At 73.1% G+C, this 115,343-nt stretch carries 98 protein-coding genes and 2 riboswitches (2 of these 100 only partly in view); of the genes, 36 read left to right on the top strand and 62 right to left on the bottom strand.

From position 1 onward, the window contains the following. The 5 genes from ACZ6O5_RS02270 to ACZ6O5_RS02250 form a co-directional block, all read right to left on the bottom strand. Positions 1-732, bottom strand: the 5' portion of a protein-coding gene (locus ACZ6O5_RS02270) for a hypothetical protein (RefSeq protein ID WP_465974089.1). Its footprint begins 519 nt before the window's first position; the window shows 732 of its 1,251 coding nt (coding positions 1-732); its start codon is at positions 730-732; the stop codon falls past the left edge of the window. A 14-nt stretch (positions 733-746) separates the two neighbouring features. After that, complete coding sequence (locus tag ACZ6O5_RS02265) at positions 747-3,035, bottom strand: hypothetical protein (protein WP_465974088.1); 2,289 nt, start codon at positions 3,033-3,035, stop codon at positions 747-749. Positions 3,036-3,145: 110 nt separating this feature from the next. Continuing rightward, the gene (locus tag ACZ6O5_RS02260) at positions 3,146-4,387 is read right to left on the bottom strand and encodes a hypothetical protein (RefSeq protein WP_465974087.1); all 1,242 of its coding nucleotides are present in this window, start codon (positions 4,385-4,387) and stop codon (positions 3,146-3,148) included. Between the two features lie 53 nt (positions 4,388-4,440). Next, the gene (gene pglX / locus ACZ6O5_RS02255; RefSeq protein ID WP_465974086.1) at positions 4,441-8,010 is read right to left on the bottom strand and encodes a BREX-2 system adenine-specific DNA-methyltransferase PglX; all 3,570 of its coding nucleotides are present in this window, start codon (positions 8,008-8,010) and stop codon (positions 4,441-4,443) included. A gap of 94 nt (positions 8,011-8,104) precedes the next feature. Then, complete coding sequence (locus ACZ6O5_RS02250) at positions 8,105-8,950, bottom strand: alpha/beta fold hydrolase (protein ID WP_465974085.1); 846 nt, start codon at positions 8,948-8,950, stop codon at positions 8,105-8,107. A gap of 73 nt (positions 8,951-9,023) precedes the next feature. Here ACZ6O5_RS02250 and ACZ6O5_RS02245 point away from each other — a divergent pair, with 73 nt between their 5' ends. Next, positions 9,024-9,794 carry a phosphotransferase gene (locus ACZ6O5_RS02245; RefSeq protein ID WP_465974084.1) on the top strand — a complete coding sequence of 257 codons (771 nt, stop codon included), beginning with the start codon at positions 9,024-9,026 and terminating at the stop codon, positions 9,792-9,794. A 6-nt stretch (positions 9,795-9,800) separates the two neighbouring features. On the opposite strand, the gene ACZ6O5_RS02240 is transcribed toward ACZ6O5_RS02245, so the two are convergent. Continuing rightward, entirely contained in the window at positions 9,801-10,055 is a 255-nt protein-coding gene (locus ACZ6O5_RS02240) for a winged helix-turn-helix domain-containing protein (RefSeq protein ID WP_465974083.1), read from the bottom strand. A 312-nt stretch (positions 10,056-10,367) separates the two neighbouring features. On the opposite strand from ACZ6O5_RS02240, the gene ACZ6O5_RS02235 reads away from it, so the two are divergent. From ACZ6O5_RS02235 to ACZ6O5_RS02220, 4 genes are all read left to right on the top strand, one after another. Then, positions 10,368-10,646, top strand: a complete 279-nt coding sequence (locus tag ACZ6O5_RS02235) for a DivIVA domain-containing protein (RefSeq protein ID WP_465974082.1) — start codon at positions 10,368-10,370, stop codon at positions 10,644-10,646. Between the two features lie 270 nt (positions 10,647-10,916). Next, positions 10,917-11,957 carry an ADP-ribosylglycohydrolase family protein gene (locus ACZ6O5_RS02230; RefSeq protein ID WP_465974081.1) on the top strand — a complete coding sequence of 347 codons (1,041 nt, stop codon included), beginning with the start codon at positions 10,917-10,919 and terminating at the stop codon, positions 11,955-11,957. Between the two features lie 79 nt (positions 11,958-12,036). Continuing rightward, the gene (locus ACZ6O5_RS02225) at positions 12,037-12,333 is read left to right on the top strand and encodes a hypothetical protein (protein WP_465974080.1); all 297 of its coding nucleotides are present in this window, start codon (positions 12,037-12,039) and stop codon (positions 12,331-12,333) included. Positions 12,334-12,351: 18 nt separating this feature from the next. Continuing rightward, a complete protein-coding gene (locus tag ACZ6O5_RS02220) occupies positions 12,352-13,005 on the top strand; it encodes a hypothetical protein (RefSeq protein ID WP_465974079.1) in 654 nt (217 codons plus the stop codon). Here ACZ6O5_RS02220 and ACZ6O5_RS02215 read toward each other — a convergent pair. The 4 genes from ACZ6O5_RS02215 to ACZ6O5_RS02200 all read right to left on the bottom strand — a co-directional run bounded on the left by ACZ6O5_RS02215 (position 13,002) and on the right by ACZ6O5_RS02200 (position 19,582). Then, a complete protein-coding gene (locus tag ACZ6O5_RS02215; RefSeq protein ID WP_465974078.1) occupies positions 13,002-14,027 on the bottom strand; it encodes a hypothetical protein in 1,026 nt (341 codons plus the stop codon). The genes ACZ6O5_RS02220 and ACZ6O5_RS02215 overlap by 4 nt on opposite strands. A 10-nt stretch (positions 14,028-14,037) precedes the next feature. Beyond that, positions 14,038-14,355 carry a hypothetical protein gene (locus ACZ6O5_RS02210; protein ID WP_465974077.1) on the bottom strand — a complete coding sequence of 106 codons (318 nt, stop codon included), beginning with the start codon at positions 14,353-14,355 and terminating at the stop codon, positions 14,038-14,040. 174 nt (positions 14,356-14,529) lie between these two features. Further along, a complete protein-coding gene (gene pglW, locus ACZ6O5_RS02205; RefSeq protein WP_465974076.1) occupies positions 14,530-18,945 on the bottom strand; it encodes a BREX system serine/threonine kinase PglW in 4,416 nt (1,471 codons plus the stop codon). 88 nt (positions 18,946-19,033) lie between these two features. Then, complete coding sequence (locus tag ACZ6O5_RS02200) at positions 19,034-19,582, bottom strand: hypothetical protein (protein ID WP_465974075.1); 549 nt, start codon at positions 19,580-19,582, stop codon at positions 19,034-19,036. A 480-nt stretch (positions 19,583-20,062) separates the two neighbouring features. Between ACZ6O5_RS02200 and ACZ6O5_RS02195 the strand changes: the two genes are divergently transcribed. Next, complete coding sequence (locus ACZ6O5_RS02195) at positions 20,063-20,884, top strand: hypothetical protein (protein ID WP_465974074.1); 822 nt, start codon at positions 20,063-20,065, stop codon at positions 20,882-20,884. A gap of 139 nt (positions 20,885-21,023) precedes the next feature. Here ACZ6O5_RS02195 and ACZ6O5_RS02190 read toward each other — a convergent pair whose 3' ends face one another. After that, entirely contained in the window at positions 21,024-22,775 is a 1,752-nt protein-coding gene (locus ACZ6O5_RS02190) for an ABC transporter ATP-binding protein (protein ID WP_465974073.1), read from the bottom strand. Between the two features lie 120 nt (positions 22,776-22,895). Between ACZ6O5_RS02190 and ACZ6O5_RS02185 the strand changes: the two genes are divergently transcribed. Continuing rightward, on the top strand, positions 22,896-23,315 hold the full coding sequence (locus ACZ6O5_RS02185; protein ID WP_465974072.1) for a MarR family winged helix-turn-helix transcriptional regulator: 420 nt from the start codon (positions 22,896-22,898) through the stop codon (positions 23,313-23,315). A gap of 39 nt (positions 23,316-23,354) precedes the next feature. Here ACZ6O5_RS02185 and ACZ6O5_RS02180 read toward each other — a convergent pair whose 3' ends face one another. Continuing rightward, on the bottom strand, positions 23,355-24,560 hold the full coding sequence (locus ACZ6O5_RS02180) for an RNA polymerase sigma factor (protein ID WP_465974071.1): 1,206 nt from the start codon (positions 24,558-24,560) through the stop codon (positions 23,355-23,357). Further along, positions 24,557-24,907: a YciI family protein gene (locus ACZ6O5_RS02175; RefSeq protein ID WP_405089757.1), complete on the bottom strand. Its 351-nt coding sequence runs from the start codon at positions 24,905-24,907 to the stop codon at positions 24,557-24,559. Before ACZ6O5_RS02175 ends, ACZ6O5_RS02180 begins: the two co-directional genes overlap by 4 nt. 123 nt (positions 24,908-25,030) lie before the next feature. Here ACZ6O5_RS02175 and ACZ6O5_RS02170 point away from each other — a divergent pair, with 123 nt between their 5' ends. From ACZ6O5_RS02170 to ACZ6O5_RS02150, 5 genes are all read left to right on the top strand, one after another. After that, positions 25,031-26,356: a flavin monoamine oxidase family protein gene (locus ACZ6O5_RS02170; RefSeq protein ID WP_465974070.1), complete on the top strand. Its 1,326-nt coding sequence runs from the start codon at positions 25,031-25,033 to the stop codon at positions 26,354-26,356. Between the two features lie 121 nt (positions 26,357-26,477). Continuing rightward, entirely contained in the window at positions 26,478-27,224 is a 747-nt protein-coding gene (locus tag ACZ6O5_RS02165) for a lysozyme (RefSeq protein ID WP_281941912.1), read from the top strand. Positions 27,225-27,292: 68 nt separating this feature from the next. Further along, complete coding sequence (locus ACZ6O5_RS02160; RefSeq protein WP_465974069.1) at positions 27,293-27,967, top strand: peptidoglycan recognition protein family protein; 675 nt, start codon at positions 27,293-27,295, stop codon at positions 27,965-27,967. Between the two features lie 269 nt (positions 27,968-28,236). Next, positions 28,237-28,794 carry an NADAR family protein gene (locus ACZ6O5_RS02155; protein WP_465974068.1) on the top strand — a complete coding sequence of 186 codons (558 nt, stop codon included), beginning with the start codon at positions 28,237-28,239 and terminating at the stop codon, positions 28,792-28,794. A 94-nt stretch (positions 28,795-28,888) separates the two neighbouring features. Then, positions 28,889-29,398 carry an NUDIX domain-containing protein gene (locus ACZ6O5_RS02150; RefSeq protein ID WP_465974067.1) on the top strand — a complete coding sequence of 170 codons (510 nt, stop codon included), beginning with the start codon at positions 28,889-28,891 and terminating at the stop codon, positions 29,396-29,398. Positions 29,399-29,411: 13 nt separating this feature from the next. On the opposite strand, the gene ACZ6O5_RS02145 is transcribed toward ACZ6O5_RS02150, so the two are convergent. Next, entirely contained in the window at positions 29,412-30,578 is a 1,167-nt protein-coding gene (locus ACZ6O5_RS02145) for an LLM class flavin-dependent oxidoreductase (RefSeq protein WP_465974066.1), read from the bottom strand. A 142-nt stretch (positions 30,579-30,720) separates the two neighbouring features. Here ACZ6O5_RS02145 and ACZ6O5_RS02140 point away from each other — a divergent pair, with 142 nt between their 5' ends. Genes ACZ6O5_RS02140 through ACZ6O5_RS02120 form a run of 5 tightly spaced genes read left to right on the top strand, consistent with a single transcriptional unit; the run spans position 30,721 to position 35,278 of the window. After that, positions 30,721-31,692: an aliphatic sulfonate ABC transporter substrate-binding protein gene (locus ACZ6O5_RS02140; RefSeq protein WP_465974065.1), complete on the top strand. Its 972-nt coding sequence runs from the start codon at positions 30,721-30,723 to the stop codon at positions 31,690-31,692. Continuing rightward, positions 31,689-32,522 (top strand): ABC transporter permease, encoded by an 834-nt coding sequence (locus ACZ6O5_RS02135; protein ID WP_465974064.1) that lies wholly within the window; start codon positions 31,689-31,691, stop codon positions 32,520-32,522. The genes ACZ6O5_RS02140 and ACZ6O5_RS02135 overlap by 4 nt, the downstream gene beginning before the upstream one ends. Then, positions 32,495-33,220: an ABC transporter ATP-binding protein gene (locus ACZ6O5_RS02130; protein WP_465974063.1), complete on the top strand. Its 726-nt coding sequence runs from the start codon at positions 32,495-32,497 to the stop codon at positions 33,218-33,220. Before ACZ6O5_RS02135 ends, ACZ6O5_RS02130 begins: the two co-directional genes overlap by 28 nt. 16 nt (positions 33,221-33,236) lie before the next feature. Next, positions 33,237-34,643, top strand: coding sequence for a selenium-binding protein SBP56-related protein (locus ACZ6O5_RS02125; RefSeq protein ID WP_465974062.1), 1,407 nt, complete (start codon positions 33,237-33,239; stop codon positions 34,641-34,643). Then, entirely contained in the window at positions 34,640-35,278 is a 639-nt protein-coding gene (locus ACZ6O5_RS02120) for a hypothetical protein (protein ID WP_107159691.1), read from the top strand. The genes ACZ6O5_RS02125 and ACZ6O5_RS02120 overlap by 4 nt, the downstream gene beginning before the upstream one ends. A 19-nt stretch (positions 35,279-35,297) precedes the next feature. Here ACZ6O5_RS02120 and ACZ6O5_RS02115 read toward each other — a convergent pair whose 3' ends face one another. After that, positions 35,298-35,915: a TetR/AcrR family transcriptional regulator gene (locus tag ACZ6O5_RS02115; protein WP_465974061.1), complete on the bottom strand. Its 618-nt coding sequence runs from the start codon at positions 35,913-35,915 to the stop codon at positions 35,298-35,300. Positions 35,916-35,995: 80 nt separating this feature from the next. On the opposite strand from ACZ6O5_RS02115, the gene ACZ6O5_RS02110 reads away from it, so the two are divergent. Continuing rightward, a complete protein-coding gene (locus ACZ6O5_RS02110) occupies positions 35,996-36,424 on the top strand; it encodes a hypothetical protein (RefSeq protein WP_465974060.1) in 429 nt (142 codons plus the stop codon). 203 nt (positions 36,425-36,627) lie between these two features. On the opposite strand, the gene ACZ6O5_RS02105 is transcribed toward ACZ6O5_RS02110, so the two are convergent. Beyond that, positions 36,628-37,635: an NHL repeat-containing protein gene (locus ACZ6O5_RS02105; protein ID WP_465974059.1), complete on the bottom strand. Its 1,008-nt coding sequence runs from the start codon at positions 37,633-37,635 to the stop codon at positions 36,628-36,630. A 99-nt stretch (positions 37,636-37,734) separates the two neighbouring features. Beyond that, positions 37,735-38,622 carry a helix-turn-helix transcriptional regulator gene (locus tag ACZ6O5_RS02100; protein WP_465974058.1) on the bottom strand — a complete coding sequence of 296 codons (888 nt, stop codon included), beginning with the start codon at positions 38,620-38,622 and terminating at the stop codon, positions 37,735-37,737. A 144-nt stretch (positions 38,623-38,766) separates the two neighbouring features. Between ACZ6O5_RS02100 and ACZ6O5_RS02095 the strand changes: the two genes are divergently transcribed. Then, entirely contained in the window at positions 38,767-40,038 is a 1,272-nt protein-coding gene (locus ACZ6O5_RS02095) for a sulfite oxidase (RefSeq protein WP_465974057.1), read from the top strand. On the opposite strand, the gene ACZ6O5_RS02090 is transcribed toward ACZ6O5_RS02095, so the two are convergent. Genes ACZ6O5_RS02090 through ACZ6O5_RS02080 form a run of 3 tightly spaced genes read right to left on the bottom strand, consistent with a single transcriptional unit; the run spans position 40,025 to position 43,670 of the window. Next, entirely contained in the window at positions 40,025-40,573 is a 549-nt protein-coding gene (locus tag ACZ6O5_RS02090) for an RNA 2'-phosphotransferase (RefSeq protein WP_465974056.1), read from the bottom strand. The two genes, ACZ6O5_RS02095 and ACZ6O5_RS02090, sit on opposite strands and share 14 nt — an antisense overlap. A gap of 58 nt (positions 40,574-40,631) precedes the next feature. Beyond that, complete coding sequence (locus tag ACZ6O5_RS02085; protein WP_465974055.1) at positions 40,632-41,696, bottom strand: hypothetical protein; 1,065 nt, start codon at positions 41,694-41,696, stop codon at positions 40,632-40,634. Positions 41,697-41,729: 33 nt separating this feature from the next. Further along, a complete protein-coding gene (locus ACZ6O5_RS02080; RefSeq protein ID WP_465974054.1) occupies positions 41,730-43,670 on the bottom strand; it encodes an ABC transporter ATP-binding protein in 1,941 nt (646 codons plus the stop codon). 243 nt (positions 43,671-43,913) lie between these two features. On the opposite strand from ACZ6O5_RS02080, the gene pgi reads away from it, so the two are divergent. Together pgi and ACZ6O5_RS02070 are read left to right on the top strand one after the other, a co-directional pair. After that, complete coding sequence (pgi, locus tag ACZ6O5_RS02075) at positions 43,914-45,548, top strand: glucose-6-phosphate isomerase (protein ID WP_465974053.1); 1,635 nt, start codon at positions 43,914-43,916, stop codon at positions 45,546-45,548. Between the two features lie 392 nt (positions 45,549-45,940). Then, positions 45,941-47,365 (top strand): vanadium-dependent haloperoxidase, encoded by a 1,425-nt coding sequence (locus tag ACZ6O5_RS02070; RefSeq protein ID WP_465974052.1) that lies wholly within the window; start codon positions 45,941-45,943, stop codon positions 47,363-47,365. Between the two features lie 264 nt (positions 47,366-47,629). Here ACZ6O5_RS02070 and ACZ6O5_RS02065 read toward each other — a convergent pair whose 3' ends face one another. The 5 genes from ACZ6O5_RS02065 to ACZ6O5_RS02045 are packed head-to-tail and all read right to left on the bottom strand — an operon-like array spanning position 47,630 to position 51,433. Beyond that, entirely contained in the window at positions 47,630-48,040 is a 411-nt protein-coding gene (locus ACZ6O5_RS02065) for a type II toxin-antitoxin system Phd/YefM family antitoxin (RefSeq protein WP_465974051.1), read from the bottom strand. 38 nt (positions 48,041-48,078) lie between these two features. Further along, positions 48,079-48,621, bottom strand: a complete 543-nt coding sequence (locus tag ACZ6O5_RS02060) for a GNAT family N-acetyltransferase (protein WP_107157374.1) — start codon at positions 48,619-48,621, stop codon at positions 48,079-48,081. 50 nt (positions 48,622-48,671) lie between these two features. Next, positions 48,672-50,393, bottom strand: coding sequence for an acyl-CoA dehydrogenase family protein (locus tag ACZ6O5_RS02055; RefSeq protein ID WP_465974050.1), 1,722 nt, complete (start codon positions 50,391-50,393; stop codon positions 48,672-48,674). Beyond that, positions 50,390-50,953, bottom strand: coding sequence for a PadR family transcriptional regulator (locus ACZ6O5_RS02050; RefSeq protein WP_281941948.1), 564 nt, complete (start codon positions 50,951-50,953; stop codon positions 50,390-50,392). The genes ACZ6O5_RS02055 and ACZ6O5_RS02050 overlap by 4 nt, the downstream gene beginning before the upstream one ends. Before the next feature lie 39 nt (positions 50,954-50,992). After that, positions 50,993-51,433, bottom strand: a complete 441-nt coding sequence (locus tag ACZ6O5_RS02045) for an EVE domain-containing protein (RefSeq protein ID WP_465974049.1) — start codon at positions 51,431-51,433, stop codon at positions 50,993-50,995. Between the two features lie 107 nt (positions 51,434-51,540). Beyond that, a riboswitch (SAM riboswitch) is annotated at positions 51,541-51,651 on the top strand. Between the two features lie 242 nt (positions 51,652-51,893). Between ACZ6O5_RS02045 and ACZ6O5_RS02040 the strand changes: the two genes are divergently transcribed. The 3 genes from ACZ6O5_RS02040 to ACZ6O5_RS02030 are packed head-to-tail and all read left to right on the top strand — an operon-like array spanning position 51,894 to position 54,307. Beyond that, entirely contained in the window at positions 51,894-52,757 is an 864-nt protein-coding gene (locus tag ACZ6O5_RS02040; RefSeq protein ID WP_465974048.1) for an ABC transporter substrate-binding protein, read from the top strand. A gap of 30 nt (positions 52,758-52,787) precedes the next feature. Next, the gene (locus ACZ6O5_RS02035) at positions 52,788-53,567 is read left to right on the top strand and encodes an amino acid ABC transporter permease (protein WP_425786664.1); all 780 of its coding nucleotides are present in this window, start codon (positions 52,788-52,790) and stop codon (positions 53,565-53,567) included. Next, positions 53,564-54,307, top strand: a complete 744-nt coding sequence (locus ACZ6O5_RS02030) for an amino acid ABC transporter ATP-binding protein (RefSeq protein ID WP_465974047.1) — start codon at positions 53,564-53,566, stop codon at positions 54,305-54,307. The genes ACZ6O5_RS02035 and ACZ6O5_RS02030 overlap by 4 nt, the downstream gene beginning before the upstream one ends. Here the strand turns inward: ACZ6O5_RS02030 and ACZ6O5_RS02025 are convergent, their stop codons facing one another. From ACZ6O5_RS02025 to ACZ6O5_RS01895, 27 genes are all read right to left on the bottom strand, one after another. After that, entirely contained in the window at positions 54,308-55,228 is a 921-nt protein-coding gene (locus tag ACZ6O5_RS02025; protein WP_281941957.1) for a carbohydrate ABC transporter permease, read from the bottom strand. Next, positions 55,225-56,244: an ABC transporter permease gene (locus ACZ6O5_RS02020; RefSeq protein ID WP_465974046.1), complete on the bottom strand. Its 1,020-nt coding sequence runs from the start codon at positions 56,242-56,244 to the stop codon at positions 55,225-55,227. The genes ACZ6O5_RS02025 and ACZ6O5_RS02020 overlap by 4 nt, the downstream gene beginning before the upstream one ends. Beyond that, positions 56,241-57,920: an extracellular solute-binding protein gene (locus tag ACZ6O5_RS02015; RefSeq protein ID WP_465974045.1), complete on the bottom strand. Its 1,680-nt coding sequence runs from the start codon at positions 57,918-57,920 to the stop codon at positions 56,241-56,243. Before ACZ6O5_RS02015 ends, ACZ6O5_RS02020 begins: the two co-directional genes overlap by 4 nt. Before the next feature lie 93 nt (positions 57,921-58,013). After that, entirely contained in the window at positions 58,014-58,703 is a 690-nt protein-coding gene (locus ACZ6O5_RS02010; RefSeq protein WP_431932516.1) for a RibD family protein, read from the bottom strand. Then, positions 58,700-59,329, bottom strand: coding sequence for a GTP cyclohydrolase II (locus tag ACZ6O5_RS02005; protein WP_396774793.1), 630 nt, complete (start codon positions 59,327-59,329; stop codon positions 58,700-58,702). The genes ACZ6O5_RS02010 and ACZ6O5_RS02005 overlap by 4 nt, the downstream gene beginning before the upstream one ends. Positions 59,330-59,396: 67 nt before the next feature. Beyond that, entirely contained in the window at positions 59,397-60,317 is a 921-nt protein-coding gene (locus tag ACZ6O5_RS02000) for a lysylphosphatidylglycerol synthase domain-containing protein (protein ID WP_465974323.1), read from the bottom strand. Between the two features lie 111 nt (positions 60,318-60,428). After that, the gene (locus ACZ6O5_RS01995; RefSeq protein WP_465974044.1) at positions 60,429-61,238 is read right to left on the bottom strand and encodes an SAM-dependent methyltransferase; all 810 of its coding nucleotides are present in this window, start codon (positions 61,236-61,238) and stop codon (positions 60,429-60,431) included. Continuing rightward, positions 61,235-62,272 (bottom strand): glycosyltransferase family 4 protein, encoded by a 1,038-nt coding sequence (locus tag ACZ6O5_RS01990; protein ID WP_465974043.1) that lies wholly within the window; start codon positions 62,270-62,272, stop codon positions 61,235-61,237. Before ACZ6O5_RS01990 ends, ACZ6O5_RS01995 begins: the two co-directional genes overlap by 4 nt. A gap of 4 nt (positions 62,273-62,276) precedes the next feature. Then, complete coding sequence (locus ACZ6O5_RS01985; protein WP_465974042.1) at positions 62,277-62,675, bottom strand: 6-pyruvoyl trahydropterin synthase family protein; 399 nt, start codon at positions 62,673-62,675, stop codon at positions 62,277-62,279. Positions 62,676-62,677: 2 nt separating this feature from the next. Further along, positions 62,678-63,655 (bottom strand): zinc-dependent alcohol dehydrogenase, encoded by a 978-nt coding sequence (locus tag ACZ6O5_RS01980; RefSeq protein ID WP_465974041.1) that lies wholly within the window; start codon positions 63,653-63,655, stop codon positions 62,678-62,680. Positions 63,656-63,749: 94 nt separating this feature from the next. Beyond that, positions 63,750-64,019, bottom strand: a complete 270-nt coding sequence (locus ACZ6O5_RS01975) for a hypothetical protein (protein ID WP_465974040.1) — start codon at positions 64,017-64,019, stop codon at positions 63,750-63,752. A gap of 96 nt (positions 64,020-64,115) precedes the next feature. Further along, a complete protein-coding gene (locus ACZ6O5_RS01970) occupies positions 64,116-66,218 on the bottom strand; it encodes a heavy metal translocating P-type ATPase (RefSeq protein ID WP_465974039.1) in 2,103 nt (700 codons plus the stop codon). After that, complete coding sequence (locus ACZ6O5_RS01965) at positions 66,218-66,589, bottom strand: DUF1622 domain-containing protein (protein WP_281941979.1); 372 nt, start codon at positions 66,587-66,589, stop codon at positions 66,218-66,220. The genes ACZ6O5_RS01970 and ACZ6O5_RS01965 overlap by 1 nt, the downstream gene beginning before the upstream one ends. Before the next feature lie 133 nt (positions 66,590-66,722). Beyond that, positions 66,723-68,132 carry a cellulose binding domain-containing protein gene (locus ACZ6O5_RS01960; protein WP_465974038.1) on the bottom strand — a complete coding sequence of 470 codons (1,410 nt, stop codon included), beginning with the start codon at positions 68,130-68,132 and terminating at the stop codon, positions 66,723-66,725. Then, entirely contained in the window at positions 68,129-69,535 is a 1,407-nt protein-coding gene (locus ACZ6O5_RS01955; protein ID WP_465974037.1) for a pectinesterase family protein, read from the bottom strand. Before ACZ6O5_RS01955 ends, ACZ6O5_RS01960 begins: the two co-directional genes overlap by 4 nt. A 171-nt stretch (positions 69,536-69,706) precedes the next feature. Then, positions 69,707-71,833: a sigma-70 family RNA polymerase sigma factor gene (locus ACZ6O5_RS01950; RefSeq protein WP_465974036.1), complete on the bottom strand. Its 2,127-nt coding sequence runs from the start codon at positions 71,831-71,833 to the stop codon at positions 69,707-69,709. Positions 71,834-71,937: 104 nt separating this feature from the next. Then, the gene (locus ACZ6O5_RS01945; protein WP_465974035.1) at positions 71,938-72,603 is read right to left on the bottom strand and encodes a TcmI family type II polyketide cyclase; all 666 of its coding nucleotides are present in this window, start codon (positions 72,601-72,603) and stop codon (positions 71,938-71,940) included. 35 nt (positions 72,604-72,638) lie between these two features. Continuing rightward, positions 72,639-73,865: a cytochrome P450 family protein gene (locus ACZ6O5_RS01940; RefSeq protein WP_465974034.1), complete on the bottom strand. Its 1,227-nt coding sequence runs from the start codon at positions 73,863-73,865 to the stop codon at positions 72,639-72,641. Further along, positions 73,862-74,182 (bottom strand): putative quinol monooxygenase, encoded by a 321-nt coding sequence (locus ACZ6O5_RS01935; RefSeq protein WP_107157354.1) that lies wholly within the window; start codon positions 74,180-74,182, stop codon positions 73,862-73,864. The genes ACZ6O5_RS01940 and ACZ6O5_RS01935 overlap by 4 nt, the downstream gene beginning before the upstream one ends. After that, a complete protein-coding gene (locus ACZ6O5_RS01930) occupies positions 74,179-76,446 on the bottom strand; it encodes an FAD-dependent monooxygenase (RefSeq protein WP_465974033.1) in 2,268 nt (755 codons plus the stop codon). The genes ACZ6O5_RS01935 and ACZ6O5_RS01930 overlap by 4 nt, the downstream gene beginning before the upstream one ends. A gap of 296 nt (positions 76,447-76,742) precedes the next feature. Further along, positions 76,743-77,879: a glycoside hydrolase family 26 protein gene (locus ACZ6O5_RS01925; protein WP_465974032.1), complete on the bottom strand. Its 1,137-nt coding sequence runs from the start codon at positions 77,877-77,879 to the stop codon at positions 76,743-76,745. Further along, complete coding sequence (locus ACZ6O5_RS01920) at positions 77,873-79,732, bottom strand: glycosyltransferase family 2 protein (protein ID WP_465974031.1); 1,860 nt, start codon at positions 79,730-79,732, stop codon at positions 77,873-77,875. Before ACZ6O5_RS01920 ends, ACZ6O5_RS01925 begins: the two co-directional genes overlap by 7 nt. 79 nt (positions 79,733-79,811) lie before the next feature. Next, positions 79,812-81,317, bottom strand: a complete 1,506-nt coding sequence (locus ACZ6O5_RS01915; protein WP_465974030.1) for a glycosyltransferase family 39 protein — start codon at positions 81,315-81,317, stop codon at positions 79,812-79,814. Between the two features lie 182 nt (positions 81,318-81,499). After that, positions 81,500-83,809 carry a beta-xylosidase/alpha-l-arabinosidase gene (locus ACZ6O5_RS01910; RefSeq protein ID WP_465974029.1) on the bottom strand — a complete coding sequence of 770 codons (2,310 nt, stop codon included), beginning with the start codon at positions 83,807-83,809 and terminating at the stop codon, positions 81,500-81,502. A 39-nt stretch (positions 83,810-83,848) separates the two neighbouring features. After that, positions 83,849-84,715: a carbohydrate ABC transporter permease gene (locus tag ACZ6O5_RS01905; protein ID WP_465974322.1), complete on the bottom strand. Its 867-nt coding sequence runs from the start codon at positions 84,713-84,715 to the stop codon at positions 83,849-83,851. Next, entirely contained in the window at positions 84,712-85,710 is a 999-nt protein-coding gene (locus tag ACZ6O5_RS01900; protein WP_465974028.1) for a carbohydrate ABC transporter permease, read from the bottom strand. The genes ACZ6O5_RS01905 and ACZ6O5_RS01900 overlap by 4 nt, the downstream gene beginning before the upstream one ends. Further along, a complete protein-coding gene (locus ACZ6O5_RS01895) occupies positions 85,707-87,020 on the bottom strand; it encodes an ABC transporter substrate-binding protein (protein ID WP_465974027.1) in 1,314 nt (437 codons plus the stop codon). The genes ACZ6O5_RS01900 and ACZ6O5_RS01895 overlap by 4 nt, the downstream gene beginning before the upstream one ends. A gap of 134 nt (positions 87,021-87,154) precedes the next feature. On the opposite strand from ACZ6O5_RS01895, the gene ACZ6O5_RS01890 reads away from it, so the two are divergent. Beyond that, positions 87,155-88,159 (top strand): LacI family DNA-binding transcriptional regulator, encoded by a 1,005-nt coding sequence (locus ACZ6O5_RS01890; protein ID WP_107157346.1) that lies wholly within the window; start codon positions 87,155-87,157, stop codon positions 88,157-88,159. Between the two features lie 7 nt (positions 88,160-88,166). On the opposite strand, the gene ACZ6O5_RS01885 is transcribed toward ACZ6O5_RS01890, so the two are convergent. After that, positions 88,167-89,648, bottom strand: a complete 1,482-nt coding sequence (locus ACZ6O5_RS01885; protein ID WP_465974026.1) for an RICIN domain-containing protein — start codon at positions 89,646-89,648, stop codon at positions 88,167-88,169. 166 nt (positions 89,649-89,814) lie between these two features. Between ACZ6O5_RS01885 and ACZ6O5_RS01880 the strand changes: the two genes are divergently transcribed. Further along, entirely contained in the window at positions 89,815-91,008 is a 1,194-nt protein-coding gene (locus tag ACZ6O5_RS01880; RefSeq protein ID WP_465974025.1) for an endo-1,4-beta-xylanase, read from the top strand. Positions 91,009-91,015: 7 nt separating this feature from the next. Here the strand turns inward: ACZ6O5_RS01880 and ACZ6O5_RS01875 are convergent, their stop codons facing one another. From ACZ6O5_RS01875 to ACZ6O5_RS01860, 4 genes are all read right to left on the bottom strand, one after another. After that, entirely contained in the window at positions 91,016-91,573 is a 558-nt protein-coding gene (locus tag ACZ6O5_RS01875) for a DUF5872 domain-containing protein (RefSeq protein WP_465974024.1), read from the bottom strand. A gap of 72 nt (positions 91,574-91,645) precedes the next feature. Beyond that, on the bottom strand, positions 91,646-92,155 hold the full coding sequence (locus tag ACZ6O5_RS01870; RefSeq protein ID WP_465974023.1) for a hypothetical protein: 510 nt from the start codon (positions 92,153-92,155) through the stop codon (positions 91,646-91,648). Positions 92,156-92,238: 83 nt separating this feature from the next. Further along, positions 92,239-92,952, bottom strand: a complete 714-nt coding sequence (locus ACZ6O5_RS01865; protein WP_465974022.1) for a hypothetical protein — start codon at positions 92,950-92,952, stop codon at positions 92,239-92,241. Then, complete coding sequence (locus ACZ6O5_RS01860) at positions 92,945-93,532, bottom strand: RNA polymerase sigma factor (protein ID WP_465974021.1); 588 nt, start codon at positions 93,530-93,532, stop codon at positions 92,945-92,947. The genes ACZ6O5_RS01865 and ACZ6O5_RS01860 overlap by 8 nt, the downstream gene beginning before the upstream one ends. A gap of 63 nt (positions 93,533-93,595) precedes the next feature. Here ACZ6O5_RS01860 and ACZ6O5_RS01855 point away from each other — a divergent pair, with 63 nt between their 5' ends. Next, the gene (locus ACZ6O5_RS01855; protein WP_465974020.1) at positions 93,596-95,170 is read left to right on the top strand and encodes a glutamate synthase-related protein; all 1,575 of its coding nucleotides are present in this window, start codon (positions 93,596-93,598) and stop codon (positions 95,168-95,170) included. Between the two features lie 15 nt (positions 95,171-95,185). Here ACZ6O5_RS01855 and ACZ6O5_RS01850 read toward each other — a convergent pair whose 3' ends face one another. Continuing rightward, positions 95,186-96,427, bottom strand: a complete 1,242-nt coding sequence (locus ACZ6O5_RS01850) for a DUF1501 domain-containing protein (protein WP_465974019.1) — start codon at positions 96,425-96,427, stop codon at positions 95,186-95,188. Between the two features lie 12 nt (positions 96,428-96,439). Next, positions 96,440-97,741, bottom strand: coding sequence for a DUF1800 domain-containing protein (locus ACZ6O5_RS01845; protein WP_465974018.1), 1,302 nt, complete (start codon positions 97,739-97,741; stop codon positions 96,440-96,442). A gap of 88 nt (positions 97,742-97,829) precedes the next feature. Between ACZ6O5_RS01845 and ACZ6O5_RS01840 the strand changes: the two genes are divergently transcribed. Beyond that, positions 97,830-99,068, top strand: a complete 1,239-nt coding sequence (locus tag ACZ6O5_RS01840) for a sugar efflux transporter (RefSeq protein WP_465974017.1) — start codon at positions 97,830-97,832, stop codon at positions 99,066-99,068. On the opposite strand, the gene ACZ6O5_RS01835 is transcribed toward ACZ6O5_RS01840, so the two are convergent. Further along, a complete protein-coding gene (locus tag ACZ6O5_RS01835) occupies positions 99,020-99,679 on the bottom strand; it encodes an SAM-dependent methyltransferase (RefSeq protein WP_465974016.1) in 660 nt (219 codons plus the stop codon). The two genes, ACZ6O5_RS01840 and ACZ6O5_RS01835, sit on opposite strands and share 49 nt — an antisense overlap. Before the next feature lie 152 nt (positions 99,680-99,831). Continuing rightward, positions 99,832-100,884: a S1 family peptidase gene (locus tag ACZ6O5_RS01830; RefSeq protein WP_465974015.1), complete on the bottom strand. Its 1,053-nt coding sequence runs from the start codon at positions 100,882-100,884 to the stop codon at positions 99,832-99,834. A gap of 514 nt (positions 100,885-101,398) precedes the next feature. Here ACZ6O5_RS01830 and ACZ6O5_RS01825 point away from each other — a divergent pair. From ACZ6O5_RS01825 to ACZ6O5_RS01815, 3 genes are all read left to right on the top strand, one after another. Beyond that, on the top strand, positions 101,399-101,629 hold the full coding sequence (locus tag ACZ6O5_RS01825; protein WP_089154306.1) for a DUF2188 domain-containing protein: 231 nt from the start codon (positions 101,399-101,401) through the stop codon (positions 101,627-101,629). A gap of 219 nt (positions 101,630-101,848) precedes the next feature. After that, positions 101,849-107,308, top strand: coding sequence for an ATP-binding protein (locus ACZ6O5_RS01820; protein ID WP_465974014.1), 5,460 nt, complete (start codon positions 101,849-101,851; stop codon positions 107,306-107,308). Positions 107,309-107,456: 148 nt separating this feature from the next. Next, on the top strand, positions 107,457-107,849 hold the full coding sequence (locus tag ACZ6O5_RS01815; RefSeq protein ID WP_431932569.1) for an SCO5389 family protein: 393 nt from the start codon (positions 107,457-107,459) through the stop codon (positions 107,847-107,849). Positions 107,850-107,923: 74 nt separating this feature from the next. Here the strand turns inward: ACZ6O5_RS01815 and ACZ6O5_RS01810 are convergent, their stop codons facing one another. Continuing rightward, a complete protein-coding gene (locus ACZ6O5_RS01810; RefSeq protein ID WP_465974013.1) occupies positions 107,924-108,505 on the bottom strand; it encodes a TetR/AcrR family transcriptional regulator in 582 nt (193 codons plus the stop codon). 68 nt (positions 108,506-108,573) lie between these two features. On the opposite strand from ACZ6O5_RS01810, the gene ACZ6O5_RS01805 reads away from it, so the two are divergent. The 5 genes from ACZ6O5_RS01805 to ACZ6O5_RS01785 form a co-directional block, all read left to right on the top strand. Beyond that, positions 108,574-109,587 (top strand): hypothetical protein, encoded by a 1,014-nt coding sequence (locus tag ACZ6O5_RS01805; protein WP_465974012.1) that lies wholly within the window; start codon positions 108,574-108,576, stop codon positions 109,585-109,587. Between the two features lie 60 nt (positions 109,588-109,647). Then, complete coding sequence (locus tag ACZ6O5_RS01800; RefSeq protein ID WP_465974011.1) at positions 109,648-110,871, top strand: cytochrome P450; 1,224 nt, start codon at positions 109,648-109,650, stop codon at positions 110,869-110,871. A 92-nt stretch (positions 110,872-110,963) separates the two neighbouring features. Beyond that, positions 110,964-112,160 carry an alpha/beta hydrolase family protein gene (locus ACZ6O5_RS01795; protein WP_465974010.1) on the top strand — a complete coding sequence of 399 codons (1,197 nt, stop codon included), beginning with the start codon at positions 110,964-110,966 and terminating at the stop codon, positions 112,158-112,160. A gap of 146 nt (positions 112,161-112,306) precedes the next feature. Next, positions 112,307-112,515: riboswitch (cobalamin riboswitch) on the top strand. Positions 112,516-112,637: 122 nt separating this feature from the next. Then, the gene (locus ACZ6O5_RS01790; RefSeq protein ID WP_465974009.1) at positions 112,638-115,019 is read left to right on the top strand and encodes a ribonucleoside-diphosphate reductase subunit alpha; all 2,382 of its coding nucleotides are present in this window, start codon (positions 112,638-112,640) and stop codon (positions 115,017-115,019) included. Between the two features lie 5 nt (positions 115,020-115,024). Continuing rightward, positions 115,025-115,343, top strand: partial view of a ribonucleotide-diphosphate reductase subunit beta gene (locus tag ACZ6O5_RS01785; RefSeq protein ID WP_465974008.1) — the start only. Its footprint extends 695 nt past the window's final position; only the first 319 of its 1,014 coding nucleotides appear in the window; its start codon is at positions 115,025-115,027; its stop codon lies off the right edge, out of view.

The raw sequence follows: 115,343 nt of genomic DNA, 5'->3' as shown, positions 1-115,343 counted from the left end.
GTCGTAGCCCTGCGGGTCGGTCGTCGCGGCTCCGGTGTCGTCGACCGTCAACCACTCCGCCGCCTGCCACGCCTGGGCCACCACGTCGGCGCGGTATCGCCCCGCGAAGGAATACGGCCCGGCGGCCACCCAGCAGCCCAGCAGACGCAGACCGGCGATCACAGGTGGTTGCCGCAGCAGCCAGAGCGCGGTGTCCAGGTCGGGACAACGGACGAGTAGCTTCTCCTCGGCGAGGGTCGCCGTGCCGTCGTCGAGCATCTCGACGCCTCGCCGCTGCCACTCCTCCAGGTCGACGCTCCCGGTTTCCAGCGCGCGACCGATCGGCGCGGCGTGGAGGCGTAACCACATAGCTTCGCCAGACTCGTACAGGCCCAGGATCTCGAGCACTCCGACCGTCAGCCGGAGCACCGGTTTGCCGCCGTCGTCCAGGCGAGACAGGATCCAGTATCGACCCGCGGTGCGAGCCGCCTCGGGCACAACCGTGCGGGCGACCCAGCCCGCGACTGCCCAGGCGCGACGACTGGACTGGTCGAGACCCGCGGCCCAGTCCGCCTCGGCGTCCGCCGGTGCGGACTCCAGCGAGGCGGCGACCGGCTCGGCGAAGACCCAGGCAGCGAGATCCGTCGGGCGGAACATCTGCCAGAGGCGGGAGCGTCGAGATGCCAGCATCTCGGCCACATCGTCCACGTCTGCCGCCGTCCGCCAGGTCGTGAGATCGCCCGCAGTGGTCAAGACAGCCCCTCCTGTCACCCGTCGCGTTCATGCTCGCTCACCAGCGTTTTCCCCTTGGGAAGACCACCGCCTCTGTTCACGATCCTCGCGTCCCGGACAAGTTCCAGGTATTCCTGTTCCTTCTCCGGTGACGCCTGAGAGCCTCGGGGCAGGTTTCGCAGGTGTGGCAAGACCTTGTGGCGTCGTCGCTTCCCCCCGTGCTCAGGTGGTTCGTGCGGGGTCGTGGTCGGCTCCACCCGGGGAACGTAACGCAGCAGCGTCACGCGATGGTCGCCGGAGCGGGGCGGGTACCAAGGACGACCATCGACGTCAACGGAGCCTCCGACACGCCGGAGTGCACCACCGGCGATAAGACGCTTGACCGCGCGCGGAATGTCGCGGGCGCGACGCGGGGGAAGGCCCAACCTCAGGCAGTTGTGTATGAGCGCGTCCTCGGCGAGGATCGCCTCTCCGTCCTCGGTCAGGTAGCCGAGTTTCCGCAACGTGTGCATCACCCAGCTCATGTCGTTGAGGTCGGGCACCTGCCCCGGCCTGCCGGCTCCAGGAGCGTGCTCCCGAGTCACCATCCGCGCGTCGTATCGATGGGCGAAGAGAACGCCGTCGATACGCTCTGGCCTCGGCAACGGGATGCTGTTGATCGTCACCCGGTCGTTACCGTGGGACCAGGTGACGGTGACACGAGTGCCCGCCGGCCAATCGACCGGCCAGGGAATCCCGGCCAGCTCCCACTGGCCGCCCCGCGTCCGCAACGCCGTCTGACAGTCCAGGTTGGCGGAAGCACCTTGAAGCTGGTGGTGAATTCGCAGGTGGAGTCGGCGGGCCTGCGACATTGCGAGCTGCGCGCCGTCGGGCAACGGGCACCAACCGCCGTCGATGTGTGCCTGGCGGAGGGCAACCGACCAGGTCAGCTCGCGTCCGTCGGTACGCAGCCAGTTCGCCGCCGCGTCATCGTCCTCTGGCCCGGTCAGCCGGCTCCTGCCTGACGGCGGCTCTGGGGCGTCCATGTAGTCCAGCCGGAACCGCACCGCTTCCCCGATCGACGACACACAGCCGGCTTGGCGCTCGCAGTCACGCCGTCGCGGGCATCCTCTCCGGTGCTCCTCGATCGCTCGGTCGACCTGTCGTGCCAGTTCGGAGTCGCTCTTGCGGACCGCCAAGGCCGCCTCGGCCAGGCAGTCGGAATGAAGCTTCGGCATTCCGCGTGCCCGATGGATTCGGGTGGCCTGAGCTTGCAGGTCCTCCACCATTAGTTGGGCCTCGATGCAGCGCGCGCTGGCCCGCGCATGTGCCTCGCCAGCCCGTCGCAGACGTGCCGTGACCTCCTTGCCTCGCCTGCCGCTCGGGTCGGCCTGAAGTGACCGGTACACGCGCTCAGCCTCCGCCAGGATTTCGTCCGCGCAGGCTGCCCATTTTTCCGCTACGGCCGGGTGCGCCAGCGCTTCGTCGTACTGCCAGCGATTGATGTCAGCCACAGCTTCACGGGTGAAGTCCGCCTGGCTCAGTTTTCGCAGACGCTTCACCTCGGCAGGCACTTCCGGCGCGATTGCCTTCTCATGTAGGCGCAGCCACGCCCAGATGTCGGTAGCTGGCGGGTCAAAATCGACGAGACGTAGCCCTCGACGGCGAAGCGCCTGGGCGAGCGCCGCGTCGAACGTGCTGCCGGCGACGTCACGGACCACCTGCGTCGGCAAGGACGCCGGCCGCGAATCAGCGGAGGCTTGCTCGCCCCGGACATGCCGGCGAGAGGCACGGAAGCTCTCGGACGCTTCCACGCACCGAAGCGCCAACTCATCGCGGGTGCGGCTGAGCGTCTCGGCGGCCCGGCCGCCGGTCAGTTCTGCGATCCTGACCTCGATCTCGAGCAGCCCCTCCGCGTACCTGATGGCGGCGATGGAGGCGGGCTCACCGGCACGCCGGCGGTAGAGCTCCTGCTCGGATGAGGACATCTCCTTTCCTTCGGCGACGGAACGGTGCAGCGCGGCGAGCCACACCATGTCCCGGGGCAGCGGGCTGGCCGGCCGGTGCGTCTCAGGCTGCGCTCTCTCTGAGGCTCTGGCTGCCTTCGCCTGCGGGGCCACGCTCTTAGCGGATCCGACCGACCCGCCGTAACAACGCCCGCAGAGCAGATGGGACCAGTCCCCGCCGATCGTGACCACCGAGCTGGACATGTTGGTGCGCTGGCATCTCGAACAGCGGAAGGTCAGCGGCTTGTTGAGGGTGTACCGCTGCCGTTCTCCCAGCGTGGGGTGCACTTTCCTGATCTGGTACCCGGAGGGGGGCCGTGATGCCATGCTGCCTTCCACGACAACGAGACTTCTCATGTACGGGTGTCCCTGACCCCGTCCTCAAGAGCAGGGTGGGTCAGGGGCCAGGAGCCGGTGGCCCAGTTGTCAGGCCACCGCGATTGAGCGTGTTAGTCCTTCTCGTCGCGCTTCTCGTCATCCGCACGCCAGCGGAGCGCTCGCTCGGCGATCCGGCTGGAGAGCTTGCCCGTCGCCCATTTGGCCCGGCCGAGGGTCTCGTCTCCGAGGCGCACGGCGGCACCGACACCGTCTGCTCCTGTCTCAAGCGCCTTGTCCCGCATTTCCATGGCCGCGTCCGTCCATCGTCTCGCCTCCGATGACTGGCGTGCGCCCTCGATCCCGAGCCGCCCGTGGAAGTCGACGATGGCGATCGAGACATGGTTGCTCGACTTCACCACAGCCGGGGAGTCCATCGGATTCAGCAGCACCTTGGCGTTGGCCCTACCTGCGGCCGCTTCCATGCGGGCCAGCAGGCGCTCGGTGCACCGGGAGATGAGTTCGAGCCGGTTCTGTCGGGCAGCCCTCAGCCCGAGGCGATGCCCGTCCAGCTCCCCCGGTGACGCGTCCAGCACCCGGTCGAGTTCGAGCACGGCGATCGCGTCCTGCAGCTGGAAGCAGCGAGCCAGCACGACGAGCCACTCCTGTGCCGTGGACTCTGCTTCCCTGGCCGCCTTGGCGAGATCACCGATCGCAGTCTTGCGCTCCAGCTTCTCCGCGAGTGCGTCGAGTTGACGCAACGCGTATGCCTGGGTTTCCGCGATCGTCGCCGGCGCGCCCTGCACCTTCGACCACGTGACTTCGTCGACCCGACCCCTCGCCTCTCGGATGGTCATGGACTCCTCGATGACGAAGCCCACGCCGATCATGCGGGCCAACACGGCGTCCTTCTGGGCGCGGAGCACATCGTCGACCTTCTCGTCGATCGTGGCGAGATAGTCGGTGATCTCCTTCATGCTCTGCTGCATCGCAAACTGCGCCATGATCCCCGCAGCACCGCTCAGCAGCGCCGGGTTCGCTCCGTGCACCTTCGAGATCTGGAGCCATTTCTGGATCGAGCCTGGATCCCCCACCATCGCGTGGCTGACGCCTGGAGTCTTGGTCGGCATCAGACCGAACCTGTCGACAAGCTGCGCGGACTCCTTGGTCAGCTGCACCCAGCGGCCTGAGTGGGCGGCGATCTCGGAACCCGCCTGTGCCGCTGCCGCCCCAGCACTGAGGACAGACCCGAGCCGTGGCAGTCCGAGGTCCGACGACGGCAGTCCCTCAGCGACGAGAAAACGTTCGACGGCCGTCGGCTCTCCGATGACCGCCAGTCCATCGCCATCACTGATCAGTTGGATCTCGTTACCCATGGTCGGCTCCTGAGGTGCAGAAGGGGTGGACAGCGACGACCTGTGCTCTGTCACTACTTGGCTCTGCGCCCACGGACGGCCTTCGGCGGGCGCCACGAGGTGAGCGCCTCATCGGTGAGGTGCAGCCGGTTGGTGGTCTCGGCGAGGAAGCCGGCGTAGATGTCCGCCGGCGACGAACCCCACATCGGGTCGAACTCGCCGTGCCACTGGCGTACCCAGGGCAGGATCTCGCGCAACCCCGCGACCAGCGGCAACAGCCGGTCGGCGGCCCAGCCGTCCTCCTGCTCGCGAGCGACGACCAGGGTGGCGAGGGCCTGGGCCTGCTCGCGGTGGTCCCAGCCGGCCCAGCCGACCAGTAGCGACGGATCACCGTCGCGGCTGGCACCGGGGTACGAGACGAAGCGTTCCTTGGGTACATCGAGCTTGCCGCGGTGCTTCCAGTAGCTGCCCTTGAGGAAGTCCGCCGAGGTGTACTTCGGCGGCACCGGGATCCGCTTGCGGAACTCCCGCTTCGCCGCCTCGTCGGGCAGCGCGTCCTCCTGCCGTTGCAGGTCCCACACCTGCTCCCAGTCGGCCCGCTTGGCCAGCCCCGAATCCTTGTAACGCAGCGCGGCCAGGTGCGGCACGTGCTCGTCGGCGACCAGGTCGGCGATCACCTTGCCGAGATCCTGACCGGGCGCGTAGATGCCGGCGACGGTGAGCACGTCGTCGTCGCGGCGCAGCTCGTCGGCGAGCTGCGCGGTGGTCAACGGGCGCGGCTGCTCCAGACCGTCGACGTGGTGGTACCACAGCTCCCGCGCCTCGCACCGGTCCAGCAGCCAGTCGCGCAGCGCCTTGCGCTGCATCGCGTCCCAACCCTCGGTGGCCCACCGCCGCTTGCACTCCGGCCGCTCGATCAACCCGATGTTGCGGTTGCCCTCGATGACCGCGATCCGGCGCTCGACGACCGCCCGGTACTCAGGCGACCAGTCCACCGGCAGCTCAGTGATCGGCTCCGACCCGTGCCGGACGAACCACTGCGTCTCCAGGCCCTCGTCGCGCATCTTGCGGGCGAGCACGATCTCGAACGCCCGCTCCCCCAACTTCAACTCCGGCACCGAGCCGGCCGGGGCGGTCAGTTCCTCGTCCAGCAGCCCGTAGAGCGAGTAGACCTGCCAGTCCAACTCCTCCTGCAACGCGATCATCCGCGCCCGCACCGAGCGCCACTCCTCGGAAGCGACGGCCAGCCGCTCGCGGGTAGGCACACCAGAAGCCGCGACCGCCGCCGGGCTCACCGTGGCGAGCCGCTGCGCAAGCCGGTCGATACCTTGACTCAACTCTAGGGGGTACGTCGATGGCAACGGAAAATCCAGCAGGCGGGATCCACTTCTCTGGAGCATATGTTCCCAGGATTCAGTCGCAATTCCCCTCCCGTTTCCACCTCCCCCCTTGTCATGGCAGAACTGTCGGCACCAGAAATTGGCGGTCGAGCTGTTCAGCACTCCCACCAACTGAAGATGGTCGTCCGCAGTGGCATGCCCCTCCAGTTTGATAACCGGTGCAGTACGATTAATCACTGCGTCGCTCCGGCTCAGGACGAAGTGGCTATGAGTTGCAACCTCAGCAAAGATGAGCGACCAAGAATGACAATCGAGGTCTTTCGGAAGTTGATGCCACTCGTACCACTGGCGACCATCTGCAAAATATGTGCGACCAGAGAAGGTTGCCCGGCCGCCAAGATCAGTGCGATGCTGCCACATGCGGCGAACATGCCCAGGAAACTCTTCAACTGGAACCAGATTCTTTTTTTCATCGTATGGGAAAAATACGTGATCCCCTTCTTTGATCAACCAGTCGCGAACTTCGTCTCCGACGATAAGTCGCCGTCGAAAAGCGCGCTCCGATCGAACCCGGACGAATGCCTCTTCACTTGCAGCCATTGATTCATCGGCCCCCACCACGCCAAAGAATCCGACCCGGACAACTTTGGCACGCAGTGTCGCCCGCGTCGCTACTATCAAGTCCACCAACTCGGTGACACCGCCACCCCCAAACGTCCAAGGAAACGATTCAATAAGGGCTCGCGGCACGGGATTTACGCTGACCCAGCGGCTCTGCGAACCCGAATCCCACGCCTGCCGGACAATCGCCTTCCAGACTTCACCTTGGCTTGGGTCGGCAGGCTCTCGCTGCTCACCTTCGATAGGGGAAACAACCGTCACCGTCTCCGCTCCAGGTGTCCGCCTGCGAGCAACTAGGATGACCGTGGAGGTCGCGTGACCAGGGATGAAAGCCTTTGAACAGTCAACGACGAGCCGCATATCCACGGTCGGAAAGAATTCCTCGACCAGCCTCTTTCCAAATTCCCGGGTACCGAAGGAGGATGCGTTGATCTGCCCGACGTAGCCCGCCCCTCCAATGCGATCTCCTAGTTTCGCAAGCTCAAAGAATCGCTGCACAAAAGGCACAGATAAGGCGTACTTCATGTGACATGCACTGTAGATCTCACGATAAACGCCGTTAAGCGCCTTATCCTTAACCGTTACATATGGAGGGTTTCCAACTACAACGTGGTAACGGCCACGCTCAAGGATGCCGGCATACTCGTGGACATCCTCAGTGGCGTAATGGAAACCCGCCAACTCGTCGGAATCGCCAAACAGATCGAGTTGGCGTGCTTTGATGAGAGAGTCGCCGACCGCGAGGCGAAGAGGAAAGGTGTAGTCCTCAGTATCAATGAGTGTCTTGAACCCGCAGGCCCGCAGGGCGGCGACGAGGAGGCGGAAGCGAGCGATGGCGACCGCGAAGGGGTTGATGTCAACGCCGTGGACGGCGTCGAGGGCGAGCCGCACCCGCTCCTGCGGATCGCGGTTGGGGGCGTGCTGCTCCCACTCCTTCAACAGCCGGTGGAACGCGCCGAGGACGAAGTGGCCCGAGCCGCACGTCGGGTCGATCATCTTGACGACGTCGTGGCCGAACTCGGCGATCGCCGGGGTGAGCGTCAGGTCGAGGATGAACTCCTCGACGAACTCCGGCGTTTGGAGCAGCGCATAAGTCTTGCGGGCCGCCTCGGACAGGTCCTGGTAGAGGTCACCGAGGAAGCGGGTGTCCCACTCCAGGTCGGTGAAGTCGTGCACCAGCCCGCCGGCCTCGCCGCGCCGACGCCAGAACGCGATCAGGTTCTTCGCCTCGTCGTGCGAGAGCGGAATCTGGTAGAGCGGGTTGTGCCGCTCGTCGAACAGTGACTTGCCGGCCTGCGAGCTGGCGATCGCCGCGAAGCCCTGCTTCAGCCAGCCGCGAAGCGTCTCGTTCGGCTGGTCGCGGAAGAACTGCGCCTCTGCCTCCTCGGCGAGGACCAGCCGGTCCCCCGGGCCGGACAGGTAGGGGTCGGGCAGCAGGCCGTTGTCCTCGCAGAAGCGGACGAAAACGGTGCCGAGCACCCAGGCGACGGCGGCCTGCGTCACGCGCTCGTCGCGCCATGTCGCCCAGGTGGCGGCGGTACGCCCGACCTTGAACGCATGGTCGTACTCGCCACGCAGCTTGAGGCGCACCTCCTCGACCGACTCGGCCTGCTCCCGCAGGTCCTTTTCCAGGTTCTTGACCTGCTTCTGCAAGTCGGACAAAAGCTGCTTCCGGTCGATCACGCGAAGACTCTAGCCGTCCCGTGGACGGGACGGGGGTACCCGTAAGTACCGATCTGGTCGACAGGCCGCTACCGAGTCAGGTTCGGACGACGGCTCACGCCGTCGCGGCAAGGAAGGCGGTCACCGCTCGGCGGAAGTCGCGCGGATTCTCGACCCACGGCAGATGACCGGATCCGGCGATGCTCACCCGCTCGCAGTTCGGCAACGCCTGCTCCAGCGAGTCGACGCCCCAGCGGGGACGAATGTCCTCGGGCCCATCGACGATCAGCACCGGCAGGTCGAGCGTTCGGCACAGCGCGGCAAGGTCGGCGTCCTTCATCTCCCGTTTCACCTCGGCGTTGAGGGCCTGGTTGCAGTCCCGGTTGAGACCCAGCCACGGCGTGGCCATGCCCTCGGCGTGCCGCAGCGCGGTCTCCGGGTCGGCGAAGTCGGCCGACCATTGCAGGACCGCCCGTTCGCGCTCCACGGCCGGGTTGCGGGCTCGTTCGTCCAGCGCCTCCCACCGGTCCCGATGCGGCTCGAGCCGCCGCCGGAGATTCCGCTTGTAGTGCGGATGCCAGTCACGTTCGGGGTCGATGCCGGTGCCGGAGACGTAGATCAGGTGACTGACCCGCTCGGGGTGGTCGAGCGCGTACCGCAGCGCCAGGTGCGCGCCCCACGAGTGTCCCAGCAGCGCCGTTCGCGGTCCGGCCACGCGCTCGCGCACCGCGTCGAGGTCGACCACGAAGCGGTCGACCGTGTACGGCCCGCGCCGCTCGGAACGCCCACACCCACGCTGGTCCCACCGGATGACGCGGACGTGGTCGTCGACCAGCCGGGCGACCGGGCCGAGGTAGTCCCACATGCCCGGACCGCCGTGACACAACACCAGCGGCGACCCGGCGCCGGCCTGGTCGGCCCACAGGCGACAACCATCTTCGGTACGCACGTCCGCGGCCATCGCGACAGTATGGCGACTCGTGCGCCGGCCGGCGGGGCCTGCGGCGCGACGGTCGATGTGGCAGGTTTGGCGGATGAGCGCCGAGGAGATCCCGCTGACCGGCGGCAACGTGTCGGCGGGCGTGGTGCGGGTCGGAGACACCGTACGCCGGCAGGCCGGCCCCTGGACCCCGGCGGTGCACGCGCTGCTCGACCACCTCTGGTCGGTCGGCTTCCGGGGCGCGCCCCGGCCGCTCGGGATCGACCAGAAAGGGCGGGAGGTGCTCACCTACGCGGCCGGTGAGGTGCCCTGGCCGCACCGCTTCGATTTGCTCGAACCGCTCGACCAGTTCGCCCGGGTCGGGCGGCTGGCACGCGAGCTGCACGACGCGCTCGCGACGTTCACGCCGCCGCCGGACGCGCGGTGGAACGCCCTGATCCCGGCCGACCGGAACGAGATGATCGTGCACCACGACCTCGCGCCGTGGAACCTCGTAATCGGTGACCGTTGGATCGTCATCGACTGGGACAACGCCGGGCCGGGATCACGCCTGTGGGATCTCGCCTACGCGGCGCACGGCTTCGTCCCGCTGTCGGCGCATCCTGACTGGCAGCGCACCGACGCGGGACAGCGGCTGCGCGCACTCGTGGACGCGTACGGGCTGGACGAGCGGCAGCGCCGCGACCTGGTGCCGCTGCTGACCGTGCGGGCCCTGGCGATGCACGACTTCCTGCGCGACCAGGCCGCGCTCGGCGTCGAGCCCTGGACGACGCACTGGCGGACCGGGCACGGCGACGCGTGGCGAGCCGATGCCGAGTACACCGCGCACCGCACCGACCAGTGGTTGAAGGCCCTGCTCGGCTGACGCCGGTTACGGCTCTCTCATCCAGGTATTCGGGTCGGTCACGAAGACGCCCTTGCCCTGCTGCCGCCGGATCACCCGCAGCGCTTCCAGACGCGCATAGGCCATCTGGACCGTTCCGTGGCTGACGCGGTAGTTCTCGCGCAGCACGGCGATCGAGGGCAGCTTGTCCCCCGGCTTCAGCTTCTTCGACCTGACATCGGCGATCACATCATCGGCGATCACATCATCGGCGATCCGCCAGTAGTCCGGCACTTCTCGCATGGCACTCCTCGCGTGGCGATCCGATTCGATCACACCGCGACGCGCCTAACAAGCAGCGTTGACTCATCTGACATATCTAGTTATGTTGGAGCGGAGCCGGTCCTCGCGTGGCAACGAGTTCGGCTCTTTCCCCCGGTCGGGGCGGGTGCGCGTGCCCGTCCCGACCCACCGACGCGCTTCGCCTCCGTACCGCCGATCCGGGCTGCGGCGGCGGAGCGGGCGGGCCGTCCGCACGCCGGCGCGGACGGCCCGCCCTTCCAGTCCCACCGCACCGACCCTCCGCGCTTCCGCCTGCCCTCAGAAAGGACCGATGTGACCGAGGTGTATCGCTCCGGCCAGCTCTACGGGACCGGACTGCCGGCCCGGATGACCCCGCACGAGGCGCGGAGCCGCGCGTTCGACCCGCGCCGTCGAGGTGTCGACCAGGATCAGGTACGCGCGTTCCAGACCGAGGTCGCCGACGAGCTGACCGACCTGCACCGGCAGATCCGCCGGCTGACCGTGGAGAACGAGCGGCTGAAGCGGGCGGTGCGTGACTGGCAGACCATGCACGCCCGCGAGTGCCGACCACCGAACCAGGGTCACTGGTAGCGGTGCGTCCGCAACCGGGTGACCTGCTGCGAATCGACGGCCGCGCCTCAGTGCAGTTCGGCGGCGACCGCGCCCTCACGTTCCGGGTCGTCTCGATCGGCCCCGAGCTGACCCACCTCGGCTGGATCTGGCTGTCCGGCTACGTCCTCGACCGTCATGGCCTCGCCACCGCGAAGCGGGAAATCTTCGTCCAGCTCGCCGGCCTCCGCCCATCTGTCGACATCCCGACGCCGAGCCGGGCTCGCGTCACCCGCCCCTATGCTGCTCGGAATGACCAGGGTGACGGCGGAGCAGCTCGCGACGGCTCGGGGGTGCGTGCTCGGGCTCGTGCTCGGTGACGCGATCGGTGCGACCGACGGGACCGTGCCGGCCGGCGGGACGCTGCGGGCCACCAGCGCCGGGCAGCTCGCCTGCTTCACCATCGACGGCATCATCCGTGCCAACGTCCGGGGCGCGCACAAGGGCATCTGTCACCCACCCAGCGTGGTGTGGCACGCCTACACCCGGTGGGCGGCGGTGCAAGGCATCCCCGGCATCAAACGCTGGCAGGAGGAAGACTGGCCGGACGGCTGGCTCGCCCAGGTCCCCGCCCTCGGAGAACGGCGTGGATCCGCCCCGGCCACCGTGTCCGCGCTCCAGGCGCAGCCGAGTTTGGAGGAGGACGGTCGCACCTGGACCAGCACCGGAGCACACGGGCTCACCCGTACCCTGCCCACCGGGCTCATCCAGTGGTGGGAGCCGGAGCCCGGCCGCTTCGCCGCAGAGATCGCGGCTACCACGCACGGCCAAGAGGCGGCCGACGCCGCCGCGCTCGCCGCCACGCTGATCGGCAACATCGTCGCGGGCCAGAACGTCGAAGAGGCGACGGAACGGGCACAGCGGAGTTGCCAGTCCCTGGTCCAGGTCATGAGCGGACTGCCACTCTCCCCGGCGGTGCACGCGGCGCGGGACAATCCGCGCCAGAAGGCGGCCCTGAGACAGCTCTGCCCGGACGCCCGGGCTGCTTCGGCGCTGGCCGGAGCCGTCTACGTCGCGCTGTCCTTTCCTGACCGGGAGCAACTGGGCGACGCCCTGCTGTTCGCCGCGTCCGTTCCGCACGGCAGGCACGTGGCCGCCACCGTCGGCGCGTTTCTCGGCGCCGCGCACGGCGTCGAGGCGCTTCCGGTCACGTGGGTCTCCCGGCTGGAGCTGGCCTGGGTCGCAGACGTGCTGGCCCGCGACCTCGTCACCGAGTTCGTGGACGGACCGTCGGGCACCGAGTACACCGCCGCCACCGATCCCCACTGGTGGGACCGGTATCCCGGCTGGTGACCCATTCGCCGTCGCTCAACCCCCGCGTCGGTCCACCGAGCACTGCCGTGCACGGCTCGGAAGAGGTATGAAGGGTCCCATGGAACTAACCGTCGAGGTCCAGCCACCGGACAGCCCCGGGGCACTGTCGACGCGAGATGCCGCCGACGGCTCTCGGGTGGATGAACTCGCGACCGCGATAGCCCTGATCAGCGACAGGTTGGCTGCCCGGCTGGACGCCGGGCCCCATCCCCGTCAGGGTTGGACGCTCGACGGGCTCGAGGCGACATTCCAGCTCGATCTGCTGCCCGATGCCGGCGTCCTGCTCGTGCGGGACGACGAGCGTCACGCCGTCTCGGTGAAGTGCACCTACAAGCGCGTGTCCGGATCCTCCTAGGAGTCCGCGAACAGCACCGTGAAGCGGATACGTCTCTGGCTGGGGATGATCGGTCTTGTCACCACCAGCTACCTGATCTTCGACCCGGTCGAGCGCTTCGCACTCGCGTGGGCCACGCTCACTGAGTTCGGGCCATATGCCTTGACGGCTCTCGCCCTGGTGAACCTCGGACGAGCGCTGACCCGCTCGGCCGTCGCCTACATCGGCCCGGGCATCCTGGCCACGATCGCGGCCATCGTGGCACTGCGACCCACCGTAACCCTGGCCCAGGCAACCAACATCACCATCGCGGTGGTGTTCGTGGGCGCCGTCGCCCTGGCGGCGTCGGCCGTGCAGGACGAACACCCGTGGACCCGGGTGATGTGGACCGGACGCGTCGCCGCCCTGAACGCCCTGCGCGGGCAGCTACGTGCGGTCGTGGTCCTCGGCGAGATTCGAGTGGACATGCTCGGCTCGCAGCCTCAGGGACAGCCCGTTCTCACCGCGGTCACCTTCGGCGGGCGGGTGGTGGTCGACGTTCCCCGCGAGTGGCGGATCCTGGCCCGGCCGCCAGCCGGGCCACTACTTCTCGTCCGCGAGTCGGGTCCTCGCGAGCTGCCCGACACCGGAACCCACGACCTTGAGGTGCGGCTGATCGGCTTGGGCGGAGCACTGGAACTCCGCCGAAGCTAGTCGCCCCTCGGGTGCACGTAGAACAGTTTCAGCTCGTCCTTCGCGGCCGGCGGATTGGGCGTGCTGTCGCTGACCGCGAAGAAGAAGGACAACTGATTGTTCCGGGCCGCCTCGTTCTTCGGGGTCGCGGGAAGACCGAGATGAAGACTTTCGATGAGGTCGAAGCGGTGCAGATCGTAGGCGACCGACATCGCCAAGCCCTGATCGCCCGCTGCCGCGATTGCGGCTCGGTAGGCGGCGACAGCGAGCACCAGCAGAGCGGCGGGGACCAGCCGCATCCATCCATCGTTGGCGAAGGCCACAAACCCCAGCGCGGCCATGACCAGGAAGGTGACCGCCAGGTTGGCGGAGGCGTCCACGCCGTCGCTGTCCGCGTCGAACGCGTCCGCGACCTTCTTGCTGAGCAGCGGATAGAGGCGGGGCCAAGTCCTGAGCGTGTCCAACGCGTAGCGCTCACCCGCTACCCGTTCGTTCCGCCGAAGGGTGTTGCCGAGCATCGTGGGCAGCACCGGCTCCGCGGTCGGCGGGTACGACATGAGCTTCGCCGCGGCGCGCTCCGACCGGGCTTCGAGTTTCCGCGCTCGCCGCTGCGTTCGGACCTGCGCGGCGATCGGCATGCGGGCGAGTTCGGCATCGTTGACCTCCGGTTCGGCGAGGTTCGCCACTCGACGCAGCCTCTCCCGTCGCCGGCTGTGGACCGCGGTGGCGAGGCGAGTGGGAAAAGCTCCCAGCCAGCCAGCCCAATAGCCCTCGAGCATTCGGACGAGCCGAATCTGAAACGGCTGAATCACCACGGTCAACGTGACCACCAGGAGCACGAACACCAGCAGCCCGCCCGCGTCCGTCTTGAACCTGATCCGCGCAAGCGCCTCCGGAAACACCAACGGACCGGTGTTGGTGAAGGCACCGGTCGTCAGGAGAACCCAGACGTAGGCCACCAGGATGGCGTTCGGAAGCAGGCCGACGATCAACAGGCGACCGAAGTTCGCCGCAGTCGAGGTGAACAGGCTTCCCAACCACATGTCTCACACCTCACTGGGTACGCAGGGGCCGAGGGGCATGCTGGCCGGGGCCTACATGTCTGCTCTCATCGGCATCGAAGTCATGCGAATAGACCAGCGTCTGCGAGCAGCCGCCGCACGAATACAGCCTCACGTAGACCTTTTGCACTCCTACTCCCGGATGCTGCGCACACCTGACGCTGGCGTCGTCCACGCGCAGCAGGCGGCTGACCCAGGGACAGCCAGCGGCTTGGCAGAGATAGACGAACCGAGGACGTTCGTTCGGCAGGCCGCGAAGTTGCAGCCGGTATCCGAACCAGGTGAGCGGCAGCCGGGAGATGATGATCAACAGAAGCCATGATCTCACCCGGCTTCCTCCAGGAGTGAGGCTGTGGTGACAGCGAGTTTGCCACGACGTCTCAGCGAGAGGAACGCCCCGATCGGTTGACTGGGTGCCGCCGCCGGGACCGCCGTCGGACATCGAAGCGATGGACGACGCGCGGAGAGCTCGGACAGGACAGTCTCACGCGACTGCCGCGCTGCGGTGGGCGTTCACGACCCAGGCGTCCGGCAGGGCGATCCACTCGTTGTCGCCCACCCGCACCACCGAGCCGTCCAGCTTCGGCAGCAGCGCCGGGTCGTCCATCGGGCAGAGCACCCACACGCCGCCCGCCCCGGCACGCGCGGCGTCCGCCAGCTCGTGCAGCCGCTCCATCGCCCGGTAGCGGGCCAGCACCGCCGCGTCGTGCAGCAGCACCGGCCCGGCGTCCGCGCTCAACCGCGCGCGCAGGAGCGGCACGACGAGCTGCCACGCCTGCTCGACGTACTCGCCGAGCTTGATGGCGGCGCGCGAGTTCTCCGGCGCGTTGTCGGCCCCGACCACGGTCTCCCAGGTGGGTTTCGGTCGGGCGTCGACCAGACCGCGAAGCTCCCGCACGAACTCCTCGGCCACACTGACCGGGCGGGCGTCGAAGCGGCGGACCAGTTCCTCGCGGGCCAGCGCGTAGCGGTTGAGGCGTACCGTCAGGGCCCGGAACCCACCGGCGGACCTGGCCCCGCTCAGGCGTTCCTCGGCCCGCATCGCCTCGGCCAGCTCGGGTGACTCGGCTGCCCACCGGCTCGGCACGGTGCTGGCGGACGCCTGTCGCTGGATGATCGACATGGATGACGAGCCGGCGCGCGGCGGCGGCGGGAGGAACCGGTCGCGGTCCCGGCGCAGCTCGAAGCCCGCCTCGGCGAGCAGGCGATCCAGCCTCCGGTCGGTCGGCAGCGGGGCCAGCTCGGGGAAACGCGCCGACACACGCTGCTGCACCAGCTCCGGGCTCAGGGCTCGCTGGTTGTCCGACGCCGGGGGCACCACGCCGGCCTGGGCGAGCCGCAGCGCCCGTACCGGATCGAGATCGCGGGGGTAGAGCTCCAGCCGCGCGGTCGCGGCGGCACGCTCCGAGGCCACCGCGGCGAGCAGGACCCGCCGTCGCTCGTCGATGACGTCGGCCGCGCCGCCGGGCGCGGTCACCGTGGCGAGGGTACGCATCACCGTGGCGGCGCTGGGCAGCACCTCGCTGTCGGCGAGCCGGTCGGCGGCCTCGCCGAGCGCGTCGGCGTAGTCGAGCAGCGCCGGCGCGGCCGGCGTGTCCGGCGAGTCGTCCTCGCCGGACTCCAGCGCGACGAGCAGACGGTCGCCGCGCGGGTGCGGCTTGCCGGCGATGTCGGCGCGGGCGTGCCGGCGCAGCAGCAGGCGCGGCTCCTCCTCGAGCGCGTCGATCTCGACGGCCGCCCGCACGGCGGCGACCGCGACCGCGAGCCGCAGCGCGTCGCCGGTTCGCACCGAGCCGCGGCTGGTCAGCAGCGCCGCGGCCAGCTCGGCGACGCCCATCACCCGGCCGTCGTCGCGCAGCAGCTCGACGATCTGGGTACGCACGCTGCGCACCACCGGCAGCTCGTGCCAGCGCTTGCGCTGCTTGCCGAGGATCTGCGCGATCCGGCCGGGGGTCACCCCGACGGCGGTGGCGACCAGCGGCTGCCGCGGCCAGAGCGGCAGCGCGGGCAGCGCGCCGGTGTCGTCGGGTAGGTTCAGCAGCAGGCGCGTCGCCTCGGCCTCGGCGGTGTTCCGGCTGGTGCGGATGGGCACGAGCAGCGTGGCGATGGCGTCCAGACCGACGCGCACCGGGTCGGTGTCGCCGGCCGTGGTCTCGGTGGCGGCCTCGGCGCTGGCGGCCCGGCGGGCGGCCGATGAGGTCGGGATGGTTTCCCGCTCCCCCAGCCGGCTGCGCCACTCCTTGACCCGGCGCTGCAGCTCCTTGCGCGTCTTGGCACCCAGGCCGGGGAGCGTGGCGAAGGTGTTGTTGCCGACCGCGAGCAGCTCACCGACGGTGGTGGCGTCGACCCGGTGCGCGGCGGAGACCGCCCGTGGGGTGAGCCCGGCGGCTTCCAGCGCGGTCGCCCGGGTGGCCCGCGCCGCCGCGTCCTCGCGGATCTGCTCGGCGACCTGCTCGTCCGGCTCCTCGGCCTCGGTCTCCGGGTGCTCCGAGCCGACCGGCGTGCTGGCGTCGGACCGGCGGAAGATCTGCTGCCAGGCGTCGCGCATGTCCTTCAGCGAGCCGAAGCGCCGGCGGTGGTCGCGGTGTAGGGCCTGGTGGAGGAACTCGACCAGGCCGTCGCGCACCGCCGGGTCGAAGGCCTCCGCCGCCAACACCGGGGGCCCTTCGGTGAGCTGCGGTTCGGTGCCCCCGTCGCCCCAGACCGGCAGCTCGCCGGAGGCCATCTCGTGCAGCGTGACGGCGAGGGCGTACCACTCGGCGTGCTTGTCGTAGACCTGCCGGTTGGCGGTGCCGAGGAACGGGTCCAGGTAGCGGGGGGTGCCGGCGGCGAGTTCCTTGACCGAGACCCCGGCCAGCGAGAAGTCGAAGAGCACGAGCTGGCGTGTCCGGTTGGGCCGGACCCGGACGGCGATGTTGTCCGGCTTGATGTCGCGGTGGTAGACGCCCTCGCCCTCCAGGTAGTCGAGCGCGCCGAACAGGTAGTCGCTGTAGGTCTCCAGCTCGTCGACGGTGAGCCGGCCCTCGTCGCGGAGCTTGCGGGCCAGGGTCAGCTCGCCGGCGTGCTCCAGCACGACCACGGTGCGGTCGGCGATCCGCAGCGGCTCCGGCCTGGCCAGCCGGATGATCCGGGAGTCGGTGAGCGGGCGGAGCACCTTCGCCTCGTGGGCGAGCCGGGCGGCCTTCTCGTCGGAGAGGCCGACCTTGAGCACCTCGTCCCGGCCGGTGCGTTCGTTGTGGGCGAGGAACGCGCGGCAGGTCGAGCCGGTGCCCAGCCGCTTCCTGATCGTCCACTCCCCGACCCGGTCCCCGCCGCGCGCCTCCAGCGGATCGGTTTCCGCCGGCTCCGGCTCGTCCGGATGCTTCGACGGCGGCGGCGCGGTCAGCTCGTTCTCGACCTCTTCGAGCATCTCGACGAAGTCGGCGACCGTGGTGAGGCGCTGCGCGGGCACCGGGGCGGTGGCCGCCTGGATCAGGTCGTCGGCGAACTCGCTGATCCCGTCGGTCACGGACGAGGGACGCAGGCCGTTGTCGCGGGCCAGCCGGGACAGCAGCTCCTGCCGTTTCGCCGCGGGCGGCTGGCCGGTGAGGATCAGGTAGGCGAGCGCGCCCAGACCGAACACGTCCATGGCGATCGGGTCCGGTCGCGGCGCGGTCAGCTCGGGCGCGAGGTAGGCCTCTGCGGACAGCTCGATGTGCGCGGCGGCGTGCGAGGAGATGCTGACCGGGTCGCCGCTGCTGCCGCCGCTGGTGTCCACCGCCCGGGTGGCTGCCTGCCAGTCGCTGAGCTGCAACTGCGGCGTGAGCCATGCCTCCTCTTCGCTACCCCCGCGCCGCCTTCGGCCGGGCGTGACCAGCACGCTGCGGGCCGACAGCGCGCGGTGGTGGAGGTGACGCCGGTGCGCGTAGGCGACGGCGTCAGCGATTTGCCGGACCAGCGCCACCCGCGCCAGCGGGTCGAGCCGCTCGCCGTACTGGGCGACGTAGTGGTCGAGCCGCACGGCTCGGGGATCGTGCCGGAAGATCAGCGCCGGCCCCGCCTCGTGCGACTCCATCGAGTCGACCCGCACGATGCCGGGGTGGTTGATGCCGTGCAGCACCGTCATCTCGCGCCGGGCCGCCCGCTCGATGCTGGCCCGGTCGGCCTGCACGGCGTTGCGCTCCACCAGGTAGATGCGGATGCGGCGGTGCTCCCGCTCCAACTCGCGATGACGCGCGTGATGATCCTGCCAGGTGGGGCCGAGATCGTACGGCCGCGATTCCAGTTCCCACGCCCCGACCTGGTAGTGCTTCCGGCTGCGGGCCACCCCCACGGCTTCGAGCAGGCCGGGCAGGGCGGCAGAGACCTCCTTGCCGAGCCGCTGACGTTCGTCCTGCGGCGGCCGTTGCAGCAGCGAGCCGATCGCGGGCAACGGGCCGGGCTGGTGCCCAAGGGCCGGCTCGGGCCCGTAGACCCCGTGCAGGTGGTGCTCGGAAAGCTCGACGTGCAGGCCCGGCTTGGACAGGAAGACCGCCGCCTGCACGAACGGCACCCGGATCGGCGTGCCCCTCCGCCGAGCGGCGGCGGCCTGAAGCAGGCCCTTGAGCTTCTTCGCCTTCATGTCTGCGAGGTGCAGCGGGTTGTCGAACGTCCGGGTCCGACTCGGGCTGGTCTGGATCCAGTTGGAACCGCTCGAGGTCAGCCGGCCGGTCAAGCTCTTGATCTCGATCAGGTAGAGCCCGCCGGGGCCGGCGACCAGCAGGTCGACCTCGTAGGGATGCCCGGTCGGGGCGGTGAAGGTGAAGTTCGACCAGGCGCGGTAGGGCTCGGTGTCGGGCAGCAGCGCCTGGACGTACGCCAACGCCTCCCGTTCGTGCGCGAACTGCGACGGGGTGATCGTCGTCCAGCGGCCTTCCTGCATGCAGGAGATCCTAGGCCGCCAGCCGGCGGGCCCGGATCCGCCGGCTGACGGTGGCGAGCCTGCGGCCCCGGGCCCTGGGATCATCCGGTCAGTCCTGCGTGCAGGCGAACAGGGTCCACGCGTCGACCTCGGTCGGGTTGAGCGGCCGGGCCGCCGGGAGGTACGCGGACAGGTCCCGGAAGTCGGCCGCGGCGTTGTGGACGCTCACCGCGAGCGCGCCGTCGAGCAGGTCGCGTACGGCCTGCGCCTCGGGCGCTGTCACGTCCTCCAGCAGCGGACTCCACACGTCCAGCGTGAACACCACGTGGCAGGCGCTCTGGTCGGCCTTCACCACGCAGTAGTAGCGCCCGGTGTCGGCCAGCCGGTTGCGGATGTTCGCCCAGGTCATAGCGCCGGAGATGTCGGCGACGTCCGCGCCGGGCGCGCACGCCATCTGGAAGAACCAGCGGGTCGGGTCGCCCTGGACCACCGCGCCGTAGACCAGGACCAGCCCACCGTGGTGGTACACCACGAAACCCTGCACGTCGGGCGTGAGGGTGAGGAAGTCCGGGGTCCACACCCGGTCGTACTGCCGCTCCGCGAGCGACCTGAGGAATTCGATGGTCCGTCCGGCGGCCCGGCGAGCTTCCACGCCCATGCGTTCAGTCCCTCCCCGCGCCCGCCCGGCGGACGTCGGCTTGTCGGCATGCAACTGCGCCGCGACGGTCGTGACCGGCACGGCTCCGGCGATCAGCATTCGCCCCCCACGGGAATGACCGCGGCCATCGGTGGCGCCCCACCACCCGAGGGGTTTGCGGAAGCCCCACGCTACGAATCGCGACGTAGCGGAATCAAGACATCACCCTGAGATCAGCGTCCGGTCTGGACGGTAGGTCCCGTTGACGGGACCGACCGCACTGAGCACGTTAACAGACTTGGCGGCAAGTCCCGTCGATCGGACTACCCGACACGTCGTCCGATCGGACGAACACGAGCGACGGACCGTCCGCGCGGCTGCCCGCTCCGGGCGTACCCGGTTGTTAGGTTGACTCCGGGACACCCCTCACCCGACCGACCCGCCGCCCACGACGGCCGGGCGGCCGGCTGCCGTCCGGCGGAGAGGGGTGCGATGACGGCGATGCCACCGGATCCCGGCCCCACCGGCCGACGACCGGGGCCCGGCGCACCTGTCGACGGCCGGCGGCGACGCTGGGCCGGCCGGGCCCGGGCGCTCGGTGACGCGGCGCGCCGGCACGCCCGGCGGTTCTGGGCCGGCGCGCAGCCCGCGCTGCGGCGCCTGTGGTGGACCGAGGAGCCGGCGACGCCGGTGACCACCGTCGACCGGCGGCAACCGGAGCAGTTGGTGGTGCCGGCCCAGGGCCAGGTCTACGTGTTCGGCGTCCGGGCCACCTACACCTGGTCGTCGGAGACCGCCCGGCCGGAACTGTTCGGCTGGTACGTCGACTGTTTTCAGCCGCAGGCGGCGCAGCGACTGCACCGGCTGGCGGTCCGCTGCGCGGCGGAGGTGCCGCCGCACCGTCCGCGCGACCTGCTCGCCGCGCTGACCGCGGCGCTCGCCGAGCACGATCCACCACCCTGGGCGTACGCGCGGGGCGACGTGACGTTCACCTGCGAACCCGACGTGACGGTGCACCTGGACGAACGGGTCCGCCGACTGCTCCAGCCGTACTGGGAGCAGCGCATCGCGCTGGAGTGCGAACGCGACCTGGCCCGCCGACGCGCCGAGTACGCCGAGGAACGCCACCGGCGCGACCCGCCCCCACCCGACGCGACGGAGCCGGAGCGACCCCCCGGCAGCACAGGGCTCGCCGCGGCCCGACCCGCGCCGCCCCGACGCGGCCCGCGGCCGGACGCCCCGGCGGAGATGTTCATGCCGCTGAACCCCCTGCTGCCCCCACCCACCCCACCCCACCCCCCCGCCCCAAAAACCCACCCCTGACCTCACCCCCCGACCTCACCTCCAGCGATCTTGCACTTGCGGCCCGGGGAAAGTCGGACTTGACCTGATGTGGGAGGGCAGCAACTGCAAGATCAGCGAGGGTCAGGGGCGGGGACGGGGGCGGGGGCGGGGAGTGGGGTCAGCCGACCAGGGTGGCGTAGCGGCCCTGGTGGTCGAGCAGGGTGGTGTGGGTGCCGGACTCGACGATGCGGCCGTGGTCGAGCACGGCGATCCGGTCGGCGTCGCGCACGGTGGAGAGGCGGTGCGCGATGGTCACCACGGTCCGGCCCCGGGCCAGCTCGTCCAGGGCCCGCTGCACCGCGCGCTCGGTCTCGGTGTCCAGCGCGCTCGTCGCCTCGTCGAGCACCAGGATCCGCGGGTCGCGCAGCAGCGTCCGGGCGATGGCCAGGCGCTGCTGCTCGCCGCCGGAGAAGCGGTGGCCACGGGAGCCGACCATGGTGTCGTACCCGTCGGGCAGCGCGGCGATCAGGTCGTGGATCCGGGCGGCGCGGGCGGCGGCCTCGATCTCGGCGTCGGTGGCGTCCGGCCGGGCGTACCGCAGGTTGTCGCGCACGGTGGCGTGCAGCAGGTACGTCTCCTGGCTGACCACGCCCACGACGGCGGCCAGGTCGGCCAGGCGCAGGTCGCGCAGGTCGACGCCGTCGATGGTGATCCGGCCGGCGTCCGGGTCGTGCAGGCGGCTGATCAGGGCGGCGAGGGTGCTCTTGCCGGAGCCGGTCTCGCCGACCAGGGCCAGGCTGGTGCCGGCCGGCACGTCCAGGGTGACGCCGGCCAGCGCGGCGGTGTCGCTGCCCGGGTAGCTGAACGTGACGTCCTCGACGCGCAGGTGGCCGCGGACCGTGGCCGGGTCCAGCGGCGTCGGGCGGGCCGGCTCGGCGACCTCGACCGGCAGGTCGAGGTACTCGAAGATGCGGGCGAACAACGCGAGCGAGGCGGTCAGCGTGACGCCGACGTTGAGCAGGCCCATCAGCGGACGGAACAGGTTGCCCTGCAACGCGGTGAACGCGACGAGCGTGCCGATGGTGAGCGTGCCGGCGGTGCCGGGCAGGCCGGCGCCGAGGTAGATCACGGCGGGGATGGCGGCGAAGACCACCGTCATGGCGGCCATCCGCCAGCGGCCGGCCAGTTCGGAGCGCAGCTCCAGGTCGACCAGGCGGGCCGAGGAGGCGGTGAACCGGTCGACAAGCGCCGCGCCGGTGCCGAGCGTCTTGGCCAGCCGGACGCCGCTGACCGAGAGCCCTTCCTCGATGGTGACGGTGAGGTCGGCCAGCTCGCGCTGGCGCCGGGCGGTGATCTCCCGGCGCAGCCGGGCGACGCGGCGGGTGAGCCAGAGCGCGGGCGGCAGCACGATCACCGAGACGAGCGTGAGTCGCCAGCTCAGCGCCACCATGGCGACGGTGGTGGCGACGACCGTGGTGAGGTTGGCGGCGATGGAGGTGGCGGTGGAGGTGACCACCGACTGCATGCCGCCGATGTCGTTGGTGATGCGTGACTGCACCTCGCCGGTGCGGGTGCGCACGAAGAAGCCGATCGACTGCCGCTGGAGGTGGGCGAAGACGTCGGTGCGCAGCCGGTGCATGACCTCCTGGCCGACGCGGGTGGAGATCCAGGTCTGGACGACGCCGAGCACGGCGGTGACGGCGGCCACCGCGATCATGGCCGCGACCAGCCAGGCCAGCAGCGTCAGGTCGCGGTCGGGCAGGGCCCGGTCGATCACGGTACGCAGCAGGAACGGCGAGGCCATCGCGATGATCGACGACGCCACGATGATCGCCACCACGGCGGCGAGCGGGCCGCGGTGGGCGGTGAAGAGGCCGCCGATGCGGCGTAGCGACACGTCGCGGGCCTGGGCCTTCTCGGTGGGGGACACGGTTCGGCCGGCTCCGCGGCCGTCGGGGATGCGATCCAAGGGGGTGCTCCTTCGTCGGGGGTAATGCTGAGGTTACCTCATCATGAGGTAACAACAGGATCGGCTGCTACCGTATTCCGGGTGAGCGGCAGCGACGAGGAGAGCCCGGCCGAGACGTTCTGGGCGGTGGCCCGACGGCTGCGTCACCAGACCAAGCGCGCGCTGGAGCCGTGGGAGGTCAGCCCGGGACAGGCGCGGGCACTCGGCGTCCTGCTGCGGCACGGCGCGTTGCGCCCCGGCGCGCTCGCCGAGCAGTTGCACATCGCGCCCCGCTCGGCCACCGAGGTGGTCGACGGCCTCCAGGAGCGCGGCCTGGTCGAGCGGCGCCCCGACCCGGGCGACCGGCGGGCCACGCTCGTCGCGCCCACCGCCGAGGGCGAACGGGTCGGCGCCGCCATCCGGGCGGCCCGGGCCACCGAGGCGGAACGGTTCTTCGCCGCGCTCGACCCGGGCGACCGGGCGGAGCTGACCCGGATCCTGCGCCGGCTCCGCGACGAGTAGCACCGCCAGCCGGTCGAGGCCGATCGTCGCGCTGGCCGGCTAGCCGGCCAGCCGGTCCCGGCGGCGGCGCAGGAACGCCCGCTCCGCCTCGTTGCCGGTGCCGGCGATCGCCGCGTCGTACGCGGCCCGCGCCTCGGCCGGCCGGTCGAGGCGGCGCAGCAGGTCGGCCCGGACCACGTGCCACACGTGGTACCGGACCAGGTCGAGCCGGTCCACCTCGGCCAGGGCGACGGCCGGTCCGCGTACCTCGGCCAGCGCGACCGCCCGGTTGAGCGCCACCACCGGCCCCGGCGCGCAGGCCGCCAGCCGGTCGTAGAGCGCGAGGATCTGATCCCAGTCGGTGGCGGCGGCGGTGGCCGCGTCCGCGTGCACCGCGTTGATCGCGGCCTGGATCTGGTACGGGCCGGGCCGGTTCCGCCGCAGGCAGCGGCGCACCAGGTCCTGACCCTCGACGACAAGCGTCCGGTCCCAGCGGCTGCGGTCCTGTTCCGGCAGCGTCACCGGCACCCCGTCCGGGCCGGTCCGGGCGGCCCGCCGCGCCTCGGTGAGCAGCATCAACGCGAGCAGTCCGAGCGCCTCCGGCTCGTCCGGCATCAGGGTCACCAGCAGTCGGCCCAGCCGGATCGCCTCGGCGCCCAGCTCGACACGGCCCAGGCGCTCCCCCGCGCTGGCCGTGTGCCCCTCGTTGAAGATCAGGTAGACCACGGCCAGCACCGCGCGCAGCCGGTCCGGCAGGTCGACGTCGCGGGGCACCCGGTACGGGATCCCGGCGTCCCGGATCTTGGCCTTGGCCCGGACGAGGCGACCCGCCATGGTCGACTCCGGCACCAGGAAGGCCCGCGCGATCTCGGCGGTGCTCAGGCCGCCGAGCAGGCGCAACGTCAACGCCACCCGGGCGGCCGGGCCGAGCGCCGGGTGGCAGCAGGTGAAGATCAGACGCAGCCGGTCGTCGGTCACGGGCCCCTCCTCGGCGCGCGGGTCGGCGGCGTACAGCAGGGCGGCCTGGGCGTGCCGGGCGGCGCGGGTGGACTCGCGACGCAGCCGGTCGATCGCCCGGTTGCGGGCGGTGGTGACGATCCAGCCGGCCGGACTCGACGGCGGCCCGTCGACGGCCCAGCGGCGCACCGCGACGGCGAACGCCTCCTGGACCGCCTCCTCGGCGAGGTCGATGTCGCCGAGCAGGCGGACCAGGATGGCCACCACGCGGCCGTACTCGGCCCGGAAGACGCGTTCGACAGCGGTCATCCCTCGCCCTGGAACGGCCGGACCTCGATCGGCAGCGTGGTGGCGCGGGCGTAGCGGCGGCCCCAGTCCAGCGCCGCGTCCAGGTCGGGGGCACGGATGATGGTGACGCCGCCCAGGTACTCCTTGCCCTCGACGAACGGCCCGTCGGTGACCAGCACGTCGTCGCCGGCCGCCCGCAGCACGGTCGCGGTCTCCGGCGCGTGCAGGCCGTCGCCGAACACCCAGCAGTCGGCCTCCCGCAGCTCCCGGCCGATGGCCTCCACCTCGCGCATCACCCCGGCCAGGAACGCCGGGTCCGGCCGCTGCGCGCCGGCCGGCTGGTACATGCTGATCAGGTACTGCTTCACGGGTTCCTCCTCGGCACCTCGGGCGACCCCCTGCCGCCCCTCCACCCTTCACACGAACGGCGGACGCCGGTCTCGACACGCCGGGCGGGCGGGATTCCCGCCGGGATCCGGGTATGCCCGGCCGTGGGCGACGGCCGGGTGATCGTGGTGGGGGCGGGGTTCTCCGGGTTGGCCTGCGCGCTCGCGGTCGAGGCGGCCGGCGCGCGGTCGCTGCTGCTGGAGGCCCGGGACCGGGTGGGCGGCCGGACGCTGAGCCGACCGCTGCCCGGCGGTGGCTGGCTCGATCTCGGCGCGCAGTGGATCGGCCCCACCCAGGACCGGATGTACGCGCTGGTCGCCGCGTACGGCCTGGAGACGTTCCCCTCGCCGGCCCGGGGCGCGCCGACGCTGGTGCTCGACGGCGCGCCGGTGGCCGGGCCGCCGGCCGGGCTGGCCGGGCTGCTCGACACGCTGGACGCGCTGGCGGCCGGGGTCGACCCGGTCGCGCCGTGGCGGGCCGCCGGGGCGGCGGAGTGGGACCGGACCACGCTCGGCGGGTGGCTCGCCGCCACCGCGCCCGACCCGGTCACCGCCCGGTACGCCGGCCGGCTGCTGGCCGGTGGCCTGCTGGCCGCCTCGCCGGCCGAGGTGTCGCTGTTGCAGATGCTGTTCTACCTGCGCAGCGGCGGCGGCGTCGGATCGCTGCTCGGCATGGCCGGCGGCGCCCAGCAGGACCGGATGGTCGGCGGGCCGGCGGCGCTGGCGCAGCGGATGGCCGACGCGCTGCCGCCGGGTCGGCTACGCCTCGACACGCCGGTGGACGCGATCATTCAGGACGCCACCGGCGTCCGGGTCCTCGCCGGCGGTCAGGGGTACCACGGCGACGCGGTGGTGGTCGCGGTGGCCCCGGCGCTGGCCGGCCGGATCCGGTACGACCCGCCGCTGCCGGCGCTGCGCGACGGGCTGACCCAGCGGATGCCGATGGGCGCGGCGGTCAAGGTGCACGCGCGCTATCCGGAGCCGTTCTGGCGGGCCGACGGCCGCTCCGGGGTGGCCACCACGGACACCGGGCCACTCACCGAGACGGTGGACAACTCGCTGCCCGGCTCGCCGGGCGGCGTGCTCACCGCGTTCAGCTACGGCGCGCAGGCGCGGGCGCTGCGCCGGCTGTCGGACGGGGCGCGCCGGGCCGCGTTGCGGGACGCGCTGGCCACGCTGTTCGGCCCGGCCGCCGCCGACCCGGTGGACCTCGTCGAGTACGACTGGTCGGCCGACCCGTGGACCCGGGGCTGCTTCTGCGGCATGGTGTCGCCCGGCTCCTGGTGTGACTACGGCCCGGAGCTGCGCGCGCCGGTGGGCCGGGTGCACTGGGCCGGGACGGAGACCGCGACCCGGTGGAGCGGCTACCTGGAGGGCGCGGTGACCGCCGGCGAGCGCGCCGCCGCCGAGGCCCTCGGCAGCCTCGACTGACCCGAATTCAAAGAAAATCTTCGATGCGTCTCTTGAAAAGTTTCTCCACCCTATGACCTAATGTTGACAGTTCCTTTCGGTACTCCCGCCGCCGTGAGGCGGCAACCCCCAGGGAGGAAAAATGCACCGTCACCTGCGATCGGCGCTGCGCGCGGCCGGCGCCGCCCTGCTCGCCACCGTCACCGCCGCCGCCGCGGCCCTGGCCGGCGCCGCGCCCGCCCAGGCCGCCCCGGCCGGACTGCCCGGCATGGACGTCTCCAGCTACCAGGGCAACGTGAACTGGTCCGGCGCCTGGGCCAACGGCGCCCGGTTCGCGTACGTCAAGGCGACCGAGGGCACGTACTACACCAACGCCTACTTCGCCCAGCAGTACAACGGCTCCTACAACGTCGGGATGATCCGCGGGGCCTACCACTTCGCCCGCCCGGACACCACCACCGGCGCGACCCAGGCGAACTACTTCGTCGACCACGGCGGCGGCTGGTCGCGGGACGGTCGGACGCTGCCCGGCGCGCTCGACATCGAGTACAACCCGTACGGCGCCACCTGCTACGGGCTGAGCCAGGCGTCGATGCGGAGCTGGATCGCCTCGTTCGTCAACCAGTACTACGCCCGTACCGGCCGGTGGGCCACCATCTACACCACCACCGACTGGTGGAGCACCTGCACCGGCAACACGTCGCAGTTCGCGGCCAACAACCCGCTGTGGATCGCCCGGTACTCCAGCAGCGTCGGCACGCTGCCGGCCGGCTGGGGCACGTACTCGTTCTGGCAGTGGTCCTCCTCCGGCGTGTTCCCGGGTGACCAGAACGTCTGGAACGGCACGCTGGACCGGCTCCGCGTGCTGGCCTGCAACGGCACCTGCTGACCCCACCGGCGGGGCGGGTCGCTGCGGCCCGCCCCGCCGCCGTGTCCGAACCCGACGAGGAGGCCCCGATGTCCGTTCCTCTCCCCCGGCGGGCCGTGCTGCGCGGCGCGGTCCTGCTCGGCGCCGCCGCCGGCGCCGGCGCACTGACCCAGGCCGGCGCCGGCCGCGACGCCCGGGCCGCCGCCACCGGAGTCGACCAGCCGACCATCGCCAACTGCGCGACCTGGGGCGCCCGTCCCCCGTCGTCGCCGGTGAGCGTGGTGCAGAGCCGACCCAACAAGATCATCATTCATCACACCGCGTTCCCGAACACCACCGACTACAGCCTCGCCCAGGCGTACCGGAACTCCCGCGACATCCAGAACCTGCACATGGACAGCAACGGCTGGCTCGACTCCGGGCAGCACTTCACCAACAGCCGGGGCGGCTACCTGACCGAGGGCCGGCACGGCAGCCTGTACGGGCTGCTGCACGGGCAGAGCATGGTGCAGGGCGCCCACTGCGTCGGGCAGAACAGCCAGGCCATCGGCATCGAGAACGACGGCATCTACCTCGACGTGCAGCCGCCGCAGGCGCTCTGGGACAGCCTGGTCTGGTTCTGCGCGTTCACCTGCCAGCAGTACGGCATCGCGCCCACCGAGATCTACGGGCACAAGGACTTCAACTCCACGCAGTGTCCCGGCCTGTTGCACGACCGGCTGCCCGAGCTGCGGCGTACCGTCGCCGGCCGGATCGGCGCCTGACGGCCCCCCGCGGGACGCCCGGGCGCGACGGGCGTCCCGCGTCAGGGCACCGGCACCGGCGGCGTCCGCTCGCGGGCGCGGCGCCGGAGCGGTGCCCGGCGGCGCGCGAGAGGGCCAACACCCGCAGGTTCCTGCCGGGCGCCTTCTACACCCCTGAGGTAAGGCGGGGCCCCTTCTTAACGTATTCGGTAGAGGAAGGGCACCCGCTTGGCTCGACGGGCCGGAAAGCGGCGTGCGGAACGTCGGTGGGGGCAGGCAGGATGCGGGGCATGCCGATCCGATCCGTCGCCGACCTGACCGCCGCCCTCGACGCCGGCCAGTCGTTGAGATACCTGCACTTCTGGGGGCACCGGCCGCAACGGGACGGCAGCGTCGGCGCCGGCTGCCTGAGCCAGTGGTGGCCGGCGGCGTTCACCGTGGACGGTCGGGAGTTCGCCACCGCCGAGCACTGGATGATGTGGCACAAGGCCACCCTCTTCGACGACCACGCGACCGCCGAGCGGGTGCTCGCCGCCACCCACCCGCACCGGGCCAAGGCGCTCGGCCGGCAGGTGCGCGACTTCGACGAGGCCGTCTGGGTGGCCCGCCGCCGGGACGTCGTCGTGGCCGGCAGCGTGGCCAAGTTCGGCCAGCACGAGCCGTTGCGGCGGTTCCTGCTCGGCACCGGTGACCGGGTGCTGGTCGAGGCGAGTCCGTCGGACCGCGTCTGGGGCATCGGCCTGACCGCCGCCGATCCGCGCGCCGCCGACCCGGCGACGTGGCGGGGCGAGAACCTGCTCGGTTTCGCCCTCATGGAGGCGCGCGAGCAGTTGGCGGGCCGGGCGTGACGACGGCCGGCCCGGTCCCGGCACCGGGCTCCGCGCCGGGTGCGCCACCCGACGGGGCAACTCGGCGGCCGGTAAGCCGGGTAACGTGCGCGTCGTGACCGCCTACTCGCACTGTTCCTTCTGCGGCGCGGCCTACCCGGCGGACGCCGGGTGGCCCCGCGTCTGCCCGGCCTGCGGCGAGACGGTGTGGCGCAACCCGCTGCCGGTGGCGGTGGCGGTGCTGCCGGTCCGCACGCCCGACGGGCTCGGCGTGGTGGTCGTCCGCCGCGACATCGAGCCGGCCCGCGGCCAGCTCGCGCTGCCCGGCGGCTACATCGAGTTCGGTGAGGAGTGGGAAGAGGCGCTGGTGCGGGAGCTGCGCGAGGAGACCGGGCTGCTCGCCGAGGCCGGCGAGGCGCGGCTGTTCGCGGTGCACGGCACGCCGGCCGGCGGCACCATGATGGTCTTCGGAGTGCTGCCCGAGCGGCCGGCCGGCGACCTGCCGCCGTCCGCGCCGACCGAGGAGGCCACCGAGTGGCTGGTGCTCACCGAGCCGGTCGAGCTGGCGTTCTCCACGCACACCCGGGTGCTCGCCGACTTCCTGGCCGGCCGGCGCCAGCGCTGACCACTGTGGCGTCTCAGCCCCGGGCCGGCACCGGCCGGGGTGCAAACGGCACGCCGACCGACGCCTCGACGGCCGGCTCGCCGGCCGGGTGCCGCCACAGGCCACGCCGGCGCAGGATCGGCAGCACGCCCTCGCCGAACCAGTACGCCTCCTCCAGGTGCGGGTGGCCGGAGAGGATGAACTCGTCGATGCCGAGCGCGTGGTAGTCAGCGATCCGGTCGGCGATCTCGGTGTGGCTGCCGACGAGCGCGGTGCCTGCGCCGCCCCGGACCAGCCCCACCCCGGCCCACAGGTTGGGCGCGATCTCAAGCCGGTCGCGGGAGCCGCCGTGCAGGTCCAGCATCCGCCGCTGCCCCTCGGACTCGCTGCGCCGCAGCCCCTCCTGCACGGCCCGGATGTCGTCCTCGGCGATGCCGTCGAGCAGCCGGCGGGCCTGCGCCCACGCCTCGTCGGCGGTGTCCCGGCTGATCACGTGCAGCCGGATGCCGTAGCGCAGCTCGCGGCCGGCGGCGGTGGCTAGGCCACGGATCCGGTCCAGCTTGTCGGCCACCTGCGCGGGCGGCTCGCCCCAGGTCAGGTAGACGTCGCTGTGCCGGGCGGCCACCGGCCCGGCGGCGGCGGACGACCCGCCGAAGTAGACCGGCGGCACCGGGTCGGGCAGCCGGCCCAGCCGGGCGCCGGAGACGCGGAGGTGGGCGCCGTCGTGGTCGACCGTCTCGCCGCGCCACAACGCGCGCACCACGTGCAGGAACTCGTCGGTACGCGCGTACCGGGCGTCCTTGTCGAGGAAGTCGCCGTACGCCCGCTGTTCGGTGGACTCGCCGCCGGTGACCACGTTGAGCAGCAGCCGGCCGCCGGAGAGCCGCTGGAAGGTGGACGCCATCTGCGCGGCGAGCGTGGGTGAGAGCAGGCCGGGCCGGAACGCCACCAGGAACCTCAGCCGCTCGGTCACCTGGCTGAGCATGGCGGTGGTCAGCCAGGCGTCCTCGCACCAGGCGCCGGTGGGGGTCAGCGCGCCGACGAAGCCGAGCTGTTCGGCGCTGCGGGCGATCTGGCCGAGGTAGGCCACGTCGGCCGGGCGGGCGCCCCCGGCGGTGCCCACCGGCACACCGTGCCCGCCGCCCACGATGTCCCGGCTGTCGCCGTACGTCGGCAGGAACCAGTGGAAGGTGAGCGACATGGGGGCCTCCGGCGCGGGTCGGGCGGGCCGCCTCCTGAGGGGTGGGACGACCGCGCCGACAGACTACCCATAAAACCTATCGGGTTGGTAGGTTGCTGACGCCCGCCGACGTGCCGGGCCCCACCCCTTCCGAGGAGTCGTCATGCGTACCCCGTCGAGACCCCGCCGCCGGGTGACCGCGCTGCTCACCACGCTCGTGCTGCTCGCCGCCGCGACGCTGACCGGCTGTGGCGGCGAGGCCGCCGACGCCCGCGACGGCGACGGTGGACCGCTGCGGGTCGGCTACCAACGCTTCGGCGGGCTCAGCCTGGTCAAGGCGCGCGGCACCGCGAAGAACGTCACCTGGTCGCTGTTCGAGAGCGGCCCCGCGCTCACCGAGGCGCTCAAGGCCGGCTCCATCGACATCGGACAGGTCGGCGAGGCCCCACCGGTCTTCGCCGCCGCCGGGAAGATCCCGTTCTCCGTGATCGGCACGTCCGAGCCCATCCCGCAGGGCGAGGCGGTGCTGGTCAGGGCGGACAGCCCGTACCGGAGCTTCGCCGACCTGCGCGGGCGGACGGTCGCGCTGAACAAGGGCTCCAACGTGCACTGGCTGCTGGTGAAGCTGCTGGAGGCGAACCGGATGACGCTCGCCGACCTCAACGTGAAGTACCTCAAGCCGGCCGAGGGACGACCCGCGTTCGACAACGGTCAGGTCGACGCGTGGATCATCTGGGACCCCTACTTCGCGCTGGCCGAGCGGCCCGGCGTGCGGGTGCTCGCCGACGCCACCGGCCTGGCCGGCAACCGGGAGTACGTGCTGGCCGCCCCCGGCGCGGTGAAGAACCGCACCGACGACGTCCGGGCCTTCCTGGACACCTACCGCGAGACCACCGACTGGGGCATCGCCCACCCGGCGGAACGGGCCGCCGTGCTCGCCCCGGAGCTGAAGATCCCGCTGGACGTGACCACCCGGGCGCTGGCCCGCAGCGCCAAGCCGCTCGCCCCGGTCACCCCGGACATCGGCCGCGAGTTGCAGGCCATCGCGGACAGCTTCGTGGCGCTGAAGCTGGTGCCGGGACCGGTGGACATCGCCGGCCGGGTGGACGACAGGTTCACCGAGGCGTTCCGGTGACCGGCCCGACGCTGGCCGAGGCGCCCGCCCCGGTCGTACCGTCGCCGGCGCCCCGACGACCACGGGCCCGCACCGGCCGGCGGTGGTGGCGGCTGGTCAGCCCGGTCGCGCTGGTGGTCGCCTGGGAGGCCGCCGCGCGGGCCGGCCTGCTCTCCGCGGAGAAGCTGCCGGCGCCGAGCACGGTGCTGGCCACCGGCGCGCGGCTGGCCGCCGACGGCACGCTCGGCACGCACCTGCTCGACTCGCTCACCCGCGCCGCGCTCGGCCTGCTCGTCGGCGGCGGCCTGGCGCTGGCGCTCGGCGCCGCGGCCGGGCTGCTGCGCCTCGGCGACGACCTGGTCGACCCGCCGGTGCAGATGGCCCGGATGCTGCCGCACCTGGGCCTGGTCCCGTTGCTCATCATCTGGGTCGGCATCGGCGAGTCGCTGAAGGTCACGCTTGTCGCGCTCGGCGCGTTCTTCCCGATCTACTTCAACCTGTACGCTGGCATCCGCGACATCGACGAGCGTCTCGTCGAGGCGGCCCGCACCTGCGGACTCGGCGCGGCGGCCCGGCTGCGGCACGTGGTGCTGCCGGGCGCGCTGCCCGCGCTCTTCCTCGGGCTGCGGCTGGCCATCGGCGCGGCCTGGCTGAGCCTGGTCGTCGGCGAGCAGGTCAACGCCCAGACCGGCGTCGGTTTCCTGATGATGGAGGCCCGCGAGTTCAGCCAGACCGACGTGGTGGTGCTCGGCCTGCTCGTCTACGCGCTGCTGGGCCTGGCCTCGGACCTGCTCATCCGGTACGCGGAACGGAGGACGCTGACGTGGCGACGCGGACTGCGCGCGACCTGACCGGGCCGGTGCTCACCGCACGCGCGGTGACCCGGTCCTTCGGCCCCGCCGTGGTGCTGGCCGGGGTCGATCTCACCGTCGCCGCCGGGGAGACGGTGGCGCTGCTCGGCGGCAGCGGCTCCGGCAAGAGCACGCTGCTGCGGGTGCTGGCCGGGCTGGACGACGACGCGGGCGGCGAGCACGCGGTGCACGGCACCGCCGCGGTGGTGTTCCAGGAGCACCGGCTGCTGCCCTGGAAGCGGGTGGCCGACAACGTGGCGCTCGGCCTCCCCGGGCCAGGTGTGGGCGACCGGGTCGGCCGCGCGCTGGCCGAGGTCGGGCTCGCCGACCGGGGCCGGGCCTGGCCGGCCGAGCTGTCCGGCGGGCAGGCGCAGCGCGTCGCGGTGGCGCGCGCGCTGGTCCGGGAGCCGGACCTGCTGCTGCTCGACGAGCCGTTCGGCGCGCTGGACGCGCTGACCCGGCTGCGCATGCAGGGGCTGCTGCGCCGGCTGCGCGCCCAGCACGGCTTCGCCGCACTGCTGGTCACCCACGACGTGGAGGAGGCGCTGCTGCTCGCCGACCGCGTCCTGCTGCTCGACGGAGGCGTCATCGCCGAGGAGGTCCCGGTGGGCCTCGGCCCCGCCCCGAGCCCCGACGACCCGGCCCTCGGCACGCTGCGCCGCCGGCTGCTCGACCGCCTCGGCGTACCCACCTCGTGACCATGATGGAGCACCGATGACCCGCTGGACCCCGGACCCGACGTTCTACCCCTCCCCCACGCTGGCCGCCGCCGCGCCGGCCGAGAAGCTGGCGTACGTGGCCGCGTTCGACCGCGCCGGGCGGCAGCCGGACGCGATCGCGGTGCTGGACACCGACCCGGACTCCGACACGTACGGCCGGGTGGTGGGCTGGACCGAGCTGCCGCACACCGGCGACGAGCTGCACCACTTCGGCTGGAACGCGTGCAGCAGCGCGCTCTGCCCGACCGCGCCGCACCCGCACGTGGAACGCCGCTACCTGATCGTGCCCGGCCTGCGCTCGTCGCGCATCCACGTGCTGGACACCAAACCGGACCCGCGCCGGCCCGAGCTGGTGAAGGTGATCGAGGCGAAGGAGCTGGGCGAGCGCGCCGGGTACTCCCGTCCGCACACCGTGCACTGCGGGCCGGACGGCATCTACGTCTCCGCGCTCGGCGGCGCCGACGGCGAGGAGGGGCCGGGCGGCATCGCGGTGCTCGACCACACCACGTTCGAGGTACGCGGCGCGTGGGAGGCCGACCGGGGACCGCAGTTCCTGGCGTACGACTTCTGGTGGCACTACACGCAGGACGTGCTGGTCACCAGCGAGTGGGGCACCCCGTCGATGATCGAGGACGGCATCGTCGGCGAGCTGCTGCTCGGTCGCCGCTACGGGCACGCGCTGCACTTCTGGGATCTGGCGAGGCGTCGGCACGTGCAACGCGTCGACCTCGGCGACGCGTACCAGATGGCGCTGGAGCTGCGCCCCGCGCACGACCCGACGAAGTCGTACGGCTTCGTCGGCGTGGTGATCAGCGTCGAGGACCTGTCCGCCTCGGTCTGGCTGTGGCACCGCGACGGCGACGCCTGGGCGGTGACCAGGGTGATCGACATCCCGGCCGAGCCGGCCGACGCGGCGGACCTGCCCGAGCTGCTCAAACCGTTCGGGGCGGTGCCGCCGCTGGTCACCGACATCGACCTGTCGGTGGACGACAGGTTCCTGCACGTCTCCTGCTGGGGCACCGGCGAACTGATCCGCTACGACGTCAGCGACCCGTTCCACCCGGTGCGGGTCGGCTCGGTGCGCCTGGGTGGCATCGTCGCCCGCACCCCACACCCGGCGTACCCCGACGAGCCCCTCGCCGGCGGGCCGCAGATGGTGGAGATCAGCCGCGACGGCCGCCGCGTCTACGTCAGCAACTCGCTCTACGGCGCGTGGGACGACCAGTTCTATCCCGACGGCGTGGGCGCCTGGGTGGCGAAGCTGGACGTCGACGAGGAGCACGGTGGCCTCGTGCCGGACCCGCGCTTCTTCCCGCGCGGGGACGAGTTCCGCGGCCGGCGGGTGCACCAGACCCGGTTGCAGGGCGGCGACGCCTCGTCCGACTCGTACTGCTTCCCGTGACCGGCGCGACCTGGGCGGCGCTTGTCGGCCTCGGCGCGTTCCACGGCCTGAACCCGGCGATGGGCTGGCTGTTCGCGGTGGCCCGGGGCCTCCAGGAACGCCGCCGGGCCGCGCTGCTGGCCGCCCTGCCGCCGATCGCGGCCGGGCACCTGGCGTCGGTGGCGGTGGTCGCCGCGCTGGTCAGCGCCACCCGCTCGGTGACGGCCGGCACGGCGGTCGCGGTCGGCGGCGGGGTGCTGCTTGTCGGGTTCGGGCTGTGGCGGCTGCTGTCCGACCGGCACTTCCGCTGGGCCGGGATGCGGCTGTCGGCGGCCCAGCTCACCGCCTGGTCGTTCCTGATGTCGGCGGCGCACGGCGCGGGTCTGATGCTGCTGCCGGTGCTGCTCGCCGAGCCGGCGGTCGGCGCCGGGCCGCACGCCGGGCACCTGGCCGCCGCGCCGGCCGGCGCACTGACCGGCCTCGCCGCGGCGGCCGTGCACACCGGGGCCATGCTCGGTGTCGCGCTGGCGGTCGCGCTCCTGGTGTACGAGGTGCTCGGCGTCGGCGTGCTGCGCCGGGCCTGGTTCAACGTGGACCGACTGTGGGCCGGCGTCCTGGTGGCCGCCGGTGTGGTGACCCTGCTCGGCGCCACCTGAGGGTCGCCCGGCCGTACCGTCAGCGCAGCAGTGCCATCCGGTCGATGACGGAGTCGCGCAACTCCGGGGGCCACGGGAACAGCGGCGCCGCCACCCGGAGCTGCGCGTACCCGTGCAGACCCACCCAGAGCGCCGTCGCGTCGCCGAAGGGGTCCACGCTGGCCGACCGGCCCGCCGCGACGCAGTCGGCGAGCGTACGCCGGAAGACCTCGAAGGCTCCCATGCCGAGAACGGCGAGTTCGTCCGCCATGGCCGGGGACCGGTCGAGGGCCTGACCGGCGTTCCAGACGGCACCGAACATCACGCGGTACTGCTGGGGCCGGCGTTCGGCGAACGTGAGGTAGGCCGCGCAGATCGCGCGCAGGCGCTCGGCCGGGTCCGGGTCGTCCGGTGCGCCGAGTTCCTGTTCCAGGATGCCGAACGCGCGTTGCGCGACCGCGAGCAGGATCGAGTCCAGGTCCGGGAAGTGCGGATAGATCGACGGCGCGGAGATGCCGGCCTGCCGGGCGACCCCCCGGAGGGTCATGTTCTGCGGCGCGCCGTCCTCCAGCAGCGCCGTCGCGGCGTCGACGATCTCGTCGCGTAGCTGCGCACCTTCGCCGCGTCTGTTGCGCGCACGTGTTGGTGGTGTGGTCACCCCTTGACTTTACATGCGTTAGGCGAGCGGCTAAGCTTACAGCTGTAAGTTTACGTTCGTTTCCGAAGAAGGAGCTTCCCATGACCGCCGCGACCGTCGACCGCATCGACATCTCCGCCCCCACCCGCCGCGCGGACCTCGCCGGCCGCGCCCTGGCGGCCCTCGCCTCCCTCGCCACCGGCGTCGCGTTCGTCAACGGTGTGCTGCTGACCATCGACGCCAGCGACGATCGCCTGTTCATCGAAGGCTGGCGGGTCTCCAGCTTCGGCATCTTCGCCGCGCTCTTCGCCCTGCTCGCGGTCAGGCCGCGGCAAGCGGCCGGCGTCTGGGAGATCGTGCTCGTCGGCAAGGCCGCTCTCGTGGTGTTCGGCGCGCTGATCGGGGACGTCCCCGAGGCACGCCTGTCGGCCGTCATCGACCTCGGGCTCGTCGCCGTCGTCGCGACCGCCTACGTGCTGTGCCGCGGCTGGCTGGCGTGGCGTCCCGCCGCCAACGACCCGACCCGATGACAGGACCCGCCGGGTCCTCGACCGCGCTTCCCCGTGCCCGGGAGGACGACGCCGCCCGGCGCTCGGACCGAACCGCCGTCCTCTCGATCCGCGCGGGAGCGGGAGCGCCGGATCGCCCGTCGCCGTCATCCGACGGTGGCGGGCGATCCGGTGTTCAGCGGCGCGGGAACGCGGCACGCACCGCGTCGCGGCGTACGACCCGGTCAGCGGCCCGGCAGGCCGGCCAGCACCAGGTTGGGGTCGACACCGGTGGTGTACGCGGCACTGAGCACCGCGACGGTACGACCCCGCACGGCCACCGAGGTCGGGTTCTGGAGCCCGTCGGCGGCGGTCAGCAGCGTTCGTGACCGGCCGGCCGCGTCGATGCCCACCACCGTGTTCGGCCCGTTCAACGCGGCGACGACCTGCCGGTCACCGGCACCGACGAACGCGAAGTCGTCGATGCCGACCAGACCGGTGGCCACCACCCGGACCGGGCCGGGCCGGCCGTGCCGCACCGGAATGCGCAGGAGCGTGCCCTGGTCGAGGTTGGTCGCCCACACCGCGCCGGCGCGCACCTTGATGCCGTTGGCGCCGAGGAAACCCGTCGCGGCCAGCTCGGGCGCCGAGGACCAGACCTCGACCCGGCCGCCGTCCAGCGCGACCGTCGAGATCGTGCCGAGCACCGAGTCGGTGAGGTAGAAGCGCTTCGCCGTCGCGTCGAACGCCAGGCCGTTGGGCAGTCCGTCGCCCGGCAGGGCCGCGATGCGGTGCGGGACGACCTGGCCCGGGCGTAGCCGGTACAGACCGGTCGAGGCGGCGTCGCCACTCGCGTACAGGAAGAAGAGCGTGCCGTCGGCCGTTCGGACGATGCCCGTGGTCAGCGCGAACGAGAGCACCGGCGTGCGGACGCCCCCGTCGGCGGGGGCCGGCAGGGTCGCCAGGATCCGCGTCCCACCGGAGGGGGTGACCGCGGCGACCTGTCGGGAGGCCGCGAACGTGACGTAGGCCGTGCCGTCCGGGCCCATCGCGACGTTCTCCGGCATCTGCCCCTTCGTCAGGTCGAAGTGGACCGCGATCCGCGAGGTCACCGGCGAGTCGGCCGGTCGGTCCGACCCGACGGTCAGGGTCCTTGCGGTGGCGGCCGGTGCGGCGTTCGGCGGCACGGCGGTCACGACGCCGATCCCCGCCGCGGCGAGCGCGACGGCGAGGGTCATCATTCTCTTGCGCATTCTTGTTCCTCACTGACGGTCTGCGTGGTGGGCGTGAAACGGGCGCGACGGGTCCGGCGCTCCTCGCGGAGCACCTCGCGTCGCACGATCGGGGTGGTGCTACTCGCGCCGGACAGGCGGGCGCGCAGCGCCGGCACGGACGGTGGTGACGCTGTGCACGAGCAACGTCATCGCCGCGTGCGATGCCGAGCCGGGTTCGGTGGTGGCGACGACGACGGTCTGACCGTCCTCGGTCCGCAGGACCTGCTGCGTCACGTCCATGGCACCGACCAGCGGGTGACGCATCCGGTGGACGGTGTCGCCGCCGGCCTTCACCCGGTGGTCGGCCCACATGGCGGCGAACTCCGGGCTCCGCAGGGTCAACTCGCCGACCAGCGCGGCCATCAGCGGGTCGTCCGGATCCTGCCCGGAGGCCATCCGCAGCGTCGCCACCACCGCGCGGGCCTTGGTGGGCCAGTCCGCGTACAGGTCGCGGGTGTGCGCGTCCAGGAACACCAGCCGGGCCATGTTCGGGGGCCGGTCCGGCCGCTCCGGGATCGCCGGAGTCAGGTGGCCGGCGAACAGCGCGTGCCCCGGGGTGTTCCACGCCAGCACGTCGGCGCGGCGACCGAGCACCACCACCGGCACGTCACCGAGCGTCGCGACGAGCTGGCGGACCGCCGGGCTCACCCGCTCCGGGGCCGGGCGGCGCACGGCGGGCCGCCGACGGGTCCCGGCCGCCAACTCGGTCAGGTGGCGGCGTTCCGCGTCGTCGAGCCGCAGTGCCCGGGCGAGCGCGTCGAGCACCTCGGGTGACGCGTTCCCGGCCTGCCCCTGCTCCAACCGGGAGTAGTACGACGCGCTCACCCCGGCCAGCAGGGCGAGTTCCTCGCGGCGCAGGCCGCGAACCCGGCGCCGCTCCCCGTACGTCGGCACGCCGGTGTCTTCCGGCCGTAGCTGGGAGCGCCGGGCCCGGAGGAAGTCACCGAGCTGTCCTCTCGCGTTCATGACTCGAAGTATCGCCAGCCCCGCCCTGCGCCAACCACTCCCTGTCAGGGATAGGCGCCGCGGCGCGAGGAAGGCCCACGTCGACGACAGTCAACTCCTACTGATTCAATAGGAAAGGCAGTGTCGCCGAGCCCGGAGGTCCCCGTGAGCCTGTCCCCCACCGAAGCCGCCCACGACGCCGAACGGAGCCGGCAGTGGCTCGCCGGTGCGGCACGCGGCGACGGCGTCGACCGTGACGCGTTGCGGGAGCTGGGCGCCGCCATGGCCGCGGTCACCGCCGCCGCCGCGGAACGCGAGCCGGTCGCGGTGACCGCCGTCCCGGTCGGCGTCGACCCGCCGATCGCCAAGCCGCTGCCACCGGAGCTGCTGCGTCGGTTGGACACCAACGCCGAGATGCACTGGTCGGCGATGGCCGGTCAGGGGTACGTGGTCCCGACCGACCGCTTCTTCGTCCGCAACCACACCGTCACCCCGCGACTCGACCCGGCCACCTGGCGACTGTCGTTGTTCGGCGACGGGCTGCACGGCGCGCCGACCCGGACCGCGCCGGTGGAGTTCAGCCTCGACGAGCTGCGCCGGCTGCCGGCCGAGGAGAGCACCGCGCTGGTCGAGTGTGCCGGCAACGGGCGGCGGTTCTTCGCCGCGCAGCAGGGCGAGCCGGCCCCGGGCGTGGCCTGGGGGCTGGGCGGTGTGGGCGTGGCCCACTGGCGCGGCGTCCGGCTCGGCACCGTGCTGCGCCGGGCCGGCCTGCGCGACGACGCGGTCGACGTGATGCCCGAGGGCCTGGACCCGCACTACGTCACCGGCGGGATCGACCTGGGCCGGGTCCGCCGGCCGCTGCCGGTCGCCAAGGCGCTCGACGACGTGCTGCTGGCGTACGAGATGAACGGCGCGCCGCTGCCGGCCGACCACGGCTTCCCGGTGCGGGTGGTGGTGCCCGGCTGGATCGGCATCTCCTCGATCAAGTGGGTGGGGCCGGTGGAGGTCTCCACCACGCCGCTGTTCTCACCCTGGAACACCCGGTTCTACCGGCTGTTCGGCCCCGGTCACCCGGACGGCGGCGCGGTGCTCGACGCGCAGCCGGTGAAGAGCGCGTTCGAGCTGGCCTGGGACGCGCGGGTGCCGGCCGGCGAGGAGCTGCTGCTGCGCGGCCGGTCCTGGTCCGGCACCGGCCCGATCGAACGGGTCGAGGTGGACACCGGCGACGGGTGGCGCGCGGCCGACCTGGTGGCCGCCGACCGGGGCGGCTCCTGGCAGCGCTGGACCGCGCGCTGGCGCCCACCGGTCGCCGGCCGGCACACGCTGCGGGCCCGCGCCACCGACCGCACCGGCGCCGGCCAGCCCGACCGGGCCGAGCCGAACACGCTGGCCTACGCCTTCGACGCCGTGGTGGCGCACCCGGTCACGGCGTGCTGACGGTCAGGTAGCCGGGCGGGACGGTGTCGGTCAGCCACACCCCGTTCGCCGACCGGTAGAACAGGTAGCCGTGGTCGGCCATGGTGGCGGCGTCGACCGCGAGCACGACCACCGCGCCGGAGCGCCGCGCGCCGACCCGCCGGGCCGTCGCCACGTCCGGCGACAGGTGTACGTGGTGCCGGCGTCCCCGCCGCAGCCCTTCGGTCCGGATCGCGTCCAGCACCTCGTCGGCGGTGCCGTGGTAGAGCCGGCCGGGCGGCGTCGCCGGCGTCAGACCGAGGTCGACCGGGACCGAGTGGCCCTGGTTGGCGCGGATCCGGTCGCCCCCGTCCGGGCCGGGCTCCACCGCGAAGCGTTGCTTGTCGTTGCCGGCGACCACGGCGTCCAGCTCGACGCGGCTGATCCGCATCGCGGCGAGCAGGTCGGTGACCGGCACCCAGCCGGCCCGGTCGAGCGTCAGGCCGAACCGGTCGGGGCGGTGCCGCAACGCCAGCGACATCCGTCTGCTCACCCGGACCAGGTCACGGTGTTCCATCCGGACAGTGTGGGCGCTCCGCCGGGCCGCGTCGACCGGGTTCGGTGGACGGCGGGGTTCAGCGGACGGCGGCCGACTTCGGGTCGGCCATCAGGCCGGCGGCGTCCACCACCTCGAAGTCGCTGCCGCGCAGGCGGCCCAGCGCGTGCAACGCGTCGTTGTCCCAGCGGGGATCCGGTGCGCCGGAGACGAACCAGGCCGAGCCGTGGTCGGCCACGATCAGCCCGTGGCGGCGCATCGCCTCGGCCACGATCAGGGCCTGCCGGGGCAGCCCGGACAGGTCGACCGAGCGTTTGAGCCGCAGCCGCTGACCGAGCTGCGGCAGGGCGGGGTCGGTGGCCGACGAGGCGGAGTGACCGGCCGGCCACGTCCAACCGATCCGGGTACGCGGCACGGTCACCCGGATCGCGTGGTCGATCCGACCGGCGGCCACCTCCTCGTAGCGGACCAGCCCGGCGAGCACGGACAGCCCGGCGGCGTCGGCGGAGGTCCAGCCGGCCGGCCGCATCCGATTCGCCCGCAGGTCGAAGACCGCGCCCGAGCCGGCCCGCCAGCCGGCGCCGGAGCGGTGCGCGTCGAACAGCTCGTACGCGCGGCAGGCGGCCCGGTCCCAGACGATCACGTGCCGGTCGCCGGTGCCGGCCGGGCCGCCCTCGACCTTCGCGTCGGGCGGGACCGGGTACGGCCCCGGGTCACTCTCGTCGGCGTACCCGAAGGTGACCGGGACCTTCCGCTGCCCGGCCGCGACGACGGTGACCGGGATGCCGATCGGCGCGCCCGCCCACTGCCCGGAGCCGAAGTCGGCGTGCACGGTCGCGCCGGCCCCGATCGCGCCGATCATCGCGCTGGACCGGGCGTGCACGGGCAGCCGGGAGACGTCGGCGTGCCAGACGTTGTCGGCCGGGAACACGGTGCACGGGCGGGCCGCGGCGCTCGGCCGGGCGCCGATCCCGGCCCGGGCGGCCGGCACGGGCGACGGCGCTGTCGAGGCGGACGGCGCACCCGGCGACACGCCGGCGGACCCGGGCGCGGCGGTGGACGCGGCGGGATCGGCCCCGGACGCGGAGCAGCCGGCGGTCAACAGGGCCAACACGACGACGGCGGCTCGGCGGGGGCGGGGCATCCCGGCGATCCTGCCCCACGTGTGAGCTGGCGGTCAACGCTCGGCGGCCGGCTCGCCGGCGCCGGCCAGGTAACCAGCCGCCTGTAGTTCGAACAGCTGCCGGTACGGGCCGTCGGCGGCCATCAGCGTGTCGTGGTCGCCCTGCTGGACGAGGCGACCGTGGTCCAGCACGAAGATCCGGTCGGCGTGCCGCACGTTGGCCAGCCGGTGGGTGATCAGCACGACGGCCCGTTCCGGGTGCCGCCGCAGGTGCGCGAAGAGGGCGTGCTCGGCGCGCGCGTCCAGCGCGGCGGAGGGCTCGTCGCAGATCAGCAGCCGGGCGTCGCGGTAGAGGCTGCGGGCGGCCACCAGCCGCTGCCACTGCCCGCCCGACAGGTCCTGACCGTCCTTGAACTGCCGGTCCAGCAGCGTGTCGTACCCGAACGGCAGCTCGCTGAGCATGTCGTGCGCGGCGGCGGCCCGGGCGGCGGCCTCCACCGTGGGACCGGGCCGCCCGCCCCGGTCGTGGCGACCGACCCGGATGTTCTGCCGGGCGGTGAACGGGAACTTCCACCAGTCCTGGCTCATCACCGCGACCTGGGCGGCGACCTGGCGCGGGTCCAGCTCGGCGACGTCCACCCCGTCCCAGCGGATCGTGCCGTCGGTGGGCCGGTAGAGGCCGGCGATCAGCTTGGCCAGCGTGGTCTTGCCGGAGCCGTTCTCCCCCACCAGCGCGACCACCTCGCCGCGCCGGACCGTGAGGCTCACCTCGTCGACGGCGGCACCCTCGGTGTCCGGGTACCGCAGGCTGACCCGGTCGAGCTCCAGGCGGTCGAACCCGTCGACCGGCCGCTCGCCACCGGCCGGGACCCGCCGGTCGGCCCGGTCGAGGAAGTCCCGGTAGTCCTGGTAGTAGAGGGCGTCCTCGTAGAGCGAGTTGGTGGCGAAGATCGCGGTGCGCAGGCTGCCACGCGCGGACTGGAGGGCGAGCAGCGCGGTGGCCGCCGCCGCGAGCGCCACCACGCCTCCCACGAGCAACGCGCCCAGCACCAGGTAGAGCCCGAAGGTGGCGATTCCGGTGACGGACAGGCCGACACCCCGAGTGATCGTCTGAGCCCGGGCCAGGCGCAGCTCGGCCCGGGTCTCCAGACGCGTCATCAGGCGGTACTCCGAGAGCAGGAAGTCGCGCATCTGGTAGGCGCGGATCTCGGCCGCGGTGTGCCGGTTGGCCATCAGGTCGCCCAGCATCCACTTGCGGCGGCGCCGGGTGATCCGGGCGAGCCAGTCGACGTGCTGCCGGCGGGCCATCCGCACCGCCGTCACCGCCTCCGGCACGGCGGCGACGAGCAGACAGGGCAGCAGCAACGGGTGGATGACGGCCACCGCGACGGCGGTGGCCACCACCCCCACCACGCCGGTGACCAGGTTGACCGTGTCGTCGACCAGGGACCCGGCCTCGGCCAGGCCGCGGTCGCGGGCCCGGTCCATCTCCTCGGCGAACCCCGGGTCGTCGAAGGCGGCCAGCTCGACCGCCGAGGTGGTCTCGAACAGCCGGCGCTCCACCGCGTAGTTGATCTGCGGGATGAGCCGGGCCTGCGCCCACCCGGCCGCGACGATCAGCGCGCCACGCGCGGCGACGGCCGCCGCGGCAAGCACCAGGGCGGGCAGCGCCGCCCGGATCCGGGCCGGCGTCGGACCGGCCGCGAAGAGCTGCTGGAGCACACCGGTGGTGGCGAGCAGGCCGAGCGTGGTGAGCACCCCGGCGGCCACGTTGAGGCCGAGCGACGCCGCGGTGTCCCGGCGGCTGGTCGCCCACGCCAGGCCGACCGCCTCGCGGACCAGCGCGGGCAGCCGACGGGCCACCGACCAGAAGCCGGTGTGGGCCAGCTCGGTGGCCCGGTGCATCCAGTGCGGATCGACCAGCTCCGGCAGCGCCGACTCGTCGGCCGGCCCGTCCGGATCGGACGGGGGACGAGGGTGGACCACTCGGGCCATGGCACCTCCCACACGGGGACCGGGCAGCAGGATATTACGTTCGGCGATCGACAGGTGTCAGCCAGTGACCGGCGTGTCGAACGGACGTGCCGGGTTCGTGTCGGGTTCGACGCCGCGTGGGAGGCGCCCACCAGGTGGGGCGATGCCGGGTCGCGTCGCGGTGACCGGCCCCGGATGGCAGGCTGGTGGGGTCGCCGGCGAAGGCCCGCCGACCGCCCCGTCGTGAAGGAGAAGATCGACCCGATGGCTGTGGACGTCACCACCACCGACGAATGGCAGGCGCTGCGCAAGCACGCCGAGGCGATGCGCGCCACCCACCTGCGCGACCTCTTCGCCGCCGACGGGCAGCGGGGCGAGCGGCTCACCGGCGAGGTCGCCGACCTGCACGTGGACTACAGCAAGAACCTGGTCACCGACGAGACGGTCGCGCTGCTCACCGCGCTCGCCGAGCGGGTCGGCCTCGCCGAGCGGATCGCGGCCATGTTCGCCGGCCGGCACATCAACGTCACCGAGGACCGCGCCGTGCTGCACACCGCGCTGCGCCTGCCCCGGGACGCCACGCTGCACGTGGACGGCCAGGACGTCGTCGCCGACGTGCACGCCGTGCTGGACCGGATGTCGGCGTTCGCCGACCGGGTGCGCTCCGGCGGGTGGCGCGGCCACACCGGTGAGCGGATCACCACCGTCGTCAACATCGGCATCGGCGGCTCCGACCTGGGTCCGGTGATGGCGTACGAGGCGTTGAAGGCGTACCGGGACGCGGGGATCTCCTGCCGGTTCGTGTCCAACATCGACCCGACCGACATCCACGACAAGACCGCCGACCTGGATCCGGCGCGCACGCTGTTCGTGGTGGTCTCGAAGACGTTCTCCACCCAGGAGACGCTGGCCAACGCCGACCAGGCACGACGCTGGCTGCTCGCCGGGCTGGACGCGGACGACGACGCGGTCGCCCGGCACTTCGTCGCGGTCAGCACCAACGAGCAGCGGGTGCGTGACTTCGGCATCGATCCGGAGAACATGTTCGGCTTCTGGGACTGGGTGGGCGGGCGGTACTCGCTGCCCTCGGCGGTCGGGTTGTCGGTGATGCTGGCGATCGGCCCGGACCGGTTCCGCGAGATGCTGGCCGGTTACCACGCCGTCGACGAGCACTTCCGCTCGACTCCGGTGGAGCGCAACGTGCCGGCGCTGCTCGGGCTGCTCAACGTGTGGTATTCGGACTTCCTCGGCGCGGAGACCCACGCCGTGCTTCCCTACGCGCAGTACCTGCACCGGTTCCCGGCCTACCTCCAGCAGCTCACCATGGAGAGCAACGGCAAGTCGGTACGCGTCGACGGCTCCCCGGTGACGTACCCGACCGGGGAGATCTTCTGGGGTGAGCCCGGCACCAACGGTCAGCACGCCTTCTACCAGCTCATCCACCAGGGCACCCGGCTGATCCCGGCGGACTTCATCGCGTTCAGCCGGCCCAACCACGACCTGGGCGACATGCACGACCTGTTCATGTCGAACTTCTTCGCCCAGACCGCCGCGCTGGCGTTCGGGCGCACCCGGGAGCAGGTGGAGGCCGAGGGCACCGCGGCCGACGTGGTGCCGCACCGGGTGATGGCGGGCAACCACCCGACCACCTCGATCCTGGCCCCGAAGCTCACCCCGGCGACCCTGGGCCAGCTCATCGCGCTCTACGAGCACATCGTCTTCACCGAGGCCGCGGTCTGGGACATCAACGCCTTCGACCAGTGGGGCGTGGAACTGGGCAAGGTGATGGCCAACCAGCTCGCCCCGAAGCTCACCGGATCGGCGCCGGATCTGGCCGAGGTGGACACCTCGACCGCGGAGCTGATCCGCCGTTACCGCGCCGAACGCGGCCGGGACTGACCACCGCCGACGACGCCCGGGTGGCCCGACCGCCCGGGCGTCGTCGTGACCTGCGACGACGTGAGCCCGCCATTCGGTTGCACGAATTGCTCGACTGCTTACTCCCCGACAGTCGCCACATTTATCCGCGCCTCACCTTGACCCCTCGCGTCGGCCGCCGCAACCATGGATGAGCCGACGTCGATTCGCATTTCGACGACGGCGCGGCGGACCACCTGAGCAGTGGGGCGCCGGTTCGCAACGGGGGCTCGACGGGGAAACGACTTTCCGCACGTCACCGATCCGGACGGCATTCCGGACGTGCTGGCGCGCGCCCATTTTCCCGCACCGTGATCCGTTGCGGAAACGGCATTGCCGCCGCCATTCGACAACGGATCACGACGGGGGAAATCGTGGATCAGATCCTGTACTGGAACGAGGTGGCCCTGGAGGCGAACCGGGTCACCCACACCACCGGCGACGTCACCGAGGCGCACTCGCAGGGACCGGTGGGCAGCGCCCGCGCGCTGGCCATCGTCCACCTGGCCATGCACGACGCGTACGTCGGTCTCACCGGGGCGTACGAGCCGTGGCTGGGCGACCGGCTGCCGGAGCCACCCGCCGACGCGGACCCGGACAGCGCCGTGGCGGCCGCGGCCCGGACCACGCTGGCCGTCCTGCACCCGGCACAGCGGGCGTTCTTCGAGGCCCGGCACCTCGCCGCGGGCCTGGTCGCCGGCAAGCACGACGCGGCCGGGCACGCCTACGGCCGACGGGTCGCCGAGGAGGTGCTGCGGCTGCGGGCCGGCGACCCCCGTCTCGGCGACGACGGCTACGTGCCGTCCCTGGCGCGCCCGCACCACCGCGTGGACCCGGACAACCCGGGGCAGGGCTACCACGCGCCCTTCTACGGCGCGCGGTCACGCTGCTTCGCGGTGACCACCCGGCACCAACTCGACGCACCGCCGCGCCCGGGCGACCGGGCGTACGAGCGGGCGCTGCGCCAGGTGCGGGGCAAGGGCGTCGCGCCGCACCTGGCCGGCACGCTGCCGGACCGGCTGCCGCGCCGGACCGCCGCCGAGACCGCCGTCGGGCTGTTCTGGGCCTACGACGGCGCGCGCGGCATCGGCACCCCGCCCCGGTTCTACAACCAGATCGTCCGGGCCGTGGCTCGGGCCCAGGGCCACGACACGGCCCGCAACGCGCGGCTCTTCGCGCTCGTCAACGCCGCGATGGCCGACGCCGGCATCCTCTGCTGGGCGGAGAAGTACCGCCACGACCTGTGGCGACCGGTGCTCGGCATCCGGGAGCACGACAGCTCGTTGGGGCCGACCGGCACCGGTGACGCCGCGCTCGACCCGGCCGGCGACATCGGCTGGCTGCCGTTGGGCGCACCGAACACCAACAGCGTCGGGCAGAAGAACCGGACGCCGAACTTCCCGGCGTACCCCTCCGGCCACGCCACGTTCGGCGCGGCGGCGTTGCAGACGGTGCGCCAGTTCCACGGGCGCGGCGGGCGCGGCCCGGACGACCTCGCCGACGGGCTGGAGTTCGTCTCCGACGAGCTGAACGGCGTCAGCGTGGACAACGCCGGCACGGTCCGGCCGCGCTGGGCCCGCCGCTTCCCGGACGGGTTGTGGCAGATGATCGAGGAGAACGGCCTGAGCCGCGTCTATCTGGGCGTGCACTGGTCGTTCGACGCGTTCGCGCTCGACGACGACGGCCGGGTCGACCTCGGGCAGAACGTCGGCGGGGTGCGCCTCGGCCTGGAGGTGGCCGACGACCTGGCCGCGCACGGTTTGCGCGCCGACGCCGCCGCCGGCCCGGTCGAGCCCTGAACGGCAGCGGCCGGGTCGAGCCGGGAACGGCGGCGGCCGGGACGCGCCCGGAAGCGGCGGCGGTCACTCGGGCCGCCGCTCGGACGGCCGTCGTGCCGCGCGCCACGGGGGTGCGCGCGGCGCGGCGGCGCCGGCCGGGTCGGGCCGGGCGGCTCCCGGGTCGGGCGCGTGGTGCGGACGACCCGGGCGACGGGACCGGTGGCGCCTGACCCTCGGGCGAGGCACGGGCGGCGCTTGCCGCCGGGCGTCGGTCGGCCCGGCCGGTCAGGAGCGCAGCAGGTCGGCGTGGGCGGCGCGGAGCCGGGTGAGGGCCGCGTCGCCGGCCGGCGCGCGCCGGTCCAGCTCGGCCCACGCCTCGGCGAGCGCGTCGGTGAGGGCCCGCAGCTCGGCGGCGTGCCGCCGGCTGGACTGCCGGTGCAGCTCCTCCAGGCGGCGGGCCCAGCCGGCGCTGATCGCGGCGATCCGCTCCGCGTCGGCCCGGGCCTGGGCCCCGGTGCGGGCGGCCGGGGCGGGCACGATCGCGGCGATCGGCCGGGGATCGCCGTCACGCGTGACGACGGTGACGGTGTCGGTCAGCTCGGCGAGGGAGACGAGTTGGGTGAGCCGGGTGCGGACCTCGCGCAGCGGCAGGGCGCGCGGCTGGGGGGACCGGTCGGCCAGTGCGGGGACAGCCATGGACACATGTTGACGTCCGGGTACGACAAGAACCGTTCTCAGGCCGTCCATTCCGGCGCCAGCACCGACCAGACCTCCATGTCCGCCCGGCCCTCCGGCACCGGCGCGGCGTCCCGGAGCACCCCGTCGCGACGCATGCCGAGCCGGCGGGCGACCGCGATGCTGCGCTCGTTGCCGGCCCGGGTCACCCACTCGACGCGGTGGATGCCGCGCTCCCGGACCGCCCAGTCGATGACCACCCGGGCGGCCCGGGTGACCAGGCCCTGGCCCTCCGCGTCCGCCTCCAGCCAGCAGCCGGCCTCGCAGACGCCGCGCGCCGTGCTCAGCGACACCAGCAGCACGCCACCGACGAGCGTGCCGCGCTGCCAGATGCCCCAGATCCCGCCGTCGTCGCGGGCCCACCGGTCCGCGTACGCCTGGAGGACCCGGCGGGCCGACTCGGCGTCGGTGGCCACGAAGGACGCGCCGACCCAGGGCGCGATGTGCTCCCGGCAGCGGTCGAGGTTGGCGAGGAACTCGTCGGCGTGCCAGGGCTGCAACGGTCGCAGCTCGGCGTCGTCGGTCAGGGCAAGCGCGAACATTCGTGCAACCTACCGGCCCACCGCGCGGTCCCGCCCGCCGATTTCGCCGTTCACTGTCGCATCTCGTACGCGCCGGCCAGGTCGGCCACCCGCTGCCACGTCCGGGCGCTGCGATCGGCGTCGACCACCGGGCGGCGGATGTGGGCGAGCGCCCAGGCGGCCTGCTCGTCGGTGGTGGCGGGCTTGCCGTGCAGCTCGGTGGCGTAGCCGGAGAAGTCCCGGACCAGCAGGTCGAAGATCTCGTCGAGCAGGTCCGGGTCGAGACCGGTCAGCTCCGCCTGCTCCAGGACGAGCTGACCGTAGACCACCAGCGCGAAGAGCTGGCCAATGGTGAGCAGGAAGTCCAGGTCGCGCTGCTGCGTCTCGTCCGGCGCGTGCGCGGCGAGCAGCGTGACCAGCCCGTCGGCCTGTTCCCGGAACCGGGCCACGTTGGGCAGGTGGGCGTGCGCGTCGTAGGCGGCGCGCCAGTCGTGGAACCGGATCGCGCCGAGGCCGCGCGCCGGGCCCTGCCGGAACAGGAACGCGTCGTCGGCCGCGTCCCGCCGGGTCGGCACCGCCGGGTGGTCGGTGGGCCGGAACAGGTAGTTCGGCATGAACTTGAGGATCAGCGCCAGGTTGACGTGGACGGTGCCCTCCAGCTTCGGCAGGCCACGGATGTCCTTGGCGGCCTTGTCGAAGTAGGTGTCGGCCTCGAAGCCCTTGGCGGCGATGACGTCCCAGAGCAGGTCGATCACCTTCTCGCCCTCGGTGGTGACCTTCATCTTGGTCATCGGGTTGAACAACAGGTAGCGGCGGTCGTCCGGGCCGGCCGAGCGGAAGTAGTCGACCGCCCGGTCGCTGAACAGCTTCATCGCCACCAGCCGGGCGTACGCGTCGGTCAGCTCGCGGCGCACGTGCGGGAAGTCGGTGACCCGCCGGCCGTACAGCACCCGGCCGTGGGCGTGGCTGACCGCCTCGTACATGGCGTGCTCGCAGATGCCGACGGACGCGGTGCAGAGGTTGAACTTGCCGACGTTGACCGTGTTCAGCGCGGCGTCGAACGCGGCCGGCCCGGTGTGCAGCACGTCCTCGGCGCGCACCGGGTAGTCCTCCAGCCGGAACTCGGAGACGTACATCTGGGCGGCGACCACGTTGCGGACCAGCCGGTACGCCGGGTGCCGGCTGTCGGCGGCGAAGAACACGTACCCCTCGGGGCCCTCGACGTCGGCGCGCCGGCCGAAGACCGAGACCAGCCCGGCGACGTTGCCGTTGCCGATGTAGTACTTGCCGCCGGTGGCCCGGAAACCACCCGCGCCGTCGGGGGTGAGCAGCATGTCGGTGGCGTAGATGTCGGCGCCGTGCGGACGCTCGGAGAGGCCGAAGGCCATCACGTGCCCCTGGTCGAGCAGCTCGGCGGCGCGGGCCCGGGCGGCGGCGTTGCCGCTCTGCCACACCGGCCCGAGGCCGAGCACGGTGACCTGCCAGGTGTACCAGTAGCCGAGCCCGTAGAAGCCGAGGATCTCGCTGAGCGCGGCGTTGCGGGCGGTGTCCCAGCGCTTGTCGGCGTCGCCGCCGCCGTCGGCGGACGGGGTGAGGAACGTGGCGAAGAGGCGTTCCCGGGCGGCGAAGTCGAGGAAGTCGGCGTACCACTCGCGGGCGTGGTAGCTGTCGACCAGGGCGCGCTTGCCCCGGGTCTCGAACCAGTCGATGGTGGCGCGCAGCAGCCGCCGCGAGGTCTCGTCGAGGTCGGCGGGGGCGTAGTGGTGCGGGTGGAACAGCAGCGGGTCGCTCACGCGGGGGGCCTTTCCGGGTCGAGGTCGCGGAGGGTGGCCAGGACGTCGTCCAGCCAGGCCAGCACCATCCGCTCGTACGCGATGCCGCCGCGCAGCACCACGTGCTGCAACGCCGCCCGGGCGTCGGGTGCGGCGGAGCCGAAGTCGCGGCGCTCGCCGGCCAGGTAGCCGGCGAGGACGGTCTGGTGGTCGGCGCGGTAGCGCTCGACCTCGGCGACCAGGAGCGCGCGCCCGGCCGCGTCGTCGAACGCGGCGCCCCGGATCTTGACGGCCAGTTCGTGCCGGACCGCCTCCGGCCGCACCGGGGCGTGCAGCCAGCCGACCAGCGCGGCCCGGCCGGTCGGGGTGACCGACCAGAGCTTCTTGTCCGGCAGGCTCTCCTGACCGATCTCCTCACCGGTGATCCGGTCGTCCTCGGCGAGCTGCTTGAGGACCCGGTAGATCTGCTGGTGCGTGGCGGTCCAGAAGCGCCCGATCGAGCGGTCGAAGCGACGCGCCAGCTCGTAGCCGGAGGCGGGTTGCTCCAGCAGCGAGACGAGGATGGCGTGCTCCAGCGACATGCCGGCCATCTTGCTATGCACTTTGTTGCATAGCAAGAGCTAGTCCGGCAGGTACTCCCGCACGGCGGCGAACTGCGCGACGGTCAGGTAGGACGGGTTCGCCGCCTGCGGCTGCCGGAAGACCTCCGCGCCGGCCAGCCGGGGGTCGGCGCGCAGCACGGCACGGCGCACCCGCAGCGGCTCGTCGAGGACGGTCAGGTCCAGCGGCAGCGTCCACGGCCCGCCCGGCTCCCCCGGCCGCGGGTCGCCGGCCACCCGGCCCAGGCCCCACACGCCGTACCGGAGTCGGCCCCGGCTGCCGCTGGCCCAGAACACCACCGGCTGACCGGCGCGCATCAGGCGGATCCGGTAGCCGGGACGCACGCACCAGCCGGCCACCCGCGGATCGGCGGCGAAGCGGGCGGCCAGGTCCGTCTGCTCCGCGTTGCCCTTGATCAGCCAGGCGCCGAGATCGTCGAGGGTCACCCGCGGGGAGGTCATCCGGCCATTCTGCGTCCCGGCGGCCGGAGCCGCCCGGTAAGGCACGGCCGTGAGGGTGGTCATAACGGCTGGACGACCGGCGCACCGGTGCTGCTAGCCTTTCGGCAGGTCATGAGCGCCAGCGTCAAGCCCCGGCTCGCTGGCCGGCAACCCTCCGCCACGGTGGGGTGCTCCGGGTGAGGACCAGGCGCCGGCCGCAGCCGGCGCAAGCGTGGCCTGGCACCCAGGTCAGCACCGACGGACCAGGGAGACCCATGTTCGCACCACCCCCCATCCGGGTCGGCCTCGCGCTGGTCAGGCGTCGCCACGTCGACCTGATGCGGGTGTGCAGCGACCGCTGTCGCGACGCGCGCTGAGCGACCGCTCCACCCTTCCCCGATCCACCCTTCCGGCTCCGCCGTGCCCGGCGGCGCCGGCACCGGCACGCGTCCCGCGTGTCCGTCCACTCTGGAGAGACATCGTGCGTATCCGTACCGCCCTGACCCGCGTCGCCGCGCTCGGCGCCGCCGCCGTGCTCGCCGCCACCGCGCTGACCGCCTGCGGCGGATCGGCCGGCGACGCGGCCGACAACCCGTACGGCCTGCTGCAACCCGGCGTGATCCGGGCCGGCACGCTCACCGACGCCCCGCCGAACGTCTTCCTCAAGGACGGCGAGTTCACCGGCTTCGACAACGACCTGCTGCGGGCCGTCGCCGGCAAGGTCGGTCTGAGGGTGGAGTTCGTCGGCACCGACTTCTCCGCGCTGCTCGCCCAGGTCGACAACCGCAAGTTCGACGTGGGCAGCTCCTCGATCACGGTCACCGAGGCGCGGAAGAAGACCGTCGACTTCGGCAACGGCTACGACTTCGGCTACTTCGGCCTGGACGTGCCGGCCGGCTCCGCGATCACCGGCTTCGACCAGCTCGCCGGCAAGCGCGTGGTGGTGGTCCAGGGCACCGTGCAGGACGACTTCGCCACGAGGGAGAAGCTGAACCCGGTGCGGGTGCCCGACTACAACGGCGCGGTCAACCAGCTCAAGGCCGGCACCGCCGACGCCTGGATCGCACCGGCCGAGATCGGCGACAAGTCCGCGGCCGACAGCACCGGCAAGATCAAGGTCGCGGCGAAGCAGCTCAGCCCCGCGCCGACGGCGTACGCGGTGGCGAAGGGCAACGACAGGCTGCGCGAGGCGTTGGACAAGGGCCTCGACCAGGTGATCGCCGACGGCACCTGGAGCCGCCTCCAGGAGCGGTACTACCCGGGCCGGCCGATCCCGGCCGACTTCACCCCCGGCAGCGGATCGGTCGCCGTGCCGTCGCCGTCGGTGGCCTCTGCGAACCGGTAACCGGGCACGAGCGGGACGGACGGAGCGGACATGGATCCACTGAGCACCCTCTGGGAGACGTTCTTCGACTGGGGGTCGATGCGCGAGGCGCTGCCCGAGATGCTGACCGTCGGGCTGCCGAACACGCTGATCCTGGCCGCCTCCGCCGCCCTGCTCGGCTCGGTGCTGGGCATGCTGCTGGCCGTCGCCGGCATCTCGCGTACCCGCTGGTTGCGGTGGCCGGCCCGGGTCTACACCGACGTGTTCCGCGGCCTGCCGGCCGCGGCCACCATCCTGCTCATCGGCGTCGGCCTGGCGCCGCTGGGCATGGAGGTCTGGGGGCCGAACCCCTACCCGCTGGGCGTGCTGGCGCTGTCGCTCATCGCCGCCGCCTACCTCGGCGAGATCTTCCGGGCCGGCATCCTGAGCGTGGAGGCCGCCCAGTTGGAGGGCGCCCGGGCGCTCGGCTTCTCCTGGGCCGAGTCGATGCGGCTGGTGATCATCCCGCAGGGCGTACGCCGGGTGCTGCCCGCCTGGGTCAACCAGCTCATCGCGTTGATCAAGGACTCCAGCCTGGTCTACTTCCTCGGCCTGCTGGCCAGTCAGCGGGAGCTGTTCCGGATCGGCCAGGACTACGCGGCGAACACCGGCAACCAGTCCGCGCTGCTGCTGGCCGGCCTGTGCTACCTACTGCTGACCGTGCCGCTGACGCACGCGGTCAACTGGCTGGACCGGCGGCTGCGCCAGGGCCGCCCGGCCGCCCCGCCACCCGAGCCCGACACCGACCTGACGCCGGCCGGCGTCACCCCGACCGGAAGGGACCCGCGATGACCACCGGCACCGCCACCTCGGTCAGCCTCGCCGTCCGCGACGTGCACCTGGCGTTCGGCGCGCACCGGGTGCTGCGCGGCGCGGACCTGGACGTGGCCCGGGGCGGCACCGCCTGCGTGATCGGACCGTCCGGCTCCGGAAAGTCCACGCTGCTGCGCACGATCAACCGGCTGATCGAGCCGGACCGGGGCGACGTGCTGTTGGACGGGCGCAGCGTGCTGCACGACGACCCGGACGCGCTGCGGCAACGCGTCGGCATGGTGTTCCAGCAGTTCAACCTGTTCCCGCACCTGAGCGTGCTGCGCAACGTCACGCTCGCGCTGCGGAAGCTGAAGGAGCTCGACCGGGACGAGGCGGAGGCGGTGGCCCGCGCCCAGCTCGACCTGGTCGGGCTCGCCGCGAAGGCCGACGCCCGGCCGGCGCAGCTCTCCGGCGGCCAGCAGCAACGCGTCGCCATCGCCCGCGCGCTCGCGCTGCGCCCGCAGGTGATGCTCTTCGACGAGGCCACCTCGGCGCTGGACCCGGAGCTGGTCAAGGGCGTGCTCGCGGTGATGGCCGACCTCGCCGCCGCCGGCATGACCATGGTGGTGGTCACGCACGAGATGGGCTTCGCCCGCACCGTCGCCGACACGGTCGCGTTCATGGACGCCGGCAGGGTGTTGGAGGCCGGGCCGCCGGCCGCCGTGTTCGAGGCCCCCGAACACCCCCGGTTGCGGCGGTTCCTGTCCCAGGTGCTCTGATCAGCCCTTGACGGCCCCGATCAGCACCCCCTTGATGAAGTGCCGCTGGATGAACGGGTAGACCGCGACGATCGGCGCGACGGTCAGCACCACCACCGCCATCTTGATCGCCTCGGTCGGCGGCATGGTCACCCCGCTGGCCGCGCCGGAGGTGTGCGGCGCCTGCCCGGCCAACAGGTAGCTCTGCAACACCCGCTGGATCGGGTACATGTCGTTGCGGTCGATGAACAGCAGCGCGTCGAACCAGACGTTCCAGTAGCTGACCGCGTAGAAGAGACCGACCACGGCGATCACCGCGCGGGACAACGGCAGCACGATGCGGCCCAGCGTCCGGAAGTCGCTGGCACCGTCGATGCGCGCGCTGTCCAGCAGTTCCTGCGGGATGCCCTGGAAGAAGCCGCGCACCACCACCAGGTTGAACACGCTGATCGCGGACGGCAGCACCAGCGCCCAGATGGTGTCCTTGAGCCCGAGCCCGGTGACCACCAGGTAGCGGGGCACGAGCGGGGGGTAGACCAGGAACGGGATCAGGAAGTACGCCAGCAGCCAGCGGTGCCCCACCGTGCCCGGCCGGGACAACCCGTACGCGGCCAGCACGGTGACGGTCAGCGCGATCGCGGTGCCGCAGACGGTGACCAGCGTGCTGATCCACAGCGCCCGGGTGACCGCGCCGCCGGCGAAGATGGTGGCGTAGGCCGAGGTGTCGATGCCCTTCGGCACCACCACCAGGCCGCCCGCGTCGGCGATCGTCCGGCGCGACGAGAGGCTGGTCACCAGCACCACCCAGAGCGGGAAGAGGACGCCGAGCACCAGCAGGGTGAGCAGGGTGGCCTTGAGCGCCTGACCGACGCGGGTGGGGGGTTCCTCCCACACCGGGCGGTGGGGCCGCGCGCGCGGCGGCCGTCGGATGATCACGGTCATGACTTCGAGTAGATCCCTCGTTCGCCGAGCAGGTGCGCCACCCGGTTCGCGGCCAGGATCAGCACCAGGCCGACGACGGCCTTGAACAGGCCGGCCGCCGCGCCGTAGCCGTAGTTCCCGGTGGCGATGGAGAAGTGGTAGACGAAGGTGTCGAGCACCTCGGCGGCCTGCCGGCCGACCGCGTCGCGTTGCAGCAGGAACTGTTCGAAGCCGACCGAGAGCGCGTCACCGAGGCGCAGGATCAGCAGCAGCACGATCACCGGACGCAGGCCGGGCAGCGTGATGTGCCAGAGTCGCCGCCACCGGCCGGCGCCGTCCGCCGCGGCGGCCTCGTAGAGGCTCTGGTCGATGGTGGACAGCGCGGCGAGGAACACGATGGTGCCCCAGCCCACGTCCTTCCAGACCGCTTCGGCGGTGACCAGGACGATGAACGTGTCCGGGTTGGTCATCACGTTCCACGGCTGCATGCCGGCGTCGCGCATGGTCTGGGCCAGCAGCCCCGCGCCGCCGAGCATGGCGACGAAGAAGCTGATCACCAGCACCCAACTGAAGAAGTGCGGCAGGTAGACGATGGTCTGGACGAGACCGCGCAGCCGGCTGGAGAGCAGGTTGTGCAGCATCACCGCGAGCAGGATCGGCAGCGGGAAGAAGAACACGAGCTGGAACGCGGTGATGGCGAGCGTGTTGCGGAACGCGTCCCAGAACGCCGGGTCGTCGAAGAGGAGCTGGAACTGGCCGAAGCCGATCCAGTTGCTGTGCGTGAACGCCTGCCAGGGATTGTCGCCCAGGTACGGGTTGTAGTCCTGGAACGCGATGACGTTGCCGGCGATCGGCAGGTAGCTGAAGACCAGCAGCACCAGGAAGCCGGGCGCCACCATGGCCAGCAACTGCCAGTCGCGGCGCAGCCGGCTGCGCAGCGGCACCCGGCGACGGCGGGGCGGTCGGCGGCGGGCCGGTGGGGCCGGCTCGTCGGGTCGGACCCGCTCGGGCCCGACCGCGACGGCCGGCTCGCTCACTTGGCCGCCTTGGGCAGCGAGTCGGCGAGCAGCTTGCGGGCTTCCTCCCCGCCGTTGGCCTTCCACTCGGCGACGATGGCGTCCGCGTCGCTCAGTGGACGCCGGCCGCGCAGGACGTCGGTGAACTTGTCCTCGGTCGGCACCTGGTTGGCCTTGTAGGCGGCCGGCATCTCCAGCTTCACCCCGGCCCAGGGGTTCTTCTCCAGGAACTTGACCATCTGGTTGGAGTAGTTCAGCACGTCCGGCACGTAGCGGGGGGTGTCCGGGTACGGCCCGATGGTGGGGTTACGACCGCTGATGAAGAAATACTGGTTGGCGATCTCCTTGAACGCCAGGTCGGTCTTGACCGGCCCGTTCGGCGACGTGGTGTGGTGCTTGCCCTCGACACCGAAGTCCCGGAGCTGGGCCTCCTGGCTGCCCAGCGGCGCGGAGCACCAGTTGATGACGCGCAGCAGTTCCTGGACCCGGTCCTTGCCGAGGCCCTTCCTGACGAAGGTGAACGAGATCGGCTTGTCCTCGCCCCAGACCAACGGGTCGCCGCCGGTGGCGGAGAAGATCGGCACCGGCTGGATGTTCAACGTCGGGTTGGTCTTCTGGTGCTCGGCCTGGGCGCCCTGCCAGAAGCCGATGCCGTCCTGCTTGAACACGATGGCGCCGTTCTTGGCGAACAACTGCTTCGCGTCCGCGCCGCGGCTGGCCACGATGTCCGGGTGGACCAGGCCGTCCTTGTAGATCTTGGCCATCACCTCGAGCGCCTGGCGGAACTCCGGCGTCTCGTACTTGAACTCCGGCGTCCCGTCGGAGCGCAGCCGCCACCCCTGGTTGGCGCCGGGCACCCGGTGGAACATCTGGATCATGGCGAAGACGTCGTCGAACGCCCACACCTTGCGCGCCGGGTCGGTGACCTGCCGGGCCGCGGTCAGCAGTTCGTCGAGGTTGGTCGGCACCCCCAGGCCGCGCGCGTCAAGGAGGTCCTTGCGGGCGAACAGCGCCCAGGGGAACGGCCCGTCCGTGGGATTGGGCACGGACATCAGCCGCTCGTTCCACACCGCCTGGCGCCAGGCGCCGGTCGGGAAGCTGGCCAGCATCGGGTACGCGTTCGCGGCGTCGCCCCGGAGGTGGTCGGTGAGGTCCTCGAAGAGCGCCTTGATCGCCTCGGCGAAGCGCGGGATCTTCTCCACCTCCCAGCTCGGCACGCAGAGCAGCTCCGGCACGTCGCGGGCGCTGAGCATGGCGTTGAGCTTGTCGGCGTAGGTGACGCCGTCCTGGATGGTGAAGTTGACAGGCGTGCCCAGCTCGGCGTTGACGGCCTGGAGGTAGGCGCTCTGCGCGATGCCGGGCGGCGCCGGCCCCCAGGCGGGCGTCATCGCGGTGATCTGCTTGCCGCTGGTGCCGGGTTTGTCGGTGATGGCGTCGACCAGCGTCGCCGGGTAGCTGGTGTAGCCGTCGGGCACCGGGCGGGTGCCGACGATGTCGGGCTTGACGGCGCCGGGCAGGTCCTTTCGCGTCGGCAGCAGGCCGGAGACGGCGTCGAGCTGCTGGGAGGCGCCGGAGCCGGCGGGCTTCTCGGAGCATCCGGCGAGCAGCGGGCCGCCGGCGGTGGCGGCCACGCCGAGGCCGACCAGGCCGAGGAAACGGCGACGGGAGGCGCCCGGATCGGGGTGGTGCACGCTCATCGATACCCCTTCGGGAGGGATGCATTCGTATGGATGAGCAACAAACTAATCTCGACCGTGAGCTTGCACAAGAGCGAACCGGAGCGGCGTTGGTCAGGCCCGGCAGCGGTCGGAGAGCGCGTAGCGCGTCAGCACCACGTCGCCGATCTGGCGCACCTCGACCACCCGGGCCCGGCGACCCGGGTGCCACGGGAAGCGGCCCTCCCCGACGAACCGGGGGGCCCGGCCGTCCCCCACGAAGAACGGCGCGACCACCAGGTGCAGCTCGTCGGCGAGCCCGGCGGTGAGGAACTGGCGGTGCATGGTGCCGCCGCCCTCCACCATCAACCGGCCGACCCCGCGCCCGGCCAGGTCGGCGACGACCGCCTCCGGGGTGACCGGCTCGCCGGCGTCCACCACGGTGGCCACCGCGCCGACCTGCTCCCGGGCCTTGTCCACCACCCCGCTCGGGCAGTAGACCAGCTTGACGCCGTCGCCGACGGTGAAGAAGCGGGCCACCGGGTCGAGGTCGCCGCTGCCGGTGACCGTCACCTTCACCGGGGACGGGGGCAGGCCCCGGGCCACCCGCTCGGCACGCCGCCGATCGCTGCGCACCAGCAACCGGGGGTCGTCGCGGCGGACCGTGGCCGCGCCCACCATGATCGCGTCGCACCCGGCCCGCGTCGCGTCGACCCGGTCCAGGTCGTCGTCGTTGGAGAGCAGCAGCCGCTCGGTGGTCGCGTCGTCGATGTAACCGTCGATCGACATCGCGCAGCTCAGCAGCACGTACGGGCGGGTGGTCACGGCACGAACGGCAGGTCGAGGGCGTGGTCGGCGCGGGTGACCTTGGCCGCCAGGTAGTCGGCGTTCGCCGGGGACAGGTGCACGCCGGTGACCACCCGGTCGGCCACCGCGACGCCCAGCCCTTCGAGCTGTGCCGCCTTGTCCGGGTTGTTGCTCAGCAGGGCCACCCGGTCCACGCCCAGCGCGGTGAGCATCTGCGCGGCCACCGTGTAGTCCCGCTCGTCGGCGCCCCGGCCGAGCGCCAGGTTCGCCTCGTACGTGTCCAGGCCGTCGTCCTGGAGGGCGTACGCGTCGAGCTTGGCGTACAGGCCGATGCCCCGCCCCTCCTGACGCAGGTAGAGCAGGTAGCCGCCGGCCTCGGCGATCCGCTCGACCGCCTCGCGCAACTGCGGGCCGCAGTCGCAGCGCTGACTGCCGAACACGTCACCGGTCAGGCACTCGCTGTGCGGGCGGACCAGCGGCGGGTCGGCGTCGGCGTACCCGCCGAGCCCGAACGCCAGGTGCTCCCGGCCGTCCACCAGGCCGTGGAACGTGTGCACCAGGGCGGTGGTGGAGTATCCGTCGGGGAACCGAAGCGGGACCGTGACCCGGGTCCGGACCGTCGCGCTGGGCAGGGATTCGTCCATGGTTCTCCTCCGTCCGGTCGCCGGGCTGACCGACGACTCACACCTCGCACCCTCACCGTATGCGGGATCACCGACAGTTGCCGGTCGGGCGCAACAGCAGCACCACGGCACCGGGCAGGCTGGCCACCAGGACCAGCGCGCCGTAGACGGTGCCGGTGGCGACGCCCTGGGCCGCGGTCAGACCGGCCGCCGCGAACGCCCAGGCGGCGACGCCCTCGCGCGGCCCGAAGCCGCCCACGTTGAGCGGCAGGGCCATGGCCAGCAGGGCGAGCAGGGTCAGCGGCAGCAGGCGGGACAGCGGCGCGTCGGCCCCGGCGGTGCGGGCGGCCACCACGAACGTGGCCAGGTGGCCGGCGAACACCACGGTCGAGGCGATCACCACGCCGGCCCAGGTCCGCCGCGCCAGCAGCCCGGCGCGGACGTCGGTCAGCGCGGTACGCGCCAACCGGGCGAGACGGGACGCCCCGGAACGCGGCACCGCACGGGCCACCAGCACCAGCGCCACCACGGTCACCGCCCCGACAGCGGCCAGCGCCGGCAGGTACCGGCGGACCGGGGACGGGAACGCGGCCAGCACCGCCACCGCGATGACCACCTGCACCACCTGGCCGGCGGCACGCTCCCAGACCACCGCGCGGACCCCCCGGGCCACGTCCCCGGCGTCCCGGCCGTGCCGGACCGCCCGGTGCACGTCGCCGAGCACGCCGCCGGGCAGCGTGGAGTTGAGGAAGATCGCCCGGTAGCAGTGCGCCACCGCGGCGCGCATCGGCAGACGTACGCCCAGCCCGCCGGCCACCAGCGACCAGCGCCAGGCGCCGCTCACGGTGGTGACCACGCCGATGCCGAGCGCGGCGGCCAGCGCCGGCGCGTCGATCAGCCGCAGCCCGGCCAGGAACGGACCGGTGCCGACGAAGGCGACAAGCGCGGCGAGCACGGCCAGCCCGGCGGCCGGCCGCCACCAGGCCCGGCGGCTCCAGGCCCAACGCACCCGGGCCGGGCGCGGCCGGACCGGTACGGGCACGGGCGCGGCGACGGCGACATGTGACAAACGGTCCTCCCTCGTTCCCACCGGATGTCACGTGTCGGCGGGCCGTTCGGTTCAGCCGGCGAGCAGGTCGGCGTGGTGCAGCACCACCTCGACCCGGCCGGCGGCGGCCTCGGCGAGCCGCCACTCGGTATACGTCCGCGCGGGGCCGTTCAGATGCGGTCGCTCCTCGACGGCCGCGTCCACCCAGCCGGTCAGCCACTCGGCGGTCAGCGCGGCCTGCTCCGGCCCGAGCCGCCACGGGGTGGACCGCACCGCCACCTCGACGCCGTGCCGGCCGAACGCGGCCACCGTGGCGTCCACCGCGTCCGGCCCGAGCAGGGCCCGCCCGTCGACGGTCCGCCGCTGGTGGGCGTTGAACGCGTCGGCCAGCTCGGCGTCGAGCGGATCCGCCGGGGTGAACTCCGCACGGCCGGACACGGTGAGCGCGAACAGCGTCGGGTGACCGGCGCAGGCGGCCACCATCCGGTCGACCTCCTCGGCGGTGAGCATGTCCAGCAGCGCCGACGCGGTGACCAGGTGGGCGTCGGCCAGGTCGGCGCGGGTCAGCCGGGTGATGTCCGAGCCGCGGGTGGTCACCGTGACCGGCGCGCCGTGGGCGGCGGTGAGCCCGCCGGCGGTGGCCAGCGCCAGCAGGTGCCTGTCACGTTCGTGCAGCACCCAGCGCTGCGGGCCGGGCAGCCGGGGGGCGAGCCAGCGGGCCATCGACCCGGTGCCGCTGCCCAGGTCGTGCACCACCAGCGGGCGTCCGGCGGGCAGCCGGTCGCGGACCGCGTCGGCCAGCTCGACCGAGCGGGCGGCCGCGTCGGCGGGCTCGCGCAGTCGCAGCCAGTCCGCGAAGTCGGGCGGGAGTGAGGTGGTCATGCCGCGGTCGCCTCCTTGAGCGCCGTGGCCAGCCGGTCCACGGTGACCGGCCAGCCGGTGAGGGTGTGCCGCCGCTGCCGGGCGGCGCGGCGCAGCCGGTCCCGCAGGGCGGGGTCGGTGAGCCAGCGGCGCAGCGCGTCGGCGGTCGGACCCGGGTCGTCCGGTGGCACCAGCAGGCCGGGCCGGTCGCCGCCGGGGGCGTGCCCGAGCGTGGCCGGCAGGCCGCCGGTGTCGCTGGCCAGCACCGGTACGCCCCGGGCCAGCGCCTCGGTCACCACCATGCCGTACGTCTCCCGCCGGGAGGGCTGGACCAGCAGATCGGCGGCGGCGTACGCGGCGGCCAGCTCCGTCGCGGTGCGCGGGCCGGTCAGCCGGACCCGGTCGGCCAGCCCGGCCCCGGTGAGCCACCGGCGCAGCCGGGCCACGAACGCCGGGTCCCGGTCCAGCGGGCCGATCCAGTCGCAGGTCCAGTCCAGGTCGGCGACCCCGGCGAGCGCGGCGGCCAGCACGTCGTGGCCCTTGACCGGGGTGACCGCCGCGACGCAGAGCAGACGACCGCCGCCGGGCGTGCCGGGGGCGACCGGGGCCGGCTCGACGCCGGGCGGCGCGACCGTCAGCCGAGCGGGGTCGAGCGGGTAGCGGTCGAGCAGCCGAAGGCGGGTCCACTCGCTGGTGGCGACCACCCCGGTCGCCGCGCCGAGGGCCCGCCGTTCGGCCTCGTCCTCGATCGGCAGGTGCACCAGCACCACCAGGCGCAGTCGCGCGGCGTGCGGGGCGAGCACGTCCGGCACGGTTGAGGCGACCAGGCCGTCGAGCAGCACGATCGCGCCGCCGGGCAGCCCGGCGAGCAGCCCGGCCAGCGCGTATCGTTCCCGGTCCCCCGGGTGCGGCCAGCGGCCCGGCACCTGGTGCTCGCGCACGGTCCAGCCGAGCGCCGCCAGCCCGCGGCAGACGTGCCGGTCGTAGGCATTGCCGCCGCTGGGGTTCGCCGGGTCGTCGATGTCGCCCGGCAGCACCACGTGGACGGCGGTCATCCGGTCACAGCGGCCGTTCGTAGCTCGCCCAGGCGACGTGCGACTCGTGCAGCGTGACGGTGATCCCGGCCAGACCCCGGGCCCCCTCCCCCAGCCGGCCGGCGTGCACCGCGTCGGCGAGCCGGTCGGCGACGGCGCGGGCCAGCACCTCGGTGGTGGTGTTCACCCCGGCGAAGGCCGGCTCGTCGTCCAGGTTGCGGTAGGTCAGCTCGCCGAGCACGGCCTTGAGCTGCTCGGTGGCCAGACCGATGTCGACCACGATCCCGTCGGCGTCCAGCTCCGCCCGGCGGAACGTGGCGTCGACGACGAAGGTGGCGCCGTGCAGCCGCTGGGCCGGGCCGAACACCTCGCCGCGGAAACTGTGGGCGACCATCATGTGGTCCCGGACGGTCACGCTGAACACGTTCACTCCTCGCCGTAGGTGATGAGATGACAGAGCGCCGGGAGCCGGCCCGAGGCGAGCCGGTCCAGCACGTCGGGCAGGTCGGTGAAGCGGGACCGGCCGGTGAGCAGCGCGTCGAAGGCCGGGTCGGTCAGCAGGTCCAGGGCGACGGCGAGCCGGTCGGCGTAGCTGCGGTCGGCCCGCCGGGGCGAGACGGTGCCGACCTGGCTGCTGCGGATGGCGAGCCGCCGGGAGTGGAACGCGCCGCCGAGGGCGAGGGTGACCGGGCGGTCGCCGTACCAGCTCAGCTCCAGCACGGTGCCCTCCGGGCGGAGCAGCTCCAGGCCGCGTTGCAGCCCGTCGGCGCTGGCGCTGGCGTGCACCACCAGGTCGCGCCCGCCGGTCGCGTCGGCGGGCAGGGCGAAGTCGACCCCGAGCGCCTCGGCGACCCCGGCCCGGCCCGGGTCGGCGTCGACCAGCTCGACCCGGACGCCCGGGAAGCGGGCCAGCAGCGCGGTCACGCTGCACCCGACCATGCCACCGCCGATCACGGTGACCCGGTCGCCGACCAGCGGCGCGGCGTCCCAGAGCGCGTTCACCGCGGTCTCCACGGTGCCGGCCAGCACCGCCCGGGCCGCCGGCACGCCGTCCGGCACGACCACCACCGACCCGGCCGGGACGACGTACGCGCTCTGGTGCGGGTACAGGCAGAACACGGTACGCCCGCGCAGCTCCGCCGGGCCGGCCTCGACCGTGCCGACGTTGAGGTAGCCGTACTTGACCGGCGCCGGGAAGTCGCCCTCCTGGAACGGCGCGCGCATGGCGGCGTGCTGGTCGGTGGGGACCCGGCCGGTGAAGACCAGCGTCTCGGTGCCCCGGCTGACGCCGGTGAACCGGGTGCGGACCAGCACCTCACCGTCGCCGGGCGGGTCGAGGCGGACCGGCCGGATCTCGCCCTCGCCGGGCGCGCGGAGCCAGAACGCGTGGGCGTCGACGGTCACGAATCCTCCTCGTCCTCCGCATTCCGGCCGGGTTGTCGATCATAGACACGGAAGCGGGACGACCCGGGTTCGAACCGCCCGGCCCACCGGCCGTTCAGGCGGCCCGCCGCCGCTCCCCGGCCGGCCGGCTCTCCGACTCGGCGCGGCGGCCGGCGTCCCCGGCCAGGCGCATCGCCCGGCGGGCGGCGTCCAGCGGCTCACAGGGTGCCGGCGCGCCGGCGCAGAGCAGGCTGGCGCACCGACCGGCGGCGTCCGGCCGGTGCGCGGCGGCCACGTCGTACGCGCTGCGCCACAGCAACGGGTCGGTGACGCCCCGTGGCAGGGCAGCGTCCTGACTGGACCTGGTCCGGATCGTGTCGGGCACCGGTGTTCCCCTTCCCTCGTCACTCCCGGTGTCAGTGACCCGGTGAGTCGACCTCAAACCTCTCACCCGTGCGCAGGTGCCGGCCAGCAATACATCTCACGTCCCGCTCGGCGCGAGCCGGACCCGGCGTAGCAGTTGGGCGTTGAGCGCCACCACGATGGTGGAGGCGGACATCAGCACCGCGCCGAGCGCCGGGCTGAGCGCGACCCCGGCTCCGGCCAGCACACCGGCGGCGAGTGGAATGGCGACCACGTTGTAGCCGGCCGCCCAGGCCAGGTTCTGCCGCATCTTGCGGTACGACGCCCGGGACAGCCGGATCACCCCGCCGACGCCGCGCGGGTCGGAGCCGGCGAGCACCACCCCGGCGGACTCGATCGCCACGTCGGTGCCGGCGCCGATGGCCACCCCGACGTCGGCGCGGGCCAGGGCCGGGGCGTCGTTGACGCCGTCGCCGACCATGGCCACGGTCAGCCCGCGCGCCTGCAGGTCGGCGACCGCCTTGTCCTTGTCGGCCGGCAGCACCTCGGCGAAGACCTCGTCGACGCCGGGCCGGAAGCCGAGGTCGGCGGCGACCGCCCCGGCCACCGGGCGGGCATCGCCGGTGATCATCACGATCTTGCGTACGCCCAGCTCACGCAGCTCGGCCACGGCGGCCCGCGCCTCCGGTCGGACGCGGTCCTCAAGCGCGAACGCGGCGGTCACCTCGGGGCCGTGCCCGGCCGGCAGCCGGACCAGGTGCAGCACCGCCGCGCCCCGCCGGGACCAGTCCGCCGCGGCCCGGGCCAGGTCGTCGGGCACCGCGGCGTCCAGCTCGCGCAGCAGCGCCGGACCGCCCACCGCCCAGTCGACGCCGTCCACCGTGGCCCGCACGCCGCGACCGGCGAGCGCGCGGAAGCCGTGCGCGGCCGGGCGCCCCGGACCCGGATCGCCGGCGCCCGGACCGGGCGGGCCCGCGTCGGCGGCGGCCGGATCCGGCCCGCCCGCGTCGGCGGCGGCCGGGCGGGTGGACCGCGCGTCGGCGGCGGCGACGAGCGCCCGGGCGAGCGGGTGCTCGCTGTCGGCCTCCACCGCGCCGGCGAGGCCCAGCGCGCCGTCGCGGTCCAGACCGCCGGTGGCGACCACCCCGGTGACGGTGTGCCGACCGGTGGTGAGCGTGCCGGTCTTGTCGAACAGGACGGTGTCGACGGTGCGCATCCGCTCCAGCGCAAGCCGGTCCTTCACCAGGATGCCGGCGCGCGCGGAGAGCGCGGTGGAGAGCGCCACCACCAGCGGAATGGCCAGCCCGAGGGCGTGCGGGCAGGCGATCACCAGCACGGTCACGGTCCGCACCACGGCCTGGTCGGTGTCGCCGAGCAGGAGCCAGACCACGAAGGTGACCAGGCCGGCGGTCGCCGCCAGGTAGAACAGCAGCGCGGCGAACCGGTCGGCGAGCACCTGCGCGCGCCCGCCGGAGGACTGCGCCTCGGCGACCAGCCGGCCGATGCCGGCCAGCGCGGTGTCCGCGCCGACCGCGTCGACGCGTACCCGCAGGGTGGCGTCGGTGGCCACGGTGCCGGCGACCACCCGGTCCCCGGCGGCGCGGGGCACCGGCCGGGACTCCCCCGTGATCATCGACTCGTCCAGCTCGGCCGCGCCCTCGACGATCCGGCCGTCGGCCGGCACCCGACCGCCGGGGCGGACCAGCACCAGGTCACCCACCCGCAGGTCGGCGACGGGCACCGGCTGCGGCCGGCCGGTCCCGTCCAGGCGCTCGGCGTCGTCGGGCAGCAGGGCGGCCAGCGCGCCCAGCGCGCCGCGCGCCTGCCCCACCGCCCGCATCTCCTGCCAGTGGCCGAGCAGCATGATGGTGACAAGCGCGGCCAGCTCCCACCAGAAGTCCAGGTCGAACACGCCGAGGCTGGTGGCCACCGAGGCGAGGTACGCCACCACGATCGCCATGGAGATCAGCAGCATCATGCCGGGCGCGCGGTCGCGCAGCTCGCGCAGACCGCCGGCCAGGAACGGCCAGCCGCCGTAGCCGAAGACGACCGTGCCGAGCACCGGGCCCACCCAGCGCACGCCCGGGACGGCCAGCGAGTAGCCGAACCAGTCCATCACCATGTGGCTGGTGAGGACGATCGGCACGGTCAACGCCAGGCTCAGCCAGAACCGGCGGCGGAACTGCTCCGGGTCGTGTCCGGCGTGGTGCGCGTGGCCCATCAGTCGGCACCCGCCTGCCCGGCCCGCGGGAGCTTGCCCTGCCAGGGCCAGCGGCCGTCCAGCTCCACCTCCAGCGAGAAGCTGAGGAACGTCCGGACCGCCACGATCAACGCCAGCACGCCCACGCTGGTGAAGGTGGGCGACACCGCGACCGTACGGATGATGTCGCCGCCGACCAGGAACTCCAGGCCGAGCAGGATGGCCCGGCCGACCCCCTGCCGGTACGCCCGGTAGTGCGCGACCACCTGCCGGGTACGACCGCAGCGCGCCGCGAACACCACCGTGGCGACCGTGACGCCCACCGCGATGACCAGCACCCCGGTCAGGTCCAGCAACGCGCCGATGTGCTGGATGATCTCCTTGGTCGGCACCCGACACCTCCGTCCGCCTCAGCCTGGCGTATCCGGCGGGGGCGGCGAGCGGGTTTGCGCGACCCGGCAGCCGGTGGGGGACGTCCGGCCGGGGCGGCGGGCCCGGTGGACCGCACCGCCCCGGCCGGCGGCCTCACTGGCCGATGGCGGCCTGCGGTCCGGCGTAGGTCCGGACGAGGTTCGGGACCTGGTCGGCGGCGTCGAGCCGGTAGCTGTAGAAGCTCGACGGGGTGAAGGCGGACCCACCGGTCTCCCGCTGGCCGGTGCAGCTCACGCAGACGCTGCCGGTCTGGCGCAGCTCGGCGGTGTCGTCGCGGTAGTAGGGGTCCTTGACGGTGTCGTAGTACGTGTTCTCGATGACCATCCTGGTGGCGCCGCGGGAGTAGTTGCCGTAGCCGCGGACGTTCTGCAGGTAGTTGTTGTAGAGGTGGGCGTACTGCACGTTGTCGGTGCTGGGGTTGCGCACGTTGGTGTCGTGGATCCAGTTGTGGTGGATGGTGATGCGCGCGGTGACGTTGGTGGTCCAGCCGATGCCGAACGCCTTGTTGCCCTCGGCGATGACGTTCCAGGACACGGTCAGGTTGGTGGTGTCCTTACGACTGTCGATGAGACCGTCGTTCATCCGCACGATCTGGTTGTGGTCGATCCAGATCCGGTTGGCGGTGTCCATCTGGATGCCGTCGTAGTCGAAGTCCTTGTCGTCCGGGTCGTCGGAGGTCATCCGGGTGTCGCGGATGGTCAGGTTCCGGATGATGACGTTGCTGGTGCCGGTGCCGAGGTTGAAGCCGCCGTTGACGATCTGGCCGCTGCGGCCGACGCCGACGATGGTCTTGTCGGACCTGACCGGGATCTCCCTGCCGTACGGGCTGACCGTGATGGCCGCGCCGACCCGGATCATGTACGGGGTGCTGGCGGCGGCGTACCGTTCCAGGTCGGCCTGGTTGGTGACGGTGACCGTGGTGCCACCGGCCCCGCCGGTCGTGCCGGCGGCCCCGGCGAACCCGTCCGGCGCGTTCGGGTACGGCCCGCTCGACGGCGGTGTGGTCGACGGCGGCGTGGTGGGGGTCGGGCCGGGCGCGCCGGTCGTCGGGGTGACCCCGCCGGTGCAGGCGGTGTCGTTGAGCGTGAACGCCGTCGGCGCCGGGTTGGTGGCCCCGCGCGTGCCGGTGAAGCCGAACGAGACGCTGCCGCCGGTCGGCACCGCGGCGTTGTAGCCGACATCGGTCGCGGTGACGCTCGACGTACCGGTCGGGATCGTCGCGCTCCACGCCTGGCTCACCTGCTGGCCGGCGGGGAACGTCCAGGCCAGCCGCCAGCCGGTGAGCGCGTCGCCCAGGTTGGTGACCGTCACGTCGGCGTTGAAGCCGCCGCTCCACTCGCTGGACACCCGGTAGTCGACCCGGCAGCCGGCCGCCGCCTGCGCGGTGACCGCGGTGACCGCGCCGGCCACGGCGAGCGCCGCGGTGGCGCCCAGCACCAGGGCGGTACGCCAGGACCGGCGCGGCGTCGGGTGCGTCGTGTCCCTCTCCCGGGTGGGGCTCACAGCGGGTTCCAGCCGTCGGCGCCGGCCAGGTACCGCTGCGGGGTGTAGTTCGCCGCCTGGGCGTCGCTGAGCTGGGGGCGGTTGCTGTTGACGGTCGCGCCGGCGCCGGTGTTGCGGTATTCGGAGAAGCGGGCGTTCTGCCAGGTGGCGTCGCCCATGTTGGTCCACGGCTGGCTGATCTTGATGGTGTTGCTGAGCGTGGACTCGCGGTAGAGGACCTGGGCGCCCTGGCCCCAGGGGCGGCCGAGCGTGGTGTTGTCGGTGCCGGTGCCGGTGACGGTGGACCGGTAGATCAGGAAGCCGTAGGTCTTGGCGGGGTCGGTTCGGGCGGCGGTGATGGCGCTGCCGGTGGAGCGCTTCTCGTGGATGGTGGAGGCGTTGATGACGACGGTGCCGTCGCCGAAGATGAAGTCGGTGGTGCCCTCGATGTAGGAGCTGACCACGTAGGCGCGGGCGCGCGCGTTGACCAGGAAGGTGTCCTGGTCGCCGAGGAGCCGCACGTGGCGCAGCACGGCCCGGTCGGCGTTGAGGTGCAACGCGACGGCCTGCTGGTTGACGGTCGTGGAGTTCTCGTCGTAGTCGTTGGCGATGGTCAGGTTCTCCGCGACGAAGTTCGCGCCGTCGACGAACATGCTGGCGCTGGCGAAGGTGCCGTTGCTGGCGGCCGAGTTGTGGTAGACGATCGTGGTGTTCGACGGGGACGAGCCGAGCCCCTGGAAGGTGATGTTCGGCTTGTTCGCCGGCACGCGTACCACCTGCCGGTAGGTGCCGGGCTTGATGGTGATGACCCGGCGGGTGGTGTTGTTCGCTGGCACCGCGTCCACCGCCTCCTGCACGGTGCGGTACGTGCCGCTGCCGTCCGCGGCCACCGTCGGCGGGGTGGTCGGCGGCGGGGTGGTCGGCGGCGGGGTGGTCGGCGGCGGGGTGGTCGGCCCGGAGGTCGGCGTCGGGGTCGGGGTCGGTGTCGGCGTGGGGGCGGACGGGCCGCCACAGGCGACACCGTTGAGCGTGAACGCGGTCGGGCTCGGGTTGGTGGTGCCGGTCGAGGCGCCGTTGAAGCCGACCTCGACGCTCGCGCCGGCGGCGATGGTCGCGTTCCAGTCGACGTTGGTGGCGACGACGGCCGCGCCGGACGAACCGGCGGTGAAGCCCCACGCCTGCGTGACGGTCTGCCCGGCCGGGAACGTCCAGCCGAGACGCCAGCCGGTGAGCGTGTCACCGAGGTTACGGATGGTGATGGCCGCGCTGAAGCCGCCGGACCACTGCGCGGTGACCCGGTAGTCGACCTGGCAGCCCGCGGCGGCCTGGGACGGGCCGGCGGTGGCGACGCCCACGGCGGCGATGGCGGTGGTGACGAGCACGGCGAGCACGGTGGCCGTCCGTCGTCGGAGGAGGATTCTCACGGTTCTCCCGGGGTTCGGTGCGGATGCGGTGTGGTCTCCCCGACCGTCACCGCCAGCGCTGGCGGCGGCCCGCACGGCAGGGAGCGGTGCCCGGAACGGGTGCTGCCCGGCGACCCCGTCAGCACACAGACGGGCCGGCACGACCGCGGCAACGGTTTTCCGGCGGATTTCTCAGAAGGCGGTCAGGTCGGCGCCGATGCCGGTACCGGTGCTGAGGTAGCGGGTGGCCGGCAGCCTCCCGTCCGGCCGGCGCGGTCCCTCGGCCACACCCGGGTCGGTCGACCGCAGCCGTACGGCGGTCCCGCCGTCCCAGGAGTTGCCGGCGGTGTCCGCGGCGCCCCGCGCCGGTGCGGCGTTCCCCACGGCCACGTTCCGGCGCGCGGTGGTCTCGCCGTCGGCCAGGTCGAAGCCGACACCGCCGTTGCGGAAGGCGGTGTTGCCGGTGAGGTCGATCGGCCCGGTGTTGGCCTCCACGCCGAACCCGTGTCCCCGGTTGTCCCAGGCCGCGTTCCCCCGCACCCGGTGCCCGGCCGGGAGCGACTCACCGCCGCCGAGGGAGAAGCCACCCCCGTTGCTGTCCCAGTCGGCCACCTCCCAGCGGTCCTGCCCGTTGCCGTAGGACCAGTTCCGCTCCACCGTCACCGGGTCGGCGAACCCGCCCAGGTCGACGCCGTCGTCGGCGTTGTGGAAGGCCCGGTTGCCGCGCAGCACGTTCCCGACGCCGGCCCCGAACTTGACCGCCAGCCCGATCCCGGAGCCGCCCGGGTCCGCCGGGTCGTAGCTGCGGAAGAAGTCGCTGTCGAGCACCTGGTTGTCGACCGTCCCCGGGTCGCGCAGCGTCAGGCCGGAGCGGACGTTGTCGTGCATGGAGAGCCGGCGGAACACGGTGTGGGCGCAGGACCGGCAGACCCAGGCGTGGCTGCGGGAGCCGCGTACCTCGAGATCCTGCACGGTCCACCACGCGGTCCGCTGGGTGACCGCCCATCTGTCCGCGGGAATCGCGGCGGCGTCGAGCACCGGCTGTTCCGCCCGGTAGGCGCCGAGCACGATGCGCCGGTCCGCGGTGCCGTCGGTGGTGATGGTCACCGGCTCGGTCATCCGGTAGGTGCCGCCGCGCAGCGCGATGGTCTGGCCGGGCCGGACCGCTTCGACCGCCCGGCCCAGCGTGGCGAACGGACGGCGGAGACTGCCGTCGCCGTCGTCGTGGCCGTCCGGGGCGACGACGATGTCGGCGTCGGTGACGCCGGTGAGCGCCCGCGACGGCCGAGGCGTCGGGGTGCCGCCCGGCGGTCCCGACGGCGCGGGCGGGGCCGACGGGCCGCCGTACCCCGGGATCGTCGGCGCGGCGGCCACCACGCCGTCGCGCCCGTCCGGGGTGTGGCGCACGGCGGGCACGAGGCCACCGACCGCCAGGATCGCGACCGTGCCCGCCGCGACCGCGGCCTTGTGCGACAGCACGCCCCGCAGGCCGCCCGTCACGCCGGACACGGCGGCCGACGCCGTCGGCGCGACCACCCGGGCCTCGACCGCCAGGCGCAGCCCGGCCGGCACCGCCAGCCCGGCCAGCACGGGCAGCACCTGCTCCGGCGTGGTCCGACGGCCGCCGGCCGCGAGGCACGCCGGGCAGGCGAACACGTGCCGGCCCAGCCGCTTGCGCCACAGCGGGACGAGCCCCCCGTCCCAGCCCCGCGCGGTGCGGGCCAGGTCGGGACAGCGCGGCCGGGCCCGCCACGCGGCCAGCACCGTGTACGCCTGCGCGAGCCGGGTGCGCATCCGCTGGATCCGGACCGCCGCGTGTGCCGGGCCGACCGCCAGCGCCTCGGCCAGGTCGGCCCGGCTCAGCTCGCCGTTGAGCTCCTGCCACCACAGCGTGAGCACCTCGCGGTCGTCGGTGTCGAGCCAGGCGACAGCGGCGAGCACGTCCCGCCGCTCGGCGTCCCGCTCCGCCCCGGCCAGCACCTCGCCGGCCACGTCCACGGCCGGGTCCGGCACGTCCGCGTACGGGTCCAGCGGCACCTGCCGGGCGGCGACCCGCCGGCGGGCGTGCTCCCGCACCTGGCGGATGGCGATGGTGACCAGCCAGGCCCGGAAGCGTTCCGGTTCGCGCAGCGCGGGCAGCCGCTCGACCACCCGCAGCATGACCTCCTGCACCACGTCGTCGACGTCGGCGTGCCCCGCCAACGCACGGCCGACCACGTTGTAGACGAGCGGCAGGTGGGCGGCGAGCAACGCGGTGAGCGCGCCCCGGTCACCGCGACGCGCGGCCGTCACCAGGCCGACGTCCGCCTCCGCGGTCACCGCGCACCGCCCTCCGGCCCCCGCGGGATCCCGACCACCGGCGATCGTGGGAGCGCGCCCAAGAGGCTGGCACAGCGTTACCGGCTTGTAAACTCCGTCCCGGCTCAGTCCTGCGCGCGCCAGCGGTAGAAGACGGTGGCCACCTGGTCCTGCGGGCCGTGGCAGAGGTCCGGCCGGTACGGCTCGACGTACGGGCCGAGCTCCCGCCGCACCCTGTCGAACGTCGGCGTGTCGGCGTGCTGGTCGCGGGTGGCCTCGGCGGCCGAGGACTCCTGCTCCAACAGGTGCACGTAGACGTCGTCGATCGAGTAGAGCCAGCGCCCGGTGACGCCCAGCTCGGCCGGGAGCGACCCGGCGTCGGACTCGGCGAACACCCGGGCCACGTCCGGCTCGGCGCCCGGCTTGATCCGTCCGACGATCACGGTCAGCGTGGTGTCGTCCGGCGGCTCCCCCTCCGGCGCCCAGTGGTAGAACTCCTTGGCCACCGAGTCCGACGGGTTCTTCCAGTACCGCGGGTACGGCGTCACGTACGGGCCGATCTCCTCGGCGATCTTCTGGAACGCGGGCAGCCCACGGGTCTGCCCGGAGATCCTCGGGTCCTGCTCACGCTCGATCACGTGCAGGTACAGGTCGTGGTGCGACAGCAGGTACCGGCCGATGACGCCGAGATCCTGCGGTCGGGTGATCTGGTCGTAGTGGCCGAAGACGTTGCCGACGATCTCGTCGCTGCCGGGGACCATGTGGCAGACGATCACGTTCCGGAAGACCATGACGTGCTCCTTGGCTGGCTGGCTGAATGGGCGGGCTAGGCGGAGAAGGTGACCGGCAGTTCCAGCAGGCCACGGAAGGGCGAGGCGGCGGGCAGTCGGCGTACCTCGGTGAGCGGCACGGCGAGCCGCAACCCGGGCAGCCGGCGCAGCAGGGCGGAGAGCGCGAGCAGCGCCTCCATCCGGGCCAACGAGACGCCCAGGCAGTAGTGCACGCCGTGGCCGAAGCCGAGGTGCGGCCCCCGGACCCGGCGCAGGTCGAGCCGGTCCGGGTCGGCGAAGTGGGCCGGGTCGTGGTTCGCCGCGTTGATCGCCACCCCGACGATCGAGCCGCGCGGGATGCGTACCCCCTGGTACTCGACGTCCTCGGTGGTGATGCGCGGGCTGGCCACCGGCAGCGGGCCGTCGAACCGCAGCAGCTCCTCGATCGCGGTGGGCAGCAGGCGCGGCGTGCTGCGCAGCAGCGCCAACTGCTCCGGGTGGGTGAGCAGGGCCAGCACCGCGTTGCCGAGGAAGTCGGCGGTGGTCTGGTGGCCGGCGAACAGCAGCAGGAACGTGGTGGTCACCAGCTCCGCCTCGGACAGCGTCCGGTCCTGGTCGACGGCCCGCACCAGCGCGCCGATGATGTCGTCGGCCGGGTCGCCCCGCTTGGCCCGGACCAGCTCGGTCAGGTAGTCGTGCAGCCGCGCCTGGGCCTCCTGCACCGCCGCGCGTTCCTCCTCCGGCGGCCGGCGGGTCGAGCCGGAGGTACGGATGACCTGCGTCCAGTCGAGCACTTGGTCGTGGTCGGCCGGCGGCACGCCGAGCAGCTCGCAGATGACCGTCATCGGCAGCGGGATGGCGAAGTCCCGCATGAGGTCCGCCTCGCCGTGCGGCACGATCTTGTCGAGCAGGGAGTCGACGACGGTGGCCACCCGGGGTCGCAGCGCCTCGATCCGCCGGGGCGCGAACGCCTGTGACACCACGCGGCGCAGCCGGGTGTGCTCGGGCGGGTCGGAGTTGAGCATGTTGCGGTTCAGCCCCTCCGAGTTCGGGCCGAAGATCCGCAGGAAGTGCCGGTCCGGGCCGTAGAGGTCCTTGGAGAGCCGCGGGTCGGTCAACGCCGCGCGCGCGTCGTCGAAGCGGGTGATCAACCAGGAGTCGAAGCGCGGCGATCCCACCGGGCAGACCGGCCGCTGCGCGCGCAGCCGGGCGAAGGTGGGATAGGGGTCGGCCGCGAACGCGTCCGTGTACAGCTCGCCGGCGGGTACCACGTCGTCGGTCATCGGGCCTCCCCCGGCTCGCCGGCCACACTGTGCAGCACCTGGTAGGTGTGCCGTTCCGCGGACTCGCGCAGCTCCCGGACCACGCGCAGCAGCCGGTCCCGGTGCGCGCTGCGGCCGAACGCGTCCAGCCGCTCCCGGTCGGCCCAGTCGCTGATCACCAGATAGACCCGCGGGTCGTCGGCGTCGCGGACCAGGTCCTGGTGCAGGCAGCCGTCGAGCGTGCGGATCTCCTCGGCGGCGGTCCGCCACTCCGCCTCGAACCGTTCCTCGCAGCCCTCCCGGGTGCGCATCGCCAGCACCGTCCGGACCCGGCTCACCGGACACCGCCGAACACCAGGCACAGGTGCTTGCGGAGCGCGTCGGCGTCGACCGGGGCGCCCCGGAACCCGACGTGCCCGTCCGGGCGGATCAGGTAGAGCCCGGTGCCGGCCAGGCCGTATCCGGCGCGGAACCGCCGGTCGGCGTCGCGCAGCACCGGCGGGTCGGCCAGGTGCGGCTCGGCGACGTCCGGGTCGAGCAGCAGGTACGCGTCCAGCTCCCCGCCGGCCTGCCGCCGCGCGTCGGCGCACAGGTCGGTGAGCCCGGCCAGCTCCGCCGCGTCGGCCGTGGCATCGGCGTAGAGCAGCAGCGTGTGCCCGGTGCCGCGGGTCAGGTCCCGCAACCGCAGCGGGTGCCCGACGCCGCGCCGCCGCAGTCCCTCGACGTCCGGCGCGCGGTCGCCGGGGCGGGGCGCGTCACCGAGCGCGGCCGGGTCGGCGACGGTCTCCCCGACCAGCGGGCTGCCGGCGTAGCTGAGCAGCAGGGACATCTCCTGGAGGAACTGCCGTTCCAGGTCGGCGCGGTCCACCTCCTCGGTGCCCGCCAACCGCACCGCGCGACCGACGATCTCCTCGCCCTCCGGCCGCCGCTCGGCCTCGTAGCTGTCCAGCAGCCCGGGGGCGGCGCGCCCGCGTACCGCCAGGGCCAGCTTCCAGGCCAGGTTCCAGGCGTCCTGGATGCCGGTGTTCATGCCCTGGCCGCCGGCCGGTGGGTGCAGGTGGGCGGCGTCGCCGGCGACGAAGACCCGACCCTGCCGGTAGCGGTCGACGATGCCGTGACTGATCCGGAACACCGACGACCAGCGCAGGTTCGACGCCCGGGTGCCGGGCGGGGCGAGCCGGTCGAGGGCGGCCTGCACGTCGTCGAGCGTCGGCGAGGCGAGTTCCTCGCTGAACCCGGGCGGGGCGTCCCGGCCGCCGGTCTGCGCGAAGAACCGGGGCGGGGCGAGGGTGGCGATCCGGTACCGGCGCTCGCCGCGTAGCGGGACGCAGACCAGCATTCCGTCCATCTGGCCGTCGGTGGTGTGCAGGAACCGCAGCAGGTGCCCGTCCGGCATGTCCCAGTCCACGTCGACGTCGACGAGCATGAACAGTTGCGGGAAGCGGCCGAGCCCGCCGGTGAAGGTGAGGCCGAGCCGTTCCCGGACGCGGCTGTGCGCGCCGTCGCAACCGATCAGGTACGCCGCGCGGACGGTCTCGGTGCCGCCGTCGGCGGTACGGACGGTGGCGGTGACGCCGTCCGAGTCCTGGGTGAAGTCGACAAGTTCGGCGCCGCGCCGGGGGCGCACCCCGAGCGTGGCCAGCCGCTCGGTGAGGATCCGTTCGGTCTCGTACTGCGGCAGGCCGAGGTGGGCGTACGGCAGGCCGGGCAGCTCCCAGCTCATCCGGTGCGTCTGCACGCCGTTGACGAAGACCATGTTGCCGGTGAGCCAGATGCCGGCGTCCATCGCCTCCCGGACGACGCCCTGCTCCTCCCAGATCTCCATGGTGCGGCAGTGCACGCCGATCGCCTTGTCGGCCTGGTCGGGCGGGGTCGCCAGCCGGTCGATCACCCGGCAGTCGACGCCGCGCCGGGCCAGCTCGACGGCGGCGGTGAGCCCGGTGGGGCCCGCCCCGACCACCAGTACGTCAGTTGTCCTCTGCACATCGGCCTCCCTGCCCGTGGTGTGGTGTCGCCGGTCGTCCACGTCGGGCACGACGTGGAAGAGACGGCGTCGGATGTCGAGGAGGAACGGGGCGATCGGCCCGGCCTGCGCCGAGGCGTGCGCCGGGTCGGCGATCCAGTCGAGGAACTCGGCCGCGCCGTCCCATTCGGCGAAGATGTGGTGCACGTCCGACCCGGGTTCGCGGAGCAGCCGTTCCCGCCGGTAGCCCGGCACGGCCGCCATCCGCCGCACCACCTCGGGGTAGCCCCGGTGGAACTCGGCGAGGCGGGCGCTCGGCACGATCAGCTCCACGTCGACGTAGACCGGCCCGGCCCCGTCGACGTCCTCGGTCATCGTCGGGTAGTCGGGCGGGCCGGCCGGCTCGGTCAGCGGCCGGAGCAGCTCGGCCAGGCGCGCCGCCACCGGCCCGTCCCGGTACGCGCGCAGCGCCGCCTGGTCGACCCACTCGGTGACCACGACGAAGCCGTACGGGTCCAGGGCGTCGCGCAGCAGCTCGCGCCGGAGGCTGCCGGGCGCTGCGCTGACCTGGCCGGCGACGGTCTCCCAGGCCGGCCCGACGGCGGGTTCGCAGCCGGGGCGCGCTCGCCTGAAGAGCATCGTCCTGACCATGCCGCCCCCTCGCGCCGTGCCGCCTCGTGCCGCGACCCTGCCGGAGTCCGCGTCACCCGGTCGTCACCGGCGCACCGGGCGGCTTCTCCGTGCGGTGACGCCGTCGGGACGCCACCCTTCCCGGCTTGTGGCGAACCTTGGCGACAAGCCTCGACAAGCGGCGGGCCTGTAACTGTCGCCCTGGTCATGACGCCTTACGAATTCGACGTCCGCGCCGGGCCGCGGCGACGCCGACGCGGCCGTGGCCGCGCTGCGCTGAGCCGCTCGTCCGCGCCGGGCCGGGCTCAGGGCCCGGCGCGTGGCCGCGACGAGGGCGACCAGGTCACGTCGTACCGGTCGGTGGCGACCGCCTCGGCGAACGCCGCCGCCGCCGGCGAACCAGCGATCCGCCAGTCCTGTTCCTTGTCCACCTCGAACCAGATCAACCCGATCAGGTTCGGGTAGCGCGGCAGCGCGGCGAACGTCTCCCGGATCCACCGGGCCTTGTGCCCGCTGCTCTCGGCGGCAGCGGTCTCGGTGACGACGAGCGGCTTGCCGGTCATCGCGCGGATCTCCGCGACGGTGGGCCCGAAGATCTGGTCGAAGGACGAGTAGGTCTTCGTGAAGGCGCCCATGCCGTAGTAGCCGGTGACGCCCACCCAGTCGACGTAGTCGTCGCCGGGGTAGAGACCGGTCAGCCCGGCGGTCGTCTTGTCCCACCTGGCGTTCGGGCTCCACACCCAGGTGACGTTCGTGGCGCCGGCCGCGGCGAAGACGTCGTGCACGTGCCGCCAGGCGCGCACGTAGTCGCCCCGGTGGTTGCCGTTGGCCCGCTCGCTCCACGGGTACCAGTCGCCGTTCATCTCGTGCGCGAACCGGATGGCGATCGGGTAGCCCAGCGTTCGTACCCCCTCGGCCCAGGAGCGCAGATAGCCGTCGAAGTCGCCGGCGGTGATGCGGGCCAGCCGGTAGTCCGGTTGGCTGGACCGCAGCCGGTCGACCTGGCGGGCCGGCAGGCCGGTGTCCCGGGCCGCCTCGTCGACGGCGTGGTCCCACGGCTCCCAGCCCAGCATCGGCATCATGCCCCGGTCGGCGATCCGGTCGAACAGGGCGCGGTCGAACGTGGCCGACGCCCAGGACGCGCCGAAGAGCATCACCTGCGGCGCCCGACCGGCGGCGGCGGCGAACCGGTCCACGGCGCCCAGGTCGTAGGGGCCGGTGTCGGTCATCACCCCGACGAACGCCCGGCCGGCCGGCGGAAACGCGACGGGGGCGACGGCCGCCGGGGGGTCCGCGGTCGCCAGTGCCCCCGGCGCCGCCGGCCGCGCCGGGTGGCCCGGATCCGGAGCGCGCCACACGCCTGGCGCCACCACGAAGGCGTACGCCAGCAGCAGCACGCCGGCCAGCGCCAGGCCGACCCGGGGCACGGTCACCCTCAGCACGGCGCTCCCTCGCCGACCGGCCTCGCCCGCTCGGGCGCGGGCGCCGGCTCGTCCCGGCGGGCGCGCGCGTTCTCCGCCCAGGCGATCAGCGGCGGTGCGAGCCCGGTGACCAGCGTCAACGCCGGCCAGACCCGCAGCAGCGGGTGGTCGTGGTCCAGCACGAAGCTGGCCCCGAGCAGGCCGGCGGCGCCCGCCGCCCAGCAGAGGTGCAGCCGGAAGGTACGCGGTGACTCGGCGGTGCGCAGTGCCCCCTTGGCGGTCACCACGAAGCCGAGCCGACGGCGCAGCACCGTGCCCACCGCCGCGGCCAGGTAGACCGGCCCGGCGAACAACGCGAGCGCCATCCCGACCATGCCCACCTCCTCCCGCTCGTGCGGGGCGATGTTGAAGCGGCGCAGCCAGAGCCAGAGGAGGAACCAGGTGCCGATCGTCGAACCCCACAGCGTGCCCCACACCTGCGGGTCGAGCCGGCCCGCGTCGACGCCGGTGAGGAGGTACAGCGCGGTGGCCGCGTTGCCCAGCAGCAGGCTGACCGCCACGCTCGGGTAGTAGAACTGGAGCAGGCGGTACTGCCAGCGGCGGCGTGACGGCAGCTCGCGCGGCGCGCGCAGCTCGCGGCGGAGCAGGATCTCGCAGATGCCGGCCGCCCAGCGGCGCTGCTGGTTGAAGTAGTCGGCCCAGGAGGTCGGCCCCTCCCCCAGCGCCACCACGTCCGGGGTGTAGACCCCCTTCCACCGACGGCCGGTGGTCGGGTTGACGGCGGCGTGGATCCGGATGCTGGTGAGGTGGTCCTCGATGATCGAGTCCTGGTAGCCGCCGATGGTCCGCCACGCCGCCGGCCGGTAGAGGTGCCCGGTGCCGGTGAGCAGCGGCGCGTCCAGCCCGTTGCCGCCCCGGGCGATCAGGCCGTTGTAGAGGTACTGCTGCACCGACGCGCCGTGGGCGACGAAGTTCTGGTGCGTGTTGCCGTACACCTGGGGGGTCACCACGAACGCGACGTCGGGGTCGCGGAAGTAGCCGAGCGTCCGTTCCAGGAAGTGCGGCAGCGGCACGTGGTCCGGGTCCACGTTGGCCACCACGTCGTAGCGGTGCTCGTGCTCGGCCCGCCAGGCGTTGTGGTTGCCGGACTTGGTCCGGGCCCGGAACTCGCCACGCGGCTGGTTGTACTCCGGCCGCCCCCGGCGGGTGAAGTGCCGGACGCCCAGCCGCGCCGCCATCGCCCGTACCGCCGGGTCGTCGCCCTCGTCGAGGATCCACACGTCGACCCGCCCGCAGTAGACGATCTCCCGGAGCCGGCGCAGCGTCCGCTCCGCGACGTCGAGCGGCTCCTTGCTCGGCACGATCGTGGTGAGCAGCGCCACCCGCAGGCCGACCGGCGGATCGACCGGCACCGGATCCTTGGCGTGGAAGGCGAACACCCACACCACCACGTTCTGCGCCAGCCGGATCAGCTCGACGCCGACGACCACGCAGAACGCGAGCCGGGCGGCGAGCGTCGACCAGCCGCCCGGCCCGATGACCCCCGGCCCGGGCACGTGCTGCGGCAGCAGCAGCCAGCCGACGAGGAGCAGTCCGGCGGCGCTGTTGACGAGCACCAGCAGGGTGAGCACCGCCCGCGCGGCGACCGAGGCGGCGGGACGGAGTTCGACGGGCGCGTCGGGTGCCCGGGGTGGGCGCAGCGGGCCGGCGGTGGCGCCGCAGCGCGCGTACGCCAGGCGGGCCCGGATGTTGCGCTGCCGGCGGTCGGCCCCCGGCGGGACGGGCCGACCGGGCGGGGCGCCCGGCCGAGCGCGGTCACCCGACGGCGCCGGCCGGGTGGCGCGGGACAGGCGTGTATCGGCGGCGACGGCCACATTTCCCCCATGGTCTGCATCGGGCTCGCCAGGAACCCGAACCGATGCTAAGCGGACAACCAGGCGGTAAAGGCGCGAATCAGGGCGATGTCCGTCGTTGGTCGGTCAGCAGGACCACCGTGAACCCGGCCGGCCGCCAGACCCGCGCCGGCCGGTACCCGGCCCGCAGGGCCCGCGCCGCCACGCCGTCGACGGCCCCGGGCGCCCACCCGCCGGCCGGGTGACCGGGCTGGATCAGCCACAGCCGGCGCGGGGGCACGTCGCACCCGCCGCAGTCGGGCCCCGGCCGGGTGGTGAACACGTCGACCGACCCGGTGGCGAGCACCTCGACCGGGCGGCGGTCGGCGAGCACGTACCGGGCCACCAGCGTCCGCGCCGCCGGGTCACCGTAGAGCACGCCGTCCCCGCGCCGCCCCAGCCCGTCGACGATCGCCGCGACCCGGCGGGGGTCCTGGCCGTGCCCGTCCGGCCCCCGCACGGCCACCTGGGCCGGCGCGCCCACCAACGCGACCGCCGCCAGCCCGGCGACCGCCCCGTGGGCCCGCAGCCGGGACAGCGCCACCGCGGCGAGCACCGCCCAGGCCGGCACCGTGAAGAGCAGGCCGGCCGGCGACCAGACCGGGAGCACCCGCGCCACCAGCAGCAGCCCGAGCGCCGGGACCAACGCCCACGCGGTGCAGATCGCGGCGGCGTACCGGAGCGGGAGACTGAACAGCGCCAACCCGGCCAGCACCGCGCCCAGCGCGGCGACGCCGAACAGCTCCCGGGGCGTGGCCACCAGCCCGCCCGGATCGACGCGGACGCCGGGCGGAAGCAGCCCGCCGTCGTCCCGCACGCCGGACCGGAGCAACGCCGCGACGACGAGCAGGCCCGGCAGCGCGGCGGCCAGCCATCGACCGGCCGTCGCGCGCCGGAACGCCAGCACCACCCACCCGTGGCCGGCGAGCAGCAGCAGCGCCCCGGGCTGACACAGGCCGAGCAGGACCACCGCGCCGGCGTACGCCGCGAGCCGCCGCGGGGTCGGCCGGTCCAGGACCGGCAGCAGCAGCCAGGTGGCGAGCACGGCGGCGAACAGCGCCGACGCGTGCGGTTGGGCCTCCTGCGCGTACCGGGTCGCGGACGGCAGCACCGCGAACAGCGCGCCGGCCAGCACCCCCGTGCCGGGCGTGAACATCCGCGCGGCCAGCGCGCCGACCAGCGCCGCGGCCGCGGTCATCGCCAGCAGCGACGGTACGCGCAGCGCGACGTCGCCCGCGCCGAACAGCTCCGCCCAGCCGCGCACCAACAGGTGGTACGGCGCCAGCGTCCGGTCCCCGGCCCACACGTCGCGCCACGGGGAGGTGGCGGCGCGCCAGGTGGCCAACTCCTCGGTCCGCAGCCCCGGCGTCCCGAGCCCGGCCACGCCGAGCCCACCGGTCAGCAGCGCCGGCAGCAGCCAGGCGGCGATCCGCCACCGGCTGGCGCCGGCCGCGACGCGGGCGGCGGCCCGGCGCGGGCGCGGTGACCGCTCCTCTCCCCACGGGTCCTCGACGCCGACGTCGGCCGGTCCGAGCCGGGGCAGGACCATGGTGTCCGCGTCCATCATCGTGACTCACGCATCCCCTGCGGCCCGGCACCAGGAGCCCACCTTGCGAGGGCTGAACGACGTCCGGAGCCTACGGAGTGGAAACCCGACGTCGGGCTGTTTTCCGGCGAATTACCCACTGCGGGGACGTGCGGTGGGCCGGGCCGCCGGTCGTCCCCCGTGGACGACCGGCGGCCCGGAGGTCAGCTCAGTTCCGTGGTCGTCCAGCGCGCGGACGCGTTGGTCACCGGGACCGTGGGCCCGGTGAGCGTGGTGGACGCCTCCGCGTCCCGCCGCACGCTCGTGCCGACCCACACCTCGACCTCACCGGGCTCCACCACCCGGGTGAGCGTGCGGTCGGAGAATGCCAGGCGGGTGGTGGGCACCGTCAACGCGACGGTGACCGACTCGCCCGGCTCCAGACGGACCCGCCGGTAGCCCAGCAACTGCGCCACCGGCCGGGTCACCGAGGCCACCACGTCGTGGCCGTAGAGCTGGACCACGTCGTCGCCGGCGACCGCGCCGGTGTTGGTCACCCGCACCGTGACGCGCAGCGCGCCGTCGGTCGGCACGGTGGCCGGCACCGCGAGATCGGTGTACGCGAACGTGGTGTACGACAGGCCGTGCCCGAACGGCGCCACCGGCGTCGCCGGCAGGTTGGTGCCGTTGCTGCCCTCGCCCAGCGTCGGGTGCAGATAGGAGTACGGCTGCGCGCCGGCCGAGCCGGGCAGGCTGACCGGGAGCCGGCCCGACGGGTTGACCCGCCCGGAGAGCACGGCGGCGATCGCGCCGGCGCCCTCCTCGCCGGGGAAGAACGCCTGCACCACGGCCGCGCAGCGGGACAGCGCCCAGCCGACCGCGTACGGCCGGCCGGTGAGCAGCACCAGGACCACCGGCGTCCCGGTCGCCAGGACCGCCTCGACCAGTTCCCGCTGGACGCCGGGCAGCTCCAGGTCGTCCCGGTCGCAGCCCTCTCCGACCGTGCCGCGCCCGAAGAGACCGGCGTGGTCGCCGACGACCAGGACGGCGACGTCGGCCGCGGACGCGGTGGCGACCGCCTCGTCGAAACCGGACCGGTCGTCGCTGTCCACGTCACAACCCCCGGCCCAGGTGACGAGGTCCGGGCCGAACTCGCCGCGCACCGCGTCGAGGACGGTCGGCACCTCGATGCCGGTCTCCACGCCGGCATGCTGGACGAGCACGTGGTTGAGGAAGGAGTAACACCCGAAGAGCGCGCCCTCCCGGTCCGCGTTCGGGCCCACGACCGCCACCCGCCGGCCCGGAGCCAACGGAAGCACGCCCTGGTTGGCGACCAGGACGACCGACTCCTCGGCGAGTCGGCGGGCGATCGACCGGTGCTCCGGCGGATCGAGGTCGATCACGCGGGGCGGCTCGTCGTCGAACGTCGCGTCGAGCAGCCCGAGGTCCCGCTTCTGGCGCAGGACGCGCAGCACCGCACGGTCGACGAGCGCCTCGTCGACGGCGCCGGCCCGCACCGACTCCCGCAGCGTCAGGTAGGCGTCGCCGGTGGGCAGCTCGATGTCGAGGCCGGCGGCGAGCGCCTGGGCGGCCGCGTCCGCGTTGTCGGCCGCCACGTGGTGCAGCAGGTTCAGGAAGGCGACCGCGTAGTAGTCGGCGACCACGGTGCCGTCGAAGCCCCAGCGGTCCCGCAGCACGCCGGTCAGCATCGTCGGATCGGCGGCCACCGGCACGCCGTCGATCTCGGTGTACGAGTGCATGACGCTGCGCGCGTCGCCGTCGAGGATCGCCATCTCGAACGGCGGCAGCAGCACGTCGGCCAGCTCCCGGGGGCCGGCGTGCACCGGCGCGAAGTTCCGCCCGGCGCGCGACGCGGAATAGCCGGCGAAGTGCTTCAACGTGGCGTGCACGCCCTGCGACTGCAACCCCCGCACGTACGACGTGCCGATGGTGCCGACCAGGTAGGGGTCCTCGGCGATGCACTCGTCGACCCGCCCCCACCGCGGGTCCCGGATCACGTCCAGCACCGGGGACAGGCCCTGGTGGATGCCGAGCGCCCGCATCGAGGCCCCGATCGCCGCCGCCATCTCGGCCACGAGATCGGGATCGCACGCGGCGCCCCAGGCCAGCGGCGTCGGGAAGGTCGCCGCCTTCCACGCCGCCAGGCCGGTGAGGCACTCCTCGTGCACCAGCGCCGGGATGCCCAGCCGGGTGCCGGTCACCAGGTCCCGCTGGAACTTCCACAGCCAGGCCGCGCGGGCCGCCGCGTCGACCGGGCGGGTGCCGTAGGCGCGGGTGAGGTGACCCAACCCGTGCCGGGAGAAGTCCTCCAGCCGGCCGGTGTCGGCGAACTCGCCCTGCAGGGGCGCGACCGCCTCGCCGTCCTCCTTCTCCCAGAACCCGACGAGCTGCGCGATCTTCTCGTCGAGCGTCATCCGGCCGAGCAGCTCGCGTACGCGTGTCTCGCCGGCGTGCCCGTCCCGGCGCTGCTGGGCCGGCGCCGGCCCGTCCACCACCGCGTGGACCTCTGTCATGGTGTGCCCTTCCCTCGGTTGTGCTCGTACCGCTGCCGCTCAGCCCTTGACCGCACCCTGCAGGCCACCGACGATCTGCTTCTCGGCGAGCGTGAAGAAGAGCAGTGCCGGCAGCATCGCCAGCGAGGTGAAGGCGAGGACGCCCGCGGTGTCGGTGGTGTACTGGCTGGAGAAGTTCTGCACCCCCAGCGGCAGGGTGTGCAGGCTGACGTCGCCGAGGACGAGCAGCGGCAGCAGGAACGCGTTCCAACTCGCGACGAACGCGAGGATCCCGACGGTGACGAGCGCGGGCCGCGACAACGGCAGCACGATGCGCCAGAGGAAGCCGAGCCGGTCCGCGCCGTCGATCGCCGCCGCGTCCTCCAACTCCCGGGGGATGGCCGCCAGGAAGGGCCGCAGGATGACGATCGTGATCGGCAGCGAGAAGGCGACCTGCGGGAGGATCACCGCGTAGTACGAGTTGATCAGGTTCAGGTCCCGCAGCATCAGGTAGAGCGGCAGGATGGCCGCGCCGGCCGGGAAGAGCAGGCCGAGCGTGAAGAACGTGTTGAGCGCCTCCCGGCCGCGGAACGTGTAACGGGCGATCACGAACGCGGCGCACAGGCCGAGCACCACCACGCCGAGCGTGGTGCCGAACGCGATCACCGCGCTGTTGAACGCCTGCCGCCAGAAGTCGCTCTGGGTCAGCACCCGCGTGTAGTTGTCCCACACCCACGGGTCGGGCAACCCGGCCGGGTCGGCGACGATCTGCGGCGTGGTGCGGAAGCCGCCGACGATGACGTACACGATCGGGGCGATCGACACGGCCGCGACCGCGAGCGCGAGCGCGTACGTCAGCGGCGTGCCCCAGGAGATCGGCCGGCGCCCGGCGGACGGGGGCAGGACGGAGTTCGCGGTCACGGTCAGTTCGCCCTTCTGGTGATGGCGCCCTCGATGTCGCGGCGGAGCAGGAAGCGCTGGAACAGCAGCGCCGCCACGAAGGAGATGACGAAAAGGATCACGGCCACCGCGTTGCCGTAGCCCCACAGCCGGGCGAAGAAGCCGTTGTCCACCATGTAGGTGGCCATGGTGGCCGACGCGCCGAGGGAGCGCACCGCGGGCACCGAGGTCACCCAGACCACGTCGAAGACCTGGAGCGAGCCGATCACCGACAGGAACATCCAGATCCGGATCGTCGGGCCGAGCAGCGGCAGCGTGATGTGGCGTTGGGTCTGCCACCAGCTCGCGCCGTCGATCGCGGCGGCCTCGGTCAGCTCCTCCGGCACGTTGGACAGGCCGGCGAGCAGCAGGATGATGGCGAAGCCGACGTACTTCCAGGTGAGGACGAACAGCAGGGTCCAGATGACCACGTCCAGGTCGGCGAGCCACGCCTGGACCAGGCCGCCCAGGCCCAGTGCCCGCAGCAGTTCGTCGGCCGTGCCGTCGCCGGTCAGGATCAGCTTCCACATGATGCCGACGGTGACCTCGGCGAGCACGTACGGCACGAACGCCAGCAGGCGGAACGCGCCGCGCCCGCGGAAGCGGCGGTTGAGCAGCAGCGCGACGCCGAGCGCGAGCGGACCCTGGACCAGCAGCGACCCGAACACGACGATCGCGTTGTTGCGCAGCGCGTCGAGGAAGATCGGGTCCTGGAAGGCGAGGACGTAGTTCTTGAAGCCGACGAACTCGGTGGGTGGACCCACCCCGCGCCACCGGAACAGGCTGTAGTAGAACGCGAAGCCCATCGGCACCAGCACGAACGTCACGTAGACGACGAGCGCCGGCGTGGTGAGCCCGACGATCTCGTACCACTTGCGGCGGGTCTCGGCCCCACGGGAGGAGGCGCGTCCGGTGGGCCGGGAGCCCGCCGGCGGCGCGGTGACGCCGCCGGCGGGGAACCGGGTCTGGTCGGTGGAGGTCACTTGCTCGCGGCCGCCTTCATGGCGGAGACGACCTTCTCCGGCGTGCCGTTGCCGGCGAAGATGGCGACGATGGCGTCGTTCATCGCGCTGCCGACGGTGCTGCCGTAGGCGGTGTCCAGCCAGAGCTGCACGTAGGTGGCCTCGGACGTGGCCGTCAGGATGGACTTCAGCGCGGGGTCGGTCACGCCGTCCGCCGCGCCCTTGGCGACCGGGAGGCCGGTGCCGGTGGCGGCGTAGCCCTTCTGCACCTCGGGGCTCACGAGGTACTTGAGGAACTCGACGCACTCCGCCGGAGCCTGCTTGGCGCAGGCGAAGCCGTCACCTCCGCCGAGGGCCGCCTTCGGGTCACCGGCGGACCCGGAGATCGCCGGCACCGGGAACCAGCCGAGGAACTTGCCGAGCTTCGCCTTGTCGGTGGCGACCGTGTCCAGCGTGCCCCGGTTCCAGTCGCCCATCAGCTCCATCGCGGCCTTGCCGTTGGCGAGCAGGCCGTTGGCGCTGGTCGGGTCGTTCTGACCGGGCGTGGCGATGAAGTTGTTCTGGAACGGCTTGGTGTCGATGAAGGTCTTGAGGTCCTGGCCGGCCTTCACGAAGCACGGGTCGTCGAAGTTCCGGTCGGTGGACGCCTTCTTCAGCGTGTCCACGGAACAGGCGCGCAGCGCGAAGTTGTACCACCAGTGCGCGGCCGGCCACTTGTCACCCGCGCCGAGGGCGATCGGGACGACGTTGATCGCCTTGAGCTTGGTGACCGCGGCGTTGAGTTCCTCGAAGGTGGTCGGCGGCGCCGAGATGCCCGCCCTCGCGAACATGTCCTTGTTGTACCAGACGCCCTCGATGCCCATCCGGTACGGCAGGCCGTACTGCTTGCCGTTGACCTGCCAGATCTCGGCCGCGGAGCCGATGTCGGCGACCTCGGTCTTGACCTGGTCGGTGATGTCCTTGAGGTAGTCGGCCTCCACCTGCTCCCGCATCTCGCCGCCGCCCCAGGCCTGGAAGACGTCCGGCGGGTCGTTGCTCAGCAGCGCGGCCGGGAGCCGGGTGCGCTGGAGCTGGTTGGTCTCGATCGCCTCGATCTCGATCTTGACGGTCGGGTGGGCGGTGGAGAAGTCCTTGGCGACCTTCTCCCAGTACGTCTTGCCGGGGCCGTCCTGGGAGGCGTTGTGCCACCAGGTCAGGGTCACCGGGTTCTTGTACAGCTCGCTCTCCGGAGCCGCCTTGTCGTCATCGCCACCGCCGCTGCATCCGGCGGCGACAAGGGCGCTGGTCATCAACAGTGCCAGCACGGCACCGGCGCGGCGTTTCATCGCCATTAGATGTCTCCTCGACCACTCAGTCGGGTTGCCTGTCGGGGAGTGTTACAGCCACGTAACTCGATGTCAATCGGTATCGATAACGTTTTCGAACCGTCGCGCCAGAGCCCCACGAGACCTCTATCATCGTCGTCGTGACCTTCCCGCAGCGCGTCAAGATGTCGGACGTGGCCCGTACCGCCGGCGTCTCGGTGGCGACCGTATCAAAGGTCGTCAATGGGAGGTACGGCGTCGCGCAGGCCACCGTCGAGCGCGTGCGACAGGTCATCCACGACCTCGGGTACGAGGCCGACCTGGGCGCGCAGAGCCTGCGCAGCCACCGGACGAACGTGCTGGGCATCCTGGTCGCCGAGTTCGAGCCGTTCTCGACCGAGCTGCTCAAGGGCGCCTCCCGCGAGGTGGCCGGCAGCGGCTACCAGTTGCTGGCCTACTCCAGCGGTGACGGCGAGGGCGCCGCCATCGGGTGGGAGCGTCGGTCGCTGGCCCGACTGTCCGGGACGCTCATCGACGGCGCGGTGATCGTGACGCCGACCGTGGTCGAGACCAAGCACGGCTTCCACGTCGTGGCCGTCGACCCGCACACCGGCCCGTCCGGGCTGCCCACCGTCGACTCGGACAACTTCGCCGGCGCGGTGCTCGCGACCAACTACCTGCTGTCGCTGGGCCACCGCCGGATCGGGCACATCAGCGGTCGGCCCGACCTGGAGTCGGCGCGCCTGCGGGAGGCCGGGTTCCGCCAGGCCATGGCCGACGCCGGCGTGGCGGTGGACGAGCGGCTGGTCCGCGTCGGCGGCTTCCGGATCGAGGGCGCGGCCGGCACGGCGGCGGAACTGCTCGCGCTCCCCGACCGGCCGACCGCGATCTTCGCCGGCAACGACCTCTCGGCGATCTCCACCCTGGACGTGGCCCGGAGCATGGGCATTCCGGTGCCGGACGACCTGTCGGTGATCGGCTTCGACAACGTCCCCGAGTCGGCGCTCGTCGACCCGCCGCTGACCACGATCCGGCAGCCGCTGCAACGGATGGGCGCGGAGTCGCTGCGCCTGCTGATCGACCTGATCGCCGGCGTCGAACGCGACGCGCACATCCGGCTGCCCACCGAGCTGGTGGTGCGGGCCTCCTGCCGCCCGCTCGACTAGACCACCGTCAGACGGGCGTGCGCGACCACTGCTGGTTGGCGCCGGTGTTGCACGGATACTGCTTGAGGACCACGCCGTCCGCGGTCGACAGGGCCGGCACGTCCACGCACTTGCCGCTGTGTCGGGCCCGGAGCTGGAACCAGGTGCCGTTGGCCACCATCTGGAACTGCTGGTTCGCGCCGCTGCCGCAGGTGTACTGGATGAGTTCCGCGCCGTCGGCGGTCGACGCGCCCGTCACGTCGAGGCACTTGCCGCTGTGCCGGCTGACGAGGCGCCACCAGCCGCTGCCGGCGTCGACGAACTGCCACTGCTGCCACGCGTTGCCGCCGTACGTGTACTGGCCGACGCGCGCGCCGTTGTCGGTGTTCGGCGCCTGGACGTCCATCGCCTTGCCGCTGTGGCGCACGGTGACCCGGTAGAACGTCCCGGTCGGCGGGGGCGGCGTGGTGGGCCCGCCGCCGACCGTGTCGCCCCACCCGTAGCGGATCCGGTCCGCGCCGGAGGGGTTGCGGACGGTCAGGTCGAGGCTCGTGCCGCTGCCGCTGAGCGAGAACATCGAGTACCAGTCGTACCCGATGGTGCCGGGCTTGCCGCCGAGGGCCGGCCAGTAGGTGCCGCCCATCCGGTTGTCGCGCATGACCTGGGCCATGGCGCGGATGTGACGGACGAAGTTGTCGGTGCTGCCGGCGTCGGCGTAGTCGCGGCCGTCGTTCATCGGCGCGCCGAACTCGGTGGCCACCGCGCGGGAGGCGCAGTTGCCGAGGCGGGTCTGGATGTGGCTCCGGAAGGCGTCGTAGCTCATCGCCTCGTAGAAGAACGCGTAGTGGTGGAAGGAGAACAGCGTCGCGGCGAAGCGGGAATCGTTGCAGACGTCACGCAGGTCCTGGCTGAAGCCGGTGCCGCCGACGAGCACCCGGCCGGGCACCGCCGAGTAGTGGTAGCTGAGCCAGTTGGCCGCGACGTCGCGCCACTCCGCCGAGCTGTAGCCGTGCGGCTCGTTCATCGGCTCGAAGTAGACGTTGGGGTTCGCGCCGTACGTGTTGGTCACCGTGGACCACATCGCGTTCCAGGCGGCGAGGTTCGTGATCCGGCCGCCGGAGGCGGCGCCGTCCTCCCAGTAGGCGAGGATGACCTTGAAGCCCCGCGCGGTGGCGGCGTCGATCGCGCCCCGGTACGCCTCCCACCACGCCGTGCCCACGGTGTGCGTGTTGATCGGCAGCCGGACGGTGTTGACGCCCATGGTGGCCGCCATGTCGTCGTAGAGGGCGTTGGCCTTGGCCCGCACGGTCGCGTTGCTGTCGGACATGCTCAGGCCCTGCACGACGAGCGGGCCGGTGCTGAAGTTGTCCCCCAGGACCGCCCAGTTCATGCCCCGGAACCCGTCGGTGGCGGCGGCGGCCGGCGTCGGGGCGACCGCCACGCCACCCACCAGCGCGATCAGCGCGCCCACCAGCGCGATCAGGAACCGATTACGCCGCACCTCGTTCACGCCAAGACCTCCCTATACAGACAACCATCTATGTTCACGTTCACAACGGCGGGTGTCAAGACACCGGCGCACCAGGCGATTGACGACGCCACATCGACGGCCGTAATGTTCCGGCCGAGTTTCGGAAAAGTTCCCGGAAGTTTCGCCCGCTGCCGGAAGGACACCTGTGAAGCCGAGCCGTTGGATCGCCGCCGGCCTGGTCGCCGTCGCGACCGCCGCCGCCCTCAACGCCGTACCCGCCACCGCCGGACGCCCCTACGACCCGACCGCGCAGAGCCTGCGTGCCCTGGCCCAACGACACGGCCTGTACGTGGGCACCGCGGTCGACATGGCCGCGCTCGACAACGCCGCCGAACCCCGCTACCGCGAGCTGGTCGGGTCCGAGTTCTCCACCGTCACCGCCGAGAACGTGATGAAGTGGGAGAGCCTGGAGCCCACCCGCGGCACCTACGACTGGGGGCCGGCCGACGAGCTGGTCGCGTTCGCCCGCCAGCACCACCAGCGGGTCCGCGGTCACGTGCTGGTCTGGCACAACCAGTTGCCGGCGTGGCTGACCAGCGGCGTCGAGGACGGCTCCATCGACACCGCCGAACTGCGCCGCATCCTGCGTGACCACATCACCGCCGTGGTCCGCCACTTCAAGGGCCAGATCTGGCAGTGGGACGTGGTGAACGAGGCGGTCAGCGACCCCTGGGACACCCCGTCCACGCTGCACTACAAGGGCTTCTGGGCCGAGCACCTCGGCCCCGGCTACATCGCCGACGCGTTCCGCTGGGCACGCGCCGCCGACCCGAACGCGCTGCTGTTCTACAACGACTACAACATCGAGGCGTTCGGCTCCGGCAACCCGGCCGACGACAAGACGCAGTTCGTCTACGAGATGGCGCGGGACCTGCGGGCCCGGGGCGTGCCGATCGACGGCGTCGGCAGCCAGGGCCACCTGGGCACCCAGTACGGCAACTACGACACGCTCCAGGTCGCCGCCGCGCTGCGGAGGTTCGCCGGCCTGGGCCTGGCCACCGCGTTCACCGAGGTGGACGTGCGCAGCCAGCTCACCGCCGGGGTGCAGGCCGGCGACTCCGCCGAGATCAACCCCCGGTTGCAGGCGTCCGCGGCCAACTTCAGCACTCTGCTGCGCGCCTGCCTGGCCGAGCGGCACTGCCTGTCGTTCACGCTCTGGGGCTTCACCGACAAGCACTCCTGGGTGCCGGGCGCGTTCTCGGACCCGCCGGAGGGCCTGGCCACCGTGTACGACGAGAACTACCAGCCGAAGCGGTCGTACCAGGAGCTGAAGGCCGACCTCATCTTCTCCGGACCGCCGTTCGTGCTGCCCCGCGTCCCGCAGCAGCCGCGCCGGTAGTCGGTGCTCACGCGGTCCGGCGGCGGAGTTCCGACTCCAGCCGCCGGATCAGCGTGCTGCGGGCCTTGCCGCCGCGTTCCCTACGCAACGCCGCGTCGAGCTGGCGCTTGTCGAGGTCGCGCACCAGCTTCGCCGCCTCCGCCACCGGCAGCTCGTTCACCTGCTCGGCCGCGGTCGCGTCCCGGCGGGCCCGCTTGGCCGGGCCGGTGTTCGGGACGTACTGCCGGCCGGTGCGGGACGCGCGCCGCTTGCGACGGTCGGTTTCCCGCCGGTCCTGCTCCGACAGCTCCTCCCAGGCCTGTTTCGGCAGGTAACGCTCGGTTTCACCGTTGTGCCGGGCACGGGTCTCACCGGACCGGGTCTGCCACTGCTCGCCGCCCCAGCGTTGCAGGGAACGCTGCCGCGCGTCCTTCGGGCCCGCGAAGCCCCCGCCGCGCTTCTTGTACTCGTTGGTCAGCAACTGCGACTTGCGGGCCGACCACTGCCCCGGCCGGCCACCCTTGTCGGAGGCCTTGATCTCCTCCTTCAGCCGCTCCCGCAGTTCCGGCTTCGTGTACTTCGCCATGACCCGGCGTTACCCGGACCGGACCGGCCCATGCCCCGCGGCCGGGGCACGAACCCGTCGCCGACCCCGGCCTCAGCCGGCGGCCCGGTAGCCGAGATCCAGCGTGTCGGACCGGCCGGACCAGGCCAGCCGCAGGTGCCAGCAGCCGGCCGCCGGCAGGTCGACGATGGACGGTCCCGGACCGCCGGCCACCTCCCGGGTGACCGCGGTGCCGACGCCGTCCAGCGTCGCGGTGATCACCAGCGTGGTCGACGCCGTCGGGTCGGGCGAGGCGGACGTCGGGCGACCCACCCAGAGGATCTTGTTGGTCGGCCCCTCGCTCCGGGCGTACGTCAGCGGGTGCCCGAACAGGATCGCGACGATCTCCCCCCGGTCGCCGAGGACGTGCGGCATCCGGGTGTCGCCGTGGAACCCGGCGTCCGCCCAGTCCGGCAACCGGCCGGTCGTCACCGCCGCGCGGCACCCCGTCGCGGCGGGCGCGGCGGCGGTCGTACCGGCCGGGCCGGCGTCCGGCGGCGGCGGGGCCGGGCGGCCCGCGCTCGTGCAGCCGGCCACCAGCAGCACCGGCACCAGCAGAACCATGCCCGGACGGGACATCCGACACCCCCGATCGACGACGTACGCTCCACCAGCAGGACACCGCCCGCGCCGGCCGGGTTCCCGGCTCAGTCCAGCGAGCCCGCGACGTCGAGCGCCTCGTCCCGGGTCAGGTCGCCCTCCAGCCGGTAGCTCACGCCGCCCTCCTGCCAGATCAGCGTCGCCGCGCTCAGACGCGCGGTGGCCACCCGCACGCTCCCCCGCCGGTCGACGTACGCCAGCGCGTGCGGGCCGCCGACCCAGATCGCGAAGTTGCCGTGCACCGACGTGAACGTCACGTCCGCGCCGGCCGCCTGCTTGTGGAACACGGTGTCGAGCGCGCCGTCGAACGCGTCCAGTCGCAGCGTCCCGCCCCGGTAGAGCAGGCTGGCGACCCGGTGCGCGCCCATGCCGTCCGGGTCGGCGACCAGCACCCGCTCGGGGGCGCCGAGCCGGGCCGGCATCCGGATCGGGAAGCGGACCTGCCGCTGGGCCTCGACGAGCGCGACCGGACGCTGCGCCGGCAACGGCGACGGGGTGCCGGTGGGCGGCGCGGGCGCGGGTGAGGTGTCGATGACGACGCCGGAGAACCGCAGCAGCCCGGTCACCGCGTCGGCGAGCGCGGCCCGGCCCGGCGGCAACGCCGCCACCAGCAGGGCCGCGAGCGCGGCGGCCAGCCAGTAGCGCCACCGTCGACGCGGCGGCGCGGCGAGGCGGGCACGGACCCGGGCGGTCACGTCCGGCGGCCCGGCCGGCTCCAGCCAGGCGCCCAGGTCGCGTAGTTCCCGCTCCAGGTCATCCACGGCGCACCGCCTCGTGGTCGAGCAGGCCGCGCAGCTTGGCCAGGGCGCGGTGGGCCCGCGACTTCACGGTGCCCCGGGGCAGCCCCAGCACGGTGCCGGTCTCGTCCTCGGTGAGGTCGAGCAGGTACCGGCAGGCGAGCACGTCACGGTCCCGGTCCGGCAACCGGCGCAGCGCCCCGACCAACGCCGCGCGGCGTTCGGCGGCGAGGACCGCGTCGAGCCCGTCCCCGGCGGTCGCCTCCGTCAGCGGGTCGGCCGCCGCCGCCCGCAGCGCCAGCCCGTCCCGCCGGCCCCGTGAGCGGTGCAGGTTCCGGCTCTCGTTCGCCACGATGGCCAGCAGCCAGGACCGGAACGACGCCTCACCCCGGTACCGGGACACCTTCCGGTACGCCTTCACGAACGCCTCCTGAATGACGTCCTCCGCGTCCGGCCCGGCGCCGAGCAGCAGCGCCGTCCGGTACGCGGACGCGGTGTGCCGGGCGACCAGGAGGTCGTACGCCTCCCGGTCACCGGCGCGTACGCGGGTGACGATCTCGTCGTCGTCCAGGACAACCTCCAGCTCGGTCCACTTCCCTGACACCGCTCGCGCCGCTCGGGTTCCCGCCCGAGTTTGATCGGCCGCCCGGGCGGAAAGAGTGGCGGGATGAGCTGGGCCAGAAGAGCCGTACCCGCCGCCGTCGCCGCCGTCGCCGCGCTCGCCGCACGGGACCTGCTGCAACGTGACCACGCGCTGCGCCGCAACTTTCCCGTCCTCGGCCGCGCCCGCTACCTGATCGAGTCGATCGGGCCCGAGCTGCGCCAGTACGTGGTGGCCGGCAACGACGAGGAGCGGCCGTTCACCCGCGACCAGCGGCGCTGGGTGTACGCCTCGGCGAAGCAGGAGAACAACTACTTCGGGTTCGGCACCGACAACGACATCGAGCACACCCGCGGCTACCCGATCATCAAGCACCGCACGTTCGGGCGGGCCGTGCCGCCGTCCGCGCCGGGCGCCGGGCACGACGTGGCGTTGCCCTGCGCCAAGGTGCTGGGCGCGGCGCGCGGGCGGGCGCGGGCGTTCCGGCCGGAGTCGGTGGTCAACATCTCCGGGATGAGCTTCGGCTCGCTCTCCGGCAACGCGATCGAGGCGTTGAACCGGGGCGCCGCGCTGGCCGGCTGCCTCCAGAACACCGGTGAGGGCGGCCTGTCGCCGTACCACCGCAAGGGCGGTGAGCTGGTCTTCCAGCTCGGCACCGCGTACTTCGGCTGCCGCGACGCCCACGGCCGGTTCAGCCTGGACCGGCTCAAGGAGCTGGTGGCGGGCGCGCCGGTGCGGGCGTTGGAGATCAAACTCAGCCAGGGCGCCAAGCCCAGCCTGGGCGGTCTGCTGCCGGCGGCGAAGGTCTCCGCCGAGATCGCCGCCACCCGGGGCATCCCGGCCGGGCAGGACTGCGTCAGCCCGTCGCGGCACGCCGAGTTCTCCGACTGCGACAGCCTGCTGGACTGGGTGGAGCTGCTCGCGGCCGAGACCGGCCTGCCGGTCGGCATCAAGTCGGCGGTCGGCGACCTGGGCTTCTGGGAGGACCTCGCCACGCTGATGCGGGACACCGGCCGGGGCGTCGACTTCGTCACCGTCGACGGCGGTGAGGGCGGCACCGGCGCCGCCCCGCTCATCTTCAGCGACTCGGTGTCGCTGCCGTTCCAGCAGGGCTTTTCCCGCGTCTACCGGACGTTCGCCGAGCGCGGCCTGCACGAGCAGGTGGTCTTCGTCGGCGCGGGCAAGCTCGGCCTGCCGGACAACGCGGTGGTCGCGTTCGCGCTCGGCGCCGACATGGTCAACGTCGGCCGGGAGGCGATGCTGGCGATCGGCTGCATCCAGGCGCAGAAGTGCCACACCGACACCTGCCCGACCGGCGTCGCGACCCAGAACGCCTGGCTGGCCCGGGGCCTGGACCCGGCCCGCAAGTCGGTGCGGGCCGCCAACTACGTGCGGACGCTGCGCCGGGACCTGGTCAAGGTCGCGGAGGCGTGCGGCGTGGAGCATCCCGGCCTGATCGGCACCGACTCGGTCGAGATCGTCGACGGCCGGACCGCCGCCACCCCGCTGGATGAGGTGTACGGCTACCGGCCGGAGTGGGGGCTGCCGTCGGAGGCCGACCGGGCGGAGATCATCCGGCTGATGACGGCCGAGGCGCCGCGCGGCGGCAGCGCGCCGCCGTCGGCCACCGCGGTCGGCTGACCCGGCGTCGCCGGCTCAGAGCGCGTCGGCGAGCCGCCCCCGCCAGCCCCCGAGGACCGCCCCGGCATCGGTGTCCAGCACCCGCTCCAACAGCGTGGCGTAGACGTCCCGGAAGTCGGTGGTGAACTTCAGGTCGCCGTCGTCGAGGTCGGTGAGGCTGGGCGGCTCGCCGTACAGGCCGCCGTCGACCGGCGCGCCCAGCAGCAGCACGTTCGAGGCGGTGCCGTGATCGGTGCCGTCGGAGGCGTTGGCCCGGACCCGGCGGCCGAACTCCGAGTAGACCGCCACCACCACCTGGCGGCCGGCCGCGGTGCGCGACATCCGGTCGGTGAAGCGGCTCAACGCGCCGTCGAGCTGCCCGAGCAGCACCTCCTGGAGCTGCTTCTCGTCGGCGTGCGTGTCGAAGCCGCCGAGCGAGACGGAGAAGACCCGGGTGACGACCCCCGCCTCGACACAGCGGGCGACCAGGTCGAGTTGCGCGTCCAGGGAGGCCCGGGCGCCGCCGGTCGCGGTGGCCGGCGCGGTCTCCCCGTCGTCCTCGGCGTCCTCCCCCGCCGGCGTGGCCCGGACCTGCCGAACCATCGCGTCCACCGCGCCCAGGTCGGCGAAGCAGGCCGCCGCGCGGGCCCGGGCCGGTGAGTCGTCCGGCGCGACGGCCGCGAGCGCGGTGAGCGTCTCGGCGGCGAGCCGGGGTGGGCCCTCCCGCTCGGTCACCGGCACCGACGCCCCCGCCCCCCGTTCCCCGGCCAGCAGTGGCGGCAGCGCAGGCTCGAACGACACCGCCAGCCGGGGGTCCGCGCCGGCCCGGTCGAGCCAGCGGCCCAGCCAACCCGTGGTGCCGGGCCGGTCCGGCTGGGCGGTGTGCCAGATGTCCATGGACCGGAAGTGGCTCCGGTCCGGCTTCGGGTAGCCGACGCCGCGCACCACCGCGAGCCGTCCCGCGCCGTACGCGCGGTGCAGCCCGCCGAGCGCCGGGTTGAGGCCGGTGCCGTCGTCGAGCCGCAGCACCTCCTCGGCCGAGTACGCCAGGTCGGGCCGGGCGTTCCGGTAGGCGGGGTCGGCGTGGGGCACGACGGTGTTCAGGCCGTCGTTGCCGCCGTACAGCGTGACCAGGACCAGCGTGCGGGCCTGCGGGTCCCGGTCACCGGCGGTGGCGAGCAGGTCGTTCAGGCGGTACGCGGCGGCGCCGCCGGCCAGGGCGCTCGCGCCGACCACGCCACTGGCCACCAGGAACCGCCGTCGGGTCAGGACGTCCACGGATCGCTCCTCTCAACTGACCGCGTACTCGGGGCTGACCAGGCCGGCGACCAGCAGCCGGCGGGGTTGTCCGGCCAGTGGGGCCAGGGCGGCCCGGGTGCGGTCGCTCCACCGGTCCACGACCAGCAGCCGCGCCAACGCGTCGGGCCGACCCGCCGGTGGCGCGGCGGCGAGCCGGGCCAGCACCGCCGGATCGGCCACGCCGGCCACCTGGTCGGCGACCCTCATCCGGGCCTGCAACGACGAGGTGGTCAGCCAGGCCGTGCCGGCCGGCCAGCCGCCGACGCTCGGTGGCCGCAACGGCACCTGGTCGAGGGCGTTGAGCCCGGCCAGCAGCCGGCGCCGGCCCGCCTCCGACAACGCCGCCGGGCGCACTCCGAGCTGCCGGGCCGCGCCGACCAGCCATTCGACGGGCTGTTTGACGAGCGTGTCGCGGGTCTGCGCGAACGCCGGCGCGGTGAAGATCCGGCGCAGCGTGCCGACGGTGTCCGGGCCGGCGAGGTCCGCCGGCGGCGGCACCTGCGCGCCGGCGTAGCGGAACCACAGCCGGCCGGCGACGAACCGGGCGGTCTCCGGGCGGCCGGCGAGCAGCGTCGCGTACGAGCCGGCGTCGAACGCGGCACGGCTGCCGAGGATCGTCTTCGGCCCGGGATCGTGCCGCCGGGCCACGAACCGGGCGACGCCGGTACGCCGGTCCACCGTCCAGCCGGTGAGCGCCCGCGCGCCCTCCTTGACGTCGGCCTCGCCATAGCCGCCGCCGATGCCGAGCGTGAACAGTTCCAGCAGCTCACGGGCCAGGTTCTCGTTCGGTGCCCGCCGGGTGTTCTGCTGGCCGTCGAGCCAGAGGATGAGCGCCGGGTCCCGGACCATGGCGTCGACCAGCGGCGCCAGCGGGCCCCGGCCGAACCGTCGAAGCGTCTCCAACTGACGCAGCATCAGCGGCGCCGACCGGACCTTGCGCACGCTCGTGGCCCAGTGCCCGTGCCAGAAGAACAGCAGCTTCTCGTCGCCCTGGTGCTCGGCCGCGATCATCCGCGCCAGCCACCAGGCGGTCAGCGTGCTCACCTGCTCACGACGTTCGCGGTTGACCTGTTGGCGCTGCTCACGGGTGGCGCCCTGGCCGAGCGCCGCCGCCGGGTCGGGGCCGAGCGGGGGCGTCGGGGTGGCCGCCGCGCCCCGGTCCGGCCCGGCGGGGTCGAGCAGCCGGTCGAGGGTGGCGGCGAGCCCGGCCCGCTCGGCGTCGTCCACCTCGTCGGCGGTCGGCCCGAACGTCGCCCGGCGCAACAGGTGCGCCACCGCTTCCCGTTCCCTCATGCCGCCGACGTTAGCGGCGTGGTGTTCGAGGACGGTAAGAATCACGTCCGAGGCGGGTTTGTCACCGGTAGGGCGTACCGTGCGCCGCATGGCTGTCGACACCAGGCCGGCGGTGCGCGCCGGCCGCTTCCGGCTGCTTCCGCTGGCCCTGCTGTTCCTGACCGTCGGCACCTCCGTCTCCGTGGTGATGCCCTTCCTGTCGCTGTTCCTCGACACCGAGGTGCGGGCCGATCCGGTGCGGGTCACCGTGTTCCTGGTCGTCACGCCGCTGTCCGGGGTGGCGGTGGCGGTGCTGGTGGGGCGGCTGTCGGACCGGTGGCCGATCCGGCGTCGGCTGCTGATCGGCGCGTCGCTGGCCGGGATGGTGGGCGCCGGCCTGATCGCGTTCGTCCGCGACTACTGGGTCCTGATGGTGCTGACCGCGACCGTCATGGCGCTGGCCAACTCGCTGTTCCCGCAGTCGTTCGCCTACACCCGCCAACTGCTCGACCGGGACAGTCCCGGGCGGGCCGCGCTCGGCGTCAGCGTGATGCGTACCGTCTTCTCGCTGTCCTGGGTGGCCGGGCCGCCGCTGGCCGCGGTCCTGCTCTCCGTCGGCGGCTTCCGGCTGGTCTACGGCGCGGCCGCGGTCATGTACGCGCTGGCCGCGCTGATCGCCGTGCTCCGGCTGGAGGAGCTGCCGGTGCCGCCGCGGCCGGCCCCGGACGAGCCGGCCGCCGGCCCGCCGGGCGCGTCGCGCTGGCGGTTGGCGCTGACGGTGGCCGCCTTCACCATGTTGCAGTGCCCGCTGACGCTCGGCGTGCAGGTGCTGCCGCTGTTCATCGGCCGGGTGCTGCGCGGCGACCCGGCGGACGCGGGCCTCGTGCTGGGCCTCTGCGCCGCACTGGAGATCCCGCTCATGCTGGGGCTGGGCGCGCTCACCGCGCGGGTCCGGCTCCGGCCGTTGATCCTGGTCGGGGCCGGCTGCGGCATCGCCTACTACGCGGTCGCCGCCGGGGCGACGAGCGTGCCGGTGCTGCTCGTCGCGCAGCCGGTCAACGCGCTGTTCATCGCCGCGGTCTCCGGGGTCGGCATCTCGTACGTGCAGGATCTGCTGCCCGGTCAGCCCGGCCGGGCCACCACGCTGTTCACCAACACGTTCCCGATCGGCGCGGTGCTCGCCGGCCCGCTGCTGGGGCTCTCCGCGCAGGTCGGCTTCCGCTGGGCGTACGCCATGGCGGCGGCGTTGTGCGCGGCCGGCACGCTGGTGCTGCTGTTGACCCGGCCCGGGGCCGACGGTCAGCGGCGGTGGGCCAGGACCACGTGGTCGACCAGCTCTCCCGGGTGACCGTCGGGGCCGGTGGCGGTGCGGCGTGCCGCGCCGAGGCGCTCGATCCGCCAGCCGTTCGGGTCGAGGTCGATCGCGGCGAGGATCCGCTCCGGGCTGGCGAACCGCGGGTCGTCGGCGTCGAGCCCGGACCACGGCGGCGGCGCGCCGTGCTCGACGACGAGCAGCCGGCCGCCGGGCGCCACCGCCCCGGCCGCCCGGGGCAGCACCTGTTCCCGGGGCAGCACCAGCGGGGACTGGAAGAACTGCGCCGACACCAGGTCGAAGCGACCGGCCGGGAAGTTCCGGTTCACGTCGTGCCGGGCGGTGGTGATCCGGTCCGCCACGCCGGCGCGCGCGGCCTCGACCGCGAGCCGCTCCAGCGCCACGGTCGAGATGTCCACGGCGGTGACGTGCCAGCCCCGGGTCGCCAGCCAGACCGCGTCGCCGCCCTCCCCGCTGCCCAGGTCGAGCGCGGTGCCCGGGGGCAGGTCGGCGGCCACCTCGGCGAGCACCGGGTTGACCCGGCCGCTCCAGATCCGCTCCGCCTGTCCGTACCGCTCGTCCCAGAACCGGGCCGGGTCGGTGTCCGCCGGCGGGTTCTGGTGGTGCTGGTGGTGGTGCCCGGTCATGCCTGCCTCCTTCGCCGCCGGGCACGTCGGCGGCCCGGCTCCGCCATCGTGCGCGGCGGCCGGGCCGGCGGCAAGGATCCTTGCCGTTCCGGCAAAAGCGGCCGGAAGGGGCCGCCGGTTTCCCGACGACCCCTTCCGGTACGCGGACGCGATCAGGCGATGCTCACGCCGTAGACGCTGAGCGCCTCGGTCACCGGCTGGAAGTAGGTGGTCCCGCCGGAGGAGCAGTCACCGTTGCCGCCGGAGGTCAGGCCGATGGCGCTGCTGCCGCTGAACAGCGAGCCGCCGCTGTCGCCCGGCTCGGCGCAGACGTTCGTGCGGATCAGGCCGGAGACGCTGCCCTCGGCGTAGTTCACCGTGGCGTCGAGCGCCTCGACCGTGCCGCCGTGCAGGCCGGTGGTGCTGCCGGAGCGCTGCACCGACTGCCCGACGAACGCGTCGGCCGCGCCGGTGATGGCCTGCGTGCTGCCGTTGTAGAGCGAGACGCTGCTCTCCGCCGCGCCGGCGTTCGTGTGCTGCACGATGCCGTAGTCGTTGCCGGGGAAGCTGCCGGTGCCACCGGCGCCGAGCTGGCTGCTCTGCCCGGAGTCGGCGTACCAGTTGGCGGCGATCGCGGTGCAGTGCCCGGCGGTCAGGAAGTAGTAGGTGCTGCCGCTGCGCACGTTGAAGCCGAGCGAGCAGCGGCCGCCGCCCTGGGCGTAGATGGCCTCGCCGCCGGCCGTCCGGGTGCCGAGTGTGCCGGCTTCGCGCTCGATCCGGATCGTGCCGTCGAGCTGCTTCGCGACGGCCTTGACCCGGTCCAGCTTCGCGCCGGTGACGGTGCTGTCGACCGAGACGACCACCTGGTTGGTCGCCGGGTCGGTCCACCAGGCGGTGCCCGGGATGCGGGCGGACTTGTCGAGCGCCGAGGTGGCGCGGGCGAGGTCGTCCGCGCCCCGGGTGACGAGCTTGGGGGTGGCGCCGGCCGCGCGGACCTTCTGGGCGGCGGCGTCGTCGGTCACCGTGACGACCATGGTGCCGGCGGCGTCGGCGTACGTCCCGGCGGAGCGGTCGCCGAGTGCGGCGGCGAGCGCGGTGGCTTTCTCGGGGGTGGCGGACGTCTCGGGTGCGGCGTTTGCGGGAGCGCCGGCCAGTGAGCCGACGATCAGCGCGCCGGCCACGGTGAGGGCGGTGGCGGTACGCCGCGATGACCCGGAGAGTCGCATATGGATACCTCCTGGAGCTGAGCACGGGCGGCCTTTCGGCAGCCCCGGGCAGCCGTTCGGCCGGTGAGGCTCGGCCGATCGGGCTTCGTCGAAGTTGTCACACGTTTGTCATTGATGGCAAGAGTTCCGCTTGCGGCGACTGGCCCCGATCTCAGCACTTGGGTCGGGTAGGACCGATCGACGGCGACTCGGGCGGTTGGCGGCATTCACGCGCGTCCTTACTGGTCAGTAACACGTTTTCGCACCACCCCACCGGACTCCCGACCCGGCTCCCCGACCAGATGCCGGGACGAGATCGAAACCCACAAAATCGCGCCGCCCCCGCGCGCACCCACCCACCACCCGACGCCTGTTTCACGGAAAGAGTGGCCATTCTGGCGGGAATGGCCACTCTTTCCGTGAATCTGCGCGCGGCGGGGGTGGGAGTGAGGGGGCGGGAGGGGCGGGAGGATTAGGGGGGCGGGGGTGGGGGCAGACATTCGTCATCGACCACGGATTCGAGGGAGCTGACGACATGGCGAAGGGTGACATCGACACCTACCAGCAGGACGGGCAGTGGAAGAACCGCCCGGAGGGCAACGAGCGCGCCAGCAGCCGGCACGACACGAAGGCCGAGGCGGAGGCCGCCGGCCGGGAGATGGCGGCCGAGCGTGGCACCGAGCACGTGATCAAGAAGCAGGACGGCACGATCGGAGAGAAGAACACCTACCCGCGCAGCCGCGACCCGCGCGAGATCCCGGGCTGAACCGCCCACGTCACCGCTGGACAGCGCCGGCCCCGCTCGGGGACGGCGCTGTCCAGCGTATTGGCATAAAAACTTTTGTGTGGTTCCTACAACGGTCGCCGCTCAGGGTTCGGCGATTACGACATGGCGCGGCCCGCTGGCAGACGGCAGGGTGAGGCAAGCCGGGGGCACCGCCGCCACCCGGCGCAACACCGTGGGTCTACCGAAGGGGACGGTCACGTGTTCACCCGTGTCGCCATCGTCAACCGTGGTGAGGCCGCCATGCGGCTCATCCACGCGGTCCGGGAACTGGCCGCGGAGACCGGCAGCCGGATCGAGACCGTCGCGCTGTACACCGACGTCGACCGCACCGCCACCTTCGTCCGCGAGGCGGACGTCGCGTACGACCTCGGGCCCGCGTCCGCCCGCCCGTACCTCGACCTCAAGGCGCTGGAACGCGCGCTGGTGGAGACCCGCGCCGACGCCGCGTGGGTGGGTTGGGGCTTCGTGGCCGAGGACCCGGCCTTCGCCGAGCTGTGCGAGAAGGTCGGTGTCACGTTCGTCGGGCCGAGCGCGGACGCGATGCGCAAGCTCGGCGACAAGATCGGCGCCAAGCTGATCGCCGAGGAGGTCGGCGTGCCGGTCGCGCCGTGGAGCCGCGGCGCGGTGGAGAGCCTGGAGGCGGCGGTGGCCGCGGCGGCGCAGATCGGCTACCCGCTGATGCTGAAGGCGACCGCCGGCGGCGGCGGGCGCGGCATCCGGGTGGTCCGCAGCGACGCGGAGCTGGCCGACGCGTACGAGCGCACCAGCCAGGAGGCGGCCCGGGCGTTCGGCAGCGGCGTGGTGTTCCTGGAGCGCCTGGTCACCGGCGCCCGCCACGTCGAGGTGCAGGTGATCGCGGACGGGCAGGGCACCGCGTGGGCGCTCGGCGTCCGGGACTGCTCGGTGCAGCGGCGCAACCAGAAGGTGATCGAGGAGTCGGCCTCGCCGCTGCTCGACCCGGCGCAGGTCGCCGAGCTGAAGACGTCGGCGGAACGGCTGGCGGTCGCGGTCGGCTACCGCGGCGCGGCCACGGTGGAGTTCCTCTACCACCCCGGCGACCGGATCTTCGCCTTCCTGGAGGTGAACACCCGGCTCCAGGTCGAACACCCGATCACCGAGTCGACCACCGGCTTCGACCTGGTCAAGGCGCAGCTGCACGTGGCCGGCGGGGGCCGGCTCACCGGCGCGCCGCCGGCCGAGCGCGGGCACGCCATCGAGGCGCGGCTCAACGCGGAGGACCCGGACCGGGACTTCGCCCCCTCCCCCGGGCGGATCACCCGCCTGGATCTCCCGGCCGGCCCCGGCATCCGGGTGGACACCGGGGTCAGCGAGGGCGACACCATCCCCGCCGACTTCGACTCCATGATCGCCAAGATCATCGCGTACGGCCGGGACCGGGACGAGGCGCTCGGCCGGCTGCGCCGCGCCATGGCGGACACCACCGTGGTCATCGAGGGCGGGGCGACAAACAAGAGCTTCGTGCTCGACCTGCTCGACCAGCCCGAGGTGATCGACGCCAGCGCGGACACCGGCTGGATCGACCGGGTCCGCGGCGAGGGCCGGCTGGTCGGGCACCGGCACTCCGCGGTGGCGCTGGCCGCCGCCGCGATCGAGGCGTACGAGGAGGACGAGAGCGCCGAGCGGCAGCGGCTGCTCTCCACCGCGGCCGGCGGGCGGCCCCAGGTGCAGCACCGCAGCGGCCGGCCGCTGGACCTGAAGCTGCGCGGCGCGAGCTACCGGATGCGGGTGGCCCGGGTCGGCGCGCACCGGTTCCGGGTCGGCATCGAGGCCGGCGGCGACGCGCGTACCGCCGACGTCGAGCTGGACCGCTTCGACCGGCACACCGGGCAGATCGCCGTCAACGGCGTCCGCTACCGCCTGCTCACCGGCACCCACGGGCCGGTCCACCTGGTCGAGGTGGACGGCGTCACGCACCGGATCAGCCGCGACGAGGGCGGCGTGCTGCGCTCCCCGATGCCGGCGCTCGTCGTCGCCACGCCGCTGGAGGTCGGCGCGGAGGTCGAGGCCGGCGCGCCGGTGCTGGTGCTGGAGGCGATGAAGATGGAGACGGTGCTGCGGGCGCCGTTCCGGGCCCGCCTGAAGGAGTGCGCCGTCGCGGTCGGCACCCAGGTGGAGGCCGGCGCGCCGCTGCTGCGCCTGGAACCGGTCGCCGAGGAGGGCGCCGAGGCCGCCGCCCCGGCCGAGGAGGCCGTGGAGCTGGACCTGCCGGACGCGCCCGCGGACGTCCCGGCGCGGACCCGGGTCGAGCGTGGCCAGGAGGACCTGCGCGGGCTGCTGCTCGGCTTCGACGTGGACCCGCACGACGAGCGCCGTGTCCTCGACGACTACCTCGACGCGCGGCGGGCGGCCACCGAGGCCGGGCACCGGCCGCTGGCCGAGGAGCTGGAACTGGTCGACGTCTTCGCCGACCTGGCCGAGCTGAGCCGCAACCGGCCGGGCGGGGACGACGGTCCCGGCGGGCACCTGCACAGCGCCCGCGAGCACTTCCACATCTACCTCCAGAGCCTCGACGTGGAGCGGGCCGGTTCGCCGGAGGCGTTCCGGGCCCGCCTGGCCAAGGCGCTCGGTCACTACGGCGTGCGCGAGCTGGACCGCTCCCCCGCGCTCGAGGCCGCGGTGTTCCGGATCTTCCTGGCCCAGCAGCGGGCCACCGTCGACGCCGCCGTGATCGCCGCGCTGCTCCGCTCCTGGCTGCGGGAGCTGCCGCCGGACGAGGCGCTGCGCGAGCCGGCCGGCCTCGCGTTGGAGCGGCTGATCGCGGCCACCCAGGTCCGCTTCCCGGTCGTCGCGGACCTGGCCCGGGGCGTGGTGTTCGCCTGGTTCGCCCAGCCACTGCTGCGCCGCAACCGGGCCCGGGTGTACGCGCGGGTCCGGTCGCACCTGCGTCACCTCGACCGCCAGCCGGACGCGCCGGACCGCGACGAGCGGGTCGCCGAGATGGTCCGCAGCACCGAGCCGCTGGTCCGGTTGCTCGGTCAGCGGCTGGTCCGGGACAACCTGGACAACGCGACCATGCTGGAGGTGCTGACCCGCCGCTACTACGGCAACAAGGCGCTCACCGGCGTCCGCACCCGTACGGCCGGGGGTTGCGTGTTCGTGGTGGCCGACCGCGCCGAGTCGAGCGTGGTGTCGGCCGCGGTGCGGTTCGACGCGCTCGGCGACGCGCTGCGCGGGCTGGCCGAGGTCGCCGCGGACTGCGCGGCCGTCGACGCGGACGTCTACCTGGCCTGGGAGAACCAGCCCGAGGAGTTCGACGCCACCGCCGCCGCGCTGCTCGACGTGATCAACGCGCATCCGCTGCCGGACCGGGTGCGCCGGCTCACCACCACGGTGGCCGGGCGCGGCGGCGCGGTGATGCACCACCACTTCACGTTCCGTCCGGACGGGACCGCGATGGTCGAGGAGCGACTGATCCGGGGCCTGCACCCGTACATCGCGCAGCGGATGCAGTTGGAGCGGCTGCACCGGTTCGACCTGACCCGCCTGCCGTCGCTGGACGAGGAGGTCTACCTCTTCCAGGCGGTCGCCCAGGAGAACCCGACGGACCAGCGGCTCGTCGCGTTCGCCCAGGTCCGGGACCTGACCGAGCTGCGCGAGCAGGACGGCCGGCTGGTGGCGCTGCCGACCACCGAGGACGCGGTCACCGCCTGCATCGACTCGATCCGCCGGGCGCAGTCCCGGCGACCGTCGAAGGTCCGGTTCCCGACCAACCGGATCGTCATCTACGTCTGGCCGCCGAGCGAGCTGACCCGCGAGGAGATGGAGCGGATCGCGGCCCGGGTGCGCCCGACCACGGTCGGCGCGGATCTGGAGGAGATCCTGTTCATCGGGCGGCAGCGGGACCGCCGGACCGGGGAGCTGACCAAGGTCGGCGTGCGGATCGCGTTCGACGTCACCGGGCAGGCCCGGCTCTTCGTCGGGGAGCCGCCGACCGAGCCGGTCGAGCCGCTCGACGACTACCGGCTCAAGGTGCTGCGGGCGGCCAGCCGCAACACGGTCTACCCGTACGAGCTGACCGGGCTGCTCGGCGAGTTCACCGAGCACGACCTGGACGCCGGGCACACGCTGGTGCCGGTGGACCGGCCGAAGGGGCGCAACACCGCCGCGATCGTGGCCGGCGTGGTCCGTACGCCGACGCCACGACACCCGGACGGGGTGACGCGGGTGGTGCTGCTGGGCGACCCGACGAAGTCGCTCGGCGCGCTCTCCGAGCCGGAGTGCCGGCGGGTGATCGCCGCGCTGGACCTGGCGCAGCGGATGGGCGTGCCGTTGGAGTGGTACGCGCTCTCCGCCGGCGCCCGGATCTCGATGACCTCGGGCACCGAGAACATGGACTGGGTGGCCGCCGCGCTCAAGCGGATCGTCGAGTTCACCCAGGACGGCGGCGAGATCAACATCGTGGTGGCGGGCATCACCGTCGGCGCCCAGCCGTACTGGAACGCCGAGGCGACGATGCTCATGCACACCAAGGGTGTGCTGGTGATGACGCCGGACTCGGCGATGGTGCTGACCGGCAAGCAGTCGCTGGACTTCTCCGGTGGCGTGTCCGCCGAGGACAACTTCGGCATCGGCGGCTACGACCGGGTGATGGGCCCGAACGGGCAGGCGCAGTACTGGGCGCCGAGCCTGCCGGCCGCGCACGAGGTGCTGATGGCGCACTACGACCACACGTACGTGGCGCCGGGTGAGGACGCGCCGCGCCGGGCCACCACCACCGACCCGGTGGACCGGGACGTGTCGACGTTCCCGCACACGGTGGCCGGCAGCGACTTCACCACGGTCGGGGAGATCTTCTCCGCCACCGCGAACCCGGACCGGAAGAAGCCGTTCGACATCCGTACCGTGATGCGGGCCCTCGCGGACCAGGACCACCCGGTGCTGGAGCGGTGGGCGGGCATGGCCGACGCGGAGACCGCGGTGGTGCAGGACGTGCACCTCGGCGGCATCCCGGTGTGCCTGCTCGGCATCGAGTCCCGGTCGGTGCCCCGGCACGGCTTCCCGCCCACCGACGGCCCGGACACCTACACCGCCGGCACGCTGTTCCCCCGGTCGTCGAAGAAGGCCGCGCGGGCGATCAACGCGGCCAGCGGCAACCGGCCCCTCGTCGTGCTGGCCAACCTGTCCGGCTTCGACGGCTCGCCGGAGTCGATGCGCAAGCTGCAACTGGAGTACGGCGCGGAGATCGGCCGGGCGATCGTGAACTTCCGCGGCCCGATCGTGTTCTGCGTGATCTCGCGCTACCACGGCGGCGCGTTCGTGGTGTTCTCCAAGGCGCTCAACCCGGCCATGACGGTGCTGGCGATCGAGGGCTCGTTCGCCTCGGTGCTCGGTGGCGCGCCGGCCGCCGCCGTGGTCTTCGCCGGCGAGGTCGCCGCGCGCACCGCCGCCGACTCCCGGGTACGCGAGCTGGAGAGCCGGGTCGGGGCCGCCACCGGCACCGAGCGCGCGACGCTCACCGGGGAGCTGGACGAGCTGCGGTCGTCGGTGCGGGCCGAGAAGCTGGGCGAGGTGGCCACCGAGTTCGACCGGGTGCACAGCATCCAGCGTGCCGTCGAGGTCGGTTCCGTGGACACGGTGATCCGCGCCGCCGAGCTGCGGCCCCGGATCATCGAGGCGATCGAGGCGCGCCTGGGCTGACCCCAGGACGCGTCGACGGCGGCGGACGGGCCACGGGGCCCGTCCGCCGCTTCGCGTGTGGCGGTGCTTGACCGGTGGTGACCCGCCGTGATGTGCTCACCACGTCAGCTTTATGGAAACGATTGTCGTTTCCGGAAGTGGAGGAGACATGTCGCTCACCGTGCCGCCCGCCCTGCTCCGCGCCGCCGAGTCCGGCCCCGTCGACGAGGAGGCGTTCGTCGCCTGCGTCCGCGACTCCCTGCCGTACGCCTGGGAGACCGTCAGCCGGGTGGTCGCCGACCTGGCGACGTCCGACGCCGACTTCACCGACAACGTCGTCCCGCCGCCGGGCGAGACCGAGCGCGGGCAACTGCTGCGCGCGCTGGCCAGCGACGCGATCCGCGCCGGTCTGGAACGTCACTTCGGGGTGCGGCTGGCGTTCCAGAACTGTCACCGGGTGGCCGCGTTCCGGCCGTCCGCCGCCGGCTCCGAGGCGTACCGCCGGTTCACCTCCAGCCGGGGCCAACTGCTGAACCAGTCCCCGACGCTGCGCAACTGCTGACCCACGCGCCGCGCGACGGGTCGGCGCGTGACGCCGGCCCGCCGCCGGCCACCCCCGGTGGGGACAGCGCCGGGTCAGCCGTGGCCGCGCACCAGGGGCAGGAACACCTCGTCCACGATCTCGACAAGCACCTCGTCGGGGACCGAGGGGATGCCGCGCATCGCGTACTCGGCGCGGAGCAGCATCATCGGCGCCGTCGCCACCCGGGGCCGGGCGGCCGCCGCCGGCGCCTCGCCCCGGGCCGCGGCCCGTTCCAGCATCCCGAGCCACGCGCGGTCCATGGTGTCCGCCCCGGACCGCTCCCGCATCAGGGTGAGCAGCTCCGGGTCGTCGGCCGCGGCGGCGAGCAGGCCGCGCAGGATCGTCCCGTGCGGCGAGGACCACGTCTCGTTGGCCCGCCGGAGCATCTCCAGCGCGTCGCCGCGCAACGTCCCGGTGTCCGGGCTCGGCATGGCGGCGTCGGACAGGTGGCGGTACGCCGCGATGCCCAGCGCCGCCCGGTGCGGCCACCGGCGGTAGATGGCGTTCTTGTTGGTGCCGGCACGGGCGGCGACCCGGTCCATCGTCATCCCCGAGTATCCGGATTCGCGCAGTTCCGCCGCGGCGGCGTGCAGGATCGCCCGCTCCAGTTCCTCGCCCCGGCGCCTCGTACCCATGGCTTGCAGGGTACTCGACGTACCCTGTAGGGTACGCGGCGTACCTTACGAACGGGGAGGAACGCGAGATGCGCGTCTTCGGCATGAACTACGACACCGGCTTCGTCAGCGCCGGGTCCACCACCCACGAACCCTTCGACCCGGAGACCGTACGGCGCGACCTGCGGGTCATCCGGGACGAGCTGCACTGCGACGCGGTGCGGATCACCGGCGGCGTCCAGGACCGACTGGAGCTGACCGCGCGCCTGGCGGCCGAGACGGGACTGGAGGTGTGGTACTGCCCGTTCACCAACGGCCTGGACCGCGCCGGGCTCATGGCGTTCCTGCTCGACGGCGCCGAACGGGCCGAACGGCTGCGACGCGAGGGCGCCACCGTCGTCTACCTCACCGGCTCCGAGATCTCCATGTTCACCGAGGGCTTCCTGCCCGGCCGCGACCTGACCGAGCGACTGGCGCTGTTCACCGATCCGATGCGGATGCGGGAGGCGGTCCCGGCCGCGCGGGCCGCCGTGCGCGACTTCTTCGCCGACGCGGTTCCGGCGGTGCGCGAGCGGTTCGGCGGCCCGGTCGGATACGCCTCGATCCCGCTCGAAGGCGTCGACTGGACGCCGTTCGACATCATCGCGAGCGACGCCGGCTATCGCGACGCCACGAACGCGGCGGCGTTTCCGCAGAGCCTCGCGGCGGCGGTGGGCCAGGGCAAGCCGTACGCCGCCACGGAGTTCGGCTGCTGCACGTACCGGGGCGCCGCCGACGTCGCGGGCGCGACGGAACCGGTGACCTACGACGAGCACGGCCGGGCGGCGAAGCTCACCGCGACGCTGGAGCGCGACGAGGAGGGCCAGGCCCGCTACCTCGTCGACCTGCTGCGCGACTACGAGGCGGGCGGGGTGGAGGCGGCGTTCGTCTACACGTTCGCGAACCGGCACCTGCCCACCACCGGGGACCCGGAGCACGACTTCGACCTGGCGGCCCGGGGCATCGTGCGCGTGCTGCCGGACGGCTCGTGGACACCCAAGGCCGCCTTCCACGCCCTCGCCGGGTACGGCCGCGCCCGCGCGTCGAGCCGGTCGGCCGGCTAGGCGTCATCCGGCCCCGACGGCGGGCCCCCGCCGCCGGGGCCGAACTGGCACTGTGGACGGATGACGGACATCGACGCCCGCCTGCCCCACCCCTTCTACCAGGACGCCGACGGCGTCAACCGGCCGCCCGGCCCGCGCAAGCACCCCGACTACGCCCGGTTCGCCGCCGGCTCTCCGGTGGTGCCCATCGTCCGCCGGGTCGGCGGCGAACCGGTTCCGGCGCTGCTGATCTGCCGGTACGCCGACGTGCGCGAGGTGCTGCGCCGGCAGGACGTCTTCTCCCGGGCCGCCGCCGCGTACGCCGACGAGGTCGACGTGTCCGGCACCATGCTCGGCATGGACGGGGCCGAGCACGCCCGGGTGCGCGGCACCGTGAAGGACGCGTTCACCCGGCCGGCCGTCGACGGGCTGCGCGACGCGGTCCGGACCGCGGCGCAGGAGCGGCTCACCGCGATGGTGGGCCGGGGCGCTCCGGCGGACCTGGTCCGCGACTTCGCCGTCCCGTTCGCGCTGGACGTGATCTGCGACCTGCTCGGCCTGCCGGCCCACGACCGGATGCGGTTCCGCCGGTGGGGCGACATGTTCCTCGGCGCCGGCGACCTGAGCCGCGAGGAGGCGGCCCGGTCCGCCGAGGAGATGGGCGGCTACCTGTGGGAGCAGCTCGAGCAGCGACGCGGCCGACCCGGCGACGACCTGCTCGGCCGGATCGCGACCGCCGCCGCCGACCAGCCGGTGGACGTCCAGATCAAGCTGCCGATCTCTCTCGTGGTGGGTGGCTGGGAGACCACGGCCAGCTCGATCGCCACGTTCGTCCACGTGCTCCAGACCGAGCCGTACGGGCCGGCCGGCACCGGCTGGGCGTATCTCGTCGCGCACCCCGAGCGGCTGGACGCGGCGGTCGCCGAGTTGGAGCGGCTGCACTCCACCGCGAACGGCGACGAGATGCCGCGGCGGGTGATGGCGGACGTGACGCTGCCCAGCGGCGCCCGACTGGCGGCGGGCGACATCGTGGTCCCCTCGCACGACGCCGCCAACCGCGACCCGGCGGTGTTCCCGGACCCGGAACGGATGGACTTCGACCGCGCGCCCACGCCGCACCTGTCCTTCGGGCACGGCGCGCACTACTGCATCGGGGCCCACCTGGGCGCGCTGGAGGTCCGCACCGCGCTCGCCCTGCTGCTGCGGGAACTGCCCGGCCTGCGCCTCGCGGTGCCGCCGGACGAGGTGCCGTGGAAGCCGGGGCACGCCATCCTCGGCCCGATCGGGCTGCCGGTCACCTGGTAGGCGCGGCACCCGGCCGTCGACCAGGGCATGCGCTTGCATCTATACACCCGGTATATATACTGAGTGAATAAAGCTGCCGAGGAGGATCACCGATGACCGAGACATCCGTCCCCGAACACGGCATGACCCGCCGCACCCTGGTCCGGGCAGCGTTGGCGGTGGGAGCCGGCGCGTCGGTCGGCGTCGCCGGCCGCGCGCCGGCGGCCACGGCCCAACCGGGCCCGACCCGGCTCACCCTGCCCACACCCACCGGACCCCACCCGGTCGGCACCGTTGCGCTGCACCTGGTCGACCGGTCGCAACCGGAGCCCCTCGCCGGGCCGGGACGGTATCGGGAGCTGATGGTCAACGTCTGGTATCCGGCCCGGGACGTGTGGCGGCACCCCCGCGCCGAGTGGATGACCGCCGCGTCGCTACGTGCGCTGCTGGGGTCCACCGGGTTCGACCCCGACGCGGTGCTGGCGCCGCTGACCGCCGGTCACGAGGGCGCGCCGGTGCGACGCGCCGCCCGTCGACTGCCGGTGGTGGTCTACTCGCACGGCGCGGGCAGCCACCGATCGGACACCACCATCGTGGTCCAGGAACTCGCCAGCCACGGATACGCGGTGGTCACGGTGGACCACACGTACGACGGGCCCAGCGAGTTCCCGGACGGCCGGGTGACCGTCCGGGAGGACGACTACGACGCGACGCCCTGGACCTACACCCGCGACGTGCGGTTCGTGCTGGACCAGATCGCCGTCCTCGCCGCCGGCGGCAACCCGGACGTCGACCGTCGGCCGCTCCCGACCGGGCTGTGCACGGCGCTGGACCCGCACCGGATCGGCATGTTCGGCTGGTCGAAGGGGGGCACCGCGACCGCGCTCACCATGGGCACCGACCAGCGGGTACGCGCCGGGCTGAGCCTAGACGGCCCGATGCTGTCCCAGCCGCGGCCCACCGGCCTGGACCGGCCGTTCATGCTGATGACGGCGGAGTACACCCGCGTCGCGGAGCCCGCCGTCGCCGAGTTCTGGTCGCACCTGCACGGCTGGCGGCTCAACGTCCAGGCCGCCGGCGCGCTCCACCAGTCGTACGGCGACAACCAGTGGCTGGTGCCGCAACTGGCCCGGGTGATCGGGATGAGCGACGCGGAGCTGACCGGCTGGATCGGCACCCTCGACCCCGCCCGCGCGGTACGCATCCAACAGGCGTACCCGTTGGCCTTCTTCGACCTGCACCTGCGGCACCGGGGTCACCTGCTGCGCGGCCCGAGCCGCTCCTTCCCCGAGGTGTCCTTCGTGGCCTGAGCCGATCGGTGGGCGGCTGTGTTAGGCGGGGCCCCCTCCTCTACCGGAGGCGTTAACAAGGGGCCCCGCCTTCACCCCCAGAGGTGAGATGCAGGCGACACGCCCGACGCGACATCTGGTGTTGCCTACCGGGCATAACCGCCATATATGGTGTCCCCGCAGCTGGTTCGGCGGCGTCTGGAAGGCGCGGCCGAGGCAAGAGGGAACCCGGTGGAAGTCCGGGACTGCCCCGCAGCGGTGAGTGGGAACGACCGCCGTCATCAGCACTGGGCCACCGGCCTGGGAAGCGACGGCCAGTAGGCGACCTCGTGTCACGCCCGCGAGTCCGAAGACCTGCCAGCGCGCCGTGCGCCGCCGCGCGCGGCGGTCGACGGTCGCGCGGGACGACCGACGCCAGCAGCCGGGCCGGTCCTGCGTGCCGTGCCCGTTGGCGTTCTCCCGCCGGCCGAGACCATCGGTGACAGCGAGGGAGAGGTCATGACGGTCGTGCGGGAGAGTAGGCGGTCCGGTGCCACCGGGCCGGAGCAGCGCCGGCTGGCGATGCGGGTCCGCAAGCGGGACGGCGACACCGAGCCGGTCGACGTCAACCGGATCGTCCGGGCGGTCGAGCGCTGGGGCGCCGACCTGGACGAGGTCGATCCGCTGCGGGTCGCCACCCGGACCATCAGCGGGCTCTACGACGGGGCGAGCACCGCGGAGCTGGACCGGTTGTCGATCCAGACCGCGGCGGAGCTGATCGGCGAGGAGCCGCAGTACTCCCGGTTGGCGGCCCGGCTGCTGGCCGCGTACGTGGACGAGGAGGTCCGTGGGCAGCAGGTGACGCGCTTCAGCGAGTCGATCGGGTACGCGCACGGGCTGGGGCTGGTCGGTGACGACACCGCCGCGTTCGTGGCCCGCCACGCCGACGAGCTGGACGACGCCGTGGACCCGGCCGGTGACCTGCGGTTCGAGTACTTCGGACTGCGTACGGTGGCGGACCGTTACCTGTTGCGGCACCCGGAGTCGCGGCTGGTGGTGGAGACGCCGCAGTACTGGCTGCTGCGGGTGGCCTGCGGGCTGTCGCACACCCCGGCCGAGGCGGTCGGTCTCTACCGGCTGATGTCCAGCCTGGCCTACCTGCCCAGCTCCCCCACGCTGTTCAACTCGGGCACCCGGCACACCCAGATGTCGTCGTGCTTCCTGGTGGACTCGCCCCGCGACGAGTTGGACTCCATCTACGAGCGCTACCACCAGGTCGCTAAGCTGTCGAAGTTCTCCGGCGGCATCGGCATCTCCTGGTCCCGGGTGCGCGGCCGGGGCGCGCTGATCCGGGGCACGAACGGGCGGTCGAACGGCATCGTGCCGTTCCTCAAGACGCTCGACGCCGGGGTGGCGGCGGTGAACCAGGGCGGCCGGCGCAAGGGCGCGGCCTGCGTCTACCTGGAGCCGTGGCACCCGGACGTGGAGGAGTTCCTGGAGCTGCGGGACAACACCGGCGAGGAGTCCCGGCGGACCCACAACCTCAACCTGGCCAACTGGATCCCGGACGAGTTCATGCGCCGGGTCGAGGCGGACGAGGACTGGTCGCTGATCGACCCGTCCGACGCGCCGGAACTGCCCGACCTGTACGGCGAGGCGTTCGACGCCGCGTACCGGGCGGCCGAGAAGAAGGCGGTCCGTACGGTCCGGGCCCGTGACCTGTACGGGCGGATGATGCGCACGCTCGCGCAGACCGGCAACGGGTGGATGACGTTCAAGGACGCCGCGAACCGGCTGTCCAACCAGACCGGCGAGCCGGGCAACGTCATCCACCTGTCCAACCTGTGCACCGAGATCCTGGAGGTCAACGACGACGCCGAGACCGCGGTGTGCAACCTCGGTTCGGTGAACCTCGGCGCGCACGTCACCGCCGACGGGGTCGACTGGGAGAAGCTGCGGGCCACCGTGCGCACCGCGGTGGTGTTCCTGGACCGGGTGATCGACATCAACTACTACCCGGCCGCGCAGGCGGCGGCGTCGAATCCGCGCTGGCGGCCGGTCGGGCTCGGGCTGATGGGCCTCCAGGACGCGTTGTTCACGCTGCGCCTGCCGTTCGACTCACCGGCGGCGCGGGAGCTGTCCACCCGGGTGCAGGAGGAGATCCTGCTGACCGCGCTGGAGACCTCCGCCGGGCTGGCCGAACGGTTCGGGCCGCATCCGGCGTACCCACGGACCCGGGCCGCGAAGGGCGACCTGCATCCGGACCTGTGGGGCGCGACGCCGACCCAGGTCGACAGGTGGGCGGCGGTGCGGGCCCGGATCGCCGCGTACGGGCTGCGCAACTCGCTGCTGGTGGCCATCGCGCCGACGGCCACCATCGCCTCGATCGCCGGCTGCTACGAGTGCGTCGAGCCGCAGGTGTCGAACCTGTTCAAGCGGGAGACCATGTCCGGCGAGTTCCTCCAGGTCAACACGTACCTGGTGCGGGAGCTGAAGGCGCGTGGGCTGTGGACGGCGCAGGTCCGCGACCGGATCAAGCGGGCCGAGGGCTCGGTGCAGGGCGTCACCGAGCTGCCCGCCGAGGTGCGGGAGCTGTTCCGGACCGCGTGGGAGCTGCCGCAGCGGGCGCTGATCGACCTGGCCGCCGCGCGGGCGCCCTACGTCGACCAGTCGCAGTCGCTGAACCTGTTCATGGGCGCGCCGACCATCGGCAAGCTCTCCTCGATGTACCGGTACGCCTGGCGGTCCGGTTTGAAGACCACCTACTACCTGCGGTCGCGTCCGGCGACCCGGATCCAGCAGGCCACCGTGGCGCCGGTGCTCACCCCGGTGCCCGCCCGCGACGACGAGGCGCTCGCCTGCTCCCTGGAGAACCCCGAGAGCTGCGAGGCCTGCCAGTGACCACGATGCCCGAGACCCGCCCGATGCTGCTCGACCCGGGCATGGACCTGACCCTGCGGCCGATGCGCTACCCGCACTTCTTCGACCGGTTCCGCGACGCCATCCGCAACACCTGGACCGTCGAGGAGGTGGACCTGCACGCCGACCTGGCCGACCTGGAGCGGCTCTCGCCGGCCGAGCGGCACCTGGTGTCCCGGCTGGTCGCGTTCTTCGCCACCGGCGACACCATCGTCGCCAACAACCTGGTGCTCAACCTCTACCAGCACGTCAACTCGCCGGAGGGGCGGCTCTACCTGTCCCGCCAGCTCTTCGAGGAGGCGGTGC

Source organism: Micromonospora sp. NPDC049201, from assembly GCF_055586805.1.
This window is presented reverse-complemented; position numbering and strand designations above follow the sequence as displayed.

What these genes read in the sequence shown, in the direction of transcription:
- ACZ6O5_RS02260 (WP_465974087.1), bottom strand. Translation starts at nt 4,387, where the DNA reads ATGGGTAACGAGATCCAACTGATCAGTGATGGCGATGGACTGGCGGTC.
- ACZ6O5_RS02250 (WP_465974085.1), bottom strand. Translation starts at nt 8,950, where the DNA reads ATGGCCGCGGACGTGCGTACCGAAGATGGTTGTCGCCTGTGGGCCGAC.
- ACZ6O5_RS02245 (WP_465974084.1), top strand. Translation starts at nt 9,024, where the DNA reads ATGAGCGCCGAGGAGATCCCGCTGACCGGCGGCAACGTGTCGGCGGGC.
- ACZ6O5_RS02240 (WP_465974083.1), bottom strand. Translation starts at nt 10,055, where the DNA reads ATGCGAGAAGTGCCGGACTACTGGCGGATCGCCGATGATGTGATCGCC.
- ACZ6O5_RS02230 (WP_465974081.1), top strand. Translation starts at nt 10,917, where the DNA reads ATGACCAGGGTGACGGCGGAGCAGCTCGCGACGGCTCGGGGGTGCGTG.
- ACZ6O5_RS02225 (WP_465974080.1), top strand. Translation starts at nt 12,037, where the DNA reads ATGGAACTAACCGTCGAGGTCCAGCCACCGGACAGCCCCGGGGCACTG.
- ACZ6O5_RS02215 (WP_465974078.1), bottom strand. Translation starts at nt 14,027, where the DNA reads ATGTGGTTGGGAAGCCTGTTCACCTCGACTGCGGCGAACTTCGGTCGC.
- pglW (WP_465974076.1), bottom strand. Translation starts at nt 18,945, where the DNA reads ATGCAGGAAGGCCGCTGGACGACGATCACCCCGTCGCAGTTCGCGCAC.
- ACZ6O5_RS02200 (WP_465974075.1), bottom strand. Translation starts at nt 19,582, where the DNA reads ATGGGCGTGGAAGCTCGCCGGGCCGCCGGACGGACCATCGAATTCCTC.
- ACZ6O5_RS02195 (WP_465974074.1), top strand. Translation starts at nt 20,063, where the DNA reads ATGCCACCGGATCCCGGCCCCACCGGCCGACGACCGGGGCCCGGCGCA.
- ACZ6O5_RS02180 (WP_465974071.1), bottom strand. Translation starts at nt 24,560, where the DNA reads ATGACCGCTGTCGAACGCGTCTTCCGGGCCGAGTACGGCCGCGTGGTG.
- ACZ6O5_RS02165 (WP_281941912.1), top strand. Translation starts at nt 26,478, where the DNA reads ATGCACCGTCACCTGCGATCGGCGCTGCGCGCGGCCGGCGCCGCCCTG.
- ACZ6O5_RS02160 (WP_465974069.1), top strand. Translation starts at nt 27,293, where the DNA reads ATGTCCGTTCCTCTCCCCCGGCGGGCCGTGCTGCGCGGCGCGGTCCTG.
- ACZ6O5_RS02155 (WP_465974068.1), top strand. Translation starts at nt 28,237, where the DNA reads ATGCCGATCCGATCCGTCGCCGACCTGACCGCCGCCCTCGACGCCGGC.
- ACZ6O5_RS02145 (WP_465974066.1), bottom strand. Translation starts at nt 30,578, where the DNA reads ATGTCGCTCACCTTCCACTGGTTCCTGCCGACGTACGGCGACAGCCGG.
- ACZ6O5_RS02140 (WP_465974065.1), top strand. Translation starts at nt 30,721, where the DNA reads ATGCGTACCCCGTCGAGACCCCGCCGCCGGGTGACCGCGCTGCTCACC.
- ACZ6O5_RS02125 (WP_465974062.1), top strand. Translation starts at nt 33,237, where the DNA reads ATGACCCGCTGGACCCCGGACCCGACGTTCTACCCCTCCCCCACGCTG.
- ACZ6O5_RS02110 (WP_465974060.1), top strand. Translation starts at nt 35,996, where the DNA reads ATGACCGCCGCGACCGTCGACCGCATCGACATCTCCGCCCCCACCCGC.
- ACZ6O5_RS02105 (WP_465974059.1), bottom strand. Translation starts at nt 37,635, where the DNA reads ATGCGCAAGAGAATGATGACCCTCGCCGTCGCGCTCGCCGCGGCGGGG.
- ACZ6O5_RS02100 (WP_465974058.1), bottom strand. Translation starts at nt 38,622, where the DNA reads ATGAACGCGAGAGGACAGCTCGGTGACTTCCTCCGGGCCCGGCGCTCC.
- ACZ6O5_RS02090 (WP_465974056.1), bottom strand. Translation starts at nt 40,573, where the DNA reads ATGGAACACCGTGACCTGGTCCGGGTGAGCAGACGGATGTCGCTGGCG.
- ACZ6O5_RS02085 (WP_465974055.1), bottom strand. Translation starts at nt 41,696, where the DNA reads ATGCCCCGCCCCCGCCGAGCCGCCGTCGTCGTGTTGGCCCTGTTGACC.
- ACZ6O5_RS02080 (WP_465974054.1), bottom strand. Translation starts at nt 43,670, where the DNA reads ATGGCCCGAGTGGTCCACCCTCGTCCCCCGTCCGATCCGGACGGGCCG.
- pgi (WP_465974053.1), top strand. Translation starts at nt 43,914, where the DNA reads ATGGCTGTGGACGTCACCACCACCGACGAATGGCAGGCGCTGCGCAAG.
- ACZ6O5_RS02065 (WP_465974051.1), bottom strand. Translation starts at nt 48,040, where the DNA reads ATGGCTGTCCCCGCACTGGCCGACCGGTCCCCCCAGCCGCGCGCCCTG.
- ACZ6O5_RS02060 (WP_107157374.1), bottom strand. Translation starts at nt 48,621, where the DNA reads ATGTTCGCGCTTGCCCTGACCGACGACGCCGAGCTGCGACCGTTGCAG.
- ACZ6O5_RS02050 (WP_281941948.1), bottom strand. Translation starts at nt 50,953, where the DNA reads ATGTCGCTGGAGCACGCCATCCTCGTCTCGCTGCTGGAGCAACCCGCC.
- ACZ6O5_RS02045 (WP_465974049.1), bottom strand. Translation starts at nt 51,433, where the DNA reads ATGACCTCCCCGCGGGTGACCCTCGACGATCTCGGCGCCTGGCTGATC.
- ACZ6O5_RS02035 (WP_425786664.1), top strand. Translation starts at nt 52,788, where the DNA reads ATGGATCCACTGAGCACCCTCTGGGAGACGTTCTTCGACTGGGGGTCG.
- ACZ6O5_RS02030 (WP_465974047.1), top strand. Translation starts at nt 53,564, where the DNA reads ATGACCACCGGCACCGCCACCTCGGTCAGCCTCGCCGTCCGCGACGTG.
- ACZ6O5_RS02025 (WP_281941957.1), bottom strand. Translation starts at nt 55,228, where the DNA reads ATGACCGTGATCATCCGACGGCCGCCGCGCGCGCGGCCCCACCGCCCG.
- ACZ6O5_RS02015 (WP_465974045.1), bottom strand. Translation starts at nt 57,920, where the DNA reads ATGAGCGTGCACCACCCCGATCCGGGCGCCTCCCGTCGCCGTTTCCTC.
- ACZ6O5_RS02005 (WP_396774793.1), bottom strand. Translation starts at nt 59,329, where the DNA reads ATGGACGAATCCCTGCCCAGCGCGACGGTCCGGACCCGGGTCACGGTC.
- ACZ6O5_RS01995 (WP_465974044.1), bottom strand. Translation starts at nt 61,238, where the DNA reads ATGACCACCTCACTCCCGCCCGACTTCGCGGACTGGCTGCGACTGCGC.
- ACZ6O5_RS01990 (WP_465974043.1), bottom strand. Translation starts at nt 62,272, where the DNA reads ATGACCGCCGTCCACGTGGTGCTGCCGGGCGACATCGACGACCCGGCG.
- ACZ6O5_RS01970 (WP_465974039.1), bottom strand. Translation starts at nt 66,218, where the DNA reads ATGGGCCACGCGCACCACGCCGGACACGACCCGGAGCAGTTCCGCCGC.
- ACZ6O5_RS01945 (WP_465974035.1), bottom strand. Translation starts at nt 72,603, where the DNA reads ATGGTCTTCCGGAACGTGATCGTCTGCCACATGGTCCCCGGCAGCGAC.
- ACZ6O5_RS01940 (WP_465974034.1), bottom strand. Translation starts at nt 73,865, where the DNA reads ATGACCGACGACGTGGTACCCGCCGGCGAGCTGTACACGGACGCGTTC.
- ACZ6O5_RS01930 (WP_465974033.1), bottom strand. Translation starts at nt 76,446, where the DNA reads ATGCTCTTCAGGCGAGCGCGCCCCGGCTGCGAACCCGCCGTCGGGCCG.
- ACZ6O5_RS01915 (WP_465974030.1), bottom strand. Translation starts at nt 81,317, where the DNA reads ATGATGGACGCGGACACCATGGTCCTGCCCCGGCTCGGACCGGCCGAC.
- ACZ6O5_RS01910 (WP_465974029.1), bottom strand. Translation starts at nt 83,809, where the DNA reads ATGACAGAGGTCCACGCGGTGGTGGACGGGCCGGCGCCGGCCCAGCAG.
- ACZ6O5_RS01895 (WP_465974027.1), bottom strand. Translation starts at nt 87,020, where the DNA reads ATGGCGATGAAACGCCGCGCCGGTGCCGTGCTGGCACTGTTGATGACC.
- ACZ6O5_RS01875 (WP_465974024.1), bottom strand. Translation starts at nt 91,573, where the DNA reads ATGGCGAAGTACACGAAGCCGGAACTGCGGGAGCGGCTGAAGGAGGAG.
- ACZ6O5_RS01870 (WP_465974023.1), bottom strand. Translation starts at nt 92,155, where the DNA reads ATGGTTCTGCTGGTGCCGGTGCTGCTGGTGGCCGGCTGCACGAGCGCG.
- ACZ6O5_RS01855 (WP_465974020.1), top strand. Translation starts at nt 93,596, where the DNA reads ATGAGCTGGGCCAGAAGAGCCGTACCCGCCGCCGTCGCCGCCGTCGCC.
- ACZ6O5_RS01845 (WP_465974018.1), bottom strand. Translation starts at nt 97,741, where the DNA reads ATGAGGGAACGGGAAGCGGTGGCGCACCTGTTGCGCCGGGCGACGTTC.
- ACZ6O5_RS01840 (WP_465974017.1), top strand. Translation starts at nt 97,830, where the DNA reads ATGGCTGTCGACACCAGGCCGGCGGTGCGCGCCGGCCGCTTCCGGCTG.
- ACZ6O5_RS01835 (WP_465974016.1), bottom strand. Translation starts at nt 99,679, where the DNA reads ATGACCGGGCACCACCACCAGCACCACCAGAACCCGCCGGCGGACACC.
- ACZ6O5_RS01830 (WP_465974015.1), bottom strand. Translation starts at nt 100,884, where the DNA reads ATGCGACTCTCCGGGTCATCGCGGCGTACCGCCACCGCCCTCACCGTG.
- ACZ6O5_RS01825 (WP_089154306.1), top strand. Translation starts at nt 101,399, where the DNA reads ATGGCGAAGGGTGACATCGACACCTACCAGCAGGACGGGCAGTGGAAG.
- ACZ6O5_RS01815 (WP_431932569.1), top strand. Translation starts at nt 107,457, where the DNA reads ATGTCGCTCACCGTGCCGCCCGCCCTGCTCCGCGCCGCCGAGTCCGGC.
- ACZ6O5_RS01810 (WP_465974013.1), bottom strand. Translation starts at nt 108,505, where the DNA reads ATGGGTACGAGGCGCCGGGGCGAGGAACTGGAGCGGGCGATCCTGCAC.
- ACZ6O5_RS01805 (WP_465974012.1), top strand. Translation starts at nt 108,574, where the DNA reads ATGCGCGTCTTCGGCATGAACTACGACACCGGCTTCGTCAGCGCCGGG.
- ACZ6O5_RS01800 (WP_465974011.1), top strand. Translation starts at nt 109,648, where the DNA reads ATGACGGACATCGACGCCCGCCTGCCCCACCCCTTCTACCAGGACGCC.
- ACZ6O5_RS01795 (WP_465974010.1), top strand. Translation starts at nt 110,964, where the DNA reads ATGACCGAGACATCCGTCCCCGAACACGGCATGACCCGCCGCACCCTG.
- ACZ6O5_RS01790 (WP_465974009.1), top strand. Translation starts at nt 112,638, where the DNA reads ATGACGGTCGTGCGGGAGAGTAGGCGGTCCGGTGCCACCGGGCCGGAG.